Source organism: Halomonas sp. PR-M31 (genome assembly GCF_001039575.1).
In the GTDB taxonomy this organism is placed as follows: domain Bacteria; phylum Pseudomonadota; class Gammaproteobacteria; order Pseudomonadales; family Halomonadaceae; genus Modicisalibacter.
This window is the reverse complement of sequence record NZ_JIBT01000038.1, coordinates 1-91,672: the sequence shown is the minus strand read 5'-3', so window position 1 is coordinate 91,672 and position 91,672 is coordinate 1. Positions and strand designations below refer to the sequence as shown.

Here is a 91,672-nt window from a genome sequence, read left to right as displayed (position 1 = left end):
TGCTCAGACGTACGTAGCTGTACATCGATCGATGCTCAGACGTACGTAGCTGTACATCGATCGATGCTCAGACGTACGTAGCTGTACATCGATCGATGCTGCGGGCTACGCAGGTTGCAGGGGTCCTTGAAAGTGATCCAGGGGTGACCGGTCTCGAACAGCATCGAGAGCATCTTGCGCCATAGATCCTTAGCCTTTACCCGCTTATAGAGCTTGAGCTGACCGGTATAGGTCATCGCCTCGTACTCTTCGTAGCGCTTCTGGAAGGCGGCACCGTACAGATCGTGCAGGTCCGGACAGGTGGAGGGGGAGAACAGCGTCCACTCCTTGTCGTCGAATACCCGCTTCATGAACAGATCCGGCACCCAGTTGGCGGAGTTCATGTCGTGGGTACGGCGGCGATCGTCGCCGGTGTTCTTTCTAAGCTCCAAGAACTCCTCGACGTCCATGTGCCAGGTCTCGAGATAGGCGCAGACGGCGCCCTTGCGCTTGCCGCCCTGGTTGACCGCCACGGCGGTATCGTTGACTACCTTGAGAAACGGCACCACGCCCTGAGACTTGCCGTTGGTGCCCTTGATGTAGGAGCCCAGCGCCCGTACTGGCGTCCAGTCGTTGCCAAGCCCGCCGGCCCACTTGGAGAGCATGGCGTTGTCCCGGATGGCGCCGTAGATGCCGTCCAGGTTGTCCGGCACTGTGGTCAAATAGCAGCTGGAGAGCTGGCTTCTGGCGGTGCCGGCGTTGAACAGGGTTGGCGTGGAAGCCATGTAGTCGAAGCTGGAGAGCAGCTCGTAGAATTCGATGGCCCTGGTCTCGCGATCGTCCTCGTTGAGCGATAGCCCCATGGCGACCCGCATGAACATGACCTGGGGCAGCTCGTAGCGCACGTCGTCGCGATGGATGAAGTAGCGATCGTAGAGGGTCTGCAGGCCGAGATAGGTGAACTGGTTGTCCCGGGTGTGATCGAGGGCATCGCCCAGACGCTCGAGATCGAACTCCGCTAGCCGTGGGTCGAGCTGTTCGAACTCGATGCCGCATGCCACATAGGCCTTGAAGGCCGGCTTGTAGAGTTCCGCCATGTCGCCAAAGGTGGCTTCCTCGGCGATGTCCAGAAAGGAAAGGGCTTCACGGCGCAGGTTGTCCTGCAACAGTCGCGCGGTGACGTAGGTGTAGTTGGGGTCCTTTTCCACCAGGGTGCGGGCGGTCATCATCATTGCCGTGGCCACGCCGTCCTGGGAAACCCCGTCGTAGAGGTTCTTCAGGGAGTCGTCGACGATCTTCTTGGCGTCGACGTTGGCCAGGCCTTCGCAGGCGTCGCGTACCAGAATCTCGATGCGCCCTAGATCCAGCGGTCGGGTGCTGCCGTCCTCCAAAGTGACGTTGAGGGTCGGGTGGGGCTTGGCAATGTCGCCGCCTGCTGCCTGGCGTGCCCGGGCGTGCTCCTCGCGGTAAAGCACGTAGGCTCTTGCAACCTTCTGTTCGCCGGCGCGCATCAGAGCCAGTTCGACCTGATCCTGAATGTCCTCGATGTGCAGGGTGCCGCCGTCCGGCATGCGCCGCTGAAAGGCCTCGACGATCTGTGTGGTGGCATTGGCGACGAAATCGCGTACCCGAGACGACGTGCCGGCGTTGTCGCCCTCGACGGCAATGATGGCCTTGGTCATGGCGACGGAGATCTTGCTGGGATCGAAGGCCGCCACGTCGCCACCGCGTTTGATCACGCGAAGCCGCTGGGGTGCCGTCAGATTCACGGAAGTCTCATTGGAAGAAAGTGTGGTGGTGTCCATGGTGCCGGGATCCCTGATCTGCGTTGTATGGGGAATCTTACGTCGACGATGCGAGTCGAAAACCGTCAACAGTGCCTTGAATAGTCGTGTTATCGAGTCTTGACAGCACTGAGTTCAATTGTTAGCAAAATACATCATGTTGTGCTCGCAGTCATCGTGGCTACAAGATAGTGTGCCGGGGCAGGGGGTGCAAGAGGAACATCCTGTGGATATCTTGTGGCTCGTCTGGGAGTGGTTTCAGTCTTGTGTGGAAAATCGCGAGGTTACGTCACGGGCAAAAAAACAGTAAAAAAGTGTGAGATTGCCACCAAGCGCACTAGGGTGGGAGTTAGGTATCATTTGTCTCTATCAACTATGTTGAAGAGTGACCATCTCGTAACCCTCTGTAGCAAGGTGTAGCATTGCTTCATATACCCACGATGCCACGGTATCAATAAGCCAAATAGGATGGATGACAGCTTGGACAGCAAACAGAAGGACCTCGTACTGATCATCGAGGATGACGAACGCCTGGCCAACCTGACCCGAGAGTATCTTGAAACCAACGGGTTCCGGGTCGCCATTGAGGCCGATGGTGCACATGGGGTAGAGCGCATCATCGAGCTGGAACCGGATATCGTCATTCTTGATCTCATGTTGCCCGGCGAAGATGGTTTGTCGATCTGTCGTCGTGTCAGACCTCAATATGCCGGTCCCATCTTGATGCTGACGGCGCGCACCGATGACATGGATCAGGTGCTGGGTCTGGAGATGGGCGCTGACGATTACGTGCCCAAGCCGGTTCAGCCTCGGGTATTGCTGGCGCGCATGCGCGCCTGATGCGTCGCAGCGATCAGCTCGAAAGCAGTAACGGTGCCGCACGGCTCACCTTCAACGATCTGCTGATCGACAGCGCTACCCGGGAGGCCTGGCTCAGCAACGAGCGTATCGACCTGACCAGCGCCGAGTTCGACCTGCTCTGGCTGCTGGCGGACAATGCCGGCCGTGTGCTGACCCGGGAAGAGATATTTTCGGCCCTGCGCGGCATCAAGTATGACGGCCAGGACCGTTCCATCGACGTTCGGGTGTCGCGCATACGCCCCAAGATTGGCGACGATCCCAACCAGCCCCACCGCATCAAGACAGTGCGCAGTAAAGGCTATCTTTTCGTCAAGGATGTCTGATAGCCATGCGTCGTACCCTGGCGGACAGTACCTTTGTAAGGGTCTATGCCACGCTGCTATTGGCGCTGGTATTGACCTTCGGGCTGGCAATGATGGGCTACATGATCGTCGATCAGGTGCGCCGCGAGTACTATCGCGAGCGCTTGGCGGATACGCCCATGGCGCTGCTCACGATCCTGTTGAGCGAAGTGCAGCCCGCAGAGCGTAAGCAGTGGTTGCAGCGCCAGGGAGAGCATCTCGACATGCAGCTGTCGTTGTATCGAAAAGACGAACAGGCATTTAGTTATTTCCAGCGTCGACGCTCGAGGATGGGCGCCCGCTGGTCATGTACGACAATACAAGCCATACCTGGAGTCTATGGCGGTATGTGTCCGGAGAGCCTCTGTTGCTCAAAGTGGCCCTGGCGCAGCTGTCGGGCCAGCAGCTGCGCGGTTTGGTCGGCACCTTACGAGACTGGCTCGAAGACATGGCGGCACCCGAATATCCGTTGCAACTCCTGACCGAAAAACAGTCACTGCCGATCACGCTCTCTACGACCCCGCCTGGTCTACTTGACCCGCACCAGCGTGAACGGCTTGCGGATGGGGATATCGTGCTGCAGTGGATAGCCGAACAAGGCTCGATCTCTGCTCACGCAAGGCTGGTGTCGCCGGTGGACGGTTCACTGCGTTGGCTCAATGTGGGGCCGATCTACGCGTTCAATACCATGCCGTTGATCCTAACCCTGGGCCTGGTGCTTGCCTCGCTGATGGTATTGGCCGGCGCTATCTATCTGATCGTACGCGGTGTCGAGACGCGCATGGCTCGCCTGGAGAAGGCGGCAACCCGAATTGCCGGTGGCTACCTGGATACCCGAGTCAAGGTCGAGAGCAGCGATTTCATGGGGCGTCTGGGTATGGCCTTCAACGGCATGGCGGCTCAGGTGCAGTCGCTTCTGCGTGCGCAACAGGAAATGATTCGCGCCGTCTCCCATGAACTACGTACGCCGGTGGCGCGCATTCGTTTCGCGGCACAAATGGTCGAGGACATGACGGAGCAAGAGGCGGTGCGACGTCAGTTGAAGGGTATCGATGGGGATATAGAGGAGCTCGATCAGCTGATCGATGAAATTCTGACCTATGCGCGTCTGGGTAGCGATAATGTCAGTAGCGGAGGTATTGATACCGAAGTCGTCGAATGCCGCGCCATGGCTCGGCGGGTAGTGGAAGCATTGAGTTCGTTGCACCCTGATATTCGTATCGAGGTGGCTTTGGGAGAGGAGATCGACGTTGTTGCCGAGCCCCGCTACTTGCAGCGCGCGCTACAGAATCTGGTGGCCAATGCCTGTCGTCATGCGGAGTCACGGGTACTGATTCGCCTGACCCGGGACGCCCGCGCGGTACGCCTGGATGTAGAAGACAACGGGCCCGGCGTGCCGGAAAGCGATCGTATGGATATCTTCAAGCCTTTTGCACGTCTCGATAACAGCCGCGCACGTCGCTCTGGCGGTTATGGTCTGGGACTTTCTATCGTTCAAAAAGTGATGCTATGGCATGGCGGTAGTGTGATCGTTGATGAAAGCCAGTATTTGGGCGGCGCCCGGTTTAGCCTATTGCTTCCAGTATCGGTACAATCTACTAAAGACATTATCGTTTGACTGGGTTTTGAAAAGGTTCCGAAGGGTGTTGGAAAAAGACAGGTGATGACAACAATGACAATAAACACAATTACGACCGAGGCCTTGAGTGGCCCTTGGTCGCTCGTACGTTTCGTCTATCGCTGGCCGGATGGCCGCGAACTGGCGCCTTTGGGACAAGCCAAGGGGCAACTTCTTTATCTGCTCGAAGACGGCGCGCCTGGACGCATGGCAGTGCAGGTGGTGGCCGGTGAACGCCCGTCTCTCGATCCCGGCAGTGACGCCAGTTTGGCGGCGCATTTTCGCAGTGGCTTTGCCTACGGTGGTCGCTGGTCGCTACGCGAGGGCATGGTGCAACACGACGTCGAGATCGCCAGTATTCCCGACTGGGAGGGCAGTCAACTGGCCCGCGAGACTCGACTTGTCGATGATCGACTGATGCTGTCTACCAAAGAGCCCAGTCCACAGCTACCCGAGGGTGGTTATCAGACGGTACTGGAATGGCAGCGTTGATCTACTGCGCTCGTGACGATCAAGACCGGTTCTTAGGCCGGGCGAATCCCCTCCAGCACCGCAAAGGACGTCTCTCGCGCGGTACGCAGGAAATCCTCCATCCAAGGTAGATCGCGTTGTTCCTCGCGAATCGCGGCGAACAGCGTACTCCACACGCCTTTCTCCCCCAGAGCCAGCGCGCGCACGTAGCCGCGCTCCAGGTACTCCGTCAGCGCCCAGTTGGGAAGGGCGCAGACCCCGCGGCCGCTGGCCACCAGCTGCATCATCATCACCGTCAGCTCCGCGGTGCGTATCTCTTTGGGCGTCACCTTTGCGGGCTCGAGAAACTGCGTGAAAACGTCCAGCCGACTGTGTTCCACCGGATAGATAATGAGAGTCTCCCCGGCCAGTTCCTGGGCGGTGACGTAAGGCTTGTCCGCCAGCGGATGCTGCCGGGAGAGTGCCAGCAAGCCTTCATAGCGAAACAGCGGCTCGTAATGCACACCGGCCAGGGGCTGGGGATCGGCGGTGATCACTAGATCGAGCTGCTCTCGTGCCAAGGCGGGCAGAGGATCGAAGCTTCGTCCGCTGGGGATGTCGACTTCTACCTCCGACCAGTGATCGCGGAAATGATCGATGGTAGGCATCAGCCATTGAAAGCAGCTATGGCACTCGATGGCCATGTGCAAACGACCCTGTTCCTCTCCCGCCAGTCGCGCCAGATCCCGCTCCGCTCTACGTACCTGAGGCAATATCTGCTCGGCAAGTTCCAGCAGGCGCTCCCCGGCCCGGGTGAAGGTGACCGGCCGGGTCTTGCGCAAGAACAAGGGGCTGTTCAAGCGCTCTTCCAGATCCTTGATTTGATGAGACAGTGCGGACTGAGTCAGGTGTACTCGCTCCGCAGCTTCCACCAGCGAGCCGGCGTCGCGCAGGGCAATCAGAGTGCGAAGATGACGAAGCTCGAGCATCGTATGAAATCCATTCACGTTGATGATTAGTTAATTTAGTTTGATTCACCTGTCACCGCCAGTGACACTCCTTCCAGCACATATGGCGAAAACGATCGCGGATTCTACTATTTAATTTCCTCAAGGAATAACGATGACACTGGCACACACTCTAGGCTATCCCCGCATCGGCGCTCATCGAGAGCTCAAGCATGCACTCGAAGCGTATTGGAAAGGCGAGATTGGCCAGGCGGCCTTGGAAGAGACCGGCGCCGACCTGCGTAAGCGCCATTGGCAGGATCAGCGTGATGCAGGCCTTGATCTGGTCAGTGTCGGCGATTTCGCCTTCTACGATCAGGTACTCAACGTTTCGGCACTGATCGGGGCGGTGCCGCTACGTTTTGGTCATGCTGGAAATGACGTGGATCTCGATACCACCTTTCGCATGGCTCGGGGACGGGCACCCAGCGGCACCCCCGCCGCCGCCTGCGAGATGACCAAGTATTTCGATACCAACTATCATTATCTGGTCCCGGAGCTGCATCAGAAACAGGATTTTCGTGTCGCCAGCGAGCGCCTGTTCGACGAGGTCGAGGAAGCCAAGGCCGCCGGCCACAAAATCAAGGTGTCCTTGCTCGGCCCGGTGACCTGGCTATGGCTAGGCAAGGAAAAGGACGCGGATTTTGATCGTCTCGATCTGCTCGAAGGGCTGGTAGAGGTCTATGGCGACATCCTGGCGCGTCTTGCCAAGCAGGGCGTCGAGTGGGTGCAGCTCGATGAGCCGGCCTTAGTGCAGGATCTGCCCAAGCCTTGGCAGCAGGCGTTTGAACATGCCTACAACCGGCTGCAGTCGGCTCGGGTCAAGGTACTGCTGGCCACCTATTTTGGCGATCTCGGGGACAATCTTGCTTTGGCGGTCGGTTTGCCGGTCGAAGCGCTGCATATCGATGTGGTGCGCGGTCCGAATCAGCTCGAGCGCGTCATCGATCGCCTGCCGAGCTACAAGATTCTGTCCGTTGGCGCCATCGACGGGCGTAACATCTGGCGTGCCGATCTGGCCGCCCTGCGGGAGACTCTCGCTCAGGCCAAGTCCCGACTAGGGGATCGGTTGTGGCTGGCACCCAGCTGCTCACTGCTGCACGTACCCGTGGATCTTGATAGCGAAACGGAGCTTGATGAAGAACTCAAGAGCTGGCTGGCCTTTGCTCGCCAGAAGCTCGATGAAGTCGCGCTGCTGGCGCGTCTGCTGGATGATCGCGGTACTCCTGAAGATGAAACGCGTCTGGCGGATGCCACCGCTGCTTTGGAAGCTCGCCGTCGATCGGATCGCATTCACAAGGTTGCGGTGGCCAAGCGCCTTGACGGCCTCGGCAAGCACGATGCGCAGCGTGACAGCGCTTATCCGATCCGCGCCCGTGTACAGCGTCAACGTTTCGATCTGCCGCTGTTCCCCACCACCACCATTGGCTCATTCCCTCAGACCGACAACATCCGCGCCGCCCGTCGTGCCTTCAAGGCAGGCAACCTGGCGCTTGACGCCTATGAAGATCGCATGCGCGAAGAGATTACCTTTGCGGTAGAGCGTCAGCAGGCATTGGGCCTCGACGTGCTGGTGCACGGTGAAGCCGAGCGCAATGACATGGTGGAGTACTTTGGTGAGTTGCTCGATGGATTTGCCTTCACCCGCTTTGGCTGGGTGCAAAGCTACGGATCGCGCTGCGTCAAGCCTCCTGTCATTTTCGGCGACGTTTCGCGTCCCCGGGCCATGACCGTGCGCTGGAGCGAGTATGCGCAAAGCCTGACCGAGGCGCCGATGAAAGGCATGCTGACCGGCCCGGTGACGATTTTGCAGTGGTCCTTCGTGCGGGACGATCAATCCCGGGAAACCACCTGCCGCCAGATCGCACTGGCGCTGCGGGACGAGGTGGCGGATCTCGAAGCCGCCGGCATCGGCATCATCCAGATCGATGAACCGGCCTTGCGGGAAGGATTGCCCCTGCGTCGGGAACAGTGGCAGGCGTACCTGGACTGGGCGGTGGAGTGCTTCAAGCTCTCCGCGGCGGTGGCCCAGGACGACACCCAGATTCACACCCACATGTGCTATTCGGAGTTCAATGACATTATCGGCTCCATCGCGGCGCTGGACGCGGACGTCATTACCATCGAGACCTCCCGCTCCGACATGGAGCTGCTCAATGCCTTCGAGGACTTCGCCTATCCCAACGAAATCGGACCAGGGGTTTACGATATCCACTCACCCAACATTCCCGAGGTGAGCTGGATCGTGGACCTGATGCAAAAGGCTGCGCAGAAGGTGCCGGCGCAGCGCCTTTGGGTCAACCCGGATTGCGGTCTCAAGACCCGGGGATGGGCGGAAGTCGAGCCGGCGCTGACCAGCATGGTCAAGGCAGCGCAGGAGCTGAGACACAGCTACCGCTGAAGAAGCGCTAGTTGATAATCAGTCGGCCCAATTGCGTAAAATGAAGACAAAAAAGGAGGTGGCAAACCGCATGATTCCCAGACGATGACTGGTAATATCATCTTCGATTAATTAGTTTTTTAATTCTGGAGGTGATTGTGAGGTTCATTGCAACTGGGGTCTTTGCGTTCATTTTGGCGGGCTGTGCCACCTCATCTTCGCTATCGCCCCCGGCTTCGCCCCCAATGGAGGAGCGGGGGGTCGACTCAACGCCTGCTGCTCCTGCGGTGGGCAACGATGCCTCGCAAGGAAAAAACACCTCTTCATCGCCTTTATTGCCTTCGGGCTTTTTTGCCGATGGCGGCGACACCTTCACTGCCTGGCGCTGTACACCGGCTCAGGATCTGATTACCGCCTTCCCAGAAAATCGACTGCGTCTATGGTCCGGGCAAGGGTATTTCGAACTCGATTCTGCCGTGGTGGCTTCCGGCGCGCGCTACGTGAAGAACGATCTCTCGTTCTGGAACAAGGGCACTATCGCCCTCGTCGAGAGCGACAACGGTCGGCTTGAATGTCAGCAGGACGTGGAGCGCAAGACCTGGGGGCGTCGCCAGCATCCGGATACGATCTTTTACGCCAGGGGTAACGAACCCGGCTGGGCGCTTAGGCTGGATCGCAAGACATCGAGACTAAGCTGGGTGACGGATTACGGTAAGCGCACTCTGATACTTCCCTACAAACTGGGCAGGGTCGTCAACGGGCAGCATGCCAGCATGACTCTGATCAGCCTGGATGCGGCCCAGCCTCTGACCGTCGAACTGGAAGCTCGGGCCTGTTTCGATACTGCGAGCGGAAAACCCTTCCCGGTGCGTGTCACTATTACCTCCGACGAGCAGCAGCAGCTCGGCTGTGGTCAGGGTATCGAAAAGCATCCCTGAGCGGGCGTCGTTCTCTGATTCACTCAAGAGCCGCCCTGGACTTGCGCCTTGAATGAGGCGCACTTTTCGACAGAGGTTTCTGAAGACGTACTGGCGAAAGCGGAGGGGCACAAGCGCAGATCCGGTGAGAAGACGCGTCGGGCCAACAGGGCAAGCGCCTCGCTACTTGCCGAGCGTTCAGGTATCCCGGAAGCGATCGTCGGATGCCAGTCGACGTCGCGACGCTCAGCCAACAAGAAGCTGAAAGGATGAAAACCGGACATCCCGAGGCGCAAGTCCGTGGCGACTAGCCCGGTCGTCTCATCTCTTGTCTGAGTGCGATAGCTCAAGAAGGGGCCGGCAAACCAGTCAAGGCGCTGTCCACTGGCGGTCTTTAGCGCGGCCCCCTCAAGGCGCTCTCCTCGCGGAAATCCCTCGAACAGCGCTTCTTGCGTATCGAACAAGTTAACCAAGGCTTCCTGATAATCATCGCCGTCGATTACCGTGACTCGCCACAACAGCGTATTGAAAGGGGTCGGCTGTACCAGTCGAGGAGCGTCATCCAGATCCTGCCTGGCAAGCAAGGGCTCGACCCGGGCATCGATCGTCCATTTTGCGCCAAGGGAAAACAGCAGATAGGCACCCGAGAGAGCCAACCCCCAGCCTAGGGCGCGAGGGCGATACCCCCGTAACAAGACATAAACCACGGGGACAAACAACGGCAAGGTATATAGTGGATCGATGATGAAAATGCTCGACCAGCTGACCGGCGGGACATCCAGTGGCCATAGGAGCTGAGTGCCGTAGGCGGTAAAGGCATCGAGCAGCGGGTGGGTCAGCAGGCAGGCGCCGTAGAAAAGTCCCCAGCGTTTGAGCGAAATGTCCCATCGGGTAATGAAGCGTGCCGACAGCAGTGCAAGCACCATGGCCAGTGCGCTCAATACCAGCAGCGAATGACTGAAGCTGCGATGATAGGTGTAGTTTGCCACCGCATCGCCATAGTCGATCAGCACGTCGAGATCCGGCAGGGTGCCGAGCACGGCACCGGCAAGCAGCGCCTTGCGCCCAAGACGCCGGCCGAGAACTGCGCCGCCGATCGCCGCGCCTAGAGAGGCCTGAGTCAAGGAGTCCATAAAGATAAATGTCCTGATACGGTTGTAGGCATGGCAATTCTCATCATGATAGAAGTATGCCCTTGCAGTATGGCGCGATGAAGTGTAATTAAAGCGCCGGCATCACCTATGAGCAGCCATTTCAATAATTGGCCCAGAGAACATTCTCCAACGAGACAAAAATGACAGAAAACACTCATAAAAATGGGGATACCCCAGGGAACAAGGATTCGCTTTTTGATACCGACTATGTGGTGGGCCAGGACAATGTAGAAGGAAGTTTCGGTCCTTTCAGCTTCGACATCCACAATCGAGTCTTTCTGGTTTCCGCGGCCATCACCGTTATTTTCATCATCTTGACGCTACTGTTCCCGGGCACTGCAGGGCAGGTTTTTCAGGCGGTCGTCAACTTCTCCATCAAGACGTTGGACTGGTACTTCTTCATCGTCGTCAATCTTTATCTCTTTTTCTGTCTGGCGCTAGTGGTATCCCCCTATGGTTCGGTGCGTTTGGGGGGTAAGGAGGCGCGCCCCAGCTACTCCTATCTGTCCTGGTTCTCGATGCTGTTCGCCGCAGGCATGGGGATCGGGCTGCTTTTCTTCGGCGTACTCGAGCCGGTCTATCACACGACCGTATCGATGCCGTTGAACACGCCGTCGCCTTTCAGCGAGGGCGGTGAGCTCATTTCAGAAAACATTGCCGAGGCCCGAAAGATGGGGCTTGCGGGCACCTTTCTGCACTGGGGGCTGCACGGCTGGGCAATCTATGCCTTGATGGCGCTGTCTCTGGCAATTTTCACCTACAACAAGGGCTTGCCATTCTCGATTCGCTCTTCCTTCTATCCGATCCTGGGCGAGCGGGTCTGGGGCTGGCCGGGTCATGTCATCGATGTGCTGGCGGTCTTTTCCACCCTGTTCGGACTGGTGACGTCCCTGGGGTTAGGGGCGCAGCAGGCCAACGCGGGCTTTAACTATGTCTTTGGTCTGGAGATCAGCTTGACCACCCAGATCACCATCATCGTCGTCGTCACCGCCGTGGCGCTGGTTTCGGTCTGGCGAGGGCTCGATGGGGGCGTCAAGGTGCTTTCCGAAATCAATATGATCACCGCCTTCCTGTTCTTTCTGTTCGTGCTCTTCGCGGGTCCGACGCTCACGGCACTTGCCACTGTCGGAGAGGGCATGCTGTCCTATGTTCGCGAAATCGTGCCGCTTTCCATGCCTTTCGGTCGCGAGGATGATGCCTATCGGGAAGACTGGAGCGCCTTCTACTGGGCCTGGTGGATTTCCTGGTCTCCTTTCGTCGGCATGTTCATCGCCCGGGTGAGCAGAGGGCGCACGGTGCGGGAATTCGTCGTTGCGGTACTGCTGGTGCCGAGCCTTGTGATCTTCATCTGGATGGGGGTCTTCGGCGGGATTGCGCTTGAACAAGTCTTCACCGACCCGCAGAACAGCCTGGTGAAAGCCAACGTGATCGACAGCTACAGCCCGGAGCTGTCCCTGTTCGGCATGCTCAACGAACTACCGTTTCCGCGCATCGTATCCACCATCGCCATCATTCTGACGCTGATCTTCTTCGTCACCTCCTCGGATTCCGGCTCCCTGGTGGTAGACACCATCACCGCCGGCGGCAAGACGGATGCGCCGGTGCCCCAGCGCATGTTCTGGGCCACGGCGGAGGGCATGATCGCCATTGCGCTTCTGGTGGGCGGCGGGCTTACGGCGTTGCAGGCTGGGGTGACGGCCACCGGCCTGCCGTTCTCCCTGGTGCTGTTGGCGATGTGTTATTCGGTGTGGAAGGCATTGGCGAGCGAACCCCGCTAGGAAAGCGAGTCAGCCCAGGGCGGAGCGGCGGCAAGTATTCGCTGTTGCACCGGGCAGTCGTCGCGGTGGGCGCCGGGCAGGTAGCCGGTGCTCATCAACATCTCGTTGACGATCTCCGGGCCGGTGAAACGAAAGGTGCGCTTGAACAGGCGCACCCATTCTTCCAAAGGCAATGGATGATGCAGGTCCAGCCAGGCCTTGAAGCTGCCATGTTCCCGCTGTAATGCCTGAACGACGCCGGCATTGTGAATGGCGGCGTCGATCTTGAGTCGATTGCGAATGATCGAGGCGTCGCTTAACAGGCGTTCCCGCTCACGATCCTCATAGGCGGCAACTTTTTCCACCACGAAACCATCGAAGGCGTCCTGAAAGGCGCTGCGCTTTTTCAGCATCGTCAGCCAGGAAAGCCCGGCCTGGTTGATCTCCAACACAAGACGTTCGAACAGTGCGTCGTCGTCCGTGACAGGGAAGCCGTATTCGTTGTCGTGATATGGTCCATGGAACGGATGACCCGGCGCCAGGTCGCAGTAATCGGACATGGGATTTCCCTCGAATGATTGATCCGTATCAATGCCCCTAGGGCCTCCCAGGTAACAATGCCCTATCATGCCGCAATCAACAGCAATGTAAAAAGCGAGGCACATCATGTTCAAGATCTCTTCTTCAAAGCACGCTCAGCGAGGCGTTCGCCAAGGGTTGGCCACGCTCGTACTGGGACTTGTCTCCTTGCCGCTTTGGGCAGCCCCCACCGTCGAGATGTGGAAGGATCCCAACTGCGGCTGCTGTACCGCCTGGGCAGAACACATGGAGGAAAACGGCTTCGAAGTGATCCAGCACGCCACTCCGAAGATGAATGCTGTCAAGCGTGAGCAGGGCGTACACCCGCAGCTGGCGTCTTGTCATACCGCCAAGGTGGGGGATCACGTGATCGAAGGGCACGTGCCTGCAAGCGATGTGAAGCGTCTGCTTGAAAGTGACGCGGAACCTGCCGTGCTGGCAGTGCCCGGCATGCCGCACGGCTCACCGGGCATGGAAACCGGCCGCGTCGACGAGTACTCAGTCTATCTGTGGCGGGAAGGAGAGCAGCCGGAAGTGTTCAGCCAGTATCCTCAGTAATCGAACATCAGGAGTCATCCAGCGTGCAATATCTACATACCATGGTGCGGGTCAGCGACCTGGACGCCTCATTGCATTTCTACTGTGATCTGCTCGGACTCGAGGAGATCAGCCGCAAGGACAACGACAAGGGCCGCTTCACCCTGGTTTTTCTCACAGCACCTCGGGACAGGCAGCGCGCCGAGGAAGATCGCGCGCCGATGATCGAGCTGACCCACAACTGGGACCCGGAGGAGTACGACGGCGGACGCAACTTTGGCCATCTGGCTTACCGGGTGGATGATATCTACGCCCTTTGCATGCATCTGCAGGCGAACGGGGTGACCATCAATCGCCCGCCTCGGGACGGTCATATGGCCTTCGTCAAAAGCCCGGACGGTATCTCCATTGAGCTATTGCAGGCCGGTGATGCCCTGGAGCCCCAGGAGCCTTGGGCGTCGATGGAAAATACAGGATCTTGGTAAAAGGAGAACCCATGCAGCTAAGCAATGTCTTGAGAGACGCCTTTCGCCGGGAGGCGGAGCATCTGGACGGGGTGGATCTGGAAGCTTATCGTCAGTTCGACAAAGACCCGCTGGAGCCGGTCATCGGCCTAGGACCGAAGGATGCCCCCGTCGGCATCTTTGGCCGCGATCCCGGGCGTCAGGAGATCAAGCACGGAGTGCCTTTCATCGGCAGCGGTGGGCAAAAGGTGCGCACGCCGCTTTACGAGGCGTTGTACGGTGAGTCGCCGGCGGACTTTGAAGCCACTCTTGAAGTGGGGCGGCATGTGTTCTGGGCCAACACGGTGCCTTACAAGCCCGTCGGCAACAAGGCCTGGTCCATGGCGATCAAGAAACGTTTTCAGCCGTTGATGGCGGAGCTTCTGGTCTCTCACTGGCAAGGGCGGACCTTGATCACCCTGGGGCGGGAAGCCTTTCTATGGTTCGGCATTAATCAGCCGAAAAACGTCCGCCAGGCATTGGACGCTTTCTGGAAGCAGGAGGATCGCTTCGAGGCCGTACATGCGACGACCTTGATCCTCGAAAACGGTGAACAGGCGACATTCGAGCTGGCCCCGCTGCCTCATCCCTCGCCCTTGAACCAAACCTGGTACAAGCGCTTTCCCAGGCTTTTCGAAGCGCGTTTGAAGGAGCTGAATGTGGCGGAACGATTGAGCAACCCGCAAGAATCCTAGTTCGGTATCGGGTCATATTCAGCTCGCTGAGAAGTTTTTGTTAATCTAACGTCCCGTTGTAGCCTTTGTGTGTCGCGCCTAGAGTTGTCGAAGCTTTCCTCGACGACTATCAAGTGAACTCATGACCGATACCAATGAAGCATCCTACCGTCAAAGGCGAAAACCTCGTTCGGAATTCGCGACTCGTAAAGAATATCTGAATCACGAGCTGGAGAGCATGGCGCCCAGGCGCTGGCGACCCAATCTTCCCGGTAGGGATTATCGTTTCGAGCTTGAGGACTGGGTGCCGGCCATGGCGGCCACCATCGGCAAGATCGTGATGGTCGCCGCCATCGTCACGGCCTTCGCTGCGCCGCTGGGGCTTTCCGATGACTTCATCATCGAGAACGTCCGCTACGAGATGCTGATCGCCGCAGTGCTGTTCGTGGTACTGGTGTCCGGCTTTTTCAATCCGCGCAGCAACCTTGCAGGTACTCACGGCCCTTTGATCCCGCTGGTGCCACTGATCGTCGCCTCGGGCGGTCATCCCATGGCCCTAGGGCTTATGATCGGCATACTGGGATTTCTGCTGGGTATCTTCAAAGGCGGCAGTCTACTGGCGAAGCTTACGAGTAACGGCGTCGCTGGCGGGCTACTGTTGTATCTAGGCTTTATCGGCATTACCAGCCAGATCGGCAAGCTCTTTACCTGGGCGGAAGGTTTTGACATGGCCTATCTCGCCTTTGTGGTGATCATCGCCACCATTTTGATGTATGCCTATCTGGAGCACCTGCAGATGCGCTGGCTGGCGATTCCCATGGGCTGTCTGCTGGCGGCGGTGTTGTCCTTTGCCCTGGGCGCGCCATTTGAATTTTCTACTGAGCCAGGCATTCCCAACATGAACCCGTTTTACTGGTGGGGGGAAAACACAGGCTGGCAGCTCGGCTTGCCGGAGCTGCATCATTTTGTTGCGGTGGCGCCTTTTGCCTTGCTGGCGGTGGCCATGTGGTCGCCGGATTTCGTCGGTCACAGAGCCTTCCAGCAGCTCAACTATCCGCCCAACACCGAGCGGGTGATCATGGACCTGGACGATACCGCGATCACCGCTGCGGCCCGTCAGGTCACCGGCAGCCTGCTGGGCGGGGGTAATATCACGTCCTCCTGGGGCACCTATATCGTGCCGGCAGCGATTGCTCGGCGTCCGATTCCTGCCGGCGCTATCCTGACCGGTTTGCTGTGCGTGGTGGCGGCGATCTGGGGCTATCCCATGGATCTGGCAGTGTGGCAGCCGGTACTGAGCGTGGCGCTGCTGGTAGGGGTTTACGTGCCGCTGTTGGAGGCAGGCATGCAGATGACCCAGAAAGGCAAGACGACCCAATCCGCCGCCATCGTGATCTTTTCCTCTGCCCTGGTGAACCCGGTATTTGGATGGTCGCTGACGGTGCTACTGGACAACATGGGATTGGTCGGAAGCAAGGAGCGCACCCGGGAGCTTGGACATGCGGGGCGCTGGATCATCCCCGGCGCGGTATTTCTGATTCTGTGCGTGGTCATGGCGGGCGTCGGAATGTTCCCGGGATTGCCTGCAGTATGGGAAGGATTTCGCGAGCTCTGATACGTGCAAATGAGTCGGCCAAGTTGAAGCCCATCAGTCCGCCATCCGCGGGCTGATGTTCTTGGACATATGTGCAGCGACAGCTAGTCAGGCCGCAGGGCCATGCGTCCACTGCCCAAAAACACGATCGCTAGCGCGCCGAACAGGAACATGCCCTGCAGTTCGAGGGCCCAGCCCCCGCTGCTTCCCAGCGCAAACAGTTCATTCGTGTGAACCAGGATAATGGCGACTACCATATTGATGGTAACGGCTAATCCAGCCAGGCGTGACTGCCAGCCCAGTACCAACATCACCGGCGCTATTATCTCGCCAAGCAGTACACCGTAGGCTAAAAACTCGGGCAGTCCGTAACTGGCGACTCGATCACCGATCCAGCTCATGCTGCTGGGATTGAGCAATTTGGCAATCCCGTGAAGCAAGACCAGCCCGCCAATGCTTAAACGTAGAACGAGTTTACCCAGTGCTTCATTGTGCAAGGCGTTGAGCATATAGGACCCTCTGGATGAGATGAATTATCAGTTGATTGATAAAAAATCGACTCAATTGTGAATAAAATTGTGAATTGACTTATTCTGTGCCGTGTTCAGCAGTGGCGATGTTATACAGGTAAACCTGCGGGGTTGCGGGTTTGAAGCTGCATTCTGATGCAGAAAACCATAAGGGGTAATTCAATTCACATCGAATGAGTTCATCCTTTGGCTACTTGACATCGCCTTGATTGTAAAGAAAAAATAGGTGGAAATAAGAAAACATTAGTATATTTAAGCAGCGCTGAAGAACAAACTATTCACGATATCTGTATTAAAAATAATTAGCCTCGACTTCTTGTCGCGACCGCGATGATCTGTGACGGATAACAAAAAGAGAGCGCAGTGTTATGGACAACCGCATGTTGCGATACCTTAATGAACGTGTGCTGTCTCCTCCTGCCACTCTAGCTCCGGAGCGTCGTCGCAGTTTTCACATATTCCTGCGCATCTATCTTTTCGTGACCGCGATTCATATTGTCTTCATGCCCATTTTTCTATGGATCGATGTGCCTGCGTTGACCGCGCTCAATCTGATGTGTATCGGCGTCAATTCGCTAACGATCCTTCTTCATCTGCGTGGCAAGCTCCTGCCGGCACTGCTGATCAAGCTGCCCTTTGTCATCACGCTAATCGTCGCCGCAGGCATGCTGTTGGGAAATAACATCGGCGTTGAATATTATTTCTTTATCATTTTGTTCGAGTTCGTGATCAGCGATCTTGAGCGCCGTTACAAGATAATACTCAGCGCTATTTTGCTGGGAACGTTTTTGATCATGCTGCAGTGGCTGTTCGGACTCTGGGGAACTTGGACGCTTGGTGAGCCGGCGCGGGAAATGCTGCACGCCCTCAATCTAATGACTACTTTCATTCTGATCACCTATATCGCGCTGCAGGTTTACATCGTCAGCGAGATCACCGAACGACGCTTTCGAAGCGATGCCTACAAGGACTCACTGACAGGTGTGTACAATCGCCGGGCGATCATTGAACGAGCCGAGTCGTTGTGGCGTCAACAAGGTTCCTTTGCGCTGCTGCTGCTTGATGCGGATCATTTCAAGCAGGTCAATGATAGCTACGGTCATAGCGCCGGTGACAAGGTGCTACGTCATATTGCCCAGCTTTTGCAGCATGTCCTGCGAGAGAGAGAGTGCATCGGACGCGTGGGTGGGGAAGAATTTCTGATACTGCTCCCAGATGCCAACGTCGATGAAGCCGTGAAAATTGCATCTCGCTTGCGAGAAGAGCTTGCCAGTCAACCCTGCCGCCTAGGTAAGCGCATACTGTCGGTAACCCTTTCCATGGGATTGGCATGGTCTCATGAAGAACAGCTTCTGAATGACGTGATCGATTTGGCGGATCGACGTTTATATCTGGCAAAATCCTCCGGACGTGATCAAATAATCGCCGAAGGAGGGGAGTCCTTCGATACCACCGCGCGTTACGAGACGTTCAAAGGGCCTTCTTCTACTGAAGAGGTTTGAGGCTTCGACGAGCATCAATAAATCAATCGAGTTTTGGGGAGTGACACGGATGCGTGTATGGATAGCCATGATGCTGTCGGTAATTTTGCTGAGTGGATGTGGTGCATCGACGCAAGTCAACAATAGCGGCAGCGGGGAACAGGCATCATCACCGTTGGTGGGTCCGCGTTGGATACTGACATTGATGGGTACCGATCAACCCTGGCAAGGAGACGACAAAGCCTATTTTGAACTACAGCCAGACGGCAATGGGTTGAGACTCAGCGGTAGTGACGGCTGTAATCGCCTGATGGGGGCGGTCACGCTGGGCGAAGGGCGACGTATTGCAATCTCCGAGCTTGCCAGTTCCCGCATGGCCTGCCCGGGACAGGCACAGTCGGCGCAAGTCAGTCAGCTGCTTTCCCAGGCTCACCGCTATCTCATCGACCATGATCGACTGGTTTTGATGGGACGCGACGGACACGTGCTGGCAGGCTTTCGCAAGACCAATAAACAGGGATAAGTCGCGTCGTTGAACAGATTAGCTGAAAGCAAGCGACATAAAAAACCTCAGGGATAAATCCCTGAGGTCACTTGAACAACCAGCAATGTATTACAGCGCGGCGATTCTTTCCTGCTGCTCTGTCAGCAAGGCGCGGGCACTGCGCATGTCATCGAGCTTGGCCTTTTCCTTTTCCACGATTTCCGCTGGCGCCTTTGCAATGAAGCTCTCGTTGGAAAGCTTCTTCTCGACGCCGGCGATGAGCTTGTCCTGTTTGTCCAGCTCTTTGGACAGGCGAGCGAGCTCTGCATCCTTGTCGATCAGATCCGCCATGGGTACCAGCACTTCCATGTCGCCGACCCGCTGAGTGGCGGATAGCGGCGCCTGGGTTGGCTCGTCGAGCCAGCTGGCGCTTTGTAGCTTGGCCAGTTTGGCCAGAAAACGACGATTGCTTTCCAAACGCTGACGATCGTCATCCTTGCCCTTTGTGAGCAGTACGTCCAGCAGTTTGCCCGGGGCGATATTCATTTCGGCACGGATGTTGCGCACCGCATTGATCACGCCCTTGAGCCACTCGATGTCCCGCTCTGCCTGCTCGTCGATCTTTTCGGTTTGCGCTTCGGGCCAGGGCTGATTCATGATCGATTGGAACTCGCCATCCGTCTTGCCGGCAAGGGGGGCCACCCGCTGCCAGATCTCCTCGGTGATGAACGGCATCATAGGGTGGGCCAGACGCAGGATGGTCTCGAGCACTCGTACTAGGGTCCTGCGGGTGCCACGCTTGGCATCCGGGCTGGCGCTTTCATCCCACAGTACCGGCTTGGAAAGCTCCAGATACCAATCACAGTACTCGTTCCAGACGAATTCATACAGCGCCTGGGACGCAAGATCGAAGCGAAACTCCGCAAGCGCTTTCGTGACTTGGGATTCGGTGCGCTGCAGCCTGGAAACGATCCAACGATCCGCCAGGGAAAGCTCCACGGCTTCGTTGCCAAGCCCGCAGTCCTCACCCTCGGTGTTCATCAACACATAGCGGGAGGCATTCCACAGCTTGTTGCAGAAGTTGCGAAAGCCATCGAGCCGGCCCATATCGAACTTGACGTCCCGTCCGGTGGTCGCCAAGGACAAGAAGGTGTAGCGCAGCGCATCGGTGCCATGAGGCTCGATGCCCGCCGGGAATTCGTCCTTGGTCGCCTTGGCGATGGCCTTGGCCTTCTGGGGCTGCATCATGTTGCCGGTGCGCTTGTCCATCAGGGTATCCAGGTCGATGCCGTCGATCAGATCGATGGGGTCGAGGACGTTGCCCTTGGACTTGGACATCTTCTGGCCCTGGGCATCCCGTACCAGGCCATGCACGTAGACCGTCTTGAAGGGCACTTGGCCTGTGAACTTCAGGGTCATCATGATCATCCGGGCAACCCAGAAAAAGATGATATCGAAGCCGGTGACCAGCACATTGGTGGGGTGAAAGGTGGCAAGCTCCGGGGTCTGTTCCGGCCAGCCCAGGGTGGCGAAGGTCCACAGCCCCGAGCTGAACCAGGTGTCCAGCACGTCGTCATCCTGGGTCAGCGGGGTATCCACTGCCAGCGCATATTTTTCTCGAGCTTCCGCTTCGCTCCTGGCGACATAAATGTTGCCTTGTGGGTCGTACCAGGCGGGAATGCGATGCCCCCACCACAGCTGGCGCGAGATGCACCAGTCCTGCAGCTCCCGCATCCAGGCGAAGTACATGTTCTCGTAATTCTTGGGCACGAACTGGATGTCGCCGTTTTCCACTGCGGCGATGGCGGGCTTGGCAAGAGATTCCACTGCCACGAACCATTGATCCGTCAGAAAGGGCTCTATGACTACCCCAGAGCGATCGCCAAAGGGCTGCATGATCTTCTTTTTCTCGACCAGCGGCTGCTGCGCGCCATCCTCGTCTTGCCGAGTCACCGCTAGCCCTTCGGTAGTGATGGCTTCTATCACATGCTGGCGCGCTTCGAAGCGATCGAGTCCGCGCAGGGATTCCGGAACCAGGTTGACCTCGGACACGTCGCCCGGATCCTCACCTCGGGCGGCCCGAGTAGCCAGCGCCGCGCTGGCCTCATAGGGCAACCCATCGGTACGCATTCGAGCCTTACGATCCATCAGGCTATAGAGCGGGATGCCGTTTCGCTTCGCGACCCCGTAGTCGTTGAAGTCGTGGGCGCCGGTGATCTTGACCGCGCCGGAACCGAAATCCGGATCGGGATATTCGTCGGTGATGATAGGAATCAGGCGCCGATGCGCCTTGGGGCCGACCGGGATCTCGCACAGCTTGCCGACCAGGGGGGCGTAGCGCTCATCCGAAGGGTGCACGGCGACGGCGCCGTCCCCCAGCATGGTTTCCGGGCGAGTGGTGGCGATGGAAATGTAATCCCGGGTCTCGCGCAGGGTGACGTTGCCGTCCTTGTCCTTCTCGACATATTCATAGGTGGCACCCCCCGCCAGGGGATACTTGAAGTGCCACATGTGGCCGTCGACCTCGATGTTCTCTACCTCGAGATCGGAAATGGCGGTCTCGAACATCGGGTCCCAGTTGACCAGGCGCTTGCCGCGATAGATCAACCCCTCATCGAACAGTCGCACGAAGACTTCCTGCACCGCGGTGTAGAAGCCCGCGTCCATGGTGAAGCGCTCCCGGGACCAGTCGAGACTCGCCCCCATGCGCCGGAGCTGCTTCGTGATCTGGCCGCCGGACTCCGCCTTCCACTGCCAGACCTTGTCAAGAAACGCCTCTCGGCCGAGATCGTGACGGCTCTTGCCTTCTTCCGCGGCGAGCTTGCGCTCCACCAGCATCTGGGTTGCGATACCGGCGTGGTCGGTGCCTATCTGCCATAGCGTGTTGTCGCCTTGCATGCGCCGCCAGCGAATCAGGGTATCCATGATGGTGTCCTGAAACGCATGGCCCATGTGCAGGCTGCCGGTGACATTGGGCGGCGGAATCATGATCGAATAGGGCGAGCCCGAGCCTTTGGGGGCAAAGCGGTTGTCGGCTTCCCAGCGCTGATACCAGCGCTTTTCGATCTGCTCGGGTTGATAGGTCTTGTCCATGAATCGCTCGATTTGAAGGGTGGTGTTCGCGCGGGCCGGGGCGAACCTATGCAATATGAAATCTGTGCAGTGTGAAATGGCTGGGATTATACCGGCGCAAACCCGCAACGTCATGAACGCCGGCGGTCGCTTGACATATTCCTGGCAGCTCAAACAGAGCAACGCCAACTCGCCTGGGCTAGTATGGCCCTCTCGAAATGCGAAAACGACGAACCATGGGCAACATGCTGGATACCCGTCGCTGGCTGTGGCGGGCAATGACAAGAACCTCCTTGATTCCCTTGCTGCTGATGACCGTAGGGGTGCTGGGGATGTACCTGGCAACCTATACGTTGATGTACGAACATCAAATCGCCTTGCTGGAAGAAGAGTCCAGCAAGCTGCTGGATCAGGCGATCGAGCGCGAAGCACGTTTGATGCAAGCGGATCTGACAGCCTGGGAGCGGCAGGTGACGCTACTTGCGGATGCGGCGCAACGCGCCCTGATGCAGCGGGTCGATGTCGAGCGGCGTGCCAAGGAGGCCCGGCGTCATCGTAGCGAACCAAGTGGGATCTACTACACGCCCCGGAACGACGGTCAAGCAGCGTCTTACTATTCTGCCTTGACGTCAGAGGCACAGCGGGATCACCGCAAGATCGCGCAACTTGCAACCCTCGATCCACTCATGCAACAGCTGATCGAAAACGATTCTCGTCTTCGCCAGGCCTACATCAATACCTTCGATAGCTATAACCGGCTATGGCCCTGGTTCGATGCGGGGGCCACCTACGACAGCCACATGAATATCCCTACCTACAACTTCTACTTTCTGGCGGATGCGCGCAACAATCCCGAACGCCAACCGGTATGGACCGACGCCTATCTCGATCCCGCGGGTAGTGGCTGGATGACTTCTCTCGTGGCACCCATCTATCGGGATGATTTTCTCGAAGGGGTCGCTGGTATCGATATCACTCTCAAAGAGCTGACGAACAGGTTGCTCGCCATGGAGCTACCCTGGGCGGGCTATGCGGTGCTGATTGGGAGCGATGGCAGCATCCTGACACTGCCTTCGGAGCATCGACAGGACTTCAAACGGCTGCTCGAAAATACCGAGGAAGAAACAGGGGATGAATCCGCCACGAGCGTCGATACGGAGTCCATCAACCTGATGCGCATGAGTGATGCCTCTATCATCGGTGACATTCTGGCGGAAGCTCGGGCAGTCAGCGCACGACAATGACGGGAGAGCCTCGACTGTTGGCCTGGCGTGAACTCGAGGGTGTGAACTGGACGCTGTTGGCAGTCATCGACGAAAACTCCGCGTTCGTGACCGGTGATTCCTTGAGTCGTTCTTTCCGCGAGCTGGGTATCTGGATGCTGATGGGGCTGCTGCTGTTTTATCTTTTGACCCTGATGATCATTCGTCGCCGCACCCTCATCTTGAATCGTATGTTGATCGACCCACTGCAACAGTTGCAGACCATGGCAGCAGCGTTCGGTACTCAACGCCGCATGGATAAGCCTCGGTTTCGACTGCGCGAGTTCAACGAAATAGGCGATGCGCTGATCAAGGCCAGCCGCGAGCGCGAGGGAGCTCTTGGCACCCTGGCGGCGGAAAAGGAACGACTGCGTCTGGCGCTGGATGCCAGCGAGGGAAGCGTATGGGAGTACGATATCGCCAACGATCGCCTGATGATGCACGACAGCATGTTTCATCTGCTTGGCCTGGCACCGGTCAAAACCCTTTCGTTGGCGACCTTCCAGGCCTGCATTCATCCTCAGGACCTGCCGCGCTTTGAATCTCAACGGCGTCGCGTAATGGCCAGGAAGATGGCGGTCGGTGAGATCGAGATGCGTCTGCATTTGCCGGATGGGCGCTGGCTATGGGTATTGACCCGGGGAAGCGTGTTTCGGCGTGACGAGAACGGCACAGCGCTTCATGCCACCGGCGTCGTGTTGAATATTCATCAGCGCAAGCACACCACCGCTGAGCTGGAGCGTACGCGGGATGAAGCGCGCTTGGCCCAGCGTGCCCAGTCGCGGCTTTTTTCTCGGGTCAGTCATGAATTGCGCACTCCCTTGGGCATCATCATTGGTTTTACCGACCTGCTGCAGGACAGCGAGGCGTCCCGGCTCGATGCGCAGACCCAGCGCTATCTGAGTGAGGTGGTGCACGCCGCGCAGCGGCTCGATGCGCTACTCGAGGATGTGCTTCAGCTGGCAAGCCTCGAGTCCGGCGAGATGAGGCTCGAATGCGAGGTGCAATCCGCGCTGAGATGCTTGCGGCGTAACATCGATCAGTCGGTATCTCGCGCCTCTCGATGCGGGATTCAGCTCGAACTCGCCACGGCGATCCAGGGCGGCTGGATCCTGGCGGATCGCCAGCGCCTGGATCAGGTGATGCAGAACCTGATCGACAATGCCGTCAAGTACAATCGCCCCGGTGGTTGGATCAGGCTATCGACCTGGGTGGAAGCAGACAGCGTCTGTCTTGAGGTGGCAGATAACGGTCAAGGGATTGCCGACGATGATCGGGAAACGCTGTTCCAGCCTTTTTCACGTCTGGGCATGGAACACAGCGAGATCAAGGGTACTGGCCTGGGGCTTGCAATATGCCAGGAGCTGGTGCGTCGCATGCAGGGGCGTATCGAGGTGTCGAGCGCTCCCGGACAAGGTAGCCGTTTTCAGATCTGGCTGCCCCAGGTGGATGTCAAGACCCACCAGGCGGCGGTAATCCAGGCGCTGCCCCTTGGAGCAAGGCTTGAAAGGCCCCTGACAATATTGTTGATCAGCAAGGACGAGGAGACTCGCGTTCGCATGGAGGTGCTGTCGGAGCAGTTGGACGACTTGACGCTTTTGAGCACTCGCCATCGCACTCGAGCGATGCGACTGATCAATGAACGGCCGCCTCAGCTGCTGATTTGTGATGCGACTTTAAGTGCCGATCAGGCAGTCGAGCTCTTGCATCGCTGTCAGCGATTGCAAGGCAAGCAGCAGGTGTACGGCTACTGGATCGGACCAGCGCCCATGCCCGCGGGTTTTCACGCCCAGTGGCAGCCACCGCCGCGGATGGAAAAGGTATGGTCGGCGCTGCATGAAGCCAGCAGGATCAACCCAGATGATGCGCCTTGACTGGATAGCCGCGTTGTTTGTAGATCTGCCAGCATTCACGCTTGCTGCGCAGCACCTCCTGGTGTTGGTTGATGATTTCCGCGACCCGTTCGAAGCGTGAAAACCACTCCGGAATACCAGGATTCAGGTTGAGCATGGCCTCGATGCCGGGTTCCGGCGCCTCACGCCAGTCGATGGTCACGGGGGGCTTGTCGAGATCGCTTCCGACGATAGCGTGAGGCACATAGCTTTCCGGACGAAAGGTCCAGAGCTTTTCATCGATCAGCTGTGCCTCCTGCTCATCCGTTACGTGAACATGCAGACGATAGCCCTTGCGGTAAATGGTCTCGACTAGCCGGCAGGCAAAATCGAGCCGCGCCTCCCGGGTGGTGTCGGGGAGGATGTAGAAGTCGATTTGGGTCATGAGCCACTATCCGAAAACTGGCGACGCTTGTAAGACAAATTCAGGCCATACAGCGTTAAAAATAATTCATCGTAGATTAGCGTGATGCCGCAAATCTGACGGAAAAGTTGGTATAGGAGCGCAGATTCTCTGCGCGAATGGCGCCGGCAGGCGCCCGGGTAGGGGCTTCGTCCTTTGCCGGCGTCGCATTCGCTCGGTAAACCGGGCTCCTACTTCTCGGTTTCGATCTGGGCGTCCTGCTCGCGATCCATCAGGTACTGGGTCAGAAGCCCGACTGGACGGCCAGTGGCACCTTTCTCCTTGCCGGAAATCCAGGCGGTACCGGCAATATCTAGATGCGCCCAGGGGTACTTGTCAGCGAAACGGGAAAGATAGCAGGCCGCAGTGACAGCGCCGGCAGGTCGCCCACCGATGTTGGCCAGGTCGGCGAAGTTGGAGTCGAGCTGACTCTGATACTCATCCCATAACGGCATGTGCCAAGCCCGGTCCCAAGCGGTTTCCCCGGCATCGAGAATGTCCAGCGCCAGATCGTCGTCATTCGAGAAAAGCCCGGTGGCATGATTGCCAAGGGCCATGACCATGGCGCCGGTCAGGGTGGCGATATCGATTACGCTGGCCGGTTCGAAGCGCTCGGCGTAGGTCAGGGCATCACATAGCACCAGTCGACCTTCCGCGTCGGTATTGAGTATTTCGACGGTCAGACCTTTCAGGGTCTTGATGATATCACCGGGTTTGGTAGCGCGACCGTCCGGCATGTTTTCCGCCGCGGCGACGATACCAACGACATTGAGCTTGGGCTTGATTGCCGCCAGCGCCTTGAAGGTGCCCAGCACACTTGCCGCACCGCACATGTCGTACTTCATCTCGTCCATGTCCGCGCCGGGCTTGAGCGAGATGCCGCCACTATCGAAGGTGATGCCTTTGCCCACCAAAACGTGGGGCGCGTCCTGCGCGTTTTCGGTACCTTGAGCGTCTGCCCCTTGGGTATTAGCTCCTTGATAGCGCAGCACGATCAGTCGCGAAGGCTCCACGCTGCCACGGCCAACCGAGAGCAGGGTGCGGGCACCGAGTGCTTCAAGCGCTTCTTCGTCGAGGATTTCTACGCTTACCGCCCCATCGGATCCCTTGCCCAGCTGCTCTGCCTGTTCCGCCAGGTAGCTCGGCGTACAGATATTGCCGGGCAGGTTGCCGAGGGTGCGAGTGAAGTTGATGCCTTCTCCCAAGGCGTCGCCGATGCGCAGACCGCGCTCGCTGTTCGCCGCGTCACCGCTTTCCTCGAGCAGCAGGCCTACCTGCGCAAGGCGCGAAGTTGGCGCCGGCTCGGATTTGAAGACATCGAAACGATATAGGGCGCGATGGGTCGCTTCCGCAATCATGCGCGCCTTCCAATCGCTTTCCCGCTCGGGAACCGGTACGTCGCTCAAGGCAACCACCGCTTCGTCGATGGGCATGCGAATCAGGGTCTTGAACGCGGCATCAAGCACCTTGCGAAAGCTGCCCTCGTTGCATTTGGCGCGCTCCCCCAGACCCACCAGCAACAGGCGATCGGCGGCAAAGCCCGGGGCAAATGGAATTATCTGGACGTTAGCCAGGGTAGGATCAAAATCGCCGCGCTCGATCAGCTGTCCGATCAGTCGTTCGCTAGCGTCATCGAGCTTGGCTGCCGTAGGCAGTAGATCGCCGTCCTTGAAGACCGGCACGACAAGACACGCGGTCTCGACCTTGGCGGGATTGACGGTAATGACAGGGAATTCCATGGCGTCTCCACTAAAAAAGGGTTTCTCTTGCGAACACTTGTCGGTGACAAGACAAGTGTTCGAGGATTCTGGATAATGCCGGCACGGCATCGAGAAGGCATTAGTCCTTTTTAGTGCCGTACCCGTACTCTCCTCAGTGTACGCAAAGCACCGCATCATTGCATGGACGTTACCACGCGCCAGGACGCTACCCGGGAGACAGTCTTGATCATCTTTCGTTATCTGACCCGCGAAATCCTGATCACCATGAGCGCCGTTGCCGGCGTGTTGCTGCTGGTGATCATGGGCAGCCGTTTCATCCGCTATTTCACGACCGCCGCTGAAGGCGATATTCCGGCCAGCATTCTTGGCACCCTGATGCTTTTCCATCTGCCGGGGTTTCTCGAGCTGATTCTGCCGCTGGCCTTTTTTCTAGCCATTCTGTTGGCCTATGGGCAGCTCTATCTCAATAGCGAAATCACGGTGCTGGTGGCCTGCGGTATCAGTCCCAATCGCTTGCTGCAGGTCACCATGCTGCCGACCGTACTGATTACGATTCTGGTGGGGGTTTGTAGCCTATGGCTGGGCCCCTCCGGCGCACGGCATAACGAAGTTCTGATCGAGGAGCAGCAGAGCCGCCTGGACTTTTCGGTACTGGCGCCCGGGCGTTTTCAGGATTTTGGCGACGGACGTACCGCTTACATCGAGGACTTGAACAGCGAGCGAACACGCATGCAAGGCGTTTTCATCAGTGAACGCCAGCGGCGTGACGACGGTACGCCACAAACCGTGGTGACCCGAGCCAACAGCGGCTATCAAACCGTTGATGACGACACCGGTAGTCGTTTTTTGGTGCTGGCGAACGGGGAGCGCTACAGCGTCGAGCCTGGGCGTAATCAAGCGGAGCGATTGGAGTTCGATACCTACGCAGTGCGACTGTCCCGGGCCGCCGAGATGAATGATCTGGACGATGTCGAATATCTCACCACCCCGCAGCTGGTGGCGGTGGATACTCTCGAGGCCTGGGCGCAGCTGCAATGGCGCATTAGTCTACCGCTGACGGTACCGATTCTGGCCTTGCTGGCATTGCCTTTGGCCAAGGTCAATCCTCGCCAAGGTCGTTTTGCCAAATTGCTACCGGCGATTTTCCTGCATATCAGCTATTTGAGTCTGCTACTGGCCGCCCTGGATGCGATCGGTCGGGGAATACTGCCTGTCGTCGTCGGCATGTGGCCCATCCATCTGGGGTATCTCTTGCTTGGCCTGTGGCTCACTCGCCGGTCGCAACTAAGGGGCATGCGTTAATGATTGCAGATCGTCTCGACCGATATATCGCCCGCAACGTACTGGCCACCATCTTCGTCGTGCAGCTAGTGCTTCTAGGGCTGGATTTGGTCATCGCCTTCATCAATGATCTAAAAGACGTGGAGGGCGGCTATGGCGCCTTCGACGTTCTGCTCTATCTTGGCCTGCGTCTGCCCTGGCGTTTTTATCAGTATGCCCCGGTGGCGGTGTTGATCGGCGCCCTGATAGGGCTGGGGAGCATGGCCTCGAACAATGAGCTCACGATCATGCGTGCCTCCGGGCGTTCCCTGATACGTATTCTCTGGAGCGCGATGAAGCCCATCCTACTGGTGATCGTCACCGTGTTGCTGATGGCGGAATTCGTGACCCCTCGCACCGAGCAATTTGCTCAGGCCTGGCGCCTTGAGCAGTTGAGCGGCAAGGGGGCGGTGGTTACCCAGCGCGGCGGCTGGCAGCGTGAAGGAAACATCTTCTATCGATTCGGCGCCATTAGGGCGGACGATACGGTCATCGATCTGACCCGATATCGCTTCGATGGCAAGCGCTTGGAAGAAGCCACTCACGCAGAGCGAGCCATCTGGGAAAACGATCATTGGGAGCTGTTGGATGTCGATATCACGCGCTTTTCCGGGCAGCGTACCGACACCCAACATCATGCCCGTCTTGGCTGGAATACCGACCTCTCTCCTGCACAGCTCAATCGGTTGCTGCGAGATGTGGAAAGCCAGGCGCCTAGCGAGCTATGGGCCTATGCGAACTATCTGAAGCATCAGGGGCTGACGCCTACCCAGCCGCTATTGTACTTCTGGCAGAAGATGCTGATGCCGATCACCATGGCATCGTTGGTGCTGGTAGCGGCTTCCTTTGTGTTCGGCCCGCTGCGCACCGTGGCGGCGGGCACTCGCGTGTTCTACGGGGTCATCGTGGGGCTTTCCTTCAAGTATCTTCAGGATCTGCTAGCGCCAGCGTCCACGGTCTTTGGCTTCTCGCCGGTCTGGGCGGTGCTTGCGCCGACATTGGCCTGTATTGGGGTGGGGCTTTATTTGTTACGACGCAGCGGCTAGCAGGCCAGTCACGATTTGCTACCCAGGAGGAGCGATGCGACGTTTTGCCAATCTGGATGATGTATGGCCGGCGGGATTGCCGCGCCGGCTGGGAGCACTGATCTACGATACCCTAGTATTGCTGGCGGTCTGGATGCTGGTGGGGTTCGTCGCCGTAGCGCTCAATGGAGGCGAAGCCAGCGAGAGCCCGCTGTTTCACAGCGTGCTGCTGGTGGTGACCTTCATTTTCTTTGCCTTTTTCTGGATGCGTGGCGGCATGACTTTAGGCATGCAGGCCTGGCGTTTGCGGGTTCAGAGCATCGAGGGTAATTCCCTGTCGTTGCCGCAATGCCTGGTGCGCTTCATTGCTGCCATGTTTTCCCTAGCCTTGGGCGGTTTGGGCTACTGGTGGATATTGATTGACAGCGAGCGACGCAGCTGGCCGGACATTGCCTCAAGCTCACGGGTGGTGGTACTGCCTAAACAGGGAAAGCGCAAGAAAGCCTGAAGGTGCCTATATAGTGGTGCGACAAAAGCGCATTAAAAGAATGCTTGCAATCCTCTATGCGAATCATTTACATTCACTATCAGGACGATAGTGAGGCTGATTCCATGTACGTATGCCTATGCAAGCGGGTTTCTGACAACACCATTCAACAGGTCGTGGCCCAGGGCGCCAGAAGCTGGCGTGAAGTGCGAGAGCAGACAGGCTGCGCTACCCAGTGTGGCAAATGCGCCTGCGTAGGCAAGTCGATTACACGAGAAGCCGTAGCCAAGGAGTTGTTTGGTGATGCGGACCTGTCTTACGCCGTCTAACTGCGGAATATTCCTCACTTTCATTGGCATTCGACAACCCCTCGCGAATGCGATGAAATCTTTATAACTAATTGTCATTATTGGACTTTTTCTCAATTCTGGGCGATACTTCCCTAGTCGTAAGCGCGTGGGTACATTTCCTGCGCCTATAAAAAGTGAAGGAGATCCCCATGAAAGGCGATGCCAAGGTTATCGAACATCTCAATATCGTACTGGGTAATGAACTGGTCGCGATCAATCAGTATTTTCTACATGCCAAGATGTACAAGGACTGGGGCCTGAAGGCATTGGCAAAGTGGGAATACGATGAATCCATCGAAGAGATGAATCACGCCGACAAGCTGATCGAGCGCATCCTGTTCCTCGAAGGGCTACCCAACCTCCAGGATCTGGGAAAGCTGCACATCGGTGAGCACACTCGTGAAATGCTCGAGAGTGATCTAGCGGCGGAGCATAAGGGCCGCAAGGATTTGATCGAAGCCATCACCCACTGTGAGCAGGTGCACGACTACGTCACTCGCGATCTGTTCCGTGACATTCTTGCCGACGAGGAAGAGCACATCGATATGCTCGAAACCGAGCTGAGCTTGATAGATAAGGTTGGGTTGGAAAACTATCTGCAGAAGCAGATGCGCGAAGCCTGATCAGCTGTCGTCGCAGTTCGTTGCATGACGCAATGTAGTATCAAGAAGGCGCCTCTAACAGGGGCGCCTTCTTTCGTTGTGTAACGTTCAGAATTTTCTCAGAGCGCTCTTAGCCTAAGTCGTTGACCAGCAGCTTCTCCACGGCTTCGATGCGCTCACTGAGCTGTTCGTCACTAAAGGCCAATACGGTGATATGACCGATCTTGCGCCCGGGCCGCGGCGCCTTGCCATAATCGTGCCAACGGGTGCCAGGTATTTTAAGTACCGCATCCCGCTCGGGAAGAGCGCCGATCACGTTGAGCATGGCACAGGGCACCAGGCGCTCCGTCGTTCCCAAGGGCAAACCGGCCACCGCACGCAGATGATTCTCGAACTGGCTGGTGGCGGCACCCTCGATGCTCCAGTGCCCCGAATTATGCACTCTTGGGGCAATTTCATTGGCCAGCAAGGCACCCTCTACTGCAAAGAATTCAAACGCCATCACGCCAACATAATCGAGTTCCGTCAGCACCCGGCTGATGTAATCCTCCGCCAAGGCTTGCAACGGGTGGCCCGGCTCCGGAATGGAGCAGTGCAGCATGCCTTTGCGATGTTCATTACGCGAAAGGGGCCAGGTTCGAGTTTCACCGCCACGGCCACGTACCGCAATCGCCGAGACCTCATGATCGAAATCGACGAACCCCTCGAGTACCAGGGGTACTGAGCCTAACTCCTCAAAGGCGTCGCTGACGTCTTTCGTTTCTCGCAGCACCTTTTGTCCCTTGCCGTCATAGCCTAGGGTGCGGGTCTTGAGCACCGCCGGCAGGCCAATCTCGGCAATGGCGGCGTCAAGGTCCGACTGGCTATCGATCTTGGCAACCGGCGGCAGAGGAATGTCCAATGATCGAAACAGCGACTTTTCGGCCCAGCGATCCTGGGCGGTTTCAAGCGCCTTGGCCGGGGGAAAGGCCGGGCACTGGCTGGCCAGATGCGCCACTGCGTCGGCGGCAATGTTCTCGAACTCAAAGGTCACCACGTCGCTATCCTGGGCAAGAGACTCGAGCGCCGCACTATCATTCCAGTTCGCCTGGACATGCCGGCCGTGCAGCGCCGCGCAGGGCGAATCCGTTGGATCGAGAAAGGTGAAGCGGGCATCGAATCCTGCACCGGCTTCCGCCATCATGCGACCCAGCTGGCCGCCACCTACCACACCTATGCGCAACATTCAGGCCTCCGGTCAATCGTCTTGGCTGGGATCGGGATGATCGAGCACCCGACGGGTCTGATCGCTACGATACTGTTCGAGTGCTTCGCGCACCTCGGGATACTTGTTGCCCAGAATGGCGGCGGCAAGCAGGGCGGCGTTGATGGCGCCGGCACGGCCGATAGCCAGGGTGCCGGTAGGAATGCCCGCGGGCATCTGCACGATGGACAGCAGCGAATCCACGCCGCTGAGCATGCTGGACTGAACCGGCACGCCCAGTACCGGCAGGCAGGTCTTGGCGGCGGCCATGCCGGGCAGATGGGCTGCCCCGCCGGCGCGGCGATGATCACCTCGAGGCCGCGCTCGACGGCGCTTTCCGCATAATCGAACAGAAGATCCGGGGTGCGATGAGCAGAAACCACCTTTATTTCATGCTCGATACCTAGCGTGTCGAGGGTTTCGGCGGTATGGCACATGGTGGCCCAATCCGACTTCGAGCCCATGATGACGCCTACCCGTACGCTCATGCTGCCTCCATTTGATCGCCGGCCGCACCCGAATACCGTCAAGGTGCTGGTCTGGTCGTTGATGCTAGACACGGCTAGCTATTGAAAGAAGCGCAGCAGTATATCAGCGGATAGCACCGGCTACATCACAGCGCCTGTTTCCAGGCGCTCGTTATCAGACGCTCTACATTCAGAAAACTACGTTTGAGCCCTAATTTTCATGGGCTGGAGCAGACCGTCGGCTGCTGGGAATACCACTGCCCCGGCTCGCCTTCATACAGCGTCACCGGCGACCAGCTGTCGTAAGCAAAGCCGATATCCTGCTGGTCGGTTTTGGCCAGTGCCCGCAGGTTGAAAAGCCCCCCGGCAATGGCGCGACCGGCATTGATGTGGGCAAGCGGTGGGGCATCGACGGTGGTGCAGGACGCGCTCGGCACATCAGGGTCGAAGATTTGTACGCTGCGCTGGGCCGTGGTGGTGTTGCCGTCGCTATCGGTAGCGGAGAAGGTGCAGGCGTAATCACCGAGCCGAGACGTGTCCACCTGGCTGCAGTCCGTAGTCACAGGTACCTCGCCATCTTCCGCGTCCTGGGCGCTGGCGCCCGGGTCGTTGTAGGGGGCGTTGAGCGGAACCAGCAGAGGGTTCGCGCCGTTGAGCGTGATTCTTGGGGCGCCTGGGGGGATGATGCATTGCGTGGATGACGTTCGAAGAAGTCCCAAATGATATCCGGATAGCTGGGGCCTTGGCGGATGGCCCACCGGCCTTGATTGCCGCTCTCGCCGCCGATCCAGTAGTGGCCGCGATCGGTATCCCCAGTGCTCGGTGTGGCGCGCGGGCCATCGAAGAAGACGGTTTCGACCAGCGAGCGACTGGCATCCGAGCCATCCAAGGTATAGCGGCTCTGGCGACAGCCATAGTTCTGTTCAAAAAACGGCTGACAGGTCTCTTGTGAGGCGAGCGCTTCATCCGGAGTGTCATGGCTTTCATCGCCGAACACTGCCAGTTGGGCATCCCGCAGATTGCGTCCGGCGGGCTGGATCACCGTGCAGTCGTTGTTGTTCTGCAGCACCAGTAGCGGGATGGCATAGTCATCGTCGAGCTCACCGCGCATGTCGCCCACCACTTGGCTGACCGGATGGAACGTGGCAAAGCCCGGGCATTGTCCAGACAGCGACACCGAGGCGGCGTCCTCGCCGTAAGGCAAGCCTGCAGCGGTGGCGGCAGCGGCCCAGTATTCGTTATGGGTGATGGAGGCGACCACGGCCATGGCGCCGCCAGAGGAAAGCCCGGTGATATAGCGCCGCTCTGGATCGATGGCAAAGTTGGCTTCGACTTCAAGGGCAATCTGATGCAGATCCTCGGGTTCCCCCATGCCCTCCTGCTGGTGCTGATCCAACCAAAAGCCCCAGCAGTTGGTATTGCGTAGCCCGTCGTAGCTGGTAATAAAAGGCGCTATCAGGATGAAGCCGTAGCGATCCGCCGCCGCCTTGAGGCCCCAGTCGTCGAGCACATCGGTCTGGGTCTGTTGGCAGCCGTGCAGCGCCATGACCATGGGCGCAGGGCGGGTAAGACCGTCGGGTACGTAGACTTGGTAATTGCGCTCCCGAGAGCCCGAATAGCTTTGAGCATCCAGGGTGGCGCTTGAAAGGGTGCCCGCCTGAACCGGCGCGCAAAGAAGGAAGACAAGGATTGCGATCAGATCGCGACCCCATAGAACTAGGGAAGAATAAGCAGGCATGGATCATCCTTGAGTGCTGCGTGAATCAGTTGTCAGCATCGTCCCTTTCCTGGGATCTGCCAATGCTTTATGGGTAACCGTTGCAAAAAATATTATTTGAAAGCAACTTCCAGCTCAAAGCGCGGCAGGGGTTCTCCCTGGACCTCAACGGTCTCGCCAAACATGCCAAGCGGACGTACCCATAAACCATAATCGCCGTATAGCGCGCGATAGACGACCAGAGGCTCTTCGGTTTCACTGTGGTGAGCCAGGCCGATGACCTCGTAGCTCTGCCCCTTGTAGTGACGATAGATGCCCGGTACGAGGCGAGGATGTTCATTATTCATCGCAAGTTCCCTTGATGATCGCCAGTCGCGCCAATGCTCGAGACGCGGCGACGAAGCCAAAGCTGCCGGTGACAAAGGTCGCGGCGCCGAAACCGCTGGCGCAGTCAAGACGGGTAACTTCGCCGTTGCCGGGTTTCTGTAGACAGACCTCACCGTCACTGCGCGGATAGATCAGCTGTTCATCAGAATAGACGCATTCCACGCCAAAGCGTCTTTTTGGATTGCGGGAAAAACCAAAATCCCGCCGCAGCCGGGAACGTACCTTGGCCAGCAGCGGGTCGTGCTCCGTGCGGGTCAGATCAGCTACCTGGATACGGGTTGGATCGGTCTGGCCTCCGGCGGCGCCAGTGACGGTGAGCCGGATCTTGCGACGCTTGCACCAGGCGATCAGGGCAGTCTTGGCCACCACGCTATCGATGGCATCGATGAGATGATCCGTGTCCTCAGGGATGCGCTCAGGAAGATTTTTCGGTGTGACGAAGGCCGTGTCCGCCACCACCTCGATAGCCGGATTGATGGCCCGGCAACGCTCGGCCAGCACATCCACCTTGGGTCGTCCGATGGTGCCCTCCAGGGCGTGCAGCTGGCGATTGATGTTGGAGACACAGACATCGTCGAGATCGATCAACGTCAGCTTGCCGATACCGGCTCGCGCCAGGGCCTCCACCGCCCAGCTGCCGACGCCTCCGACACCCACGACCACCACATGAGATCGACGAAAGCGCTCCGCGGCACGGGCGCCATAGAGCCTGCGAATGCCGCCGAAGCGCAAATCGTAATCGTTGGTGATGGGGGTGGGTTCAAAGGGGTTCATGATGACTCGGCGGGTCTGCCTAACGCGATGTTGATGATAATGATGATGGGCCAGATGAGCCTCTTGCCAATTAGCGCCATTCTCTGGCAAGTGCCCGGACCAGCCCAAGCGTTCGAATAGCCGGCTCATATCCCTATCAGGCGCGGAACTCAAATGCAGCATCGCTCGACGCTTCGGATGCCAGAGGCCAAGCCCAACCGCCGCCAGCAGCAGGTTTGGGCACTCGAGTCGTTCCCGGAAGAAGCGATTGTGCACGCCCTTGCCATGCTTGGCATCGCCGATGATCGGATAGCCGCGTCGGGAAAGGTGGCGCCGAATCTGATGGCGCCGCCCGGTCAGCGGGTGAATTTCCATCAGCGAATAGCGGGCCTGGGGGTAGCGGTCGATGGCAATCGGCAGTTCGACGCTGTCTAGCCGACGTATCTCGGTGCGGGCAGCCTGTTCCGGCATCTCGCTCTTGGGGCGTCGGCCATCCTCTTCCCGCAGCGGCCAATCAAGGCATTCCCGTTCGGGGCCAACACCCCGTACCACCGCCAGGTAGCATTTTTGTACCTGTTGAGCGCTGAACTGGGCCGCTAGCGTGCTGGCCATATCAGGGGTCAGCGCAAACAGCAGGATGCCGCAAGTGGGGCGATCCAGGCGATGGACCGGATAAACCCGTTGACCCAGCTGATCCCGCAAAATCTGCAGGGCAAAACGTGTCTCGCCCTTGGCCAGGGCCGTGCGATGCACCAATAGCCCGGAAGGTTTGTGCACCGCGACCAGCTGCTCGTCCTGGTAAAGAATCCTTAAAGGCTCGCCGCTCATCGAGGAATCAACCGAAAAGGCCGTACAGGATGGCGCTCATGGCCACCAGACCTGCCACGGTCACGAAGACGTTGCTGGCGCGACCGCGGTAGGGAGCCAGCGCCGGCACCTTATGAATGGCATACATGGGCATTAGATAAAGAATCGCGGCGATGACCGGGCCACTCAGGGTTTCGATCAGGTTCAAAATATTGGGGTTGATGATGGCCACGCCCCAGGTCGTCAGAAACATGAAAGCAATGGTGAAACGGTTGATCCTGCTGGGATGAACGCTCCTGCCTTGGCTTTGCAACAGGTTGCGCGCCATGCCCTTCAAGCCTTCGCTGGCGCCCATGTAGTGACCGAAAAACGACGAAACGATGGCCACGAACGCCACCAACGGACCGAAATAGCTGACGAAGCCGCTATCGTACACGTTGGCCAAATAGGACAGGATCGGCAGGTTTTGCGCCTTGGCCTCGAGCAATTGTTCCGGGGTGAGCGCCAGTACGCAGGAAAATACGAACAGCATCACAAAGCTCACCAGCATGAGTGTGGTATTGCGCAGGATCACATCTGCCTTGGCGGAAGCCCCATCACCATGGCTGCGTTTCTGGGCGACCGCAAACTGGGAGATCGCCGGCGAATGGTTGAAGGAGAATACCAGCACCGGAATGGTCAGCCACACGGTGACAAGAAAATCACCGCCCTCGGGCATCGTGCCAAGACCCGACAGATTCCAGCTCGGGATCAGGTAGAGGGACATGAAGATCAAAATGGCCACCAGCGGGTAGACCAGCCATTGAGTGACCCTGAGCATGACGCGCTCACCGGCCAACATGACCGCCATCATGGCTGCAATCAGCACCCCGGATAACAACCAGCGCGGCGGGGGCGTCATGCCTAGCTGATTGGTAAGAAAGCTTGCCACGGTATTGGTGATGCCCACCCCGTAGATCAGCACGATGGGGTAGATCGCCAGAAAATAGAGCAAGGTGATTGCGCGGCCGGCGTTCTCACCAAAGTGCTCTTTCACGACTTGGGTGATGTCGCTGTTCTTGATCGAGGATGAACAGACGAAGCGGGACAGACCGCGGTGGGAAAGATAGGTCATCGGGCCGATCAGCAGCGTCATCAGCACCAAAGGCCAGAAACCGCCGATACCCGCGTTGATGGGCAGAAACAGAATACCCGCGCCCACGGCGGTGCCGAACAGGCTGAGCATCCAGGTCGTATCCTGGCTTGTCCAGGCGGTGGTCTTGGGAGCGTTGTGATTGCGCGCTGGCTGCGTGATACCGGGTTCTTCCATGAGATGAGTCCATTGCACGGCGAAGATGGTCGGGCAGCATAGCGCATTCCTGGAATGTGAAACATGACCCGGGTCAGTTATGGCCATAGCGGCGTCGTGCATCTCGCAATCCTGCGCCGCATTGGGCATGCTGATGCTTTATGCCGTGGGAAATCTCGAAATGAAAGTGTCCCCTGCCTATCGTATCGCTGCCACCATTCTGCATGGCTTCGATGAGTATCGTTCACGCTTCAAACAGATTACCCGGGATGCTCGCCGGCGCTTCGCAGAAGCGGCCTGGCGGGATGCTCAGCAAGCCTCGGCGGCACGCATCAATCTTTACGACGAAAAGGTCGGAGACACGCTTTCCCGGCTCAAGCGCTCCTTCGAAAACGACGAGCTCACCCACTGCGAGAATTGGCGCGAGGCCAAGCAGCACTACGCGCAGCTGATCGATCAGCGCCTGGATTATGAGCTGGCGGAAACCTACTTCAACTCACTGTTCTGCTCCATTTTTCATCATCGTCATATTCGCAATGACTGGATGTTCGTTTATAGCTCCCGAACCCATGCGGCTCATCGGTCGGATATCGAATTGACGCGCCGCCGCCGAGTCGAAGGGGACTGGCACGCAGCCCTCGCCTGGGCGTTGAAAGAGGCTTCCCTGGACACCTGCTACGACGATCTTGCGCGAGATGCTGAAATGGGCAGCGAGTTTTTGAACGCGCATCTGCCTGAGGCCTTGCGGGATGCCTCGGACGCACAGATCGAGCTGCTCAACAGCGTGTTCTATCGCAACAAGGGGGCCTATCTAGTGGGGCGCCTGAGCGGTGGCGATGTCCAGGTGCCGCTGGTGCTTCCCATCGTCCACGATGAAACCCAGGGTGACGTGAGAGGCGTACGGCTGGATACGGTGATCATCGAGCCGGTGGAGATATCGATCATCTTCTCTTTTACCCGGGTCTATTTTCAGGTCGATGTGCCGGTGCCCAGAGAGTTCGTTGGCTATCTGCAGGAGCTGATGCCAGACAAGCCCGAGGGTGAGCTTTATGCCGCGATCGGCTTTTTCAAGCACGGCAAGACCGAGTTCTTTCGTGCGCTCAACCAGCATATCGCCAAGCGCCAGGATCGTTTCATCATTGCTCCAGGGGTTCGCGGCATGGTCATGGCGGTGTTCGTGCTGCCTTCTTATCGAACCGTGTTCAAGATCATCAAGATCGCTTCGATCCTTCCAAGGCGATGAGCCGCGACAACGTGCGGGAGAAGTATCGCCTGGTCAAACGTCATGACCGGGTGGGGCGCATGGCGGATACCCAGGAATTTTCCAACTTCATCGCCCGCAAGGATCATTTCGATCCAGAATGCCTGAAAGAACTGCTCGAGGTGGCGCCCTCGACCGTGGAGCTTCGAGACGACAAGGTGCTCATCAAGCACTGCTACACCGAACGCATGATGATGCCGCTCAATCTTTATCTGGAGCAGAGCGACGAGCAGGAGACCCGGGCCATCCTCAAGGATTACGGCAACGCCATCAAACAGATGGCGGCGGCGAACATTTTTCCCGGCGACATGCTGCTCAAGAACTTCGGGGTGACCCGTCATGGTCGGGTGGTGTTTTATGACTACGATGAAATCTGCTATCTCACGGAGTGCAACTTTCGGAAAATTCCAGAAGCTCGTTATCCGGAACAGGAGATGATGGACGAGCCGTGGTACTCCGTCGGCCCGAATGATATTTTCCCCGAGGAGTTTGGCCCGTTTCTGTTCGCGGATATCAAGCTGCGGCGTCTGTTTCTGGAGCTGCACCCGGAGCTTTTCGAGGCGAATTACTGGCAAGGGCTGCAAAATGCGATCACGGAAGGGCAGGTGATCGATGTCTACCCCTATCGCAACAAGCAGCGCTTCGCCGGTGGCGATCAGGCGGTGCTGACTTACTGATTCAATGACTTATCGATTCAATGACTTATCGATTCACTGACTTACCGGCTCAAGGACTGAATGCGAGACAAGATGACGACAAATGCCAGACAGCGCCTGGTGGTGCTCACTGGGGCGGGTATCAGCGCCGAAAGCGGTCTCAAGACCTTTCGCGATGGCGATGGCCTATGGGAAAACCACGCCATCCAGGATGTTGCCACCCCGGAAGGATGGCAACGCGATCCGGCGCTGGTGCTGCGCTTTTACGACGAGCGTCGTGCCCAGGTGCGTCGTGCCAAACCCAATCCCGCTCATTGTGCTCTGGCCGAGCTCGAGGCGGACTTTGATGTCAGCATCATCACCCAGAACATCGACGATCTGCACGAGCGGGCCGGTTCCAAACGGGTCGTGCATCTGCATGGGGAAGTGCTCAGGGCGCGTTCGAGCGCTGATCCACGGCTGGTCTATCCGCTGCCACGGGGCGGCATCAAGCTGGGTGATCTCTGTGACAAAGGCAGCCAGCTTCGACCCGATGTGGTGTGGTTCGGCGAGGCGGTGCCCGCTTATGGTGACGCCTGCGATATCGTCACCCAGGCGGATCTGCTGCTGGTAGTGGGCACGTCGCTTGCGGTCATGCCCGCCGCCATGCTGCTGCACGAGGCCCCCAACGACTGCCCCTGTATCCTGGTGGACCCCAATGCATCAACGCTGTCCCCTAACTGGGTGCGAGCCATCGATGCGCCGGCCAGTCAGGGTGTGCCCCCTCTGGTCGAGCACTGGCGTCGTCAGCGACGCCTCGAGATCCCTTGAAGAGTTCATAATGTCCATTTTCGAGCAGATCAATCGCCTGTTTCCTCTCTGGGCGATTCTTTTCGCCCTCGCTGCTGCCTGGCAGCCAGACTGGTTTACCGGACTTGCCGGTCAGATCAAGCTGCTATTGGCGGTTATCATGTTTGCCATGGGGCTGACGCTCTCCCGGCAGGATTTCCTCAATGTGATTCGCGCCCCCTTGCCGGTGGCGGTCGGGGTCATACTGCAGTTCTCGGTGATGCCCCTGGCTGCCCTGGCCGTTTCCTGGCTGCTCGGCCTCGATGCAGCGCTCACTACCGGCATGGTGCTGGTCGGTGCAACCGCCGGGGGCACCGCGTCGAACGTCATCACCTGGCTGGCCGGTGGTCATGTGGCGCTTTCCGTCTCCATGACCCTGATGTCGACCCTGGTATCCGTGGTGGCAACACCGCTTCTAACATTGCTGCTGGTCGGTGAAAGCGTTCAGGTGCCGGCGGGGGGCATGTTTTTGAGCATCGCCCAGCTTGTCATCGCGCCCATTGCCCTCGGTGTACTCGTTCACCATTTTCTGGGCCGCCAGCTGCGCCGTATCGAGCCCATGTTGGCAACGGTTGCCATGGCAGCCATCGTTTTGATCATCGCCATCGTGGTGGGGCTCAATGCAGATCGATTGGCGACCCTTGGGCCCTTGGTGGCACTTGCGGTGATACTGCACAACGCCATCGGTCTGGTAGGGGGCTACGGCATTGGCCGGCTGTGCGGCTTCGACAAGCGGGTGGCAAGAACCCTTGCCATCGAGGTGGGTATGCAAAATTCCGGACTCGCGGTGACCCTGGCCAATCAGTTCTTCAGCGCCACGGCGGCCTTGCCCGGTGCGCTTTTCTCCATTTGGCACAACGTTTCCGGCTCACTGCTGGCGGGCTACTGGAAGCGCCGACCGGTGGATACCGACGACACATTAGCAAGGAAGCAGCTAAATACGCCATGACGCTATCGGACCCGGATCAATGCGTATCTTCTCCACCTCGTCGTCCTTTCAAAGCCAGAGGCAGCTTCGTCACTCGCTGCGAGGGGTGTCGTCTGCCGCTGTTGAACTGTCTGTGCCCTTACCGGGTGAAAACCGAAAGCAAAGCGCGCTTCTGGCTGTTGACCCATCCGCTGGAACATAACAAGCCGACCAATACCGGCCGGCTGATCGGCGATATTCTCGACACCACAGAGGTCTTCACTTGGTATCGCACCGCGCCAGACATTGCATTGCTCGACCATCTCGATGATCCGCGTTTTGCCCCTTTTCTCGTCTTTCCCGACGACCAGCCGGACTATGCTGAACGGGTCGTCGATATCGACTCGGTAAAGCAGGCAAAACGAGAAGGGCGCATTCCGGTGTTCATCATTCTCGACGGTACCTGGCGACAGGCTCGGCGTATCTTTCGCAAGAGCCCTTATCTTGCGCGTCTGCCGGTGCTGCCCCTGCATACCGAACGTCTCACCCGCTATCACTTGCGTAAACCCGCCTCGGCATCGCATCTATGCACCGCGGAGGTTGCCGCGGAGCTGTTGCGTCAAAGCGGCGATACTGTCGCCGCCGAGGTGCTCGACGACTATTTCGAGGTGTTCAACGACAGCTACGCCGAGAGCCGTCGACATAGCAAACTTGAAAGACCTACGGCGGCGATGCAGCGCTTGCTGGAGAGGCAACGATGATTACCGCAGCAGACAAGACAGCAGGAGCTTTCTTATGAGCCAACAAGAAGACAACGGCATTTCTCGCCGCGATTTCGTCGGTATTTCTGGTCGCTTCGGCCTGACTTCGACCTTGCTGGCCGCCTCTGGCCTGGGCGCAACCCTGGGCGCTTCTAGTTTGGCGCGAGCTGCGGAGAAAGAAGAGAAGAGACGACGCCGAACCACTCCGAAACATGTTCTGCGTTTCGCCGCTTCGGGCTGTAACGAACGTCATCAGAACATTCAGAATTCCAGCCAGCTGTTCTTCACCCGGGACTTGGAAGCCCGTAGCAATGGCGCTATTCGCGTGGACTTCGTGGACAGTAACGAGGCGTGCAATGAGCACGATGGCGTGAGCAGGATCCAGCAGGGCAGCGTGGATATCTTCTCGGGCTCGACCCAAAATTCCGCGATCGGAGCTCCTTATTACAACGTGCTTGACTTTGCCTACATGTTTCCGTCTAGGGCGTCGATGTTCCATTTTTTCTACGACCCACGCAGTGAGAAGCTGCTGCGCGAACCTTTGCGCCGCTGCCATGATATTCAGTTTTTGTTCACCCATTGCGATCTGCGTGGTCTGATGCTGGGGCTAAAATGGGCGGGCAAGCCGCTGGTGGCCAGTCTAGAAGATTTGTCCGGCACTAGAAATCGGGTCGCTGGCAGCCAGCTTGGGCGCATCACCATGCGAGAGCTCAATCTCAATCCGGTGCCAGTGGCTTGGGAAAAAACCCTGGACGGATTGCGCCAAGGCCTGTTCGATGGTGCAGAAGCCTGGATGGCAGCGGTGGCCCATGCGGGTATGGCGCCAGTCGTGTCTCAAGCGGTGGATCTGCGCTTTTTTGCCGGCACTGAACATACCGCTATGAGCCTGCCGGTGTTCGACACGCTGGGTAGCGATTTACAGGATCAGGTAATGGAGTCCGCCTATACGGCGCAGATTTTCACTCACGGCATGAACGAAGCGGCTCAAACACAAGTAGTGGGTGCCTTTGAAAATCCTCCCTCCAGTACCGTCTTCGGTAAGCACAATGTTCGAGTGGCCCCGCTTTCCGATGAAATACGCCGGCAAGCTGCCCAAATGTGCGCACCGGAGTTCAACCCAGCGCCTTGGGAGCAGTGGCGTGAACGGCTCAACGGTTGGGCCGGTGGTATCGATGTCTACCAAGAGATTCACGGCATTGCTCGGGAGATCCCTGCGGATATGGCTGCGGTCGACGTTGAACCCAATCGCTGGTGGCATAGTTAGATGGCAAGGGTTCAGATCGAGGCATCAAACAAGCTAACAACTAATTTGCCGATCAAAACACACTTGTCATCCTAAGGCGCTATCAGTAATATGTGCGCCCTGTGGAGGGGGTCGTTAGCTCAGTGGTAGAGCAGTTGGCTTTTAACCAATTGGTCGTAGGTTCGAATCCTACACGACCCACCATCATCACCTCCCCAAGATTTCTTGTAGTAAAGCCTCATTCCGGGTCGTTAGCTCAGTGGTAGAGCAGTTGGCTTTTAACCAATTGGTCGTAGGTTCGAATCCTACACGACCCACCAAATACCGGCGCCCTCGCATTTTCGAATGCGGGGGCGTTTTGCTGTACGCCAGGGAGCCTTTTCACGTTAGACTTGTCAAAATTCGTGAGTTAGGTGCGTCGCGTGATCGAAAAGATCGATCGGGTCTGGCGCTTCTAAAAACGCAGGGGGATTCCCTGCCAACAACGAGTGATAGACACGATGACAATCATGACGCCTCGCGCGAGGGTGCAAGAGCACTTGGCCCTCGCTTACTGTCCTACGCGGATTCCCGCCGAAGACGAAGTCCGCATCGACGAGATCAAGCGCTTATTGAATGAGCGCAACGCGGTACTCGTCGCCCACTACTATACCGATGATGCCATTCAACAGCTGGCGGAAGAAACCGGCGGATGCGTCTCGGATTCCCTTGAGATGGCACGCTTCGGTGCCCGACATGAAGCCTCGACGTTAGTGGTTGCCGGGGTACGCTTCATGGGGGAGACCGCCAAGATTCTCTCTCCCGAGAAACGGGTGCTGATGCCGACCCTGGAAGCCACCTGCTCTCTGGATATCGGTTGCCCGGCGGATGAGTTCGCAGCTTTCTGCGACGCCCACCCGGATCGCACCGTGGTGGTCTATGCCAATACCTCTGCAGCAGTAAAGGCCCGGGCCGACTGGGTAGTGACATCTTCCATTGCCGTGGATGTAATCGAGCACCTGCAGGCCAGAGGTGAAAAAATCCTGTGGGCGCCGGACAAACACCTTGGTGGCTACATTCAAAAGCAGACCGGCGCCGACATGCTGCTCTGGGACGGTGCCTGCATCGTTCACGAGGAGTTCAAGGCAAAGGGCATCACTGATTTGAAGGCGCTGTACCCGGATGCCGCAGTGCTGGTGCATCCGGAATCGCCGGCCAATGTGGTAGAGATCGCGGACGTGGTGGGCTCCACCTCGCAGTTGATCAAGGCGGCCAAGGAGTTGCCTCAGCAGGAGATGATCGTCGCCACGGATCGCGGCATTTTCTTCAAGATGCAGCAGGCGGTGCCGAACAAGATCTTGTTCGAAGCTCCTACCGCCGGCAATGGCGCGACCTGCAAGAGCTGCGCGCATTGCCCTTGGATGGCGATGAACGCCCTCGACAATCTAGCCGGAGCGCTGCGTGACTACAGCGGCGAGATATTCGTCGATGAGGAACTTCGCCTGCGAGCGCTGAAGCCGCTGGAGCGAATGCTCAATTTCAAGCGTTGATCATCAGCCGTCTCGCTGCCTGGCAACGAGACGCTGATGGTTTTAGAGTTGTTGGGCAGCTTCGCGATACTCCATGTACACTCTGCGCCGCTGCTGAATACGGCTCGCCATGCCGAAATCGTTACTGCGCTTGGCCACATCTTCGGCTACCTCGAGCTGTCGAATGGCTCGATCGATGCTGCCGCTCAGCTGTAGCTGCTCGGCTCGAGCCAGATGCCCCCAGATTTCATGGCCGCTGCGTCCGGCGGCCTCGGCGAGAAGGGTGAATACCTGGGGATCTTCCGGTGCTTGCTGGCTGAGCTCGCGCAGTACATCGAAGGCCTGGCCGGGATCCGTCTGCAACAAAATATCGGACTGAATCAACTCTGCGGGAAAGTAGCCCGGTGAGAGTCTCAAGATGCGCTGGGCCCGTTCGAGCGCCACGCTACGTCGGCCTGCCTCGAGTGCGATTTCAGCGGCGCTAGCCGGGATCAAGGAGAGATCCGGCAGTTCGCGAGCCAGGCGATCAAGGCTATCGAGGGCCGCGTCGGTACGATCTTGCTCGGCGGCAATGAGTGCTTGCAAATAGTGGATGGCGCTCTGGGGCGGGTTGTCCTGACGTAGCTGCGACATGGCTTGAGTCGGATCGTCCTGGTTCAGCTTGAGCAATGCCCGGGCACGGATCATGGCATAGGTCGGGTCTTTGGAGGCGGCCGTTGTGCGAAGTTGATCGGCACGGCTCTGGGTGTCACTGATGCGAGATTCCGTGACAGGGTGGGTCAACAGGAATTCCGGCGGGTTGCCCCCCTGCAGGCTGGTCAAGCGCTGCATGGCACGAAACATGGCGGGCATGGCCTGAGGATCGAAGCCCGCATCCGCCATGGCATCGAGCCCTACCCGGTCCGCCTCCTGCTCGAAGCGCCGGGAATAGGCCAGCTGATCCTGAATGAATGCCGCCTGGGAGCCTGCCATGGCCGCAAGGCCTGCATTGCCACCGCCGCCGGCAGCGATCACCATGCCTGCCAGCATGGCGGCCATGGTGGGTAGCTGAGTTTCTTCGATACGCTCCATGCGCCGCGCGAAATGACGCTGGGACAAATGGCCGAGTTCGTGTGCCAGCACCGAGGCGAAGGCATCTTGCTGGACGCGAAGGAGAACAGTCCGGCATTGACACCGACGATGCCACCTGGCACCGCAAAAGCATTGAGTAGCCGGCTGTCCACCAGGGTAACGATCACCTGAGTGGTGCCAATATCACTGTATGGCAAGAGTCTGGATAGAACCGATTCGACATAGCGCTGAGTGATAGGATCCTGCCAAGCCTGAGTCTGGGCACGAAACTGGCGCAGCCAGGCGCGACCGAGGCGATGCTCTTCATCACTTGAGACGCTGCTCCCACCACTGCCCAGAGAGGGTAGCCCATAGTCGTCGGCCCCCAGCGACACCGAGAGTGAGGCGAGGGTAAGAGCGCCTACCAATACCGACGTTGTTATTTTACGCAGCATGACTATCCTCGTGGACGGGTAACGCCAGTAGCGGCATGTACACTCGACATTGATTCGAGAAACAAAGTGCCTTTAAATCGAGGCGATTTTCTATTCTCACGGGAGATGTCATGGCTCTGCAACCTGACGATGTGCTCGATGCGCGTGGCCTGCATTGCCCGCTGCCACTGCTCAAGGCCAAGCAATCCTTGGCAAGCCTTGAAGCCGGCGCCGTGCTTCATGTAATGGCGACGGACCCAGGCTCTTGGCGAGACTTCGAAACCTTCATCGAACAAAGCGGTTTCGAGCTTCTGTCTCGAGAAGAAAGTGGCGACGAATACCATTACTGGATTCGCAAGGGTGCCGCCGTTATATGAAGATGAAAGAGGTCCTGAAAACCTGGGCCGAGCGTTACTTTTCCGACGAAGAAGCGGTCGTTCTTCTGCTGGTGCTGATCCTGGGCTTTGCCATCGTGATCTGGATGGGCAAGATGCTGGCTCCTTTCTTCACCGCGCTGATCATCGCCTTCCTGCTGCAGGGGATCGTCGCCTGGCTGGAACGCCGGGGATTGCCCCGACTGCTGTCGGTATTGACAGTATTTCTGATCTTCATCGGAGCGCTGCTGGCGCTGGCCCTGGTGGTATTGCCCCTGGTCTGGAATCAGATGGTCGAGCTGGTGCAGGAAACCCCGCGCATGTTTGCCCGGGTTCAGCAGCTGTTGGATGGCCTTCAGGCGCGCTATCCCACGGTGATTACCCCGGATCAGATTCAGGTCTGGATTTCAACGGCGGGGCGAGAGGCCACCCAGCTTGGTCAGCGGGCATTGACGCTGTCGCTGTCATCGCTAGGTAACCTGCTGGGATTGATCATCTATCTGGTGCTGGTGCCGATTCTGGTGTTCTTTCTACTCAAGGATCGGGAATCGCTGACACGCTTTTTCCTTTCGCTGTTACCGCAAAAGCGCGCCTTGATGACCAATGTATGGCACGAAATGGATCACCAAATCGCCAACTATGTACGAGGCAAGGTGATCGAGATACTCATCGTCGGCAGCGCGGCCTATGTCACCTTCTGGTTTTTCGGGCTGCCTTATACGGCATTGTTGGGGCTGACGGTAGGGCTCTCGGTGCTGGTGCCCTATATCGGGGCGGCGATCGCGACAATCCCCGTGGCAGCCGTGGCGGGATTTTATTTCGGTATCAGCGACGAGTTCGTCTATGTGGTCGTCGCTTATGGGGTGTTACAGGCACTGGATGGCAACGTGCTGGTGCCGGTGCTGTTCTCCGAGGCGGTCAATCTGCATCCGGTATCGATCATCCTGGCGGTGCTGTTTTTCGGGGGGATCTGGGGGTTTTGGGGAATATTCTTCGCCATTCCGCTGGCGACACTGCTCAAGGCCCTAGTCAGGGCTTGGCCCCGCAGCGTAGGACAGCGGGGGCAGCCTATTCGTCAGGTTGACCTGGAAGATTAAATTTACGAGTTGCGCTAGCGCGACTTCGCGTGAAGTTCCTGGGCCGCTTCGAGTACCTTTTCGACGTGGCCCGGTACCTTGACTCCGCGCCATTCCTGGGCCAGCTCGCCGTGCTTGTCGATCAAGAAGGTGCTGCGCTCGACGCCCAGATGCTCTTTGCCGTACATCTTCTTGAGCTTGATGACATCGAACAGCTGACATAGAGCTTCGTCCTTGTCGGAGATCAGTTCGAAGTTGAAACTTTGTTTGGCCTTGAAATTTTCATGGGCGCGCAGGCCGTCTCGGGAAACGCCGAAGATACGGGTGTTGGCCTCGTCGAAGGCGCTCTTGTGATCGCGAAAATTGCCGCCTTCGGTGGTGCAGCCCGGCGTGCTGTCCTTGGGGTAAAAATAGATCACCACCTGCTGTCCCTTGAGCTGAGAGAGTGTAACCGTGGTGTCGTTGGTAGCCTCGGCGGTAAAGTCGGGAACCGCCTGGCCAATGCTGATGCTCATGCCGCACTCCTTGATTGCGCTCTTGTAAGGAACGAAGAGAGTACATCCAGACAGGCTTCGTTCCCAACTCTATGGGTTTTACCCTTCCTGGCACCTGTACAGACTTTCGTCGCCTGAGTACCATTTGCCCTTCGAATAACATATCGATCACAGAAGCCGTGACCCGCGACTCGTCGCCATAGGGCCAGGAAGCCGATGTACAGGAGGGCGTTCCCGCATGATTACAGGCAGCATCGTCGCGTTGGCGACACCGATGAAGGTTTCCGGCGAGATCGACTGGGAGGCCTTGCGCCGCCTGGTAGGTTTTCATCTCGACAATGGCACCGATGCCATCGTTGCCGCCGGCACTACCGGTGAACCCACCACCATGTCCTTCGCGGAGCATTTCGATGTCATCCGCACGATCGTCGAAGAGGTGAATGGACGTATCCCGGTAATTGCCGGAACCGGGTCCAACAACACCACTGAAGCAATAGAGCTGACACGCTATGCCAAAGAGGTGGGCGCCGACTACTGCCTGACCGTGGCACCCTATTACAACAAGCCGACTCAGGAAGGGTTGTTTCAGCATTTCAAGGCAATTGCCGAGGCCAGCGATCTGCCGGTCATTCTGTACAATGTCCCTGGACGCACCTGCTCCGATATTTACAATGAGACCGTGCTACGGCTGGCAAAGGTCGATAATATCGTCGGTCTCAAGGATGCTACGGGCAATCTGGAGCGCGCCGAGGACCTCATCGAACGTCTCAAGGGTAGCGACTTCGCGCTCTATTCCGGCGATGATCCCACCGCCTGTGATTTCATGCTGATGGGTGGGCATGGCGATATTTCCGTGACTGCCAACGTCGCCCCCCGTTCGATGCATGAGCTGTGCAAGGCTGCCGTGGCCGGCGATAGCGACAAGGCCCATCAGATCAATACGCGTCTGATGCCGCTGCACACCGTCCTGGGCGTCGAGTCCAATCCGATTCCGACGAAGTGGGCGCTCAATCGCATGGGCTATGCCGAGAAAGGCATTCGTCTGCCGCTGACCTGGCTTTCCGAGAAATACCATGCCACCGTCGATGAGGCCTTGCAGCTTGCGGAGGTGCTGGAAGATTGACACTGCGATGCGCCACCCTGACCGACCGGCCGTGGCTGAACCGCCGACCCGCGCACAACATAAGGTAGATGCATGAACCCCGTCTTCAAATGGACGCCGTTGATTCTCGTGACTGCCCTGGTGGTCAGTGGCTGTGGCCGCAGCGGCTATTATTACGATCGCAACGATGAGTATCGCGATGCTTATCTGACCAAGCCGCTAACGCTGCCCGACAATCGCCAGCGCAATCGCTACCAGGACGCCATGCCGGTGCCGCCGGCTAACAGCGACTTCCTGGCTCAGGGCGAGTTCAGCGCGCCCCGTCCTCAACCATTGACCGGGGGCGATCAAGGCGAGCAGAAATTCGTCGAACAGCGCGAAGCGGGCGCGGATCGCTGGCTTCTGGTCAATGCGGCTCCTGCCGCCATCTGGCCTCGCCTCCAGGGCTTCGTTGCTCAGCGAGGCCTTGAAGCCCGGGCGCTGAATGCGTCTCAAGGCCGTATCGAAACTGATCAAGCCACGCTCAGCGTGCGTCAAGGGCTGCGCGGCAACACCAGTGAAGTGCGCTGTGAGACCGCGCCAGGCACGGATGCATCCCAGTGTCTATCGGCGTTGAGCAGCCATCTCTCTTCCTACGCTCAGGAGCAGCAAAGCGTCTCTCTGGCGGCTCAGAATCTGTCCCGAGACGACCGCGTGCGTCTTGAGAATGCAGGTGGCGCATGGCAGCTGCTGATGGCACTTGGTTTCGATCGTGCCTGGTCGGAGCTTTTCTACCAGCTCGAGAATAATTTTGCCAAAAAAGGAAACAAGCTGTTGGATCAGAATCGCAGCGCCGGCGAGTTCCTGGTCGAGTACACGCCCAAGGACGATGGCGGCAGCTTTTTCGGTCTATTCGGTGACGATGCAGAGCCGCGCCAGTACCGCCTGCTAGTGGACGAGCCTACCCAGGGCAAAACCCGGGTACGGGTAGCTGCGACGAACGACAATTCGCTCAGCGGTAGCGATGCTCGTGAATTGCTTGACGAGCTGGCCGCAACGCTACGGTGACAATGACCGACCGACACGCCGTCAACTGGGGAGCGGCGCTACGTTTTGCCTCGCTGGGCAGTGGCAGCAAGGGGAATGCCACCCTGGTCAGCGATGGTGAGACCCATGTTCTCATCGACTGTGGTTTTGGCCTGCGTGACGCGGAGAAACGTCTGGCACGGCTGGGATTGAGCCCCAGGGAATTGGCGGCGGTTCTGGTCACTCACGAACACAGCGATCATATTCGTGGCGTCGGCGCCTTGGCGCGGCGCTACGATCTGCCGATCTACCTCACGACGGGTACCTGGCTCTCCCGACGTCTCGGGGAGGTACCTCGCCACCGATTGATCGTGCCCCAGGTGCGCTTTGCCATTGGGGGGCTTGAAATCGATCCGGTGACCGTACCCCACGATGCCCGGGAGCCGGTGCAGTTTTGCATCAGCGCCCGGCAACGCCGACTCGGCGTGTTGACGGATCTAGGCCATCCGACTGCCCATGTTATCCAGGCGTTCGATAGCTGCGATGCATTGCTTCTCGAGTGCAATCACGACCCGCGCATGCTGGCAGAAGGCCCTTATCCGACTCGGCTCAAGCACCGAGTGGGAGGTAATTGGGGGCATCTTGCCAACGGTCAGGCTCATGCGCTATTGAGGCAGATAGGCATGGATCGCTTGCAGCGCATCGTCTGTTCGCATCTCTCTGAGCAGAACAATCGTCCGGAATTGGCCAAAGAGGCACTCATGCCGCTACTTGATGGCGATGAGTCGCGTCTTGTCATTGCCGCCCAGGACAAAGGTGTCGAATGGCAAGTAGTGGCCTGAGGCTGGTCAGCTACACACACTTGCCTCTTACGTGATCTGTCGGCTTTTCTATATCAATGTCATTTTTCCAACGAATTCGGAGAATCCTGGATGGAAAAACGCGATGAGCTGTATGCGGGCAAGGCCAAGTCGGTCTATGGCACCGATGACCCGAACCGTTTGATTCTTCATTTTCGTGACGACACCAGCGCTTTCGACGGCAAGCGCAAGGAAGCTCTTGAACGCAAAGGCATGGTCAATAACAAGTTCAATGCCTTCATCATGGATAAGCTGCAGGCAGCAGGAATTCCCACGCATTTCGAGAAGTTGCTCTCGGATACCGAGTGCCTGGTCAAGAAGCTCGACATGATCCCGGTGGAATGCGTTGTGCGCAATCTGGCTGCCGGTGGTCTCGTGCGTCGCTTGGGGGTGGAAGAAGGTATCGAGCTCGTTCCGCCGACATTCGAGCTGTTCCTCAAGAACGATGAAAAAGGCGACCCGATGATCAACGAGTCTCTGGCCCAAACCTTCGGCTGGGCGACGTCGGATCAGCTTTCGCGAATGAAGGCGCTGACCTTTCAGGTCAACGATGTGCTCAAGCAGCTGTTTCAGGACGGCGACATGCTACTGGTCGACTACAAGCTCGAGTTCGGCGTGTTCGACGGCGAAATCCTGCTGGGCGACGAGTTTTCCCCGGATGGCTGCCGACTGTGGGACGCGAAGACCCGTGAGAAGATGGACAAGGATCGCTTCCGTCAGGGGCTGGGAGGCGTGATCGAAGCCTACGAGGAAGTAGGGCGGCGCATCGGTGTCAACTTCGGATAGGGAGCCGATTTACTGCTGCGCTAATCGATGTCGATCACGTGCATTTTGATGCTATTGGCCTCGTCCTGGATGCAAAAACGCACGTTTACATCCCGCAAGAAAACACCGTAAACCCGTCCTGGCGTATCCTGATGATAAGCCGGGCGCGGGTCCTGCCTTACTACCTGTACGATCAAGTCCCGCAGCGATTTCTCATCGTCTCGACGCACAAGCACCGCTTCGGCTTTTGCCGAGAAATCAACGCGGTAGTTGGGCGGCGGCGTTGGCGCAAAACCCGCCTGAGCATCCGGATGCGATTCCACCCAGGGCAAGTAGGGTTTGATGTCCAGCACCGGAGTGCCATCGATGAGATCGTGACCGCTCAGGTGTAGCCGTACTCCGTTCTCGAGCTCGATTTTTTCCAGACGCACCAAGGAAAGGCCCAGGCGATTGGGCCGGTGAGTGCTGCGGGTAGCGAATACGCCGATCCTGGTATTGCCGCCTAACCGGGGTGGCCGCACCAGCGGTGTCCAGCGCTGAGGGCTACGATGAAAGATGAAGGTCAGCCATAGATGGCTGACCTTTTCGAGGCCGCGAACCGCCTGGGGGTCGTCGAAGGGGGGAAGCAAGTGAAGTATGGCCCGTCCGGCGGGTGCAAGCCCCGGCTGTCGAGGCACGCCGAACTTGTCGGGATAATCGCTGGCAACGCGTCCGATAGCGGTTAGAGTAAAATCAATCGCTTGAAACGAGTATGAAGTATGCTCTGTCATGGCACTATTATGCCGATAGTATCCTCTTTTTTCTTGCAGGAGACAGTCAGCATGATCGAACTGGAAAAATTGGCTCAGGCCCAGCAAGCCATCATCGATGCGGGCAAGCAGCTACATGCGGCAGGATACGTACCGGCGACCGCGGGAAATTTTTCGGTGCGTCTGGACGACTCCCATATGGCGATAACCGTCTCCGGGAGTCATAAGGGGCATTTGTCCAGCGCCGAGGTGATGGTGACCGATTTTACGCCTGAGCCGGTAGGCAGTGCGCTGACGCCTTCGGCTGAAGCGCGCTTGCATGCTCAGCTGTATGAAGACGCGCCTTTGGCTGGCGCGATTTTACATGGGCACTCGAAGGCGGCGACATTGCTTTCTTTGCTCGAGTCCGGCGACACCCTATGGCTAACCGGCTACGAACTGCAAAAGGCGCTCGAGGACGTCACGACTCATGAAGCGCGCATTGCAGTGCCCATCTTCGACAACACTCAGGATGTCGAGGCGCTCGCGAATACCGTGCGTCAGCGGCTTGCGGAGCAAGATTGCTGTGCTTATCTGATTCGTGGACACGGGTTCTACACCTGGGCTCAGGATATGGACACCTGCCTGCGCCATGTAGAAGCGCTGGATTTTATGTTTGGTTGTGAACTGGAGTTGAGGAAGAACAGATCATGAGCTTCTTGCACATCTATCACGAAGCGGACGGTGAGCAGCCGATCGTTTCTACTCACGAGGGTGAGCGCATCGCCGCAGAGCTCGCTTTTCATGGCGTACGCTTCGAGCGTTGGACCCTTCAGCCAAACGTTGAGTCGAATGCAAATCAGGACGCAGTGCTTGCGGCCTATGCCGAAGACGTGGCGCGGCTCAAGAAAGAAGCCGGTTTTGCTGCCGTCGATGTGATCGGCATGACGCCAGATCATCCGGACAAGGTATCCCTGCGCAAGAAATTTCTCGATGAGCATCGTCATAGCGAGGATGAGGTGCGCTTTTTTGTGCGCGGCGAAGGTATCTTTTATCTGCATATCGAGCAGCGTATTTATGCGGTTGGCTGTGCTGCCGGGGATCTGATGTCGGTGCCCGCCGGTACCTCCCACTGGTTCGACATGGGACCCGAGCCGAATTTTACCGCCATTCGTCTGTTCACCAATCAGGAAGGCTGGATCGCGAACATGACCGGTAGCCCGATCGCTTCGCGTTTTCCCCGTTTCGAAGCCTTGTCGGGAGCCACGGCTTCATGATTCACGCCATTGTACTGGATATCGAGGGCACCACCGGGTCGATCAGTTTCGTGCACGAGGTGCTGTTTCCCTATGCTCGGGCCCGGCTAGCGGATTTCATTCGTCACCATGGCGACGATCCAGCCGTCCGGGAGCAGTTGAGGGCAGTGCGCGAGCTGGCCGATGAGCCCGATGCGCAACAGTCACGCTTAATCGAGATACTCGAAGAGTGGATGAAAGCGGACCGCAAGGCGACACCGCTCAAAGCACTTCAAGGCATGATTTGGGAAGAGGGGTATCGCCAAGGCGACTTCACCGGCCACGTCTATCCCGATGCAGTTGCTTGCATGGAGTTCTGGCACAGAATGGGAATCGCGCTGTACATCTACTCCTCGGGGTCGGTAAAAGCGCAGAAGCTGCTGTTCGCTCATTCCGATGTAGGCGATCTCACATCGCTGTTGACCGGCTATTTCGACACCACTACGGGCCCTAAGAAAGAAAGCGAAAGCTATCGGCGAATCGCGGCACATCTGGCCTTGTCCGGGCGTGACATTCTGTTCTTGTCGGATACGCTCGCTGAACTCGACGCCGCCGCGGCAGCGAATTTTCATACCGTTCAACTGGTGCGCGAAAAAGACATGGCCATTGGCGATCACCCGGTTGCCACTGGGTTCGATGCAGTGCGGCTGCCGGAGAAATGAAGGATATGCTGGATCGAGTAATCTATCGTGCCGCCGTGCCCAAGGATGCGGCGGATCAAGGCGAGGTGTTCTATCACGCCGTGATGCAAGGGGCGGCCGGCTACTACAGCTTGGCACAGCGTGAAGCCTGGGTCTCCGCATTGCCCCGAGAGGCCAGCGCCTGGGCGGCCCGTCAGATGTTCTATCCGACTTTGGTGGCGGTGTGCGATCGGCGCTGTGTGGGTTTCGTTGAGCTCGACCTGGAGGGAGAACGTATCGAGACGCTCTATGTCTGGCCTTCCTTGAATCATCGCGGCGTTGGCTCGCGTTTGCTCGACTACGCCGAGGTGACAATGCGCGAAGAGGGTGTGACCCGGCTGGGCATCGAAGCGAGCCTGATGCTGGCGCCAGGTCTTGAAAAGCGCGGTTGGCAGCGTCTTGACGAAGAATGGGTCGAGCGTCAGGGTCAGCGCCTGACCCGCGTACGGTTGGAAAAGACGCTGACGTGATAGCCGGTATGATGGCTAGCGGGATTCGACGTGCGTCACCCGCATCGATAGATCGATGGACTTGACGTCCTTGGTTAGGGCGCCGATCGAAATGCAGTCCACGCCGGTAGCCGCAATGGCTTCCAAGGTCGATTCGCTGACATTGCCGGATGCCTCGAGGGTAGCCCGTTTGGCGGTAATGCTCACCGCTTTGCGAAGATCATCGAGAGAGAAGTTGTCGAGCATCACGATATCCGCATGAGCGTCGAGAGCCTGATCCAGTTCGTCGAAGTTCTCGACTTCTACTTCCACCGGTAGATCCTTGGCGATTGAACGTGCCTCCTTTACTGCAGCGGCAATACTGCCACAGGCCGCAATATGGTTCTCCTTGATCAAAAAGGCATCGTACAGGCCAATGCGGTGGTTGTGGCCACCCCCGCAAGTGACGGCGTATTTCTGCGCCAGGCGCAGTCCAGGTAGCGTCTTGCGGGTGTCCAGCAAGCGTACGCTGGTATCGGCAACTCGCTGCACATAGTGGCGGACCCGGCTTGCGGTACCGGATAGGGTCTGTAGCAGATTCAGAGCGGCACGTTCGCCGGTCAGCAGGCTACGCGCCGGTCCTTCCAGCTTGAGGAATACCCGATTGGCGCTCAAGAGGTCGCCGTCCGCCGCCTGCCAGGACAGCGTGACTCGCTGATCGAGACGCCGGAACAGTTCATCGACCCAGGCAACCCCGCAGAGCACGCCCTCTTCCCGGGAGATCACCTGAGCCGTGGCCCACTGGTTTTCAGGAATCAACTGCGCGGTGATATCACCGGGGCCAACGTCCTCCGCCAGTAAGCGTGCGGTGCTGATGCGTATGTCTTCGACAAGCGCTTCATGGTAGTGCATGGCAAGTCCTGCTCTGGTGTATGCAACAATATAGGCAGTATAAAGAAAGCCACCAGAATTCGGCAGGGGAGCCTAACATGCGAATCGAGGCGAACTGGTTGCAGACTGCCAGGCGCGTAGTGTCACCCAATTTCAATGAGCGTCCAGACAATGAGATTTCGGCGCTCGTGCTGCACTCCATCAGCTTGCCCCCTGGGCGCTTCGGCGGCGACGCTATCGAGAAGCTATTTACCAATTCCCTTGATCTTTCGGCACATTCCTACTTTGCTAACCTCAAAGGCGTGGAAGTCTCGGCGCACCTGCTGATTCGTCGGGGCGGAGAGCTGGTGCAGTTCGTGCCTTTCGACAAACGTGCCTGGCATGCCGGGCGCTCCTGTTGGCAGGACGGACATCGCCAGCGCCGTGGGCTCAACGATTTCAGTATTGGCATCGAGCTGGAGGGTGACGAAGTGCATTCCTACACGGAACATCAGTATCGTAATCTGGCTCGGGTGATTCATGCGCTGATGAGCACGTATCCGGCGCTTACCCAAACGCGTATCACCAGCCATGCGCGAATTGCACCGTTGCGCAAGAGCGATCCGGGGCCTGCCTTCGATTGGCAGTACCTGCATCGATGTCTGTAACAGATGCGAATATCGTGTAGTGGTACTACATCAGCAGTGGAAGAGAATGAACAACGCTTAAGACCAATCGCAAGGTCTTAATGTTGCTGTGCAATAAATTTTATGGAAATTATTTTCATGATGGTTTCAATTGGCAGCAGGAGTGGTTTACGGTATCTTCCTGACCCACATCCATGTATTTATGGTGTGTATTTGTAAATAAATTACATGGTTTTTCGGCGGCGTTCCGACGCTAGTGCCAAATTAAAAAATCACTGGTCCTTTTCAGCACCGCGAAGGGCAGATTTACATCACATCGTGATTCGGAGAGACATCTATGAGTCTGGAGGCAAGAGAGGATCTCGATCCGGTCGAAACCACGGAATGGTTGGATTCCTTGGAGTCGTTACTGGATCATGAAGGTGAAGAGCGTGCTCACTATGTGCTGAGTAGGCTGGCTGATCGTCTGCGTCGTGATGGCGTGAAAGTGCCCTTTTCGGTGACGACACCGCATCGCAACAGTATTCCCATACACCGGGAGGCACGGCTGCCTGGGGACATGTTCATGGAGCGGAGAATTCGTTCGCTGATTCGCTGGAACATGGCGGCCCAGGTCATTCGTACCAACAAGAAGCATCCCGGGCTCGGTGGTCACCTGGCCAGCTACATGTCCAGTGCGACGCTTTATGAAGTGGGCTTCAACCACTTCTTTCGTGCCGCTAACGGCGATTTCAAAGGCGATCTGGTCTATATCCAGGGCCACAGCTCGCCGGGTATCTATGCCCGCTCCTTTCTGGAAGGTCGCTTGACCCAGGACCAAATGGACAAGTTCCGTCAGGAAGTCGATGGCGATGGTTTGTCTTCCTATCCGCACCCCTGGCTGATGCCGGATTACTGGCAGTTCCCCACGGTTTCCATGGGGATAGGGCCGATCACCGCGATTTATCAGGCCCACGTCATGAAGTATCTGGATGCGCGCGGCCTGCAGCCGATGCAGGATCGCAAGATCTGGGCCTTCCTGGGCGATGGCGAGTGCGACGAGCCGGAATCTCTTGGCGCTCTGCACCTGGCCAGCCGGGAAAAACTCGACAACCTGATCTTTGTCGTCAACTGCAATTTGCAGCGCCTGGATGGGCCAGTACGCGGCAACTCCCGAGTCATGGATGAGCTTGAAGGCGTATTCCGTGGCGCCGGTTGGAATGTCATCAAGGTAGTCTGGGGAAGGCTTTGGGACCCCTTGTTCGAGAAGGACAAGAAAGGTGTTCTGCAAAAGCTCATGGACGAAACCGTCGATGGCGAGTACCAGAACTGCAAGGCCCAGGGTGGCGCCTATACTCGCGAGCACTTCTTCGGCAAGTACCCCGAGACCAAGGCCATGGTCGAAGACATGAGCGACGAGGACATCTGGAAGCTCAACCGCGGCGGCCACGACCCCTATAAGGTCTACGCGGCCTATCATGAAGCGGTGAATAACGCTAACGACCGACCCACTGTGGTGCTGGCCCATACGGTCAAGGGTTATGGCATGGGCGGCGGCTCCGGCGAAGCCGACATGGAAGCTCACCAGATCAAGTCGATGGATACCGAGGCACTGAAGGTGTTTCGTGACCGCTTCAGTATTCCCGTTACCGACGAACAGCTCGATAGCGGCGAGATGCCCTACTTCAAGCCGGCGGACGACGCGCCGGAAATCAAGTACATGCATCAGCGTCGCGAAGAGTTGGGTGGCTATCTCCCGGCGCGCAAGAGCGATTTCGAGGCCATCGAAATCCCGGGGCTCGATGACAAGATGTTCGCCACTCAGACCAAGGGCTCCGGGGATCGTGAAGTCTCCACCACTATGTCCTTCGTGCGTATCCTGAATGGTCTGGTCAAGAACAAGAGCTTCGGCAAGCAGGTCGTTCCCATCATTCCCGATGAAGCGCGCACTTTCGGCATGGAAGGCATGTTCCGTCAGCTCGGCATCTACACCTCCGAAGGCCAGAAGTACGAGCCCATGGATGCCGGTCAGATCATGTACTACCGCGAGGACAAGGCCGGTCAGATTCTCGAGGAAGGCATCACCGAGGCGGGAGCCATGTCCGCCTGGATCGCCGCGGCGACTTCCTACGCCAATCATCACCTGCCGTTGCTGCCGTTCTACATCTACTACTCCATGTTCGGCTTCCAGCGCATCGGCGATCTGGCTTGGGCCGCCGGTGATATGCAGGCCCGAGGCTTCATGATGGGCGGCACGGCCGGACGCACGCCGCTCAACGGCGAGGGGCTACAGCACCAGGATGGCCACAGCCACATTCTGGCGTCGACCATCCCCAACTGCCGCAGCTACGATCCGACCTACGGCCATGAACTGGCGGTGATCGTCCAGGACGGCCTGAAGCGGATGTATCAGGACAAGGAGAACTGCTTTTATTACATCACCCTGATGAACGAGAACTATCAGCAGCCCGAAATGCAGGAAGGGACTGAACAGGACATCATCAAAGGGATGTATTTGCTGCGGGAAGTGGCGGGCAAGAAAGGCAAAGGCCATGTGCAGCTGTTGGGCAGCGGTGTCATTCTGCGAGAAGTCGAAGCCGCCGCGGAAATCCTCAAGGAAGAGTATGGGGTCGGCTCCGATATCTGGAGTGCGACCAGCTTTAACGAGCTGCGTCGCGAGGCGCTTGAAGTCGACCGTCAGGCCTTCCTCAAGCCCGAGGACGAGCCGGGCAAGGCGCACATCACCCAGTGCCTGGAAGGGCGCAAGGGGCCGGCCATTGCCGCCACGGATTACATGAAGCTGTTCTCCGATCAGGTGCGGGCATGGGTGCCCATGGATTATCACGTGCTGGGTACCGATGGTTATGGTCGTTCCGATACCCGCGAAAAGCTGCGTTACTTCTTCGAAGTCGATCGCTATTTCATCACTGTAGCGGCGCTCAAGGCATTGGCCGACCGTGATGAGATCGAGCGTAAGGTCGTAGCGGATGCTCTCAAGAAGTATGGCATCGATCCGAACAAGCCCAACCCGTTGGTCTCGTGAGGGGGTAGTGAACATCCTGGTTGGATCGGGCTACGCTAAAAAGGAAGATGGCCCGATCCTTCCCCATAGGATTTGCACCAACGGTGAGCACGATTAGAAAGGAGCGCGACCTTGAGTAGCGAAATCATCAAAGTTCCCGACATCGGCGACAGCTCCGATGTCGAAATCATCGAGATCGCGGTGTCCGAAGGCGATGTGATCGAGCCCGAAGACACCATGATCACTCTGGAATCCGACAAAGCCAGCATGGATGTACCAGCGCCCAAGGGCGGCAAGGTCGTCAAGGTGCTGGTCAAGGAGGGCGATACCGTTTCCGAAGGCGACGATATCCTCGAGCTCGAGGCCGAAGGCTCGGGTGACGACGATGCCGACGACGAGAAGGATTCCGAGCAGACCGACGAAGAGCCGTCCGGTGAGCCTGATATCGAGCAGGAGCCCAAGGCGGAGGATGCCGACAAGGACGACAAGCCGTCGAAGAAGCAAAAGTCTTCCTCTGGCGGCAAGCGTACCGTCGAGATCAAGGTGCCGGACATTGGCGACAGCACCGATGTCGAAATCATCGAGATCGCGGTGTCCGAAGGCGACGAGGTCAGTGAAGAAGACCCGCTGATCACCTTGGAGTCCGACAAGGCCTCCATGGACGTGCCAAGCCCTTACAGCGGCAAGCTCGTGTCCCTGGCAATCAAGGAAGGCGACAAGGTCTCGGAAGGCGATGTCATCGGCACCATGGAAATCGCCGGCGAGGGCGACGACGGTGACGACGAGCAGGACGAGGCTGAAGAAGAAACCCAGCAGTCCTCAGCTGACAGCGGTGACGATTCTTCTGAAGAGTCTTCCGAAGAGGACGAAGGCGATGATGAAGATACCGGCGAATCAACGCGTAAGGAGATTCGCGTACCGGATCTCAGCGGCAGCGATAATGTGCCCATCATCGAAATGGCCGTCGCCGAAGGCGATGAGGTGGACAAGGAAGACCCGCTGATCACCTTGGAGTCCGACAAGGCTTCCATGGACGTGCCCAGCCCCTACAAGGGCAAGCTGGTCGAGCTGTCTGTCAAGGAAGGCGATACGGTCTCAGAAGGTGACTTGATCGGCTATATGGAAGTGGCCTCCGAGGGCAAGCAAGACAAATCGAAGAAGGACAAGCCCAAGCAGGACACTTCCAAGCAGGACAAACCGAAGAAGGCTGAGCAGTCCGAGCAGAAGTCGGCTAAATCCGAACAGTCCTCGAAGCAGAAGCAGTCCCAAAAGACCGAGGACACATCCACGCAGTCTCAGGCGGACGATCAAAAGTCCCGGGATGGCAAGCTGGTCCATGCCGGTCCAGCGGTGCGCATGTTGGCCCGGGAGCTGGGTGTCGATCTGGCCAGGGTCAAACCCAGTGGCCCCAAGGATCGGGTGCTCAAGGAAGACATCCAGGCTTTCGTCAAGCAGGCAATGAAAGGCCAGGGTGATGCTTCCTCGGCAGGTGCAGCAGCGCCCTCCGGTGGGGCTGGCATTCCTCAGGTGCCGGCGGTAGATTTCAGCCAGTTTGGTGAAGTCGAAGAGCAGCCGATGGGTCGCTTGCTCAAGCTGGGGGCGGACAATCTGCATCGCAGCTGGCTGAACGTGCCCCATGTGACTCAGTTCGACAAGGCGGACATTACCGAGCTTGAAGCGTTTCGCAAGTCGATGAAGGCCGAAGCCGAGGCTCAGGGCGCCAAGCTCACGCCGCTGCCGTTCTTGATCAAGGCTTGTGCCTTCGCACTGCGCCAGTACCCTCAGTTCAATGTCAGCCTGCACCCGGACGGCGACAAGATAATCCAGAAGAAGTACGTGCATATCGCGGTGGCCGTGGATACGCCGAACGGTCTGATGGTGCCGGTGATTCGTGATGCGGACAAGAAGTCTCTGATCGATCTGGCCAAGGAGTCCGTGGAGCTTGCCATGAAGGCTCAGTCCAAGAAGCTCAAGCGGGAGGAGATGCAGGGTGCCTGCTTCACCATCTCCAGCCTGGGGTCAATTGGCGGTAATGCGTTTACACCCATCGTCAATACGCCAGAGGTCGCCATTCTGGGGGTTTCCAAATCTCAGATGGAGCCAGTGTGGAATGGGCAGGAATTCGTTCCACGGCTGATGATGCCGCTATGCCTGTCCTACGATCACCGCGCCGTCAACGGCGCCGATGCGGCGCGGTTCACCGCATTGCTGGGACAGTTGCTGAGTGATATCCGGCGTTTGCTGCTGTAAGAAGTTCAAGCAATGCCGGTCAAGGCGGCCTTTCGAGGCCGCCTTTTTTGATACTCGTATTCAAGCGTGGCAGTTCTGGCCCGACCAAAGTGTTAATGGCAGAGCCTATGATGAACGCTACAGTAAGTAACATGAGCTGTTCTGCGACGATAGTGTGCTTGTCTGGACGTTTGGGCCCACGTATTGTCAAACGTAATGTTACTTTGGTAACAATTTAAGAATCGCAAAACCCAAGGAGCAGCACCAATGCGTTTGATTCTGTTAGGGCCCCCGGGCGCCGGGAAGGGCACCCAGGCCCAATTCATCTGCGAACATTTCGGTATCCCACAGATTTCCACTGGGGATATGCTGCGTGCTGCGGTCAAGGAAGGCAGTGAACTGGGGCTAAAGGTCAAGGAGATCATGACCAGCGGTGGTCTGGTGTCCGATGACATCATCATCGCCCTGGTGAAGGAGCGTATCAATGAACCCGATTGCGCCAATGGATTCCTGTTCGACGGTTTTCCCCGCACGATACCCCAGGCGGATGCCATGAAAGAAGCCCAGGTCAAACTCGACCACGTGCTGGAAATTGCGGTTGACGATGAAGAGATCGTCAAGCGTCTGGCGGGGCGTCGTGTTCATCCTGCTTCCGGGCGTGTCTATCACGTTGAGTACCATCCTCCCAAGGAAGGGGGTAAGGACGACGTCACCGGTGAATCCCTGATACAACGGGACGACGATCTTGAATCGACGGTGCGCAACCGCCTGTCTGTCTATCACGAACAGACCAAGCCGCTGGTGGATTACTACCGGGACTGGGCACAACAGGAGCCCGATACGGCGCCGACTTATCATTGCGTCGAGGGCACAGGTAGCGTCGATAGCATTCGCAGCAAGGTACTCGATGCACTTCAGCACTGACGCTGATAAGGCAATGACGCGCTGGCCCGGGATAACTCCCGGGCCAGTGCATTCAACGGTGTGGGTTTTGCCACGTCGACGTTAGTCGTATAATGCGCGCTCAATTCCTGATGGTGAATGCACATGGCAACGTTGCTGGCCCTGGATGCCTCCTCGAGCGCTTGCTCTTGTGCAGTATGGCGCGACGGTGAGGTCTTTTCTCGGTTTGCGCTGGCGCCACGGGAACACACCCGCCGGCTGATGCCGATGATCGACGATGTTCTGGCCGAGGCGCGGATATCATTTACCGATCTAGATGCACTGGCCTATGGTCAGGGGCCGGGCTCTTTCACCGGTTTGCGTATCGCCGCCGGTGTGGCGCAAGGCCTTGCCTTCGCGCTTGAGCGTCCGCTGATTGGCGTCTCGACCCTTGCGGCGCTGGCGCTTGCAGCTCATCGGCGCTATCACCTGCGTCACGTCATTTCCGCCCTCGATGCTCGCATGAGCGAAATCTATGTGGGGGCCTACCATTGCCGAAACGATACTGTGACATCTGTGATGGACGATGCGGTCATGCCGCCTCGGTCATTGCGATTGCCTAATTCAAATCCAGACGTCGACTGGTGTGGCGTTGGTTCGGGCTGGCACCTGTGGGAAGACATGCCAGCCTGGTCAAAGCGGGAATCAATCAGCGCTTGTGTGATCTGCAGCCCGATGCCAACGATATGGTGCGGCTCGCGGTTCAGGCATTTGAAGCACAGCAAGGTCGCCCAGCCCATGAAGTGATACCGATTTATTTACGTAATCAAGTCGCTTTCAAGCGCGGCTAATACAACGACATTTTAAAATACAACGGGACGTATCGATGGATTGGCTACAGCTTGTGGCGCTAGCCCTCATTCAAGGGCTGACCGAATTTCTACCCATTTCTTCTTCGGCGCATTTAATACTGCCTTCCCAGATTCTGGGCTGGCCCGATCAGGGGCTTGCGTTCGATGTCGCCGTTCACGTTGGTACCCTGGCGGCGGTCATAATGGCCTTTCGTCATGAAGTGATCGATATTCTTAAAGGCTGGTTCGGCCAGTTTGCCAGCCCCGGAACGCTGGCCTCTCGCCAGACTCCAGCGAGTCGCTTGGGGTGGATGGTGCTGCTGGCGACACTGCCTGCGGTGATCGCCGGAGCGCTGTTCAATGATGTGATCGAGACGTCATTGCGCTCTTCCCTGATCATCGCCATTACCACCATAGGGTTCGGTTTGCTGCTTTGGTGGGCAGATGCCCGGGGCACACGCAACCGCGACCTGTTAAGCCTTACCTTCAAGGCAGCGCTGATCATCGGGTTGTTTCAAGTGCTGGCGCTGATTCCCGGTACTTCACGCTCAGGTATAACCATCACTGCGGCATTACTGCTGGGCTTTGATCGGTTGAGCTCGGCGCGCTTCTCATTTCTACTTTCGATTCCACTGATTCTTGCCGCGGGTACGCTCAAAGGAGTGGAGCTTGCCCAGATAGGCACCGACGCAGCCATCAACGACGTATTGATCGGCGCTCTTCTTTCCTTCGTAGCCGCACTGGTGTGTATCAAGCTGTTTCTTGCCGCTCTCGATCGCATCGGCATGCTGCCTTTCGTCATCTATCGTCTGGTTCTGGGAATAATATTGCTGCTACTTTGGGTGGCATGAGCACTGAGGTTGTAGCGGTAGGTGAAGCGCTGCGGGAGCTGGCCGAACGGCTGAACCTGCCCTGGGCACCAACACACCCTCCGCAAGGGCTGGCGCTGATCGCCACAGCTCAAGGGGTGGCGCTTGCTGGCCCTCCAGTGGACTATGGCAAACCGCTAGTCGCGGATTTCGTTCTAGGGAAAGCGGATCACAGGCGTCGTTTCGGTGGTGGACGTGGGCAGCTCATTGCAAGGGCCTGTGGGCTGAGCAAGGGGGTGACGCCGCGGGTTGTCGATGCAACCGCGGGGCTTGGGCGAGACGCCTTCGTGCTGGCAGGTCTTGGCGCCGAGGTGCTGATGGTCGAACGATCGCCGGCCATCTTTGCGCTACTCGAGGATGCGCTGGATCGCGCCAGAAGCGACGATGAAGTTCAATCCATTGTGGCACGACTGCGACTAGCTCACGCGGATTCGGGCAGGGAACTGGCCCGGGTGGTGTCCGAGGCGGGCTTCGACCCTCAGGTCGTTCATCTCGATCCCATGTTTCCCCATCGCAGCAAATCCGCTCTGGTAAAGAAGGAGATGCGCCTATTTCGCGCCTTGGCGGGTGACGACGACGATGCACCGCAACTGCTCGAAGCGGCCCTGGCGGTGGCGACCCATCGGGTGGTGGTCAAGCGGCCGCGTCAGGCGCCGCCTATCGACGGGCCGAAACCTGCTCACGTCATCGAAGGCAAGACCAGCCGCTACGATCTGTATGTGCATCGCGCACTCAAGACCTGACATTGGATGGTAGCCGCCAGCCAGGTAAGCCACGTAAAGATAAGCGGAAGTCGGGCGATAATGATATTCATCGACATTTAATCCAATGACGCGGTGCCTGAGGCGCGCTATCGAGCAGAGTCGCTGAACAATGTACCGATGAAAAAAACGATGCGAAACAAAAGGCGACGTAGCGTCTGGCAAGACGGCAACCGGTTCACGCTGTTGCCTGAAAGTCGGTGTTACCTACCGGCCATGCAGTCGGCGATCGATCGCGCCCAGGTATCGATCTTGCTCGAACTCTATCTCATGGAGTCTGGGCGTTTGACTCGGCGGGTTATCGATGCCTTGAATCGTGCAGCGCAGCGCGGTGTCAGCGTACGCTTGATGCTCGATGGTTTCGGTGCCATGCAGTTGAGCGACAAGGATCGCCAGCGTCTACGGGACGCAGGAGTGGCATTGCGCTTTTTCAATCCCCTTGCCTGGCGGGGCCTGAGTCAGAATCTGACCCGGGATCACCGTAAGCTGTTGGTGATCGATGAGCAGCTGGCATTTACCGGCGGTTTTGGCGCCACGGACGAATTTCTTGAGACCTGGTTCGAGATCGCGGTGCGTATCGAGGGGCCGGTGGTCAACGACTGGGTCAAACTATTTCTGCAGTTGTGGAATTCTTCGCTTACGCGCGGCGAGACAAAAAATCTTCCGGTGCGTCTTCTAAACACTCAACGAATCCAGCAGGAAATCGCGAAGACACCACCGGACAATGAATGTGCCATGCGCGGACGAGTCATCTGGGGGCAGGGCTATCGCTACCAGGCAATCCGCTTTTCATTGCATTATCAGATTGCCCATGCGCGGGAGCGCATCTGGATCTGTACACCCTATTTTGTCCCTACCTTGAGCCTGCGACGGCGTCTGGTTCGGGCGGCTCGACGAGGTGTTGACGTGCGTCTGTTGCTGCCCGGCGAAAGCCACGACCACCCCGGCGTGCGCTATGCTGGCCAGCGTTTTTATGGCCGTTTGTTACGCGCGGGTGTGAGAATTTTTGAACATCAACCGATGTTCATCCATGCCAAGTTTTCCCTGGCGGATGAGTGGGCAAGCGTTGGTTCCTGCAACTTCGATCACTGGAGTCTGCAGTGGAACCTCGAGGCCAATCAGGAAATACAGGATGCAGGGTTCGCCAGCCAAGTCGTGACGCTTTTCGAGCAACGCTTTGCACGTAGTCATGAAATCCTGCTGCAGCAGTGGAAGCGTCGCTCTTGGTGGCAGCGCATGCGCGAATGGGTGTATGGGACGCTGGATTCTTGGGCCACCCGACTGCGTTAGATTGGCGGATTTTATCGGCGCGGCTTGTTGCCAGGCCCGACCGGGCGCTTCTTGCGAGGCGTTGGTTTGGGCGCCTCTGGCGGCACGCGAAAGTGTAGATAGAGATCGAGTACCAGTTCCGGCAATTGTTGAACGAGGCGTTCCGCCTGAATAGGGTCGCTAGAAAGTTCGGCCATGTCCGGTTCTTCGTCGAACAAGCCCGACAAGGCCATGAAGGGCAACAGCAGGGTAGCGGTACTTTCTTCGTTGTCTTTGAACCAGGCGCTCTCATCGAGAAACACGCCCTCCATGAAACCTGCGCACCAGTCGCCGACCGGAGTCTCTTCCGGCGCAGCGTCCTGCAGTTCGAGTTCAAAAGGCAATTCCGGCAAGTGGCCATGCTCGAAGGCCTCTATGGCATTGTTTTTGAGCCGTTCCAGTAAACCAAGGATGTCAACACGCTCTGCATCGTCACTAAAACTCGGTTCGCCATGAAACAATTCGCCGATCCAGGTTGCAGAGGGTACATCTCGGGGCGCTACCGCCAGGGCCACCAGGAAGCCGTGAGCGGATATCGTGTCCAGAGCCTCCGCATCGACTCGCTCGGATTCGAGGAAGTCATCGAGCCTGTCCAGTTCATCGTCGTCGAGCAGTGGCTGAGGAGGAGGCGTTTCTTGCATGGGATTTCCCGGGAAAGAGAGAATTAAAATCATCTGTAAGCGGTGCAACAAGGCATTCTAGCATTTCATGACCATACCAACGCTTTTCACTTCGGCGCTTTCCACTCCGACGCTTCCCACCCCAGACGCTGACGAGCTGGGGGCCCTCGACAAGACAGAGCTGCACGCCCGTGTCCATCAGCGTGTCGAGGCTGCCTGGCAGCTTGCCCGAGAGGTTTATCCGGCGCTGCCACGGCCCAAGGTATGGCTCGACCTGCGCGGTAAATGCGCGGGCCAGGCGCATTTTGGCCGCCAGGGGCTGCGTTTCAATTCCGTACTGCTTTCAGAGAATCGCCTGGCCTATTTTGTCGATGTCATTCCTCACGAAATGGCTCATTGGCTCGTTCATCATCTTGAGGGTGGCGAGCACATGCGGCCCCATGGACGAGAGTGGCGCAGCGTGATGCGTCGACTGTATGGGCTCGAGCCCAAGGTAACCCATGTGTTCGATACCCGAGCCGCCAGCCCGGCTCCGTACCGTTACGAATGTGGTTGCCAAAGCCACCACTTCAGCCTTCGACGACATCGGCTAGCTCATGCGGGTAAGCATTACGTTTGTCGTCAATGTCGGGAAAGGCTGCTCTGGCGTCAGGAATAGATGTTTCGATGGCTTCCAAATTTCTGAATTTAAAGAAGAAAAAGTTTCTACGAAGGTCTAATAGGGGAAGATGCCCCCACTGGGTATATGCTGAAAGGACATTGTAAGCGTTGACTCGATCTTCGGGTCGACACGGGCACATCCCAAGATACCCGGACAGGGTGCAGAGGCTTCAACATGACTGAACAGCAGAAAGTCCATTCCGTGGGTGAGGATTTCGCCGCCAACGCCTGGGCGGACAAGGAAACGTATCAGCGCATGTATCAGCAGTCGGTGGACGACCCAGAGTCATTCTGGGGCGAGCAGGCCAAGGAATTGGAGTGGATAAAGGCCCCGACCAAGATCAAGCACACTGTCTTTGATACCCACAATGTCGATATTCGCTGGTTCGAGGATGGTGAGCTCAATGTTAGCGCCAACTGCCTCGATCGTCACTTGGAAAAACGAGGCGATCAGCCCGCCATCATCTGGGAAGGCGACGACCCCAACGAGAGCAAGACCCTGACCTATCGCCAGCTGCATGAGCAGACCTGTCAGCTGGCCAACGCCTACAAGGCGCTAGGAGTGGGCAAGGGCGATGTTGTGACCCTGTACATGCCGATGATTCCCGAAGCAGCCATGGCAATGCTGGCCTGTGCTCGCATCGGCGCGATTCATTCGGTGGTGTTTGGCGGCTTTTCGCCGGATGCCTTGGCCCAGCGAGTCGTCGATGCCCAGTCGAAGCTGATCATTACCGCGGATGAGTCGGTGCGCGGTGGCAAGCGGGTTCCTCTCAAGGACAACGTCGATGCGGCCATGACCCGAGACGGCACCGATATTGTCGCCAATGTTCTGGTAGTCAAGCGTACCGGTGGCGAGACCGAGTGGCACGACGGACGCGATCTCTGGTACCACGAGCAGGTTGAGCAGCAGTCCACGGAGTGTGCGCCAGAGACGATGAACGCAGAAGATCCGCTGTTCATCCTATACACATCCGGGTCTACCGGCGCGCCGAAAGGTCTTAAGCACACCACTGGTGGTTACCTGCTTCAGGCGGCCATGACCCATAAATATGTCTTCGATTATCAGGAAGGTGAAGTCTACTGGTGCAGTGCCGACGTTGGCTGGGTCACGGGTCATAGCTATATCGTCTATGGGCCCCTAGCCAACGGTGGCATCACGTTGATGTTCGAAGGGGTGCCTAGCTACCCATCCCATGGCCGTATGGGCGAAATCATCGACAAGCACAAGGTGGCGATTCTGTATACGTCACCCACCGCCATTCGGGCGCTGATGGCCCACGGCGACAAGGTCATGGAGTCGAGCAAGCGTGACAGCCTGAGAGTGCTTGGATCTGTAGGCGAACCCATCAATCCGGAAGCCTGGGATTGGTTCTACCGGGTGATGGGCAACTCAAAATGCCCCATCGTCGACACCTGGTGGCAGACCGAGACCGGCGCCATCATGATTGCTCCCTTGCCTGGCGCCATCGATCTCAAGCCCGGTTCCGCCACGCTGCCGTTCTTTGGCGTTCAGCCTGCACTGGTAAATAACGAAGGCGAGATTCTCGAGGGTGCTGCCGATGGCAACCTGGTCATTCTCGATTCCTGGCCGGCTCAGGCACGCTCCATCTGGAATAACCACGAGCGTTTCGTCCAGACCTACTTTTCAGCCTACGCCGGCATGTACTTCACCGGGGACGGCTGTCGTCGCGACGAAGACGGCTACTACTGGATCACCGGCCGGGTCGACGATGTTATCAACGTCTCCGGCCATCGCATGGGTACCGCCGAGATCGAATCTTCGCTGGTGGCTCATAAAGCAGTGGCTGAAGCCGCAGTGGTGGGTTATCCGCACGATCTCAAGGGCCAGGGAATCTATATCTATGTCACCCTTGGCGATGACTACGAACCTAGCGATGAACTCAAAAAGGAGCTCGTCCAGTGGGTACGCAAGGACATCGGCCCCATTGCCTCGCCGGATGTCATTCAGTGGTCTACGGGGCTGCCCAAGACTCGTTCGGGCAAGATCATGCGGCGCATTCTGCGCAAGATCGCGGCCAATGAGACGGATGGCCTAGGTGATACCAGCACCCTGGCGGATCCAAGCGTGGTCGATGATCTGATCGAGAATCGCGCCAACCGCTGAATGCGTCATTCCATGGTAATCACGACATTCATAAACCGGCTCTTGAGAGCCGGTTTTTCGTGAGTACCATAGTGTTCATCTATAGTGCGCAGCGCTTGGGAATAGGCTCTGGCATGGGGTAACATGGTGTAAGAAAATCGTGAACACAATTAGCATCGTGCAAAATGGCGCACCATCCTAGTGCCAGCCATTGCAGGGAACCGGAGAGGACTCAATGGCCTTTGCCCAGAAATTCATCGTTGCCGATGACCACCCGCTGTTCCGCGCGGCGTTAACGCAAGCCTTGCGCCAAGTTGCTTCCCAAGCTGAAATCGTCGAAGCGGATACCATGGAGGCGACCACCGAGGTGGTAACGCGTCATCCCGATGCGGATCTTATCCTGCTGGATCTACACATGCCGGGTGCCCATGGGTTCTCCGGCTTGATTCAGTTGCGTGGTCAGACTCCGGATATCCCTGTAGCCGTGGTGTCCGGCAGTGACGAACCCTATGTGGTGCGTCGGGCCATCGACTATGGTGCGTCTGGTTTCATCCCCAAATCCTCCTCCCTGGCGATGATCTCCCAAGCCGTAGGCGAAATTCTCGACGGTGAAATCTGGCTGCCGGAAGCATTGGCTGCCACCCTCGGGGAGACCAACGAAGAAGAGACCCGTTTCGCTGAAGCGATCGCCTCGCTTACCCCTCAGCAGTTTCGCGTGCTCAACATGCTCACGGAAGGCTTGCTCAATAAGCAGATTGCCTATGAGCTGAGCGTCTCCGAGGCCACCATCAAGGCCCACGTGACCGCCATCCTGCGCAAGCTAGGCGTGCATTCGCGTACTCAGGCCGTGATTGCGGCCCAGAAGCTCGAAGTCGAGCCGCCCAAAGTCGAATCCTGAAAGACTAAAAACACCACAAGTTGAGCCCAGGGCAACGTTCGTTCAAAAGAGCATTGACCTGGGCTTTTTCGTCAATTTCGTTAACAGTATTCAAGAAGTGCGCGTGGCGCGACTGGCTTGCAGCGTGCGGGTCAGCAGAGCGCGTAAGGCGGCAGGGCGTACCGGCTTCAACAGCAGATGATAGCCTGCTCGCTTGATCTCTTCTGCAACCTCTTCGGTGCGATCCGCGGTAATCACGATGCCGGGTATGGGGCCTCGAAAACGCTCATCCAGTGCTTCCAGCGCCATCAATCCAGTCACCTCGTTATCCAGGTGATAGTCGGCGAGTATCGCATCCGGATCTTCTTCAAGATGACGCAGAATAGACTTGGCGCCGCCAATCGAGGTGGCAGTGAATACCTCGCAGCCCCAGCCGGATAGCATGGCCTTCATGCCTTCCAGTATCAGCGTTTCATTGTCGATACAGATGATTCGTGTACCTGCCAGCTTATTGCTGGTGCGACGGCTGGGAGCATCATCCCTGGTTGCGAGTGTCTCCTGGGCGGATACCCGAGGGACCTCCACGGAGAACAGGGTTCCGGCTCCCTCCCAGGAGCGCACCCGAATGGGGTGACCAAGGACCCGACTCATACGATCGGCAATGGATAGCCCCAGGCCCAATCCCTTTTCACTCTCCTTGTGCCGGGAAACTTGATCCAGGCGGCGAAACTCCTGAAATATCTCAACTTGTTTGGACTCGGGGATACCTGGACCTGTGTCCCAGACCTCGATGGATAGATGCGAGCCATGGCGCCGACAGCCCAACAGCACGCGACCATGCTGGGTATAACGCAGCGCATTGGCGAGAAAGTTCTGCAGGATGCGACGCAGCATCTGAGGATCACTGTCGACCCAGGTATTGGTTGCCACCACGCTCAGATCGAGTCCTCGCTCTTCGGCCATCAGCTCGAATTCGGCCCGCAAAGGGCGAAAGATATTCGCCAGAGGAAAATGCGCCCGCCGAGGAGTGAGAGCGCCGGCATCCAGTTTCGAAATGTCGAGTAGCGTACTCAAAAGCTCTTCAGCGGCCTGGAGGGAGTTATCGATGTGGCCAACGGTGCGCTTGAGATCCTCCGCGTCCTCTTGCTGGGAAAGCGCCGATACGAATAGCCGCGCGGCGTTGAGCGGTTGCAGTAGGTCATGACTGGCCGCCGCCAGGAAGCGGGTTTTCGAGGCGTTGGCCGTCTCGGCGGTCTGCTTTGCCTGGCGCAGCGCCTGTTCGGCTTCGGCCCGCACCCGGTTTTCCTGGCGCAGCGCCGCATTGGCCTTGGACAGCGCCTGGGTACGCTCGCGGACGCGCTCCTCTAGATTCTCATTGGTTTCCTGCAGCGCAATTTCAACCAGGCGACGCTCGGTAATGTCCTGATAAAGCGCAAAGAAACCAAGAATGCTATCGCTGTCGCCAAAGTGAGGCGTGTAAGTCACCAGCATGTAGCGGATGCCACCATCGCCGTCATCCAGAGAAATCTCGAAGCTGACCCGTTCGCCGTTCAGCGTTCGATCCATCCAGGGAGCGCGATCCCGTGCGATCCCTGGAGAAAGTACGTCCTGCGTGCGTTTGCCGATGACACTGGCGCGATCGATGTCGAAAGTCTGTTCGTAGGCTCGGTTGGTAAAAAGATAACGCCGTTCCTTGTCGAAGTAGGCGATCAGCGCCGGCACGTTGTCGGTATAGATGCGGATGTTGTTCTCCGAGCGAATCAATGCCTCTTCGGTGCGTTTTTGCTGGGTGACATCTTGATAGCTATACACGAAGCCGCCGCCGGGCATGGGATTGCCTTGAACGTCGAGCACGCTGCCATCCTGACGGTAGCGGATGTAGCGATGCGGCTGGCCCTTACGGATGTTGTCGAGCAGCAGCTCGACATGCTCTTCCGGATCTCCGGGGCCGTATTCGCCGTTGTGGGCGTTGTAACGAAAGATCTTGGCGATCGAGGCACCGACGCGAATCAAATGGTCCGGAAAGCGAAACAGCTCCAGATAGCGCTGGTTCCACACCACCAGACGCAGGTTCTGATCCACCACGCTGATGCCTTGATTGATGTTTTCGATGGTTGCCTGAAGCAGGGCCCGGTTGAACTCGAGCACCTGAGAGGCTTCATCGACGATGGAAATGACATCCGAAATGCCGATGCCGCGCCCCTGCAGGGCAGAATTGACGACGATGCGCGCCGAGGACGCGCCAAGGACTGACGCCAGCAATCGTTCGGTGAATTGAATGACATCGATCGAAGCTCGCGCGTTGTATTCCAGTAGCTGACCGCTGCGCCGTGCGTAGTCGTAAAAAGCATCCCGGACCTGATCGGCGCCCAGGAAACGCTCGCACAGCACTCGCAGATCGTCCACGGTGGTGGCCCCGGTCCAGGGCCGATTCACCGAGGTCTGTCGGGTTTCGACACTATCCACGAATAACGAGGCCTGAATCCGCTCTACCACGCGCTGAGAGGTAATCTGAGAGACGAAGATGTAGCCGAACAGGTTGAGCCCAAGGGACAGCATCACGCCGTGGGTGAAAGGATCGCCGATGTTGAAACCGAACAGCTGCGTCGGGGATAACCAATCGATACCCAGCGGACTGAGGGTAAGCCAGGCAGACGGAACCACGCCGGCAGTCACCAGGGTCGGCAGCAGCAGCGCATAGGCCCAGACCGCAAAGCCGAGATTCATGCCGGCGATGACCCCAAGGCGATTACCGCGTTTCCAGTAGAGCCCTCCCAGTAATGCTGGGGCAAATTGCGCCACCGCCGCAAAGGAAAGCATGCCGGTGGACGCAAGAGAGCTGAATTCCGCGGTCAGCTTGTAGAAGCCATAGGCCAAGGCCAGGATGGCCACAATGGTGATGCGTCGGGCGCGTAGCACCAGTCGGCCATAGTCCCGCGCCTTGGTATCGAACCAGCGCAGACGGAAGAGTAGCGGAATGACGATCTCATTGGACACCATGATCGATACCGCAACGGCGGCAACGATGACCATGCCGGTTGCCGCAGAGAAGCCACCGATGAAGGTCAGCAAAGTCAGAAGCTCATTGTCCGCGGCGATGGGCAGCGCCAGCATATAGGTATCAGGCGAAATCCGGCTTTCGGGAAACATCGTCAGACCCGCAGCGGCGATCGGTAGCACGAAAAAGCCGATGGCAAGAAGATATAAAGGGAATAGCCAGCGCGCCCGAGCGGCATCGTCAGGGTGGGTATTTTCCACCACGGCCACATGAAACTGACGCGGCAGACAGAAGATCGCCAGCATGGCCAGCAGCGTCTGCGCCCAGAAGCCTTGTCCAAAGTCCTGCTCGCTCAATTGGCGTTGCAATTCGAGGTAGCTGTCTGCACGCCCGAGCAGATCTCCCAGTCCATCGAACATGCCCCAGGTGACGTAGGCGCCCAACACCAGAAAGGCGAGCAGTTTGACCACGGATTCGAAGGCGATGGCATGAATCAAGCCTTCATGGTGCTCGGTGGCATCCGTGTGCCGGGTGCCGAACAAGATTGCAAAAATGGCCATCACCGCCGCCACATAGAAGGCCGTGTCGGCAAACAATGGCGCCCGGGTCATGTCGGATGAGGCGGTGAGCACGGTGAACGAGGTGGAAACGGCTTTCAGCTGCAGGGCAATGTAGGGCAGGGTGCCGATCAGCGCTACGAGGCTTGCGAAGGCGGCAAGAGATTGGGTCTTGCCGTAGCGAGAGGCGATGAAATCCGCGATAGAGGTGACGTTCTGGCGTTTGGCAACGCGAATCATCTTGGCCAGCACCGGCCAGAACAGGGCAAAGGTCAGCACTGGGCCAACGAAAATACTGGCGAAGGACCAGCCGGAGGTGGCGGCCTGGCCAACGGCGCCATAGAAGGTCCAGGAGGTGCAATAGATTGCCAGTGCCAGGCTGTAGATGATGGGTCGGCGCTGCGCTGCGCCCAACAGTCGGGCACGCCGATCGCCACGCCAGGCAATGAAGAACAGGATGGCGATATAGAGTAGCGAAATGGCAATCAACAGCCAGCCTTGAAACATGCGTCCCCCTTTTTTCTGCGCTCATTCTAGGGCAATGCAGAAGGAGATGTTATGTATCTGAGCAGACTGTTTTGAACAAGGATGTCGAAGGATCGATGCGTTGTAACCCGGATAGATCGGGTTGACGACTTTCGCCTACCAACGGCAATTTATCCCGAGTGGCGCAGTTGATCAGATATGCCTGAGGTGTCACCAGGTCCTGATAGCTTTTTTCAAACTGATACAGGATGAACTTGACCAACGGTTCTCCATTGACCTGCGACCTTGCCAGACTGTCCTGATCGACGACGTCGAAGGCGGTGGTCAAGGGCACCAGGTAGGTCCAGGGGCGCCAGAGCATCTGCGCCTTATTGGTGGACACGACCGTTGCCGTTTCGGGCAGCCGCGCTTGTTTATCCTCGAACCAGGCGTATTCGTAATTGATCTGATAGGCCAGCATACCCAGGCCTGCAAAGACCGGTACCACCCAGCGTGGCGCCCGCTTGCCGCTGGCGAACCGTAGCAACAGTCCGATGCCTGCCGCTCCCAAGCCGGCGAAGGCCGCCGCAATCAAATGCCATATCATGAATCGAACGTCTCCACAGCAGTCGGGCTTCCCGAGGGAAGCCCGATTGGTAGTGATTTACCGATGGCAGCGGGGCTGCATCAGGGCGCCATTATGGCTTAGGCTTTGTCCGGAAAGTACCTGCGCTCGTCCATGCGGCGTTAAAAATTGGCTCAAGATGCTCATTTACACCGCGTAAACTCCGCTCTTGGACTCGCAACATCCATGTTGCTCGCTCTTCGAGCAGCGGAGCTGCCCAAATCGGCAATCCTGCCGATTAGTCGCCAATTTTTGCCTTGCCTAGACTTCGCTCGCTGACTTTTCAGACGAAGCCTAGTGATCAACGGCGATACCAGCGCCTTTCGGATAGCGCACGCTCTCCACCAGATCCTGGATCTCCTGAGGCGGTGGCGCGGTAGCCTTGGATACGCTGAAGGCCACGGCGAAGTTGATAATCGCCCCGATGGCACCGATGGATAGCGGCGAGATGCCCAGCACATAGTTCGCCGGAATGTCCGCCAGGTTATTGGTACCAGGGATGAAGAACCAGCCCTTGTAGATGAAGATATAGACCAGAGTGAATACCAGGCCTGTCAGCATGCCGGTAATCGCGCCTACGTTATTCACCCGTTTGGAGAAGATCCCCATCATCAGTGCCGGGAACAGGGATGCGGCAGCGATACCGAAGGCCAGTGCCACCACCTGAGCCGCGAAGCCTGGCGGATTGGCACCCAGGTAGGTGGCGACAACGATGGCCACGGACATGGAGATTCGCGCTGCCAGGAGTTCGCCTTTCTCGGTGATCCTGGGGTTGATCGAGCCCTTGATCAGATCGTGACTGATGGCAGACGAGATGGCCAGTAGCAGACCGGCGGCGGTCGACAGCGCGGCTGCCAGCCCCCCTGCCGCGATCAGGCCAATGACCCAGCCAGGCAGATTGGCGATCTCCGGGTTGGCCAGTACCAGAATGTCCTGATTGACTTCCAGTTCGTTGCCCTCCCAGCCTCGTGATTCGGCAGTAGAAGCAAAGGCTTCCGAATCCGAGTTATACAGCTGAATACGCCCGTCGTTGTTCTTGTCATCAAACTGAATCAAACCTGTGACTTCCCACTCCTTGACCCAGTTCGGACGCTCCTCGTACTGAATGGCCTGGGCGCTGGGGCCATCCGGATAGATGGTATTCACCAGATTCAGGCGTGCCATGGACGCCACCGCCGGCGCGGTCAGATAAAGCAAGGCGATGAAGACCAGGGCCCAGCCTGCGGACCAGCGAGCGTCAGCAACCTTCGGCACGGTGAAGAAGCGAATGATGACGTGAGGCAGACCTGCGGTACCGATCATCAGCGTGAGGGTGAACAGCACCATGTTCAGCTTGTTGTCCACGTCCGCCGTGTATTCATTGAAGCCGAGGTCGGTGATGACTTCGTTGAGCTTGGCCAGCAGTGGCATGCCAGAGTCGGTATGCTCCGAGAAAAGGCCTAGTGGCGGTAGGGGGTTTCCTGTCAGCTCGAGGGAAATGAACACTGCCGGAATGGTGTAGGCGGTGATCAGCACTACATACTGAGCGACCTGGGTATAGGTGATGCCCTTCATGCCTCCGAGTACGGAGTAGAAGAATATTACTACCGCTGCAATGATCAGACCCATGGTGGCGTCGACTTCAAGGAAGCGGGAGAAGGCCACGCCGGCGCCGGCCATCTGGCCGATGACATAGGTCAGGGAGGCGACGATGAGGCAGACCACCGCAACCAGACGCGCAGTCCTGCTGTAGAAGCGATCGCCGATGAACTCCGGTACCGTGAACTTACCGAACTTGCGCAGGTAAGGCGCCAATAGCGTGGCCAGCAGGACATAGCCGCCGGTCCAGCCCATCAGGAAAGTAGAGTTGGCATAGCCACCGGAGGCAATCAGGCCGGCCATGGAAATGAAAGAGGCGGCGGACATCCAGTCGGCGCCGATGGCCATGCCGTTGGTAATGGGGTGCACGCCGCCACCGGCTACGTAGAAGTCTTTCGTCGAGCCAGCCTTGGCCCAGATGGCGATACCGATATAGAGAGCAAAGGATGCGCCCACGAACAGGACGTTGATAGCGAATTGACTCATGCGGGTTTACTCCTCGAGTCCGAACTTTTTATCGAGCCGATTCATTTTCCATGCGTAGAAGAAAATGATGCCGATAAAGGTCAGGATGGAGCCCTGCTGAGCAAACCAGAATCCCAGGTCCGTTCCGCCGACAGGAATGCCGGACAGTAAAGGGCGTAGCAGAATGGCGAAGCCATAAGACACCAGTGCCCAGACAATCAGGCAGCCAGCAATCAGACGAACGTTCGCCGCCCAGTAGGCAGCAGCATTGGTTTTATCATCTGCCATATTATTGCTCTCCGCTTGTTTTAATTAAGGAGGTTGCATCGAGAAACCATCAGTTCCAACAGGTTGATCGTCATCCCATGACAACCATTATCGATAAGAAAAGCCCTGCGGTCTCGCGTTACTGATCGTTGTCTCTATCAAATCAAGATGTTTCATCGACACGTTGTTACATGCCGTGACTCGAGGCTAATAGTGGGCAACAATTGCAGAAAATAAAATCCTATACTTTGGTACTAGGTGCAAAAAAAGATTTAATATCAATATTGAAAAATCATTAAAATACAATAAGTTATTTTGTTTTCAAGCAGGTTGGCTTACTGTCGAAAGGCAGCACATAGGACGATGGTCTAGGCAGTAGTGCATGGGACAATAGTCTAGGTTCAGAAGTATAGAACGATGGTCTGGCTTTTTTTTAAAATAATAGTGTTGCTATTCTTGCTTGCGCATTATCGATGTCGATAGTCATGACATGTCATTCAAATGTCTCTGTCACTGATGATTGAATTGGATAGGTATAGGATTGGCTGCATGCGCTGAGCCAATATCGAAAGAGGTGCAGGGGGAGCGCACGATGGTCGACATTGATCTTTCACAACCGCCTTTCTCGTTGCTCGACGAGTCCAACAAGGCGCGGATTGTCAAAGGAGTCGATCTAGGCTATTTCGACAATCAGGAAATCATCCTCGAGGCCGGCCAGACCGGTGAGTTCGTCTTTATCATCCACAAGGGCGAAGTCGCGGAGCTGGATAACACCATGCCGGGTGACCAGGGTCGCATCGGACATTACTCAGCCGGTGATTTGTTCGGCGCAATCAGCATCATCAATGGCAAGAGCCGTTACCGCTTCAAGGCAGAGCAGGAAACGCTGTGCTATCTGCTGCCCAAGTCGCTCTTCGAGCAGCTCTGTCAGAATTCCCCTGCCTTTGCCGAGTTTTTCCGCCAGAGTCTGGCTAACAAGACGCGTTTGTTGATCGAACAGCGCAGCGAAGGCGGCATGACCATGGCGGGGTTCATGTTGGCGCGTATCGCCGAGTGCATGCGCCCTCCGCTCATCCTAGACGAGGCGACGACCATAGCTCAGGCCGCAGCGGCCCTCGACGATAGTCATGCGGACAGCATGTTGATCCAGGCAGGGGAACGCTTTGGCATGATCACCAAGACGGATCTGCTCAACGCCCTAGTGCTGGATAAGCGCGACAAGAGCAGCCCGGTGGTGGACATTGCCCATTTCACACTGGTTTCGGCTCAGCCCGATGACTATCTGTTTCAGGCCCTGGTGAGCATGACCCGCCACAAGGTCTCCCGGGTGGTCGTACTGGAGAAGGAACGGCCAGCAGGTGTCGTCGAGCTGACCGATGTGCTCAGCTATTTCTCCAGCCGCTCCTATATGGTCAGTCTGGAGGTGGAGCAGGCGGACGATCTCGAAGCGCTTGCGACAGCCAGCGCGCGCATGCCGGAACTCGTCCAGGCGTTGATGGCTCAGGGCGTGAAACTGGAATTTGTCATGGATCTGCTGTCCGCCCTCAACGGACGCATCGTCAACAAGGCGTTTGGTTTCATCGTGGCGCCGGAACACCAAAGCCAAAGCTGCCTGCTGGTCATGGGGAGTGAAGGGCGCGGCGAGCAGATACTCAAGACCGATCAGGACAATGCCCTGATTCTTGCTGACGATTCCGGCTGGCCCGAATGCGCTTCGGACATGCAGCGACTCACGGATACGCTGCTCACGTTGGGGTATCCGCCCTGCCCGGGCAACATCATGGTATCGAATCCCGAATGGGTGAAGAGCGAGTCCGGATGGCGTGACACGATCTCTCATTGGATCGTCAAGCGTGACGGTGCCTCCTTGATGAATCTTGCGATTATGCTGGATGCTCATGCGGTGGCAGGGAATGCGACGCTTCTCGAGAGATTGCGTCAGCATCTTTTCGAGCACTGCTCCCGAGACGAGCTGCTGCTCTCCTATTTTGCTCGCGCCGCCTTGAGCTTTTCCACGCCGCTGACCCTGTTCGGCACGCTCAAGAAACCTGAACACGGTATCGACATCAAGAAGGGCGGCATTTTTCCCATCGTGCACGGCGTACGTACTTTGGCCCTGGAAAAACGAATCCTGCCGACCTCGACTCTCGCAAGGCTGAAGGCATTGGTGGAAGAGGGCCGCCTGGAAAAGAGTTTCGCCGACGATTTGGGTGAGGCGCTTTCCCTGTTTTCCGAGCTACGCCTCAAGCAACAGTTGGCACGCCTTGATGGAAGGCAGAACAGCCAAGAGCCCAATCATGTGGTGGTGCAGACGCTTTCCTCTCTGGAACGCGATCTGCTGCGGGAGGCGCTGGGTATCGTCAAGAGCTTTAAGCAGCGATTGTCCTATCGCTTCCATCTGGAATACTAAAAGGAACGTATCTTGATGCTTCGAGCCTTGCGCCGGGTGACCGATCGCAGACGTCAGGCGGATGGCCACTACGGTTGGCTGTTCAATCCTTATACCGGCGATGAGGTAGTGTCTATCGATTGTGAAACCACCGGGCTCGATACGAAGACGGCGGAGTTGGTATCGGTGGCGGCGGTGCGTGTCAAGGCCGGGCGGGTGCTGACCAGCGATTCCCTGGATTTGCGCCTGCAGTGCCCAGAAAGTTTGAGTGGCGATTCAATCAAGATTCATGGCTTGCGTGGCATCGATCTCGACGGCGGTGACACGTTGACGGAAGCGCTGGAAAAACTGCTCGATTTCATCGGCAATCGTCCGCTGCTCGGCTGGTGCATCGACTACGATCTGGCAGTGCTCAACCGCCATTTGAGACCGAACTTCGGTTTCGATCTGCCTAACGCCTGTCTTGACATGCTCCATCTCTATCGGCGTCAGGTACGCAGAACGAATCCGGATATGGAACCCGATCTGCGTTTTGAAACCGTGGCCAAGGCGTTGGGCGTTCCAGTGATGGGGCGGCATACGGCTCTGGGCGATGCGGTGACCACGGCGCTGATGTATGTACGATTGAGAAAGGATGCGGGCCAGGCGTGCTAGGCGTTGTTTGAAACTGCGCGACGTCGCATGTCAACCAGGGCAGTGGTAGCATGAGCGCCCTTGAATTCATCATCTAGTGCCTTCCCATGTCAGCGCTCATCGGCAAACCCAAATACGAGTTCAACAAGCTTCAGAAACGTCTGCGTCGTCAGGTCGGCAATGCCATTGTCGATTACGCCATGATCGAAGAGGGGGACAAGGTCATGGTCTGCCTCTCTGGCGGCAAGGACTCCTATACCCTGCTCGAGATCCTGCGCAACCTGCAGCGTAATGCCCCTATCGATTTCGAGCTCGTGGCGGTCAATCTGGATCAGAAACAGCCAGGGTTCCCCGAGCATGTGCTACCGCACTATCTCGATGGTCTGGGAGTGTCCTACCATATCCTGGAGCGGGACACCTATTCTGTGGTCAAGGAGAAGACCCCGGAAGGCAAGACCACCTGCGCCCTGTGTTCGCGCCTTCGGCGCGGCTCTCTTTACGGTTTCGCCGAAGAGATTGGCGCAACTAAAGTCGCTCTTGGGCATCATCGCGAAGACATCCTCGAGACGCTGTTCCTCAATATGTTCTACGGTGGCACCCTCAAGGCCATGCCCCCCAAGCTGCTCTCCGATGACGGCAGGAACATCGTCATTCGCCCCTTGGCCTATTGCCGGGAGGCGGACATCGCCGAGTTTGCCCGCCTGATGGAGTTCCCCATCATTCCCTGCAATCTGTGTGGCTCTCAGCCCAACCTGCAGCGACAGGTGGTCAAGGAGATGCTTGGCGAATGGGAAAAGACGCATCCGGGTCGGCTCGAAACCATGTTCAAGGCGGTAACCAACGTTGCCCCGTCCCAGCTTGCGGATCGCGATCTGTTCGACTTCCAGGGTCTTGAAGCCAAACGCGAGACCCTGAATGCCAATCGTATCGAGACGTTTGATCTCCTTACGCGAAAACTTTGAGATCGTCTTGCTATTAGTGAAACCGCTCTGGGTCGTAGAAAAGCTCGTAGAGCAAGGGATCGTTGAAATCCGCGATGACGGCCATTGCGCCCGCGTCGCGAAGCTCTTTCGGATGGTGAGTGGTTGCCAGCGCCACGGTATGGACCTTCGCACCGACGGCTGCCTTGACCCCCTTGGGTGAATCCTCGAAGGCCAATGCGTTTTCAGGTCCAATCTTGAGCTTTTCCAGAAGGCGCTGATGGATGTAGGGCTCGGGCTTCGCCCCACCGGCGTCGTCCGCAAACACCATGGGGTCGAAGGTATCTGCAAGCCCCAGTGACTTCAGTGACAACCGAGCGCTTTCCCAGGGCGGATCGGAGCCCAGTGCCAGATCACAGCCGCGTAGTCGGGCGATATCGAGAAAACGCAGGAGGCCCGGGAAGCAGCCCATATCCGCAACCCGCACCTTGTAACGCTTTAGCCGAACTGCCAGTAGCCTGTTGCGTTCATGCTCGTCGAGCTTGGGCACCAGATTGGCCAGCACCTCGTCCTGCGGTTTGCCGCGAATATGCTCCTGGTAGAATTGAAAATCTACATCGATGCCATAGGGGCGCAGCGCTTCGAGCCAGGTGGCCCGGGCCAGGTTGTGGGTATCGCACAAGGTGCCATTCAGATCAAAAAGCAGCGCAGAAAGCATGAATATTCCTTTATCAAAAACAGAGTTCCTGAGCGTCCTGTACAGACACGCTGATTGTCCAAGATAGTCCAGAACGCCTTTTCGCGGTAAAAAAGCTCGTCAGTGATTCACGCTGTGACTCATGCTCTCCATCGGCATGAAGAGCCCCCAGAGTTGCCACAGAGCAAAGGCGATGATCACAAGCGCGGCGACGGTGCGGGTGGCCGGGTGGCGAATCAGATGAGTCATCTGCCGGGCTGCCACGCCGGTAACCAGCAGCGCCGGTAGAGTGCCCAGGCCAAAAGCGCCCATCAGTGCCGCGCCGTGACCGGGATCGCCCCCTGCCAGGCTCCAGGTCAGCATCGAATAGACCAGCCCGCAGGGCAGCCAGCCCCATACCGCCCCCAGTGCCACGGCCTGAGGAACCTTGACTACCGGCATCAAACGCCGGCCGACCGGTTCGAGATGACGCCATAGATGGCGCCCCAAGGCCTCGATTCGGGTCAGCCCTCGCCACCAGTTGGCCAGATACAGGGCCATCAGAATCATCATCACGGCGGCCAGTACCTGTAGCATGAGTCGCAGGCTATTGCTGGCACTGCCAAGCAGTGTACCCAGACTCGCTACCAAGGCGCCTGCCACCATGTAACTGACAATGCGCCCCAGATTGTAGCCCAGTAGCAACCCGCTCAGGCGTGCGGTACTGCGCATGCTGGGGGGCACCGCAAAGGTCAAGGCGCTCATGATGCCGCCGCACATGCCGATACAGTGAGCGCCACCCAGAAGGCCGAAGATGAAGGCCGCTGCCAGAGGCGGTAGATCGAGGCCGGTAGGATCCATCAGTGAGGGTTCTTGTCCGGGTCGCCTGAATGATGCTCTTCTGATGCTGGCGTGTCGTCATCAATGCGCGGCTTACGATGAGCTCGTTTGCGCTGGCGCTGTTCCGCCGTCAGATCGTTTTCGTCCTCGTCGAAAAGAATGCGATAGGCCGGCCCTTCCAGGTCGTCGAACTGATCGTGCTTGACGGCCCAGAAAAACGCCCACACCGCGAGCGACAGCAGCAGCAAGGAAATGGGAATCAGCAGATAGAGAATGCTCATGACGTTGCTGCCATTGGCGAAGAGCGAGGAATGGTTTTGATCCGATTGAGTCGCAACGCATTGCCTACCACGACCAGTGAGCTGGCGGACATGCCCAGCGCTGCCACCCAGGGCGGTACCAGACCCAATGCCGCCAGGGGTAATGCGCAGAAATTGTAGCAAAGCGCCCAGAGCAGGTTCTGACGAATCAACTGCTGGGTCCGGCGCGCCAGCTGCACCGCGTCGACGATACGCCCCAGCCGCGGGCTCATCAACAGCGCATCGGCGCTGGTGCGGGCCAGATCCGTCGCACCGTTCATGGCCACGGACACGTCAGCGGCCGCCAGCACCGGTACATCGTTGATGCCGTCGCCAACCATGATGACCCGCTCACCACGGGCCTGCAGAGCCCGAACGTGTTCGAGTTTAGTTTCCGGCGTGGCACCGGCCTGCCAGGCTGTAATACCAAGCTCATGGGCAAGTCTACCGACGACATTGCTGACGTCGCCGGACAAAAGCTCCACCTCCAACCCCAGGTCACGAAGCCCGGTAACGGCCGAATGGGCGTCGTCGCGTAGAGTGTCATCAAGACGAAACCAAGCTAGCGGCGTACTGATGGAGTCATCAGAGCGGGCATCAATCATGGCGAGCAGCAGCCATTGGCCCTGCTGATCGGGCGACCGGGGCGGTGCCTTCATCGCGAAATCCGGACGCCCCAATCGGAAGCGCTGCCCCTGGATGAGGCCTTCCAGCCCTTGTCCTGGCACATTGCGCACCTCACTGGCGGTGACGTGCGAAGGGTTTTGGTCACGAAACGCCTGGGCAATGGGATGTTCGGAATGGGCCTCCAAGGCTGCCGCCAGGGTTCGCGCCTGTTCGCTGTCCAAATCGCTGGCTAGGGGCTGGATACTTCTTAGGCGTATCCGGCCCTCGGTGAGGGTGCCGGTCTTATCGAACACGACTCTTGTCGCCTGGGCCAGCCCTTCGATGGCATTGGCGCGAGTCACCAGCACACCCCGGCGGCGCAGCTGGCCGTGGCTGGCGGTCAGTGCTGTGGGCGTTGCCAAGGCCAGGGCACAGGGACAGGTCACCACCAGCACCGACAGCGTGACCCATAGTACCCGGGACGGATCAATGAAACTCCAGGCGATGGCTACCGCAAGACTGACGAACAGCAGGCTCGACACAAAATGATGCGCCATGTGGGAGGCCTGCTCGGCAATCTTGGGGCGGCTGGCGAACGCCCGATCACTGAGCTCCAGAATGCCGGCGGCTCGAGCATCGCGGCCGCTGTGGGTGACGTCGATTTCGAGTGGGCTTTCGACGTTGATGCTACCGCCGGTAACGCTTTCGCCGACCCGACGACTCACTGGCAGGGTTTCGCCGGTCAGCATCGACTCATCGAGACTCGAATGACCCGCAACGATGACGCCATCCGCGGGCACGCCGTGGCCAGGGCGCACCCGTATTCGATCACCTGGCTGCAATTGATTGGCGGGCAAGACTCGCTCGCTGCCGTCCGGCTCAAGCCGGACGGCGCTTGCCGGCAGCACGCCGGACAAGGCATTGCCGCTGTGGCCATTGCGCCTGCGGGCGCGCATCTCGATATAGCGGCTGAAAAGTAAAAAGAAGGTGAACATGGTCACCGAGTCGAAATAGACCGGGGTGCCATGCACATCGTCGCTACCTGTCAGTACCGCATAGGCGCTGGCAAGATAAGCGCCGAGAATGGCGATGGACACGGGAACGTCCATACCCAGATGACGTGTACGCAGATCCCGCAGGGCATTCTTGAGAAAAGGCAGGGCGGAATACGCAACCACCGGCGTGGTCAAGGCCAGTGAAAGCCAGTGGAACAGCAAAAAGAAATCCCTGCTAATGTCCTCCGGCCCCGAGACATAAAGAGGAATCGAAAACATCATGACCTGCATCATCGCCACCGCGGCAACGATCAGGCGACGAATGGACTGGCGCTCTTCGCGTTGCAGCTTCTGTTGGGCAATATCCGGCTCATAAGGCTGAGATGAATAACCGATGCCCGCAAGCTCCGCCAGAATGCGCGATAGCTTCAGTTGTGCCGGGTCCCACACCAGATGTAGCCGATGATGACTCAGGTTGACGGCACTTGAATGCAGGCCGTCTAGGGCGTTGAGATGGTGCTCGATCAGCCAGGCGCAAGCGGCGCAGGTAATGCCGTCCACTGCCAGGGTGATCTGGCGCCGATCGTCTTCCGCCGGATGAACGAACTGGCGCTGCAGCTCCGGATCGTCAAAGACGGCCCAGGTATCGGCGCGCTGGATCTGACGATCGTCCGGGCGCTCGGGTAGTTCGGTACGAAAGCGATAGTAGCTTTCAAGACCGCCATCGACAATGGCGTGAGCCACCGCCTCGCAGCCCGGGCAGCATAGTGGATGACGCTCATCCTCTAGAACGATATGCCAAGGCGCTTTGCGAGGCACCGGGGAGCCGCAGTGGTAGCAGAGCGCTTCACTATCGACGGACGTCGCCAGTGTATTCATGCCCCGCCGGTATTGGCGCGCAAGATCAGTGCTTCCTTCTGGGGCAATTCGATCTCACCCAGCAGACGCCACTCCGGCTCGACGGTCTGTGCATGCAGTTGCACATACCAGCGGTATTGCAAGGCGCGAGACAATTGGCCGACATAATGGCCGTCGCTGACTCGATCGAGGATCACGCGCTGGTCGCGACCATCCTGGGAGGGAAAGATCAGGTCGAGCTGCAGCTTTTCGGGGCGCGCCTCGCCCTGTAGATCGATCACGACATCGCCGCTCAGATCGTCGATGCGCAGGTTTGCCGCCATGCCCAGCTCAGCGGCACGTTGATCTTGCTCCAGGGTCTTGTTAATGGCCAATCCTTCCTTGTAGTAGTCGTCGACTACCATGCCATCGAAGCTCGTGATCGAGAACACCAGGAAGGTGGTGCCCATGACCACCGCCAACCCTAGTATTCCCAACAGAAACCAGGCCCAGAATTCTTTGTACCAGGGGCGTATCTGTGTCGTCATGAATCATCTCCGTGACTGGCCAAGGAAACGCGCTTCCTTAGCCAGTGTGATATCCGGATCCTGCTCGGCCTCGACGTTGATGACGATGGCCTTGCTGGGCGCATCGAGGGCCTCGGCGGGAACCGCAAGCTGTATCGGGAAGGTAGTGCTGCGTCCGGCGTCGATGGTGATGCTGTCGTTGCCCAGCAGCGCAATGCCGTCCAGACCGGTGGGTGTAATCACGTAGCGATGCGCCTTGTCATCCAGATTGCGGATCGTCAACGTATAGGAATTGGTGATATCCCCTTCCTGGGTCATGCTGTAAAGCTGGTTACGATCGCGCTCGATATCCACATCCAGCGGCAGGCGATCGCTGACGGTCCACACGAACAAGCCGATCATTATCACGAGTGCCACAAAATAACCGATCAGGCGCGGCCGTAGAACATGGGTCTTGCCGCCTTTGAGCGCATGCTCGGTGGTATAGCGAATCAACCCGCGCGGATAGTTCATCTTGTCCATCACGCTGTCGCAGGCATCGATGCAGGCGGCACAGGTAATGCATTCGTACTGTAGGCCATCGCGAATGTCGATACCGGTAGGGCAGACCTGCACGCAGAGCCCGCAATCGATGCAGTCGCCAAGGCCCTGCTCGCGATGAGCGGTGCTGCGCTCGCTCTGATGGGCGGCATTGCGCTTGCGCGCGCCGCGCGGCTCGCCTCGCGCCTCATCGTAGGAGACGATCAGCGTGTCCTTGTCGAACATCACAGATTGGAAGCGCGCATAGGGGCACATGTAGATACAGACCTGCTCCCGCAGCCAGCCGGCGTTGAGATAGGTGAATACCGTGAAAAATCCCACCCAGAACAGTGCCCAGCCCCCCACGGACAGCGTGACGAAATCAACCACTAGCCCGCGAATCGGCGTGAAGTAACCGACGAAGGTCAGACCGGTGGCAAAAGCGATGAGCAGCCAGAGCAGGTGCTTGGCGCTCTTGCGTGCGGCCTTTTCCTTGCTCATCGGCTGCTTGTCGAGCTTCATGCGTCGATTGCGCGTGCCTTCGGTGAGGTGCTCGACCCAGATATACAGCCAGGTCCATACGCTTTGCGGGCAGGTGTAACCACACCAGACGCGACCGGCAAACACCGTGATCAGGAACAGTCCAAACGCGCAGATGATCAACAGCCAAGAGAGCAGCATGAAATCCTGGGGGTAGAAGGTGCCCCCGAAGATATGAAATTGTCGGGCGGGCAAATCGAACAGTATCGCCTGCCGATCTCCCCAGTAAAGCCATGGGATGCCGAAATAAAGCGCCATCAAGACCCAGTTGGCACTGCGTCGAACGCGCTGAAAAAGCCCTTTTATTTCGCGCACATAAATATGTTTGCGACTAGCGTACATATCCTGCTTTACGCTTTTCTTGGGGTCATGAGTGCCCACAGTAGAGTTTGGGGTCACATTGCGAAGCGGAATCTTGTCCGTCATGGAATCACCTGTCGCGTCACGGTGAGGGCTGGCTCAGGCGAGTCATTATAATTGGGCGCTGGGTGCCGGTAGCCAGGTAATCTTATCGAATATTGCCAGGAGAGAGAGTTGGGTGCGACTGCCAGCCGCACCCGAAGAGTATCAATTGGATAGGCTGTAAATGTAGGCGGCAACCAGGTGCACCTTGTTTTCACCTATGTAGGCAGCCTGGGCAGGCATGTGACCGTTACGTCCATTGCGCAATGTTTCAAGTACTGCCGTGTGGGTTTCCTGTCCGGGCTGGCGATAGAGCCAGGTATTGTCCGTCAGGTTGGGAGCACCAATTGCCTGGTTACCCTTGCCGTCGGCGCCGTGACAGGCTACGCAGGCAGAAACGAAGATCGCTTCCCCCTGTTTTGCCTTGTCCGCATCATGCTCTTCGCCAGACAGACTCACTACGTAGCTGGTGACGTTCTCCAGATTGTTGTCACCGAGCTGCTGCCAGGCGGGCATTAGTCCATTACGGCCGTTGTTCAGCGTGGTGACGATGTTTTCCGGCTCACCGCCGTACAGCCAGGCATCATCGGTCAGATTCGGAAAACCGTAACCGCCCTTGGCATTGGAGCCATGGCAGACGGCACAATTGTTGAGGAAGATGCGCTCGGCAACCCGCATGGCATCGCCGTCCTGAGCAAGCTCCGGCACCGGCACTTCGCTGTATTTGGCAAAGATAGGCGCGTACTGCTCCTGGGCGTAGGCGATTTCCTCATCCCACTGGCCTTCCTGGGACCAGCCAAGTACACCGCGGAAATTACCCAGACCGGGATACAGCAGAAGATAGGCCACGGCGAAAATAATGGTACCCACGAACAGCATGAACCACCAGCGCGGCAAGGGGTTGTCGTATTCGTCTATACCGTCGGCGGTATGCCCAGTCGTTTCGATTTCGCCATCGACAGAAGGCTGTTTGTCGGTCTTGCGATTGGCGAACAGGATCCACCAGCAAAATATGATGGTGCCCAGCGTAATGACGATGATCCAGAGGCTCCAGAAACTGGAAAGGGTATCGCCCCAAAGGTTATTCATGAATTCTTGTCTCCCTCATCATGGCGGGATGTTGTGCGATCGTTTGTATAGCTATTGTCACTGGGTTTCTGATCATCTTCATCGGCGAAAGGTAGATTCTTCGCTTCGTCAAAGTCCTGCTTGCGTCGCTTGGAATAGGCCCAGAACACCACGCCCAGAAAGGCAATCATGACCAATAGCGTGGTGATGCCGCGGAAGGTTCCAATATCCATGACTTAGCGTGCGTCCTTGAGTACGGTACCCAGCTGCTGCAAATAGGCCACCAGCGCGGTGATTTCCTGCTCGCCCCGGACTTCTTGAGTCGCCCCGGCAATCTGCTCGTCGGTATAAGGCACGCCCACGCTCTTCAATGCACGCATCTTGCTTGGCGTGTCCTGGCCGCTCAGAGTGCTTTCGAACAGCCAAGGGTAGTTCGGCATCTTTGACTCTGGCACTACATCCCGCGGGTTGTAGAGGTGCGCACGATGCCAGTCGTCGCTATACCGACCACCTACCCGCGCCAGATCCGGTCCGGTCCGCTTGGAACCCCAGAGGAAGGGATGATCGTAGACGAACTCACCGGCAACGCTGTAGTGCCCGTAGCGTTCGGTCTCGGCGCGGAAGGGGCGAATCATCTGCGAATGACAGCCGACGCAGCCTTCACGGATATAGATGTCGCGCCCTTCGAGTTCCAGGGCGGAAAGTGGCTCGAGGCCTTCAACAGGTTCGGTCGTCTTGTCCTGAAAGAAGAGCGGCACGATCTCGGCGAGCCCACCGAAACTGATGACCACCAGGATCAGAACGGAGAGCAGACCAACATTCTTTTCAACTATCTCATGTTTCATTGGTATCAAGTTCCCCGTGTATTTAAGCGGTCTGCAGGACCGGCTCGTGTTCCCGCGCAGTGCTCTTGGACGTCATGTAGACGTTGTAGGCCATCAGCAGCATGCCGAACGCGAAGAAACAGCCGCCGATCCAGCGCACGACATAGCCAGGATGGCTGGCCTCGAGCGCCTCGACGAAGGTGTACATCAAGGTACCGTCCGCATTGACTGCGCGCCACATCAGGCCTTGCAGAATGCCGTTGACCCACATGGAGGTGATGTACAGCACGGTACCGATGGTCGCCAGCCAGAAATGCACGGCGATCAGCTTGACCGAGTACATTTCGATGCCGCCGAACAGGCGCGGAATCAGGTGATACATGGAGCCGATGGTGATCATCGCCACCCAGCCGAGCGCGCCGGAGTGTACGTGACCGATGGTCCAGTCGGTGTAATGGGACAGGGCATTGACGGTCTTGACCGCCATCATCGGACCTTCGAAGGTGGACATGCCGTAGAACGAGAGAGCCACGACCAGAAAACGCAGGGTCGGATCGGTGCGCAGCTTATGCCAGGCGCCAGACAGGGTCATCATGCCGTTGATCATGCCGCCCCAGGAGGGTGCCAGCAGAATGATCGACATGATCATGCCAAGCGACTGGGCCCAGTTGGGCAGGGCGGTATAGTGTAGATGGTGTGAGCCTGCCCACATGTAGGTAGTGATTAGTGCCCAGAAATGTACGATCGATAGACGGTAGGAGTAGACCGGACGTTCCGCCTGCTTGGGCACGAAATAGTACATCATGCCCAGGAAACCGGCGGTGAGGAAAAAGCCAACCGCGTTATGGCCATACCACCATTGGGCCATGGCATCGATGGCGCCGGCATAGGCGGAGTAGGATTTCATCGCCGTGACCGGGATTTCCGCGGAGTTGACGATGTGCAGCACCGCGACGGTCAGAATGAACGCTGCATAGAACCAGTTGGCCACATAAATATGGGAGGTCTTGCGCTTCTGTATGGTACCCAGGAAGACGATGGCATAGGAGACCCATACCACGGTGATCAGTATGTCGATCGGCCACTCGAGCTCAGCGTACTCCTTGGACGTAGTGTAGCCCAGGGGTAGCGTGATAGCGGCGAGGACGATTACCAGTTGCCAACCCCAGAAGGTGAAGGCAGCGAGCTTGTCGGAAATCAGACGCGTCTGGCAGGTGCGCTGTACGACATAGTAGGAGGTGGCAATCAGCGCCGAACCACCAAAGGCGAAAATGACCGCATTGGTATGCAGCGGGCGCAGGCGGCCAAAGCTCGTCCAGGGTAGGCCAAAATTAAGCTCCGGCCAGACCAGCTGTGCCGCGATGAAGACACCTAGGGCCATGCCCACGATGCCCCACACCACCGTCATGATGGCGAACTGCCGAACTACCTTGTAATTGTAGGTCGGATGTTCAAATGCTGTGCTCATGTTATGTTCCCATCGAACGCGTTGTTAGGTAGGCACTCTTGGAGCGCAGTATGCCCCAGGCTTTCTGCCCACATCATGATATAAATCAACATTTCGGACGCCGAGTCTAGCGCAGCCGTCTCGGAACCTAAATATGGAGTAACCCTTGATTATGGCGTGTTTCTACCGGCTAAATGCCGAAAGCGCATGTCAGTAAACGATAAACATCTATCAGGGTTTGTGTATTTCTTTAACCGTCTGCGACATCGCACCGCATAACTTGCGCTGAGATTGTCGACTTCTGATGCTCAGCGGTTTATCGAGTTGTCTGTTTAATTCGTCAAGCAAGTCGATGAAATCGAAATGGAAAACCCAGGTTGATCATGCTAGCAAAAAGCGTTGACATTCCATCGTCGCACTGTAGAATGCAGCGCCACGTGACGGGTGGTTAGCTCAGTTGGAAGAGCACCAGCCTTACAAGCTGGGGGTCACTGGTTCGAGCCCAGTACCACCCACCATCTTCTCAAGAATTGAAGCGTTTGAAAGATGAGGTGTCACGTTGTTTGGAAATTACGGGGACCGGTAGTTCAGTCGGTTAGAATGCCGGCCTGTCACGCCGGAGGTCGCGGGTTCGA

Annotated in this window: 83 protein-coding genes, 3 tRNA genes and 5 pseudogenes; 54 read left to right on the top strand and 37 right to left on the bottom strand. The window is 57.7% G+C overall.

Annotated elements, in window-relative coordinates; genetic code table 11:
- Positions 1-98: 98 nt before the first annotated feature.
- A pseudogene (locus tag CH74_RS11795) lies at positions 99-1,784 on the bottom strand (ribonucleoside-diphosphate reductase subunit alpha); the annotation flags it as partial.
- Positions 1,785-2,231: 447 nt separating this feature from the next.
- Here CH74_RS11795 and CH74_RS11790 point away from each other — a divergent pair.
- The 4 genes and pseudogenes from CH74_RS11790 to CH74_RS11780 all read left to right on the top strand — a co-directional run bounded on the left by CH74_RS11790 (position 2,232) and on the right by CH74_RS11780 (position 5,075).
- Positions 2,232-2,947 (top strand): annotated as a pseudogene (locus CH74_RS11790) (response regulator).
- Positions 2,948-2,952: 5 nt separating this feature from the next.
- A complete protein-coding gene (locus CH74_RS20035; RefSeq protein ID WP_367379118.1) occupies positions 2,953-3,447 on the top strand; it encodes a hypothetical protein in 495 nt (164 codons plus the stop codon).
- Entirely contained in the window at positions 3,342-4,583 is a 1,242-nt protein-coding gene (locus CH74_RS11785; protein WP_367379119.1) for an ATP-binding protein, read from the top strand. Before CH74_RS20035 ends, CH74_RS11785 begins: the two co-directional genes overlap by 106 nt.
- Before the next feature lie 54 nt (positions 4,584-4,637).
- The gene (locus CH74_RS11780; RefSeq protein ID WP_048307703.1) at positions 4,638-5,075 is read left to right on the top strand and encodes a lipocalin-like domain-containing protein; all 438 of its coding nucleotides are present in this window, start codon (positions 4,638-4,640) and stop codon (positions 5,073-5,075) included.
- 32 nt (positions 5,076-5,107) lie between these two features.
- On the opposite strand, the gene CH74_RS11775 is transcribed toward CH74_RS11780, so the two are convergent.
- The gene (locus CH74_RS11775; RefSeq protein WP_048307701.1) at positions 5,108-6,022 is read right to left on the bottom strand and encodes a LysR family transcriptional regulator; all 915 of its coding nucleotides are present in this window, start codon (positions 6,020-6,022) and stop codon (positions 5,108-5,110) included.
- A 133-nt stretch (positions 6,023-6,155) separates the two neighbouring features.
- Between CH74_RS11775 and metE the strand changes: the two genes are divergently transcribed.
- Both metE and CH74_RS11765 read left to right on the top strand, forming a co-directional pair.
- Positions 6,156-8,441 (top strand): 5-methyltetrahydropteroyltriglutamate--homocysteine S-methyltransferase, encoded by a 2,286-nt coding sequence (metE, locus tag CH74_RS11770; RefSeq protein WP_048307699.1) that lies wholly within the window; start codon positions 6,156-6,158, stop codon positions 8,439-8,441.
- A gap of 137 nt (positions 8,442-8,578) precedes the next feature.
- Entirely contained in the window at positions 8,579-9,358 is a 780-nt protein-coding gene (locus tag CH74_RS11765) for an MliC family protein (protein ID WP_053070741.1), read from the top strand.
- A 23-nt stretch (positions 9,359-9,381) separates the two neighbouring features.
- Here the strand turns inward: CH74_RS11765 and CH74_RS11760 are convergent, their stop codons facing one another.
- On the bottom strand, positions 9,382-10,470 hold the full coding sequence (locus CH74_RS11760) for a metal-dependent hydrolase (protein WP_048307697.1): 1,089 nt from the start codon (positions 10,468-10,470) through the stop codon (positions 9,382-9,384).
- A gap of 161 nt (positions 10,471-10,631) precedes the next feature.
- Here CH74_RS11760 and CH74_RS11755 point away from each other — a divergent pair, with 161 nt between their 5' ends.
- Positions 10,632-12,269 (top strand): BCCT family transporter, encoded by a 1,638-nt coding sequence (locus CH74_RS11755; protein WP_048307696.1) that lies wholly within the window; start codon positions 10,632-10,634, stop codon positions 12,267-12,269.
- On the opposite strand, the gene CH74_RS11750 is transcribed toward CH74_RS11755, so the two are convergent.
- The gene (locus CH74_RS11750; protein ID WP_048307694.1) at positions 12,266-12,808 is read right to left on the bottom strand and encodes a DNA-3-methyladenine glycosylase I; all 543 of its coding nucleotides are present in this window, start codon (positions 12,806-12,808) and stop codon (positions 12,266-12,268) included. The genes CH74_RS11755 and CH74_RS11750 overlap by 4 nt on opposite strands.
- Positions 12,809-12,914: 106 nt before the next feature.
- Between CH74_RS11750 and CH74_RS11745 the strand changes: the two genes are divergently transcribed.
- The 4 genes from CH74_RS11745 (at position 12,915) to CH74_RS11730 (ending at position 16,156) form a co-directional block, all read left to right on the top strand.
- Positions 12,915-13,385 carry a DUF411 domain-containing protein gene (locus CH74_RS11745; RefSeq protein ID WP_048307693.1) on the top strand — a complete coding sequence of 157 codons (471 nt, stop codon included), beginning with the start codon at positions 12,915-12,917 and terminating at the stop codon, positions 13,383-13,385.
- A 23-nt stretch (positions 13,386-13,408) separates the two neighbouring features.
- Positions 13,409-13,849: a lactoylglutathione lyase gene (gloA, locus tag CH74_RS11740; protein ID WP_048307692.1), complete on the top strand. Its 441-nt coding sequence runs from the start codon at positions 13,409-13,411 to the stop codon at positions 13,847-13,849.
- Between the two features lie 11 nt (positions 13,850-13,860).
- Positions 13,861-14,562, top strand: a complete 702-nt coding sequence (locus CH74_RS11735) for a uracil-DNA glycosylase family protein (RefSeq protein ID WP_048307691.1) — start codon at positions 13,861-13,863, stop codon at positions 14,560-14,562.
- Between the two features lie 121 nt (positions 14,563-14,683).
- The gene (locus CH74_RS11730) at positions 14,684-16,156 is read left to right on the top strand and encodes a DUF3360 family protein (protein WP_048307689.1); all 1,473 of its coding nucleotides are present in this window, start codon (positions 14,684-14,686) and stop codon (positions 16,154-16,156) included.
- 83 nt (positions 16,157-16,239) lie between these two features.
- Here CH74_RS11730 and CH74_RS11725 read toward each other — a convergent pair whose 3' ends face one another.
- Positions 16,240-16,644, bottom strand: a complete 405-nt coding sequence (locus tag CH74_RS11725; RefSeq protein WP_048307688.1) for a DoxX family protein — start codon at positions 16,642-16,644, stop codon at positions 16,240-16,242.
- Positions 16,645-17,045: 401 nt separating this feature from the next.
- On the opposite strand from CH74_RS11725, the gene CH74_RS17825 reads away from it, so the two are divergent.
- Both CH74_RS17825 and CH74_RS11715 read left to right on the top strand, forming a co-directional pair.
- Positions 17,046-18,167 carry a diguanylate cyclase gene (locus CH74_RS17825; RefSeq protein WP_172656335.1) on the top strand — a complete coding sequence of 374 codons (1,122 nt, stop codon included), beginning with the start codon at positions 17,046-17,048 and terminating at the stop codon, positions 18,165-18,167.
- Positions 18,168-18,216: 49 nt separating this feature from the next.
- Entirely contained in the window at positions 18,217-18,669 is a 453-nt protein-coding gene (locus tag CH74_RS11715) for an META domain-containing protein (protein ID WP_048307686.1), read from the top strand.
- A gap of 90 nt (positions 18,670-18,759) precedes the next feature.
- Here CH74_RS11715 and CH74_RS11710 read toward each other — a convergent pair whose 3' ends face one another.
- Positions 18,760-21,723 carry a valine--tRNA ligase gene (locus CH74_RS11710; protein WP_048307684.1) on the bottom strand — a complete coding sequence of 988 codons (2,964 nt, stop codon included), beginning with the start codon at positions 21,721-21,723 and terminating at the stop codon, positions 18,760-18,762.
- Positions 21,724-21,938: 215 nt separating this feature from the next.
- On the opposite strand from CH74_RS11710, the gene CH74_RS11705 reads away from it, so the two are divergent.
- Together CH74_RS11705 and CH74_RS11700 are read left to right on the top strand one after the other, a co-directional pair.
- A complete protein-coding gene (locus CH74_RS11705) occupies positions 21,939-22,946 on the top strand; it encodes a hypothetical protein (protein WP_048307682.1) in 1,008 nt (335 codons plus the stop codon).
- The gene (locus CH74_RS11700; RefSeq protein ID WP_048307680.1) at positions 22,943-24,838 is read left to right on the top strand and encodes an ATP-binding protein; all 1,896 of its coding nucleotides are present in this window, start codon (positions 22,943-22,945) and stop codon (positions 24,836-24,838) included. The genes CH74_RS11705 and CH74_RS11700 overlap by 4 nt, the downstream gene beginning before the upstream one ends.
- On the opposite strand, the gene CH74_RS11695 is transcribed toward CH74_RS11700, so the two are convergent.
- Positions 24,816-25,241 (bottom strand): DNA polymerase III subunit chi, encoded by a 426-nt coding sequence (locus tag CH74_RS11695; protein WP_048307678.1) that lies wholly within the window; start codon positions 25,239-25,241, stop codon positions 24,816-24,818. The two genes, CH74_RS11700 and CH74_RS11695, sit on opposite strands and share 23 nt — an antisense overlap.
- Positions 25,242-25,450: 209 nt before the next feature.
- A complete protein-coding gene (locus CH74_RS11690; RefSeq protein WP_048307676.1) occupies positions 25,451-26,998 on the bottom strand; it encodes a leucyl aminopeptidase in 1,548 nt (515 codons plus the stop codon).
- Between the two features lie 204 nt (positions 26,999-27,202).
- On the opposite strand from CH74_RS11690, the gene lptF reads away from it, so the two are divergent.
- From lptF to bfr, 5 genes are all read left to right on the top strand, one after another.
- Positions 27,203-28,282 carry an LPS export ABC transporter permease LptF gene (lptF, locus tag CH74_RS11685; RefSeq protein WP_172656337.1) on the top strand — a complete coding sequence of 360 codons (1,080 nt, stop codon included), beginning with the start codon at positions 27,203-27,205 and terminating at the stop codon, positions 28,280-28,282.
- Positions 28,282-29,346, top strand: coding sequence for an LPS export ABC transporter permease LptG (gene lptG, locus CH74_RS11680; RefSeq protein ID WP_048307674.1), 1,065 nt, complete (start codon positions 28,282-28,284; stop codon positions 29,344-29,346). Before lptF ends, lptG begins: the two co-directional genes overlap by 1 nt.
- Positions 29,347-29,380: 34 nt before the next feature.
- The gene (locus tag CH74_RS11675; protein WP_048307672.1) at positions 29,381-29,833 is read left to right on the top strand and encodes an RDD family protein; all 453 of its coding nucleotides are present in this window, start codon (positions 29,381-29,383) and stop codon (positions 29,831-29,833) included.
- Between the two features lie 104 nt (positions 29,834-29,937).
- Positions 29,938-30,141: a (2Fe-2S)-binding protein gene (locus CH74_RS11670; RefSeq protein WP_048307717.1), complete on the top strand. Its 204-nt coding sequence runs from the start codon at positions 29,938-29,940 to the stop codon at positions 30,139-30,141.
- Positions 30,142-30,311: 170 nt separating this feature from the next.
- A complete protein-coding gene (bfr, locus tag CH74_RS11665) occupies positions 30,312-30,785 on the top strand; it encodes a bacterioferritin (RefSeq protein WP_048307671.1) in 474 nt (157 codons plus the stop codon).
- A gap of 109 nt (positions 30,786-30,894) precedes the next feature.
- On the opposite strand, the gene CH74_RS11660 is transcribed toward bfr, so the two are convergent.
- Together CH74_RS11660 and purE are read right to left on the bottom strand one after the other, a co-directional pair.
- Complete coding sequence (locus tag CH74_RS11660) at positions 30,895-31,989, bottom strand: 5-(carboxyamino)imidazole ribonucleotide synthase (protein ID WP_253273045.1); 1,095 nt, start codon at positions 31,987-31,989, stop codon at positions 30,895-30,897.
- 12 nt (positions 31,990-32,001) lie between these two features.
- A pseudogene (gene purE, locus CH74_RS11655) lies at positions 32,002-32,495 on the bottom strand (5-(carboxyamino)imidazole ribonucleotide mutase).
- On the opposite strand from purE, the gene CH74_RS18795 reads away from it, so the two are divergent.
- Positions 32,416-32,580: a hypothetical protein gene (locus tag CH74_RS18795; RefSeq protein WP_172656333.1), complete on the top strand. Its 165-nt coding sequence runs from the start codon at positions 32,416-32,418 to the stop codon at positions 32,578-32,580. The pseudogene purE and the gene CH74_RS18795 overlap by 80 nt on opposite strands.
- A 112-nt stretch (positions 32,581-32,692) precedes the next feature.
- Here CH74_RS18795 and CH74_RS18995 read toward each other — a convergent pair whose 3' ends face one another.
- The 6 genes and pseudogenes from CH74_RS18995 to CH74_RS11635 form a co-directional block, all read right to left on the bottom strand.
- On the bottom strand, positions 32,693-33,109 hold the full coding sequence (locus tag CH74_RS18995; protein ID WP_253273046.1) for an immunoglobulin-like domain-containing protein: 417 nt from the start codon (positions 33,107-33,109) through the stop codon (positions 32,693-32,695).
- Complete coding sequence (locus tag CH74_RS11650; protein ID WP_216594755.1) at positions 33,034-34,212, bottom strand: PHB depolymerase family esterase; 1,179 nt, start codon at positions 34,210-34,212, stop codon at positions 33,034-33,036. Before CH74_RS11650 ends, CH74_RS18995 begins: the two co-directional genes overlap by 76 nt.
- Before the next feature lie 92 nt (positions 34,213-34,304).
- Positions 34,305-34,538 (bottom strand): DUF1653 domain-containing protein, encoded by a 234-nt coding sequence (locus CH74_RS11645; protein ID WP_048307669.1) that lies wholly within the window; start codon positions 34,536-34,538, stop codon positions 34,305-34,307.
- Positions 34,531-35,352, bottom strand: a complete 822-nt coding sequence (gene tcdA, locus CH74_RS11640) for a tRNA cyclic N6-threonylcarbamoyladenosine(37) synthase TcdA (RefSeq protein ID WP_048307713.1) — start codon at positions 35,350-35,352, stop codon at positions 34,531-34,533. The genes CH74_RS11645 and tcdA overlap by 8 nt, the downstream gene beginning before the upstream one ends.
- Positions 35,353-35,436: 84 nt before the next feature.
- Positions 35,437-36,159 (bottom strand): annotated as a pseudogene (locus tag CH74_RS18300) (pseudouridine synthase); the annotation flags it as partial.
- Between the two features lie 7 nt (positions 36,160-36,166).
- A complete protein-coding gene (locus tag CH74_RS11635; protein ID WP_253273044.1) occupies positions 36,167-37,549 on the bottom strand; it encodes an aromatic amino acid transport family protein in 1,383 nt (460 codons plus the stop codon).
- Between the two features lie 58 nt (positions 37,550-37,607).
- On the opposite strand from CH74_RS11635, the pseudogene aceK reads away from it, so the two are divergent.
- The 8 genes and pseudogenes from aceK (at position 37,608) to nadA (ending at position 44,611) form a co-directional block, all read left to right on the top strand.
- Positions 37,608-39,364 (top strand): annotated as a pseudogene (gene aceK / locus CH74_RS20030) (bifunctional isocitrate dehydrogenase kinase/phosphatase).
- 72 nt (positions 39,365-39,436) lie between these two features.
- Positions 39,437-40,153, top strand: a complete 717-nt coding sequence (locus CH74_RS11625; RefSeq protein ID WP_048307711.1) for an NAD-dependent deacylase — start codon at positions 39,437-39,439, stop codon at positions 40,151-40,153.
- A gap of 10 nt (positions 40,154-40,163) precedes the next feature.
- The gene (locus CH74_RS11620; protein WP_048307665.1) at positions 40,164-41,120 is read left to right on the top strand and encodes a bile acid:sodium symporter family protein; all 957 of its coding nucleotides are present in this window, start codon (positions 40,164-40,166) and stop codon (positions 41,118-41,120) included.
- Positions 41,117-41,839, top strand: a complete 723-nt coding sequence (locus CH74_RS11615; protein WP_048307664.1) for a tRNA-uridine aminocarboxypropyltransferase — start codon at positions 41,117-41,119, stop codon at positions 41,837-41,839. The genes CH74_RS11620 and CH74_RS11615 overlap by 4 nt, the downstream gene beginning before the upstream one ends.
- 34 nt (positions 41,840-41,873) lie before the next feature.
- Entirely contained in the window at positions 41,874-43,103 is a 1,230-nt protein-coding gene (locus CH74_RS11610) for a TRAP transporter substrate-binding protein (protein WP_172656334.1), read from the top strand.
- Positions 43,104-43,211: 108 nt separating this feature from the next.
- Positions 43,212-43,286 (top strand) — tRNA-Lys (locus CH74_RS11605).
- Between the two features lie 41 nt (positions 43,287-43,327).
- A tRNA-Lys gene (locus CH74_RS11600) sits at positions 43,328-43,402 on the top strand.
- A gap of 180 nt (positions 43,403-43,582) precedes the next feature.
- On the top strand, positions 43,583-44,611 hold the full coding sequence (nadA, locus tag CH74_RS11595; protein ID WP_048307663.1) for a quinolinate synthase NadA: 1,029 nt from the start codon (positions 43,583-43,585) through the stop codon (positions 44,609-44,611).
- Positions 44,612-44,653: 42 nt separating this feature from the next.
- Here nadA and CH74_RS11590 read toward each other — a convergent pair whose 3' ends face one another.
- Together CH74_RS11590 and CH74_RS20025 are read right to left on the bottom strand one after the other, a co-directional pair.
- Positions 44,654-45,712, bottom strand: coding sequence for a M48 family metalloprotease (locus tag CH74_RS11590; protein ID WP_367379117.1), 1,059 nt, complete (start codon positions 45,710-45,712; stop codon positions 44,654-44,656).
- Positions 45,601-46,095, bottom strand: coding sequence for a hypothetical protein (locus CH74_RS20025; RefSeq protein WP_367379116.1), 495 nt, complete (start codon positions 46,093-46,095; stop codon positions 45,601-45,603). Before CH74_RS20025 ends, CH74_RS11590 begins: the two co-directional genes overlap by 112 nt.
- 110 nt (positions 46,096-46,205) lie before the next feature.
- On the opposite strand from CH74_RS20025, the gene CH74_RS11585 reads away from it, so the two are divergent.
- Positions 46,206-46,451 (top strand): sulfurtransferase TusA family protein, encoded by a 246-nt coding sequence (locus CH74_RS11585; RefSeq protein ID WP_048307661.1) that lies wholly within the window; start codon positions 46,206-46,208, stop codon positions 46,449-46,451.
- Positions 46,448-47,545: an AI-2E family transporter gene (locus CH74_RS11580; protein ID WP_048307660.1), complete on the top strand. Its 1,098-nt coding sequence runs from the start codon at positions 46,448-46,450 to the stop codon at positions 47,543-47,545. Before CH74_RS11585 ends, CH74_RS11580 begins: the two co-directional genes overlap by 4 nt.
- A gap of 14 nt (positions 47,546-47,559) precedes the next feature.
- Here CH74_RS11580 and CH74_RS11575 read toward each other — a convergent pair whose 3' ends face one another.
- On the bottom strand, positions 47,560-48,039 hold the full coding sequence (locus CH74_RS11575; protein WP_048307658.1) for a peroxiredoxin: 480 nt from the start codon (positions 48,037-48,039) through the stop codon (positions 47,560-47,562).
- A gap of 217 nt (positions 48,040-48,256) precedes the next feature.
- On the opposite strand from CH74_RS11575, the gene dapA reads away from it, so the two are divergent.
- From dapA to purC, 4 genes are all read left to right on the top strand, one after another.
- Complete coding sequence (gene dapA / locus CH74_RS11570) at positions 48,257-49,141, top strand: 4-hydroxy-tetrahydrodipicolinate synthase (RefSeq protein WP_048307657.1); 885 nt, start codon at positions 48,257-48,259, stop codon at positions 49,139-49,141.
- Between the two features lie 72 nt (positions 49,142-49,213).
- Positions 49,214-50,167: an outer membrane protein assembly factor BamC gene (gene bamC, locus CH74_RS11565; RefSeq protein ID WP_048307656.1), complete on the top strand. Its 954-nt coding sequence runs from the start codon at positions 49,214-49,216 to the stop codon at positions 50,165-50,167.
- 2 nt (positions 50,168-50,169) lie between these two features.
- A complete protein-coding gene (locus CH74_RS11560) occupies positions 50,170-50,967 on the top strand; it encodes an MBL fold metallo-hydrolase (protein WP_048307654.1) in 798 nt (265 codons plus the stop codon).
- Between the two features lie 90 nt (positions 50,968-51,057).
- On the top strand, positions 51,058-51,771 hold the full coding sequence (gene purC, locus CH74_RS11555) for a phosphoribosylaminoimidazolesuccinocarboxamide synthase (RefSeq protein ID WP_048307652.1): 714 nt from the start codon (positions 51,058-51,060) through the stop codon (positions 51,769-51,771).
- Between the two features lie 20 nt (positions 51,772-51,791).
- Here purC and tsaA read toward each other — a convergent pair whose 3' ends face one another.
- Entirely contained in the window at positions 51,792-52,520 is a 729-nt protein-coding gene (gene tsaA / locus CH74_RS11550) for a tRNA (N6-threonylcarbamoyladenosine(37)-N6)-methyltransferase TrmO (RefSeq protein ID WP_048307650.1), read from the bottom strand.
- A gap of 51 nt (positions 52,521-52,571) precedes the next feature.
- On the opposite strand from tsaA, the gene CH74_RS11545 reads away from it, so the two are divergent.
- The 4 genes from CH74_RS11545 to CH74_RS11530 are packed head-to-tail and all read left to right on the top strand — an operon-like array spanning position 52,572 to position 54,923.
- A complete protein-coding gene (locus CH74_RS11545; RefSeq protein ID WP_048307649.1) occupies positions 52,572-53,192 on the top strand; it encodes a methylthioribulose 1-phosphate dehydratase in 621 nt (206 codons plus the stop codon).
- On the top strand, positions 53,189-53,755 hold the full coding sequence (locus tag CH74_RS11540) for an acireductone dioxygenase (RefSeq protein ID WP_048307648.1): 567 nt from the start codon (positions 53,189-53,191) through the stop codon (positions 53,753-53,755). Before CH74_RS11545 ends, CH74_RS11540 begins: the two co-directional genes overlap by 4 nt.
- Entirely contained in the window at positions 53,752-54,435 is a 684-nt protein-coding gene (gene mtnC, locus CH74_RS11535) for an acireductone synthase (RefSeq protein WP_048307646.1), read from the top strand. Before CH74_RS11540 ends, mtnC begins: the two co-directional genes overlap by 4 nt.
- A 5-nt stretch (positions 54,436-54,440) precedes the next feature.
- Complete coding sequence (locus CH74_RS11530) at positions 54,441-54,923, top strand: GNAT family N-acetyltransferase (RefSeq protein ID WP_048307707.1); 483 nt, start codon at positions 54,441-54,443, stop codon at positions 54,921-54,923.
- A 15-nt stretch (positions 54,924-54,938) separates the two neighbouring features.
- Here the strand turns inward: CH74_RS11530 and nadC are convergent, their stop codons facing one another.
- Positions 54,939-55,793, bottom strand: coding sequence for a carboxylating nicotinate-nucleotide diphosphorylase (gene nadC, locus CH74_RS11525; protein WP_048307644.1), 855 nt, complete (start codon positions 55,791-55,793; stop codon positions 54,939-54,941).
- A 77-nt stretch (positions 55,794-55,870) separates the two neighbouring features.
- Between nadC and ampD the strand changes: the two genes are divergently transcribed.
- The 4 genes from ampD (at position 55,871) to adk (ending at position 62,552) form a co-directional block, all read left to right on the top strand.
- Complete coding sequence (gene ampD / locus CH74_RS11520) at positions 55,871-56,419, top strand: 1,6-anhydro-N-acetylmuramyl-L-alanine amidase AmpD (protein WP_048307642.1); 549 nt, start codon at positions 55,871-55,873, stop codon at positions 56,417-56,419.
- Positions 56,420-56,735: 316 nt separating this feature from the next.
- Positions 56,736-59,420, top strand: coding sequence for a pyruvate dehydrogenase (acetyl-transferring), homodimeric type (gene aceE / locus CH74_RS11515; protein WP_048307640.1), 2,685 nt, complete (start codon positions 56,736-56,738; stop codon positions 59,418-59,420).
- A gap of 111 nt (positions 59,421-59,531) precedes the next feature.
- The gene (gene aceF / locus CH74_RS11510; RefSeq protein ID WP_048307638.1) at positions 59,532-61,649 is read left to right on the top strand and encodes a dihydrolipoyllysine-residue acetyltransferase; all 2,118 of its coding nucleotides are present in this window, start codon (positions 59,532-59,534) and stop codon (positions 61,647-61,649) included.
- Positions 61,650-61,895: 246 nt separating this feature from the next.
- Complete coding sequence (gene adk / locus CH74_RS11505; protein ID WP_048307636.1) at positions 61,896-62,552, top strand: adenylate kinase; 657 nt, start codon at positions 61,896-61,898, stop codon at positions 62,550-62,552.
- Here adk and CH74_RS19835 read toward each other — a convergent pair.
- A complete protein-coding gene (locus CH74_RS19835) occupies positions 62,543-62,677 on the bottom strand; it encodes a hypothetical protein (RefSeq protein ID WP_301280855.1) in 135 nt (44 codons plus the stop codon). The genes adk and CH74_RS19835 overlap by 10 nt on opposite strands.
- On the opposite strand from CH74_RS19835, the gene tsaB reads away from it, so the two are divergent.
- The 4 genes from tsaB to CH74_RS11485 all read left to right on the top strand — a co-directional run bounded on the left by tsaB (position 62,676) and on the right by CH74_RS11485 (position 66,281).
- Positions 62,676-63,317 (top strand): tRNA (adenosine(37)-N6)-threonylcarbamoyltransferase complex dimerization subunit type 1 TsaB, encoded by a 642-nt coding sequence (gene tsaB, locus CH74_RS11500; protein WP_367379115.1) that lies wholly within the window; start codon positions 62,676-62,678, stop codon positions 63,315-63,317. The two genes, CH74_RS19835 and tsaB, sit on opposite strands and share 2 nt — an antisense overlap.
- Before the next feature lie 79 nt (positions 63,318-63,396).
- Entirely contained in the window at positions 63,397-64,212 is an 816-nt protein-coding gene (locus CH74_RS11495) for an undecaprenyl-diphosphate phosphatase (RefSeq protein WP_048307634.1), read from the top strand.
- The gene (locus tag CH74_RS11490; RefSeq protein ID WP_048307632.1) at positions 64,209-64,973 is read left to right on the top strand and encodes a class I SAM-dependent methyltransferase; all 765 of its coding nucleotides are present in this window, start codon (positions 64,209-64,211) and stop codon (positions 64,971-64,973) included. Before CH74_RS11495 ends, CH74_RS11490 begins: the two co-directional genes overlap by 4 nt.
- Positions 64,974-65,123: 150 nt before the next feature.
- Entirely contained in the window at positions 65,124-66,281 is a 1,158-nt protein-coding gene (locus CH74_RS11485) for a phosphatidylserine/phosphatidylglycerophosphate/cardiolipin synthase family protein (protein ID WP_156181499.1), read from the top strand.
- 11 nt (positions 66,282-66,292) lie between these two features.
- Here CH74_RS11485 and CH74_RS11480 read toward each other — a convergent pair whose 3' ends face one another.
- Positions 66,293-66,940, bottom strand: a complete 648-nt coding sequence (locus CH74_RS11480) for a YecA family protein (RefSeq protein WP_082140403.1) — start codon at positions 66,938-66,940, stop codon at positions 66,293-66,295.
- Between the two features lie 67 nt (positions 66,941-67,007).
- On the opposite strand from CH74_RS11480, the gene CH74_RS11475 reads away from it, so the two are divergent.
- The 3 genes from CH74_RS11475 (at position 67,008) to CH74_RS11465 (ending at position 70,581) form a co-directional block, all read left to right on the top strand.
- Positions 67,008-67,577, top strand: a complete 570-nt coding sequence (locus CH74_RS11475; RefSeq protein WP_048307628.1) for a SprT-like domain-containing protein — start codon at positions 67,008-67,010, stop codon at positions 67,575-67,577.
- A 177-nt stretch (positions 67,578-67,754) separates the two neighbouring features.
- Complete coding sequence (acs, locus tag CH74_RS11470) at positions 67,755-69,704, top strand: acetate--CoA ligase (protein WP_048307627.1); 1,950 nt, start codon at positions 67,755-67,757, stop codon at positions 69,702-69,704.
- Positions 69,705-69,918: 214 nt separating this feature from the next.
- Positions 69,919-70,581, top strand: coding sequence for a response regulator transcription factor (locus CH74_RS11465; protein ID WP_048307625.1), 663 nt, complete (start codon positions 69,919-69,921; stop codon positions 70,579-70,581).
- A gap of 90 nt (positions 70,582-70,671) precedes the next feature.
- Here the strand turns inward: CH74_RS11465 and CH74_RS11460 are convergent, their stop codons facing one another.
- The 4 genes from CH74_RS11460 to CH74_RS11445 form a co-directional block, all read right to left on the bottom strand.
- Positions 70,672-74,622, bottom strand: a complete 3,951-nt coding sequence (locus CH74_RS11460) for a NahK/ErcS family hybrid sensor histidine kinase/response regulator (protein ID WP_048307624.1) — start codon at positions 74,620-74,622, stop codon at positions 70,672-70,674.
- A 49-nt stretch (positions 74,623-74,671) separates the two neighbouring features.
- On the bottom strand, positions 74,672-75,187 hold the full coding sequence (locus tag CH74_RS11455; RefSeq protein WP_048307623.1) for a hypothetical protein: 516 nt from the start codon (positions 75,185-75,187) through the stop codon (positions 74,672-74,674).
- A 312-nt stretch (positions 75,188-75,499) separates the two neighbouring features.
- The gene (locus CH74_RS11450) at positions 75,500-77,269 is read right to left on the bottom strand and encodes a sodium:solute symporter family protein (RefSeq protein ID WP_048307622.1); all 1,770 of its coding nucleotides are present in this window, start codon (positions 77,267-77,269) and stop codon (positions 75,500-75,502) included.
- A 6-nt stretch (positions 77,270-77,275) separates the two neighbouring features.
- Positions 77,276-77,536 (bottom strand): DUF4212 domain-containing protein, encoded by a 261-nt coding sequence (locus CH74_RS11445; protein ID WP_048307620.1) that lies wholly within the window; start codon positions 77,534-77,536, stop codon positions 77,276-77,278.
- A 571-nt stretch (positions 77,537-78,107) separates the two neighbouring features.
- Here CH74_RS11445 and CH74_RS11440 point away from each other — a divergent pair.
- From CH74_RS11440 to ttcA, 3 genes are all read left to right on the top strand, one after another.
- A complete protein-coding gene (locus tag CH74_RS11440) occupies positions 78,108-79,925 on the top strand; it encodes a DUF294 nucleotidyltransferase-like domain-containing protein (protein ID WP_048307619.1) in 1,818 nt (605 codons plus the stop codon).
- Positions 79,926-79,940: 15 nt separating this feature from the next.
- Positions 79,941-80,558, top strand: a complete 618-nt coding sequence (locus CH74_RS11435) for a 3'-5' exonuclease (RefSeq protein WP_048307616.1) — start codon at positions 79,941-79,943, stop codon at positions 80,556-80,558.
- 86 nt (positions 80,559-80,644) lie between these two features.
- Complete coding sequence (gene ttcA / locus CH74_RS11430) at positions 80,645-81,499, top strand: tRNA 2-thiocytidine(32) synthetase TtcA (RefSeq protein WP_048307613.1); 855 nt, start codon at positions 80,645-80,647, stop codon at positions 81,497-81,499.
- 13 nt (positions 81,500-81,512) lie between these two features.
- Here the strand turns inward: ttcA and CH74_RS11425 are convergent, their stop codons facing one another.
- The 10 genes from CH74_RS11425 to ccoN all read right to left on the bottom strand — a co-directional run bounded on the left by CH74_RS11425 (position 81,513) and on the right by ccoN (position 91,058).
- On the bottom strand, positions 81,513-82,175 hold the full coding sequence (locus CH74_RS11425) for an HAD family phosphatase (RefSeq protein WP_048307611.1): 663 nt from the start codon (positions 82,173-82,175) through the stop codon (positions 81,513-81,515).
- A 99-nt stretch (positions 82,176-82,274) separates the two neighbouring features.
- Positions 82,275-82,994, bottom strand: a complete 720-nt coding sequence (locus tag CH74_RS11420; protein ID WP_048307608.1) for a sulfite exporter TauE/SafE family protein — start codon at positions 82,992-82,994, stop codon at positions 82,275-82,277.
- Entirely contained in the window at positions 82,994-83,254 is a 261-nt protein-coding gene (gene ccoS, locus CH74_RS11415; protein WP_048307607.1) for a cbb3-type cytochrome oxidase assembly protein CcoS, read from the bottom strand. Before ccoS ends, CH74_RS11420 begins: the two co-directional genes overlap by 1 nt.
- Positions 83,251-85,752, bottom strand: a complete 2,502-nt coding sequence (locus CH74_RS11410; protein ID WP_048307606.1) for a heavy metal translocating P-type ATPase — start codon at positions 85,750-85,752, stop codon at positions 83,251-83,253. The genes ccoS and CH74_RS11410 overlap by 4 nt, the downstream gene beginning before the upstream one ends.
- The gene (locus tag CH74_RS11405; protein WP_048307605.1) at positions 85,749-86,258 is read right to left on the bottom strand and encodes a FixH family protein; all 510 of its coding nucleotides are present in this window, start codon (positions 86,256-86,258) and stop codon (positions 85,749-85,751) included. The genes CH74_RS11410 and CH74_RS11405 overlap by 4 nt, the downstream gene beginning before the upstream one ends.
- A gap of 3 nt (positions 86,259-86,261) precedes the next feature.
- The gene (gene ccoG / locus CH74_RS11400) at positions 86,262-87,722 is read right to left on the bottom strand and encodes a cytochrome c oxidase accessory protein CcoG (RefSeq protein ID WP_082140402.1); all 1,461 of its coding nucleotides are present in this window, start codon (positions 87,720-87,722) and stop codon (positions 86,262-86,264) included.
- A 141-nt stretch (positions 87,723-87,863) separates the two neighbouring features.
- Entirely contained in the window at positions 87,864-88,787 is a 924-nt protein-coding gene (gene ccoP, locus CH74_RS11395; protein WP_048307604.1) for a cytochrome-c oxidase, cbb3-type subunit III, read from the bottom strand.
- The gene (locus CH74_RS11390; protein ID WP_048307602.1) at positions 88,784-88,999 is read right to left on the bottom strand and encodes a CcoQ/FixQ family Cbb3-type cytochrome c oxidase assembly chaperone; all 216 of its coding nucleotides are present in this window, start codon (positions 88,997-88,999) and stop codon (positions 88,784-88,786) included. Before CH74_RS11390 ends, ccoP begins: the two co-directional genes overlap by 4 nt.
- A 3-nt stretch (positions 89,000-89,002) precedes the next feature.
- Positions 89,003-89,611 (bottom strand): cytochrome-c oxidase, cbb3-type subunit II, encoded by a 609-nt coding sequence (gene ccoO / locus CH74_RS11385; protein WP_048307601.1) that lies wholly within the window; start codon positions 89,609-89,611, stop codon positions 89,003-89,005.
- Positions 89,612-89,633: 22 nt separating this feature from the next.
- The gene (gene ccoN, locus CH74_RS11380; protein WP_048307599.1) at positions 89,634-91,058 is read right to left on the bottom strand and encodes a cytochrome-c oxidase, cbb3-type subunit I; all 1,425 of its coding nucleotides are present in this window, start codon (positions 91,056-91,058) and stop codon (positions 89,634-89,636) included.
- Between the two features lie 421 nt (positions 91,059-91,479).
- Between ccoN and CH74_RS11375 the strand changes: the two genes are divergently transcribed.
- Positions 91,480-91,555 (top strand) — tRNA-Val (locus tag CH74_RS11375).
- The last annotated feature ends 117 nt before the right edge of the window (positions 91,556-91,672 follow it).

Bases quoted from the DNA above. Each gene is read 5' to 3' on its own strand.
- CH74_RS11450 (WP_048307622.1), bottom strand. From the start codon at position 77,269: ATGAGTCAATTCGCTATCAACGTCCTGTTCGTGGGCGCATCCTTTGCT.
- CH74_RS11465 (WP_048307625.1), top strand. From the start codon at position 69,919: ATGGCCTTTGCCCAGAAATTCATCGTTGCCGATGACCACCCGCTGTTC.
- acs (WP_048307627.1), top strand. From the start codon at position 67,755: ATGACTGAACAGCAGAAAGTCCATTCCGTGGGTGAGGATTTCGCCGCC.
- CH74_RS11585 (WP_048307661.1), top strand. From the start codon at position 46,206: ATGGCTCTGCAACCTGACGATGTGCTCGATGCGCGTGGCCTGCATTGC.
- CH74_RS11715 (WP_048307686.1), top strand. From the start codon at position 18,217: ATGCGTGTATGGATAGCCATGATGCTGTCGGTAATTTTGCTGAGTGGA.
- tsaB (WP_367379115.1), top strand. From the start codon at position 62,676: ATGGCAACGTTGCTGGCCCTGGATGCCTCCTCGAGCGCTTGCTCTTGT.
- CH74_RS11390 (WP_048307602.1), bottom strand. From the start codon at position 88,999: ATGGATATTGGAACCTTCCGCGGCATCACCACGCTATTGGTCATGATT.
- ccoO (WP_048307601.1), bottom strand. From the start codon at position 89,611: ATGAAACATGAGATAGTTGAAAAGAATGTTGGTCTGCTCTCCGTTCTG.
- CH74_RS11635 (WP_253273044.1), bottom strand. From the start codon at position 37,549: ATGCACGACGCCGCTATGGCCATAACTGACCCGGGTCATGTTTCACAT.
- ccoN (WP_048307599.1), bottom strand. From the start codon at position 91,058: ATGAGCACAGCATTTGAACATCCGACCTACAATTACAAGGTAGTTCGG.
- CH74_RS11725 (WP_048307688.1), bottom strand. From the start codon at position 16,644: ATGCTCAACGCCTTGCACAATGAAGCACTGGGTAAACTCGTTCTACGT.
- CH74_RS11780 (WP_048307703.1), top strand. From the start codon at position 4,638: ATGACAATAAACACAATTACGACCGAGGCCTTGAGTGGCCCTTGGTCG.
- CH74_RS11690 (WP_048307676.1), bottom strand. From the start codon at position 26,998: ATGGAATTCCCTGTCATTACCGTCAATCCCGCCAAGGTCGAGACCGCG.
- CH74_RS11620 (WP_048307665.1), top strand. From the start codon at position 40,164: ATGTCCATTTTCGAGCAGATCAATCGCCTGTTTCCTCTCTGGGCGATT.
- CH74_RS11575 (WP_048307658.1), bottom strand. From the start codon at position 48,039: ATGAGCATCAGCATTGGCCAGGCGGTTCCCGACTTTACCGCCGAGGCT.
- mtnC (WP_048307646.1), top strand. From the start codon at position 53,752: ATGATTCACGCCATTGTACTGGATATCGAGGGCACCACCGGGTCGATC.
- CH74_RS11700 (WP_048307680.1), top strand. From the start codon at position 22,943: ATGACGGGAGAGCCTCGACTGTTGGCCTGGCGTGAACTCGAGGGTGTG.
- CH74_RS11460 (WP_048307624.1), bottom strand. From the start codon at position 74,622: ATGTTTCAAGGCTGGCTGTTGATTGCCATTTCGCTACTCTATATCGCC.
- CH74_RS17825 (WP_172656335.1), top strand. From the start codon at position 17,046: ATGTTGCGATACCTTAATGAACGTGTGCTGTCTCCTCCTGCCACTCTA.
- ccoS (WP_048307607.1), bottom strand. From the start codon at position 83,254: ATGAGCATTCTCTATCTGCTGATTCCCATTTCCTTGCTGCTGCTGTCG.
- CH74_RS11615 (WP_048307664.1), top strand. From the start codon at position 41,117: ATGACGCTATCGGACCCGGATCAATGCGTATCTTCTCCACCTCGTCGT.
- CH74_RS11610 (WP_172656334.1), top strand. From the start codon at position 41,874: ATGAGCCAACAAGAAGACAACGGCATTTCTCGCCGCGATTTCGTCGGT.
- CH74_RS11480 (WP_082140403.1), bottom strand. From the start codon at position 66,940: ATGCAAGAAACGCCTCCTCCTCAGCCACTGCTCGACGACGATGAACTG.
- CH74_RS11735 (WP_048307691.1), top strand. From the start codon at position 13,861: ATGCAGCTAAGCAATGTCTTGAGAGACGCCTTTCGCCGGGAGGCGGAG.
- CH74_RS11695 (WP_048307678.1), bottom strand. From the start codon at position 25,241: ATGACCCAAATCGACTTCTACATCCTCCCCGACACCACCCGGGAGGCG.
- dapA (WP_048307657.1), top strand. From the start codon at position 48,257: ATGATTACAGGCAGCATCGTCGCGTTGGCGACACCGATGAAGGTTTCC.
- CH74_RS11625 (WP_048307711.1), top strand. From the start codon at position 39,437: ATGACGACAAATGCCAGACAGCGCCTGGTGGTGCTCACTGGGGCGGGT.
- CH74_RS20035 (WP_367379118.1), top strand. From the start codon at position 2,953: ATGCGTCGTACCCTGGCGGACAGTACCTTTGTAAGGGTCTATGCCACG.
- tcdA (WP_048307713.1), bottom strand. From the start codon at position 35,352: ATGAACCCCTTTGAACCCACCCCCATCACCAACGATTACGATTTGCGC.
- CH74_RS11755 (WP_048307696.1), top strand. From the start codon at position 10,632: ATGACAGAAAACACTCATAAAAATGGGGATACCCCAGGGAACAAGGAT.
- bfr (WP_048307671.1), top strand. From the start codon at position 30,312: ATGAAAGGCGATGCCAAGGTTATCGAACATCTCAATATCGTACTGGGT.
- CH74_RS11445 (WP_048307620.1), bottom strand. From the start codon at position 77,536: ATGGCAGATGATAAAACCAATGCTGCTGCCTACTGGGCGGCGAACGTT.
- CH74_RS11675 (WP_048307672.1), top strand. From the start codon at position 29,381: ATGCGACGTTTTGCCAATCTGGATGATGTATGGCCGGCGGGATTGCCG.
- CH74_RS11485 (WP_156181499.1), top strand. From the start codon at position 65,124: ATGCGAAACAAAAGGCGACGTAGCGTCTGGCAAGACGGCAACCGGTTC.
- adk (WP_048307636.1), top strand. From the start codon at position 61,896: ATGCGTTTGATTCTGTTAGGGCCCCCGGGCGCCGGGAAGGGCACCCAG.
- CH74_RS11705 (WP_048307682.1), top strand. From the start codon at position 21,939: ATGGGCAACATGCTGGATACCCGTCGCTGGCTGTGGCGGGCAATGACA.
- CH74_RS11760 (WP_048307697.1), bottom strand. From the start codon at position 10,470: ATGGACTCCTTGACTCAGGCCTCTCTAGGCGCGGCGATCGGCGGCGCA.
- ampD (WP_048307642.1), top strand. From the start codon at position 55,871: ATGCGAATCGAGGCGAACTGGTTGCAGACTGCCAGGCGCGTAGTGTCA.
- CH74_RS11730 (WP_048307689.1), top strand. From the start codon at position 14,684: ATGACCGATACCAATGAAGCATCCTACCGTCAAAGGCGAAAACCTCGT.
- CH74_RS11405 (WP_048307605.1), bottom strand. From the start codon at position 86,258: ATGACGACACAGATACGCCCCTGGTACAAAGAATTCTGGGCCTGGTTT.
- nadC (WP_048307644.1), bottom strand. From the start codon at position 55,793: ATGCACTACCATGAAGCGCTTGTCGAAGACATACGCATCAGCACCGCA.
- CH74_RS11545 (WP_048307649.1), top strand. From the start codon at position 52,572: ATGATCGAACTGGAAAAATTGGCTCAGGCCCAGCAAGCCATCATCGAT.
- tsaA (WP_048307650.1), bottom strand. From the start codon at position 52,520: ATGACAGAGCATACTTCATACTCGTTTCAAGCGATTGATTTTACTCTA.
- lptG (WP_048307674.1), top strand. From the start codon at position 28,282: ATGATTGCAGATCGTCTCGACCGATATATCGCCCGCAACGTACTGGCC.
- CH74_RS11645 (WP_048307669.1), bottom strand. From the start codon at position 34,538: ATGAATAATGAACATCCTCGCCTCGTACCGGGCATCTATCGTCACTAC.
- metE (WP_048307699.1), top strand. From the start codon at position 6,156: ATGACACTGGCACACACTCTAGGCTATCCCCGCATCGGCGCTCATCGA.
- CH74_RS20025 (WP_367379116.1), bottom strand. From the start codon at position 46,095: ATGCTGCGTAAAATAACAACGTCGGTATTGGTAGGCGCTCTTACCCTC.
- aceE (WP_048307640.1), top strand. From the start codon at position 56,736: ATGAGTCTGGAGGCAAGAGAGGATCTCGATCCGGTCGAAACCACGGAA.
- CH74_RS11750 (WP_048307694.1), bottom strand. From the start codon at position 12,808: ATGTCCGATTACTGCGACCTGGCGCCGGGTCATCCGTTCCATGGACCA.
- CH74_RS11440 (WP_048307619.1), top strand. From the start codon at position 78,108: ATGGTCGACATTGATCTTTCACAACCGCCTTTCTCGTTGCTCGACGAG.
- CH74_RS11745 (WP_048307693.1), top strand. From the start codon at position 12,915: ATGTTCAAGATCTCTTCTTCAAAGCACGCTCAGCGAGGCGTTCGCCAA.
- CH74_RS11530 (WP_048307707.1), top strand. From the start codon at position 54,441: ATGCTGGATCGAGTAATCTATCGTGCCGCCGTGCCCAAGGATGCGGCG.
- CH74_RS11435 (WP_048307616.1), top strand. From the start codon at position 79,941: ATGCTTCGAGCCTTGCGCCGGGTGACCGATCGCAGACGTCAGGCGGAT.
- CH74_RS19835 (WP_301280855.1), bottom strand. From the start codon at position 62,677: ATGTGCATTCACCATCAGGAATTGAGCGCGCATTATACGACTAACGTC.
- CH74_RS11775 (WP_048307701.1), bottom strand. From the start codon at position 6,022: ATGCTCGAGCTTCGTCATCTTCGCACTCTGATTGCCCTGCGCGACGCC.
- purC (WP_048307652.1), top strand. From the start codon at position 51,058: ATGGAAAAACGCGATGAGCTGTATGCGGGCAAGGCCAAGTCGGTCTAT.
- CH74_RS11495 (WP_048307634.1), top strand. From the start codon at position 63,397: ATGGATTGGCTACAGCTTGTGGCGCTAGCCCTCATTCAAGGGCTGACC.
- nadA (WP_048307663.1), top strand. From the start codon at position 43,583: ATGACAATCATGACGCCTCGCGCGAGGGTGCAAGAGCACTTGGCCCTC.
- CH74_RS11710 (WP_048307684.1), bottom strand. From the start codon at position 21,723: ATGGACAAGACCTATCAACCCGAGCAGATCGAAAAGCGCTGGTATCAG.
- CH74_RS11420 (WP_048307608.1), bottom strand. From the start codon at position 82,994: ATGGATCCTACCGGCCTCGATCTACCGCCTCTGGCAGCGGCCTTCATC.
- CH74_RS11650 (WP_216594755.1), bottom strand. From the start codon at position 34,212: ATGCCTGCTTATTCTTCCCTAGTTCTATGGGGTCGCGATCTGATCGCA.
- CH74_RS11540 (WP_048307648.1), top strand. From the start codon at position 53,189: ATGAGCTTCTTGCACATCTATCACGAAGCGGACGGTGAGCAGCCGATC.
- ttcA (WP_048307613.1), top strand. From the start codon at position 80,645: ATGTCAGCGCTCATCGGCAAACCCAAATACGAGTTCAACAAGCTTCAG.
- bamC (WP_048307656.1), top strand. From the start codon at position 49,214: ATGAACCCCGTCTTCAAATGGACGCCGTTGATTCTCGTGACTGCCCTG.
- CH74_RS11660 (WP_253273045.1), bottom strand. From the start codon at position 31,989: ATGTTGCGCATAGGTGTGGTAGGTGGCGGCCAGCTGGGTCGCATGATG.
- CH74_RS11455 (WP_048307623.1), bottom strand. From the start codon at position 75,187: ATGATATGGCATTTGATTGCGGCGGCCTTCGCCGGCTTGGGAGCGGCA.
- ccoG (WP_082140402.1), bottom strand. From the start codon at position 87,722: ATGACGGACAAGATTCCGCTTCGCAATGTGACCCCAAACTCTACTGTG.
- CH74_RS11410 (WP_048307606.1), bottom strand. From the start codon at position 85,752: ATGAATACACTGGCGACGTCCGTCGATAGTGAAGCGCTCTGCTACCAC.
- CH74_RS11475 (WP_048307628.1), top strand. From the start codon at position 67,008: ATGACCATACCAACGCTTTTCACTTCGGCGCTTTCCACTCCGACGCTT.
- CH74_RS11425 (WP_048307611.1), bottom strand. From the start codon at position 82,175: ATGCTTTCTGCGCTGCTTTTTGATCTGAATGGCACCTTGTGCGATACC.
- CH74_RS11490 (WP_048307632.1), top strand. From the start codon at position 64,209: ATGAGCACTGAGGTTGTAGCGGTAGGTGAAGCGCTGCGGGAGCTGGCC.
- CH74_RS11670 (WP_048307717.1), top strand. From the start codon at position 29,938: ATGTACGTATGCCTATGCAAGCGGGTTTCTGACAACACCATTCAACAG.
- ccoP (WP_048307604.1), bottom strand. From the start codon at position 88,787: ATGAATAACCTTTGGGGCGATACCCTTTCCAGTTTCTGGAGCCTCTGG.
- CH74_RS11560 (WP_048307654.1), top strand. From the start codon at position 50,170: ATGACCGACCGACACGCCGTCAACTGGGGAGCGGCGCTACGTTTTGCC.
- CH74_RS11580 (WP_048307660.1), top strand. From the start codon at position 46,448: ATGAAGATGAAAGAGGTCCTGAAAACCTGGGCCGAGCGTTACTTTTCC.